This is a genomic window from Streptomyces sp. NBC_01515 (assembly GCF_045040345.1).
Classification (GTDB): domain Bacteria; phylum Actinomycetota; class Actinomycetes; order Streptomycetales; family Streptomycetaceae; genus Streptomyces.
Window position 1 is genome coordinate 10,678,789 of the sequence record NZ_CP109416.1, and the last position, 115,343, is coordinate 10,794,131.

The window sequence follows — 115,343 nt, forward strand, 5'->3', positions numbered from 1 at the left end:
CTGATCGGCGGCATCCTCCTGGCCCGTACCTTCAGCGGCACCCTCGGCGAGAGGCTCGGCTGGCGGGCGCCGTACGTCGTGGCGGCGGTGATCGTCCTGGCCCTGGCCGCGATCCTCTCCCGGGTCGTCCCGGACACCGAGCCGTCCACGCAACTCAGTTACCCGTCCCTGATAGCCGCGCCGCTGCGCCTCCTGCGCAGCGAACCCGACCTCCGCCGCTCCTGCCTCTACCAGGCCGCCGTCTTCGCCGGCTTCAGCGCCGCCTGGACCACGCTCACCCTCCTCGTCACCGGACCCACGTACGCCATGGGCGCCCAGGCGGTGGGCGTGCTCGGACTGGTCGGCGCGGCCAGCATGTTCAGCACCCCGCTCGCCGGCCGCCTCGCCGACCGCAGGGGCCCCGACACGGTCAGCCTCCTCGCCATGCTCGGCACGATCGCGTCGGCGGCGGTGCTCGTACCGGCCTACGGCGGCGGCACCGGCGGCCTGCTGGCCCTGGCCGCGGGCATGCTGCTGCTCGACGTGGCCGTCCAGTCCGGCCAGGTCGCCAACCAGGCCCGCATCTTCGCCCTGCGGCCCGAGGCCCGGGCCCGTATCAACACCGCGTACATGACCTGCGCGTTCCTCGGCGGCAGCGCGGGTTCCTGGCTCGGCGTGCGGACCTACGACCGGTTCGGCTGGAGAGGTGTGACCGGCCTGGTCGCCGCGCTGGCCGTGGTGGCACTCGCCCGTCACCTGCGTCACCTGCGCCGTGCGCGACGCGACAGGAGCCCCGGCCTGGCGGACCGGTCAGGATTCGAGAAGCGCGAGTCCACGCGCCGCCCGTAGCGTGACCGCCATGGACGTCACCGCGCATCGACGCCGGAAGCGGACGTACCGCTCGAAGCTTGGTTAGATCGAGCCGGGCGACGACCGCCGAGGGACCGTCGGCGGCCCGGCACAAACGGAGGGAAGGCACGATGAGCAAGGCCACGAGGACGGATACGCGGTCGTCCGCGCCGCACGCTGCCGACAGCCACGACCTGATCCGCGTGCACGGGGCGCGCGAGAACAACCTCAAGGACGTCAGCATCGAGATCCCGAAGCGCCGCCTGACGGTGTTCACCGGTGTCTCCGGCTCGGGCAAGAGCTCGCTCGTCTTCGACACGATCGCCGCCGAGTCGCAGCGGCTGATCAACGAGACGTACAGCGCCTTCGTGCAGGGCTTCATGCCGACCCTCGCCCGGCCCGAGGTCGACGTCCTCGACGGGCTGACCACCGCGATCATCGTCGACCAGCAGCGACTGGGCGCCGACCCGCGCTCCACGGTCGGCACCGCCACCGACGCCAACGCCATGCTGCGCATCCTCTTCAGCCGGCTCGGCAAGCCCTACCTCGGCTCGCCCAAGGCGTTCTCCTTCAACGTCGCCTCGATCAGCGGCGCGGGCGCGGTCACCATGGAACGCGGCGGCCAGAAGGTGAAGGAGCGCCGCAGCTTCAGCATCACCGGCGGCATGTGCACGCGCTGCGAGGGCCGCGGCTCGGTCACCGACCTCGACCTCACCCAGCTCTACGACGACTCCAAGTCCCTTGCGGAGGGCGCCATCACCGTCCCCGGTTACACGGGCGGCGGCTGGAACTCCCGGCTCTACAGCGAGTCCGGCTTCTTCGACCCGGACAAGCCGATCCGCAGGTTCACGAAGAAGGAGTTGCAGGACTTCCTGCACCGCGAGCCGACCCGGATGAAGATCGCGGGCATCAACATGACCTACGAAGGTCTGATCCCGCGCATCCAGAAGTCGATGCTCGCCAAGGACCGGGAGGGCATGCAGCCGCACATCCGGGAGTTCGTCGACCGTGCGGTCACCTTCACCGTCTGCCCCGACTGCGACGGCACCCGCCTCAACGAGGGCGCCCGCTCCTCGAAGGTCAAGGGCATCAGCATCGCCGACGCCTGCGCGATGCAGATCAGCGATCTGGCGGACTGGGTACGCGGCCTCGACGAGCCATCCGTGGCGCCGCTGCTCACCGCGTTGCGACAGGCCCTCGACTCGTTCGTCGAGATCGGTCTCGGCTACCTCTCGCTCAACCGGCCCGCCGGCACGCTGTCGGGCGGTGAGGCGCAGCGCGTCAAGATGATCCGCCACCTCGGTTCCTCGCTCACCGACGTCACGTACGTCTTCGACGAACCCACCATCGGACTGCACCCGCACGACATCCAGCGCATGAACGACCTGCTGCTGCGCCTGCGCGACAAGGGCAACACCGTGCTCGTCGTGGAGCACAAGCCGGAGACCATCGCGATCGCCGACCACATCGTCGACCTCGGCCCCGGCGCCGGTACGGCGGGCGGCACGGTCTGCTTCGAGGGCACCGTCGAGGGACTGCGTACCGGCGGCACCATCACCGGCCGGCACTTCGACGACCGGGCGTCCCTCAAGGAGTCGACACGGAAGCCCACCGGTGTGCTGGAGATCCGGGGTGCCGCGGCGAACAACCTCCAGGACGTCGACGTCGACATCCCGCTCGGGGTGCTCGCCGTCATCACCGGTGTCGCGGGCTCCGGCAAGAGCTCGCTCGTGCACGGGTCCATCCCGGCCGGCGGGAACGTGGTCTCCGTCGACCAGGGCGCCATCCGCGGCTCGCGCCGGAGCAACCCGGCGACGTACACCGGACTCCTCGAACCGATCCGCAAGGCCTTCGCCAAGGCCAACGGCGTGAAGCCGGCCCTGTTCAGCGCCAACTCCGAGGGCGCGTGCCCCACTTGCAACGGCGCCGGCGTCATCTACACCGACCTGGCGATGATGGCGGGCGTGGCCACCACCTGCGAGGACTGCGAGGGGAAGCGGTTCGACGCGTCGGTCCTTGAGTACCACTTCGGCGGCCGGGACATCAGTGAGGTGCTCGCCATGTCGGTGACCGAGGCCGAGGAGTTCTTCGGCGCGGGCGAGGCGGCGACACCGGCCGCGCACCGGATCCTGACCCGGCTCGCCGACGTCGGCCTCGGCTACCTCAGCCTCGGCCAGCCGCTCACCACCCTCTCCGGCGGCGAACGCCAGCGCCTCAAGCTGGCCACTCACATGTCCGAGAAGGGCGGCGTCTACGTCCTCGACGAACCCACCGCCGGCCTCCACCTCGCCGACGTCGAGCAACTGCTCGGCCTGCTCGACCGGTTGGTCGACTCCGGCAAGTCGGTCATCGTCGTGGAACACCACCAGGCCGTCATGGCCCACGCCGACTGGATCATCGACCTCGGCCCCGGCGCCGGCCACGACGGCGGCAAGATCGTCTTCGAGGGAACACCGGCCGACCTGGTCGAGGCCCGGTCGACGCTCACGGGGGAGCACCTGGCGGCCTACGTCGGCGCCTGAGCGGGGCCGCGACCGCGGTCAGCGAAGGGTGGCGACCGCCGTGCCGTGGAGGACTTCCTCTGCGCGGTCCCACGACCAGCCGTTCTCGATCACGAGCGTGCGCCACCCGGTGGGACCGAACCAGTACCAGAGGAGATCGCCGGTCTCCTTCGCCGAGTGGGACGGCGGGGGAGTCAGCGTGTGCAGATGGCGGGCGGCGGTGTGCAGCGCGTCCCGGTACGCGGCCGTCGCCCGCTCCCACAGTTCCTCGCCGTCCTCGTGGACGGGCAGCGCCTTGCGGATCGCCTCGTGCACCGCGAACTGCCCCTCGTTGCCCAGCCGCGTCCCATGGGCCAGCGCCTTCAGAACCGCCTCCGGCGTGCGCAGTTCGAGCAGCTCCTTCATGGCCTGCTCGTGGCCCGAGGCGAGCACGCCCTGGTCGACGATCAGGTTCAGGATGTCGCCCTTGCTGCCGACGCTCGCGAAGACCGTCTTCGGGGCGACACCGGCCGCCGAGGCGATGTCGGCGACGGTGACCCGGCCGTAGCCGCGCTCGGCGAACAGCTCCGTGGCGTGTTCGAGGATCAGCGCGCGCGTCCGTGCGGCGGCCTGTTCGCGCAGCGGGGAGACGTAACGGCGCGTGGGAGACATGGGTTCATCGTACGGCGATGAATTCAATAGGCGTGTTGTAACCTCAATTGCTGTGGGCCGAGATCAGCACCCGCTCGGCACGCATCGCACGTATCTCGCTTCTCTCTCCCTTCTCCTTCGCATCTCCTCGAAAGGGATCACGCAATGGGCATGGACGCCACGCAACTGGCCCACGGGCTCTTCCGCATCCTTGAGACCGGCGACCCGGCACTGGCCGCCGAGGTGGTGCACGAGGACTTCCGCAACCGCGAGTCGGCCGTCTCGCCCACGGCCTGCACGCTTCCCGGCCCCGCGGGAGTGCTCGCCTCCAGCGCGTGGATGCGCTCCGCCTTCAGCGACCTGGACTTCCCCGTCCTCGGCATCGCCCACAACGACGAGCAGGTCTGGCTACGGCTGCGCATGCGGGGCCGTCACACGGGGCCCTTCGTCCGCTTCCGTGACGGCGCGCTCGACCAGGCGATACCTCCCACCGGGCGTGACATCGACTTCGAGCAGATCCATGTGCTCGACCTCCGTGACGGCAAGGTGGTCGGGCATGAGGCGGTGCGGGACGACGTGACGATGCTCGGGCAGCTGGGCGTTTTCCCGCCGAGTCCCGCTGTCGGGCTGAGCATGCTCGCGTGGAAGGTGACGGGGCGAGCCGCGCGCGCTGCCGCGGACGTGACGGCGAAGGCCGCCGAGGCGGCAGCCGGGGCGACGCGGTAGGTCCCGGGGCGGAGCGGCCGAGTCGAAGGTCTCCCCTCCTGCGGTGGCCTTCGCCCGCCCAGGGACGACGACCAGGGTGTCCCACCGGTGCGACCGGCCCACCGCGCGCGACACCGTGGCTCCAGGTGGCGGTCCCGCAGTGCGCACGCGGGCGCCGGGCCCTGGACGGCAGGAGTGATTCAGATGGCGAAGGTCCTTTTCGTGCTGACCGGAGCGACGTACTGGGTGCTCAAGGACGGCACCCGGTACGCGACCGGGTACTGGGCCGAGGAGTTCGCGGCCCCGTACAAGCTGATCACGGAGGCGGGTCACGAGGTCGTGGTCGCGACACCGAACGGCGTGACACCCAACGTCGACATGATGAGCCTGCGGCCCTCCATGGCGGGCGGTGAGCAGGGGGCGCTCGACCTGGAGGAGATCATCCGGTCGGCGGAGGTGATGCGTAGGCCGCTCCAGCTGTCGGACGTCCGCCTTGAGGACTATGACGCGGTGTACCTGCCCGGCGGCCACGGCCCGATGGCCGACCTGGCACTGGACGCCGACGTGGGCCGGATCCTCACGGCGCAGCTCGCCTCGGGCAAGCCGCTCGCGATCGTGTGCCACGGCCCCTCCGCGATCCTGGCCACCAGGATCCACGGCGAGTCGCCCTTCAAGGGCTACCGGATGACCTGCTTCACCAACGAGGAGGAAGAGGGCGTCGGTCTGGCCTCCCGGGTCACCTGGCTGCTGGAGACGGAGCTGAAGGACAAGATCGGCGTCGAGTTCAGCCGCGGCGAGATCTGGAAGCCGTACATGGTGGAGGACCGCAACCTCATCACCGGGCAGAACCCGGACTCGGCCGCCGTCCTCGGGGAGCGGCTGCTGGAGTTGCTGAAGTAGCGCCGCCGCGAGTGACTGGTGCCTGGGCGAGAGGCTGAACCTCCCATATGCAAGGAAGCCGGTCGTGGCGCCCGGGCCGACCGGCGGTGGAACCTGATCAAGGCCGTCCTCCAGGGGGCGGCACTCCGGCATCCCCACAGGCAGGACGGTTCACATGATCAACAGGCGGGCTCTCGGCAGGACCATCGGGGCGGGAGCCATGGGGACCGCGGCGGCGTCCCTGGCGGGGTGGTTCAGCTCGTCACCCGCGTCCGCCGCTTCCTTGGGGAGCGAGGCGTCAACTGCCGGGCGGGCTACGGGCCGTACGTCCTTCGAGGCGCTCAAGCGGGTCAGGGCCGGGGAGTTGGACATCGGCTACGCGGAAGTCGGCCCGGCGAAGGGACCGGTGGTCGTCCTGCTGCACGGATGGCCGTACGACATCCACAGCTACGTCGACGTCGCGCCGCTGCTGGCCGCCGAGGGGTACCGGGTGATCGTGCCCTACCTGCGCGGGTACGGCACCACGACGTTCCGTTCGTCGAAGACCTTCCGCAACGGCCAACAGGCCGTGGTCGCCCTGGACATCATCGCGCTGATGGACGCCCTGCGGATCGAGAAGGCGCTGCTGGGCGGCTTCGACTGGGGCGCGCGGACGGCCGACATCATCGCGGCACTGTGGCCGGGGCGGTGCAAGGCACTCGTCTCGGTGACCGGTTACCTCATCACCAACCGGGAGAAGAACAAGCAACCACTGCCTCCCGCCGCCGAGTTGGCGTGGTGGTACCAGTACTACTTCGCCACCGAGCGAGGGGAACTGGGCCTGGCCCAGTACGGGCACGACTTCGCCAAGCTGATCTGGCGCAACGTCTCCCCGACCTGGCAGTTCGACGACGCCACCTTCGACCGCACCGCGAAGGCCTTCGAGAACCCCGACTACGTCAGCATCGTGATCCACAACTACCGCTGGCGGCTGGGCCTCGCGGCGGGCGACCCGCGCCACGACGGCATCGAGACCAAGCTCGCCGCGGGCCCGGCCATCACGGTGCCCACGATCACCCTCGACGGAGAGCTGGACCCCTTCACCCCGGCAGGCGACGGGAGCGCGTACCGCGCCAAGTTCACCGGCCCCTACGACCACCGTGCCCTCGCCGGCATCGGGCACAACCTGCCCCACGAGGCACCCGAGGCGTTCGCGCGGGCCGTCCTGGACGCCGACCGCCTCTGATGCCGTGGACCAGGGAGACTCCCTGGCGCGAACCCGGGCCGTAGGGGCGAGTCTGGTGGTGTCGGCAGTTCGTCCGAGAACGGAGGCGCAGCTCATGGACATGAAGCTCGAAGTGGTCGTGGTGCCGGTCGGGGACGTGGACCGGGCCAAGGATTTTTACACGGCGCTGGGCTGGCGGCTGGACGCCGATGTCGCGACCGGCGAGAACTTCCGGGTGGTGCAGGTGACCCCGCCGGGCTCCCCGGCATCGGTCATCTTCGGCACCTCGGTCACGTCCCAGACACCGGGATCGGCCCAGGGCCTGCACCTGGTCGTGGACGACATCGACGCCGCCCACGACGAACTCAAGCGGCTCGGCGCCGACCCGAGCGACGTGTTCCACGACGAGGGTGGCGTCTTCCACCACGCCGGGACCGACGCCCGGGTGCCCGGCCCGGACCCGAAGCGCAGCAGCTACGGCTCGTTCGTGTCGTTCAGCGACCCGGACGGCAACGGCTGGATTCTTCAGGAGATCACCACCCGGCTCCCGGGCCGCCTGGACCCCGCGGCCACGACGTTCGCCTCCGCCGAGGACCTGGCGAGCGCACTCCGCCGGGCCGCCGCGGCGCACGGTGAGCACGAGGCGCGCACCGGCGCGGAGGACCCGGACTGGCCCGACTGGTACGCGCAGTACATGGTGCGCGAGCAGGCCGGGACCGAGTTGCCGTCGTGAGTAAGCCGGCCTGTCGGGCGGGGGAGTCGCGCACCGGCCGCGGGGCAGGTGCCGACACGCGTCGAGGCCTGCGGGGTCCGCCTCACCGACGTCCCCGCGGATGATCCCCGGTGACGCCCGGTTCCGCGTCGTCCTCGACATGAGGAAGTGAGACCGCCATGGCCGAGAAACCGCTGGCCGGATCCGTCGCGCTGGTGACCGGTGCCAGCAGCGGCATCGGTGCCGCGACCGCGCGCCGGCTGGCCGAGGAGGGCGCGGCGGTGGCGCTCGTCGCACGGCGCCGCGACCGCCTGGACCGGCTCGCCCAGGACATCACCCGGCTGGGCGGCCGGGCCGACGTCGTGGAGGCCGACATCAGCGACCCCGAGCAGGCGTACCAGGCGGTCCAGGTCACGCTCGGGCGGCTGGAGCGGCTCGACATCCTGGTCAACAACGCCGGGATCATGCTGCTCGGCACGGCCCTGCACGCCACGATCGAGGAGTGGGACCGGATGGTCTCGCTCAACGTGACCGCATTGCTCCACGTCACCCACGCTGCCGTCCCGTACCTGATCGACGCGGCCACCACGTCCCCGCGGCAGGTGGCCGACATCGTCAACGTCGGCTCGACGGCCGGACGCGTCGCCCGCCCCGGGAGCAGCGTCTACAACCTGACGAAATTCGGCCTGAACGGCTTCACCGAAGCCCTGCGCCAGGAGCTGCTCGTGGAGCGCGTCCGGGTCGCCGTGGTCGAACCCGGCACCGTACGCACGGAGTTGGTGGACCACCTCGGCGAGGCCACCCGCGAGGCGGCTCTCCGGCAGGTCAGCGGCATCGAACCGCTGCGGGCGGAGGACGTCGCGGACGCGATCGCCTACATCGTCACCCGGGAGCGACGCGTGGCCGTCAACGAGATGCTGGTCCGCGCCGGTGACCAGACGTGGTGACCGCGGGCGAGGAGGACGGACGGATGAGCCAAAACCACGACCACGACCACGACAGCGATCACGAATACGACTACGACTACGACGTCATCGTGATCGGCGGGGGATCGCCCGGCGAGCACTGCGCCGGTGCCCTGGCCGAGGGCGGTCTGCGGGTCGCCCTGGTGGAGCGTGAACTGGTCGGCGGGGAGTGCTCGTACTGGGCGTGCATCCCGTCGAAGACGCTGTTGCGCCCGGGCGAGGCCGTGCACGGCGCACGGGAGGCCGCGGCGAGTGCCCAGGTCGACGTCGAACAGGCCCTGGCCTGGCGGGACTTCATGGTGTCGGACTACTCCGACGCCGGGCAGGAGCGCTGGCTGGCCGACACCGGCATCGCCCTGCTGCGCGGCTCCGGCCGGCTGGCGGGACCGGGCGTCGTGGAGGTGGCCGGAGCCCGCCACACCGCCGAGCACGTGGTGGTCGCCACGGGCGCGGCACCGGTCATGCCGCCGGTCCCGGGCCTGTCCGAGCTGACCGGCGTGTGGACCAATCGCGAGGTGACGGGCATGAAGGCGGTCCCGCGCCGACTGGTCGTGCTCGGCGCCGGACCCGTCGGCGTGGAGATGGCGCAGGCCGTCCGCCGGCTGGGCGGCGAGGTGGTCGTCACGGCCCACGGCGGGTACGTCCTGCCCCGCGAGCCCCGGCCCCTGGGCGAGGCGCTCGGCGAGGTGCTGCGCCGCGACGGGGTCGAGCTGGTGCTGGGTCCGCGCACGGTCGCCGCCCGGCGCGAGGGCGAGGACTACGTCCTGAGCCTCGACGACGGGCGGGAACTGCGCGGCGACCACCTCCTCGTCGCCACCGGACGCCGCCCGCGCGTCGACGACATCGGCCTGGACACGGTGGGCGTGAAGGCCGACGAGCACGGCATTCCCGTCGACTCGCGGCTGCGTGCCGCCGAGCGGCTGTGGGTCGTCGGCGACGCCACCGGCCTCTGGATGCTCACCCACGTCGGCAAGTACCAGGGCGAGGTCGTCGCCGCCAACATCCTCGGCGAACCCCGCGAGGCCGACTACACGGCCGTGCCCCGCGTCGTCTACACCGACCCGCAGGCGGCGTCGGTCGGTGCGGGCGAGGCACGGTTCAGCGCCACCGTCCCGATCTCCGGGGTGGCCAAGACCGCGGCCTACACCCGCGCCTACGCCGACGCCAACGGGTTCCTCACGCTGCTCAGCGACGGCCGGGTGATCACCGGCGCCCACGCTCTCGGCCCGGAAGCGGGGGAGTGGCTGCAACAGGCGACCCTCGCCATCCGCGCCCGCATCCCGCTGGACGTGCTCCGGGACACGATCCAGCCGTTCCCCACGTTCTCGGAGATCTACGTCGCCGCGCTCAAGGACCTGCATGAGCAGATCGGGGCCGCGGAGCGAAAGGCGTCGCCGTGACGCGCTACCGCACGCTGAAGGTCGACGACCTTGAGATCTTCTACCGCGAGGCCGGACCGCCCGACGCCCCCGCCCTGCTGCTCCTGCACGGTTTCCCGTCCTCGTCACGGATGTACGAGCCGCTGCTGGGGCGTCTCGCCGACCGGTGGCGGCTGATCGCGCCCGACCTTCCCGGGTTCGGCCACAGCAGCGCTCCCGCGCCGACCGGGTTCGCGTACACCTTCGACCACCTGGCCGAGGTCATGAACGGCTTCGTGGACACCCTCGGCGTCCGGCGGTACACGCTCTTCGTGCAGGACTACGGCGGGCCGGTCGGGTTCCGCATGGCCATGGCGCACCCGGAGCGGCTGGAGGCCCTGATCATCCAGAACGCGGTGGCCCACGAGAGCGGGCTGGGGCCGCTCTGGCAGACACGACGTGCCTTCTGGGCCGACCGTGCCACCCACGAGCCGGCACTGCGCGAGAACTTCCTGTCCCTGGCCGCCACGCGGGGCCGTCACCTCGGCGATGACCCCGCGACCGAGCGCTACGACCCCGACCTGTGGACGGACGAGTACGCCTTCCTGAACCGGCCCGGGCAGGCGGAGATCCAGCTGGAGCTGTTCTACGACTACCGCACCAACCTCGCCGCCTACCCGGCCTGGCAGCACTGGCTGCGCACCCGCCGACCCCGCACGCTCGTCCTGTGGGGACGCCACGACGCGTCCTTCCAAGTGCAGGAGGCCGACTCGTACCGGGCCGACCTGCCCGATGCGGAGATCCAGCTGCTCGACGGCGGCCACTTCGTCCTGGACACCTGTGCCGACGAGGCAGCCCAACGGATCCGGGCCTTTCTGACCTGACATCGCCACCGGCCGGAGACCTGCGTCGACTCCGCGGCTTGAACGCGTCCTGCCACGAGGCGGCGGCCGGGCCTTTGCCCGGTCAGGATTCAGGCCGCGGGCCCACCGCTGTAACGTGCAGTGTGACCAGGGGGCAGACCGCGACGAAGGCGGACAACCGTGGTGCATGCGGAGCACAGCTCACGGGACGGGTCAAAGGCCGGCCTGCTCGGCAGGCGGACCGAGTGCGCCCGGCTCGACCGGATGATCAGCGCGGCCCGTGGCGGGGAGAGCGGCACGCTCGTGGTCCACGGCCCACCCGGCGTCGGAAAATCGGCACTGCTCGACTACGCGGCCCGGTCGGCGGCCGACCTGCGCGTGCTGCACGCCGTCGGCATCGAATCCGAGATGGAGCTGGCGTTCGCCACGCTCCACCAGGTGTGCGTGCCCTTGCTCGAACGCCTGAAGAACCTTCCCCAGCCGCAGCGCGCCGCACTGGAGACGGTGTTCGGCATTCGCGCGGGGCCCCCGCCGGACCGCTTCCTGGTCGGGATGGCGGTGCTCGGTCTCCTCTCGGACGCCTCCGCGAAACACCCGCTGCTCTGCCTGGTCGACGACGCGCAGTGGATGGACCGGGTCTCCGCGCAGATCCTCGGCTTCGTCGCCCGCCGGCTGCTCGCGGAGTCGGTCGCCCTCGTCTTCGGAGCCCGCGAAGGGCCCAAGGACCTGCTCGGACTACCGGAGCTGGAGGTCACCGGGCTGCGTGACGCCGACGCCCACACCCTGCTCGACTCGGCCACCCACACCCGGCTCGACCAGGACATCCGCGACCGCCTCGTCGCGGAGACCAAGGGCAATCCCCTCGCCCTCCTCGAACTGCCCCGCGGCCTGACCATCACCCAACTGGCCGGTGGATTCGGCCTCTTGAACGGCGACACGCTCCCGGGCCGCATCGAGCAGAGCTTCCTGAGCCGGATCGAGGCCCTCCCGGACGAGACCCGGCTGCTCCTGCTGATCGCCGCCGCCGAACCGGTCGGCGATCCCGCCCTGGTGTGGTCGGCGGCCGGCCGTCTCGGTGTGACACCGGAGACGGCCCTCGCCGGCGGCACGGACGGGCTGCTGTCGTTCGACGTACGCGTCACGTTCCGGCACCCGCTCGTCCGGTCGGCCGTGTACCGCTCGGCGACGGAGGAGGACCGCCGGGCCGCGCACCTGGCCCTGGCCGAGGTCACCGACCCGAAGGCCGACCCGGACCGTCGCGCCTGGCATCTCGCGTCCGCCACCGCGGGCCCGGACGAGTCCGTCGCCGCCGAACTCGAACGCTCCGCCGACCGTGCGCAGGCACGCGGCGGGCTGGCCGCAGCGGCGGCGTTCCTCCAGCGATCCGTGGCACTCACCGGCGACACGTCACGGCGCGCCGAACGGGCGGTGGCCGCCGCCGACGTCAGCCTCCAGGCCGGCGACCTCGACGCCGCCCGCCGGTTCGCCGACACCGCGGACCGGTATGCCCAGAGCGAGTTCCAACGCGCCCGGGCCCAACTCGTGCACGGTCAGATCACGTTCGCGGCCGGCCTCAACCAGGAGGCACCACCACTGCTGCTGACGGCCGCGCGGCGACTGGAGCCCTTCGACCAGGACCTCGCGCGCGAGACCTACCTGATGGCGTGGGGCACCTCGGCACTGGTCGCCGCGGACGCCGACAGCCTCATGGCGATCTCCCGGGCGATGCGAGACCTTCCGGCGGCCAGGGGAACTCCCGGCACCCTCGACCTCGTCATCGAGGCCTGCGCGCTGCTCGTCACCGACGGCCGCGCCGCCGCCGTCCCCGCACTCCGGCGGGCCGTCACGGCACTCGCGGATCTTCCCGCGCCCGACGTGCTGAAGTGGGGCTGGGTGGCGAACGGCGTCAGCGCGGCCGTGTGGGACGACCGGGCCATGCGCAGCACGTACCGCCGGGCCGTCGAGGTGGCGCGCACCGCAGGTGCCCTGACCGAACTTCCCCTGTGCCTCACGTCGTTGGGCATGGCGACCACCTGGACCGGGGATTTCGACGCCGCCGCGTCGATCGTCGACGAGGCGGACATCGTCGCCGCGGCGACCGGCGTCCCCCTGGCGCCGCACGTCAGACTCCGGCTCGGCGCACTGCGGGGGCGCAGCGCCGACGCGGAGGCCCTCATCGCCGCCACCATCCAAGAGGCCGGTGCGAGCGGCCAGTTGATGGGAGTCACGGTCGCCCACTGGGCCGCCGCCGTCCTCTACAACGGCCTCGCCCGCTACGAACAGGCCATGTCCGCAGCCCAGATCAGCAGCCGCATCGCCGAACTGTGGGTCTCCGTCTGGGTGTTGCCCGAACTCGTCGAGGCGGCGGTGCGCGCCGGTGAGGAAGAGGTCGCCGGTGACGCGCTCGCCCGGCTCACGGACGCGGCGGAGCCGTGCGACACCGACTGGGCACAGGGAATCCTGGCCCGCTGCCGGGCCCTGCTCACCGCCGGAGCCCCCGCGGACCGCCTCTACCGCAGGGCGATCGAGCGACTGGGCCGGACCCAACTGCGCCCCGAACTGGCGCGCGCCCATCTGCTGTACGGCGAGTGGCTGCGCCGGGACCGTCAACGGAGCGACGCCCGGGGGCACTTGCGTACGGCCTACGAGATGTTCGGGTCGATCGGCATGGAGGCGTTCGCCGAGCGGGCCCGCCGGGAACTGCTCGCCACGGGGGAGACCGTCCGCAAGCGCACGGTCGAGGCCTCGTCGCGTGACGAACTGACGCCGCAGGAGAAGCAGATCGCGTCGCTCGTGCAGGACGGCTTCTCCAACCCGGAGGTCGGCTCCCGCCTGTTCCTGAGCCCGCGAACCGTCGAGTGGCACCTGCGGAAGATCTTCACCAAGCTGTCGATCACCTCCCGCAGACAGCTCCGTGACGTGCTGCCCCGCGGCGAGTACGAGGCCGCATCGGAGTAGGGGATCGCGCTCAGGGGATCAGCTGCTGGCCGCCGTCGATGTCGTAAGTCGCCCCGGTGAGCGCCGTGTTGGTCATCAGGTGCAGGGCGAGCGCGGCCACGTCCGACGGTCCCACCACCCGGCGGATCGGCAGCGTGGCACGCAACTCCTCCCGGCGGCGCTCCAGTTCGCGCCGAGCAGCCGCGCCGACAACGGGGTGTCGACGAACCCGGCGGCGATCGCGTTGACCCGGACCGGGGCGAGTTCGAGGGCCGCGTTCGCCGTGATGGCCGGCAGACTCGCCGCCGCGATGGCCGCGATGCTCAGCCCCACGCCGGGGCGGCGGGCGTGCGTGCCGGTGATGTACGTCAGCGACCCACCGGGACGGACACACGTCGCGCACTCCCGCGCGATACGCAGTGAGCCCAGCAGATGCTCGTCGAGCACGCTCCGCGCCTCGTCGAAGTCCATGTCGGCGATCGGCGAGTAGAGCGGCCCGCCGCCCGCGACCAGGACGTGGTCGACCGGCGCGGGCAGCTCCGCGAAGAACCGGTGCAGTCCCGGCCCATCACTCAGGTCGAGCCTCGCGGCCGACGCGCCCAGCTCGTCCCGCGCGGCGTCGAGCCGCCCCCGGTCACGTCCGGTGACGACGATCTTCGCGCCGGCCGCATGCGCCTGGCGTGCCGTCTCCAGCCCGATGCCGGAGCTGCCGCCGATGACGACGACGGTGCTTCCTGAGAGATCGTTCACTGCTGCCTCCGTAACGAGGTGGAGATGGAGATCACGGCGACCGGCGGGCCGTGGAGGCACTGGAAACGCCGGTTCCCCGGACGCTCGCCGGGTCACCGGGGTGCCGGGAGAGCGGCAGCTACCGCACGACGTCCCGCATCTGCTGCCGGATCACACGCAAGGCCGTCCGCACGGGCGGTCACCTCCTCAAGGGTCTCGCCGCTCGGCCCGTACGGCACCTCCACGACGAGCGTGACCGGAACTCCCGGCCGCTCTCCGCGCGCCGGACACGCAGGGGCATCGAGCCGAGTGTCCGATCGAGGCCGCCGGGATCGTCGGCGGCGAACAACCCGATCGTGCGCCACCCGCCGCGGTACCCGCCCCCGCGCCCGTGGTCCTCCCTGGCCGACGGCCGCCCAGGGTGTCGCAGGTCCCCCGTCCCCTGTCGATCGTCCCGGCACGGACCAGTGAGTTCTACGGGCGCGAGGGCTCCCCGTGCCGCAGGACCCTGGAAGAAGTCACCCACCGTCCCGCGAGCCGTAGCGCCAGGGCGACGAACTCCGCACGGCGCGACCTCCTCGTGGCCGACCGAGGGAATCGCCCATGTCCAACCACTTCAGCGCGGCCTATCTCAAGTTCCCCGGCGACGACGCGCGCCTGGACCTGACCGACCTGTTCGCCTTCCCGGCGTCCGGAGACCCCGGCAGAACGGTGTTGATCATCGACGTGAACCCGTTCGCGACGGGCCTGAGCGCGACCCCGCCGTTCCTGATGAGTGCCGAACTGCACCCCGACGCGGTGTACCGCATCAACATCGACAACGACGGCGACAACCAGGCCGACGCCGCCTTCTCGTTCGTGTTCACGGAGGCGGGCGACGGCAGGCAGACGGGCACGGCCTACTACGCCACCGGCGCCGACGCCCGGAGCGCCGAGCCGGCCGGTGAGGTGCTCGCCAGTGCCGTACCGGTCGGCTTCGACGCGTCGGCGCAACCCGTCGAGGCGGGTGGCTGCCGCTTGTTCACCGGCGTACGCAGCGATCCGTTCTTCGCCGACGCCGAAGGCGCCCTGCACGGCTTCGTGTGGACGGGAGAAGACGCCTTCGGCGACAAGGACGTGCAGTGCATCGCGCTTGAGGTGCCCGACGACATGCTCGGCCCGGATCCGCTGATCCACCTGTGGGCGACCGTCAGCGTGCGCCGTGACGGCGAACTCGTGCAGGTGGACCGCGGCGGGCAGCCGACGATCAACCCGTTCATCAATCCCGACTACGCGAAGGACGCGTACAACGCCGGGCATCCGGCGGACGACGTGGCGAAGTACCTGGGGCCGTGGTCGAAGATCCTGGAGGGGAACGGCTATCCGCCCGCCGAGGCGAACGCGGCGGCCGCCACCGTCCTGCCGGACGTCCTGGCCTACGACCGCGGCCGGCCCGCCGTCTATCCCAACGGGCGCGGCCTCACCGACGACGTCTTCATCGCCCGGATGTCCTTCCTGACGAACGGAAAGGTCACCTCGGGCGGGGTGATGCCGCACGACGACCTGCTGTCCGAGTTCCCCCACCTCGGACCTCCGCACCGGTAGAAGTGCCCCACCCGAGCGGACCTGCCGACCAGGCGGACCCGCACTGTCACCACCCCGAGGGCCACCATGGACGTTCCCGCCAAGAAGGTCGCCGTCGTCACCGGCGCCTCACAGGGCATCGGCGCCGGCCTGGTCGAGGCGTACCGCAAGCTCGGCCACTCCGTCGTCGCGACCTCACACGGCATCACCCCCTCCGAGGACCCGGACGTGCTCACCGTCCGGGGCGACATCACCGATCCGGCCACGGCCGAGCGCGTCGTCGCCGCGGCGATCGAACGGTTCGGCCGGATCGACACCCTCGTCAACAACGCGGGCCTCTACCTCGCCAAGCCGTTCACCGACTACTCCCGGGAGGAGTACGAGGCGGTCGTCGGCGTCAACCTGACCGGGTTCTTCCACATCACCCAGCTCGCCGTCCGGCAGATGCTCCGTCAGGGCACCGGACACGTCGTCCAGATCAGCACCAGCCTCGCCGATCACGCCAATTCCACGATCCCCGCCGTGCTGGCCTCGCTGACGAAGGGCGGGCTCCAGTCCGCCACCAGGGCGCTGGCGATCGAGTACGCCTCCCGCGGCATCCGCAGCAACGCGGTCGCGCTGGGCGTCATCAGAACTCCCATGCACCCGGAGACGTCCGCGCCGCTCGCCGCGCTGCACCCGCTGGGACGGATGGGCGAGGTCGGCGACGTCGTCGACGCGATCGTGTTCCTGGAGAACGCGACCTTCGTCACCGGCGAGATCCTCCACGTCGACGGCGGCCAGAGCGCCGGCCGCTGAACTCCCGCTACTGGTGGGCTTTGTGGGCAGTGGTGGTGAAGTATCGATTCGGCTAACACCCATCCAGGTTGTGTATGAATTGTGTGAGTGGCGTGATTGAATCATGCACAACTCGGCCTGGTGGCTTGAACTCGACCGTTCGGTTCCCCGTGTCCTGTGTCCTCAGCAGGATGTCCGCGCGCTCGTTCAGGTCCGGCCGAGCCGGTACGAACGTGCGGCAGGGGCGGGAGTGGTCGATCCGCGCGCGCCCCTGCCGTAGCGCACCTTGTGTTCCCGCGCCCCTCCCGACCGGAGGCCCGCGCCCGGCAGGCACCGCAATCGTCCGCGGTCCGCCGGACGGGAGCGTGCGCCACGTCACCGTGCCGGCATACCGCTACTGCGGTGCCGCCTGCCGTCACGTACGTGAAGGGAACCTTCCATGACCACAGCCGCCGCCGCGACTGTCTCCGACTTCTACTACGGCGCGGTGACCCCGGTCGCCGCCTATCTGATGGCGTGCCTGGGAGCGGCCCTCGGGCTGCGCTGCACGACCCGTTCGCTGCGCCGCCCGCAGCACAGAGCCCGCTGGCTGGCGCTCGGCGCGGTCTCCATCGGCTGCGGCATATGGACCATGCACTTCATCGCCATGATCGGCTTCAGCGTCGAGGGCGCGCTCGTCAACTACGACGCCACGAAGACCCTGTTGAGCCTCCTCGTGGCGATCGCCGTGGTCGCCGTGGGAGTGTTCCTCGTCGGTTACCGGGGCGGCTCCCCGCTGAACCTGGGTGTGGCCGGCGCGGTCACCGGGCTCGGTGTCGCGGCCATGCACTACCTCGGGATGGCCGCCATCCACACGAACGGCACCCTCCACTACGACACCGGGACCGTGGCGCTCTCCATCGTGATCGCCGTCGCGGCCGCCACCGCGGCGCTGTGGGCGGCGGTCTCCATCCACGCGCTGTGGGCGAGCCTCGGCGCGAGCCTGGTGATGGGCGTGGCCGTGACCGGAATGCACTACACAGGTATGGCCGCGGTCTCCGTCCACCTCACCAACGTGGCCGGGGCCTCACAGTCCTCGGCCGACCTGGTCGCCTTCCTCCTCGTCATGCTCGCCGGCCCGCTCCTCGTCCTCCTGGTCGCCGCCGTGATCGTCATGTTCGACCCCGACATGATGCTCGGCGAGACCGAGGCGAAGGCGTCGGAGCCCGCGCCGGCACCGCTGTTCGGCGGGGACTCCGCGTTCCCCACGAGGGAGCCGTCGCAGACCCGCACCTCCTGGTGACCTGAGACCCGGACCGCTTCACCGCATCACGCGGGTACGGCGGCTCAGTCCGAGAGCCGCCACAACAGCCGGTAATACCTGATCCGTTCCGGGCCCGGCTCGACTCCGTAGGCTTCGAGCAACGGCTCTTCCTGGCCGGGACCGTAGTTCCACCGCGTGCTCCACGTGGCGATGGCGAGGTCGGCCCAGCGGTCGGCGACTCCGAGCGCGCCGAGGTCCACGTGACCGCCGCACCTGCTGTCGTCGCCGATCAGGGTGTTCGGGGCGCAGGCGTCGCCATGGCAGACGACGGGTTCATCGACCGGCGGGATGTCGGTGAGCACGCGGAGCGCACGCTCGACGGTCCCGAGGCGCTGGAAGTCCTCGGGCCAGTCCGCCGGATCTATCAGGCCCGCCGCCGCCCGGGACCGCACCGCCTCCAGCCGCTGCCCGGCCGACCAGCCGAACGGGCAGTCCGCGACAGGCAGTTGCTCATGCAGGGCGCGCAGCCCGGTACCGATGGCGCGTACCGCGGTGCCGGGGTCGCGCTTCCAGTGGTCGTCCACGGCCATTCGCCCGGGCAGGCCGGCCGTGACGATCCAGGACCCCGTCTCGTCCGCGCCCTCGTCGAGGACGCCCGGCACCACGGTGAACGCCACCGCCCAGCGCAGGAGCACCACCTCGGCCGAGAGGCCGATGCCACTGCCCGCCGGCGTCCACTTCACGAACTGCCGCGCATCCCCCAGGCCGACCTGAAACGTCAGACCGCCGACTTCGTTCCGCCACACGGCCCGCACCGGCCGCCCCGCCGCGAGTTCGGTGACGATCCAGGGAAGCTCGACCGGCCCCCGGGGCGAGGTCGCCATCACCACGCCGTCACCCCTTCCCGTGCTGCGGGCGGTGGGTGAGGAGGTCGCCGGGCTGGCAGTCGAGGACTTCGCAGATGCGGGTCAGGGTGCTGAAGCGGATGGCCTTCGCGCGGCCGTTCTTGAGGATGGACAGGTTGACGTTCGTGACGCCCACCTGCGCGGCCAGTTCGGCCAGGGTCATGCCCCGCTCCTCCAGGATCCGGTCGAGGTGGACCTCGATGGCGTGCGGGTCGGCCTCGGCGGGGGACATCAGATGACGCCTTCGAGGTCTTCGCGCATCACGGTGCCGACCCGCATGATCCGGGCCAGGGAGAGCAGCCCGATGCCGGTGAGCAGGGCGAAGTACGGCATGCCGTGGTCGACGTCGTAGAGCAACGGCCTGTGGTCCGCCGTCCGCAGGGAGTTGAGCAGCGCGGCTCCCGCGACGCTCTCGGTGACGTGGCAGACGAGGCTGCCGACGGCCAGGTACCAGCCCAGGAGGCGTATACGGCCCGCGGTCCGGAAGGTGTACGGGCCGTCCTGGCGCGCGGCGCGGATCAGCCAGTACAGCAGGAACAGGGCGCCGATGTAGAGGGCGGAGGACGGCAGTTCGGTCAGCGTGCTGAGCAGACGTGCGCCGCCGCTCGGTGAGTAGTCGCAGTACCGCGGCGTGAACGAGACCACGATGCCGGGCTTGGGCTCCATGATCCGGCTGAACCAGTCCTCGCCACCGCCCTGTGTGGACGGGTCGGTGGCGCAGACCGAACCGTCGCCCCATCCGAAGACACCACCGATCCCGACCGCGGCGTACGCCTTCAGGACCAGGAACACCGCGACCAGCGCGCAGAGCACGGTGACCACGCCGGCCATGGGTTCCAGCGGGTTTCTGCTGCCGTTCTCGGCCCCGGTCGACTCGTCGGTCATGACGGACCGCCCCCTGTGTATCGTTTATCGATGTTATCGAAAAACGATACAGCGATGCGTACGCGGGAGGCAAGTGGCCCGCACACCGGCCGCCTTGCGCCCGGCGCGGCCCAACTCGTCCCGCAGGCAGGGGTGTTATCGCACCTCTGCCCATGCGGCCACGAGTTCCGGGACGTACACCGTCGCCCGCACCTCCGTACAGGCGTGCGCCATACGAGCCCGCAGTGTGTCGACGTCGACCTCTTCGGCGGTGGCGATTCCGCCGCGCTCCATCACCGGCAACAGACTGCGCGTCGACTCGGCGATGAGCGTCACCGCCGCCGAGTCGGGACCGCCCGTGGGCACGGCGACCGCCACGCTCGGATCGGAGAGCCCCGAGAGGCGTAGTACTTCGGCCAGTTGCTCACCCATGTCGGGGTCACGGCGCCCCTCGCGGAGCGCCGCGCAGATCCACCCCACCGACTCCGTCACCACAGGTACCGCGGGTACGGCGCGGGTCCTCGAAATATTGAAGTCCTGGAACGTGACCACACCACCGGGGCGGACGAACCGTGTCAGTGACTTCAACGTCCCCACCGGATCGTCGAGATGAATCAGGATCAGCCGTCCCACAAGGGCGTCGAAAGGCCCGGCGATTTCGAGATCGGGCAGCGTGCCCTGTTCGAAGCCGACGTTCCGAACGGAGGACCTGGCCGCGTTTTCCCGCGCACGCTCCAGGACCCCTGGCTCCATGTCCACACCGAGAACCCGGCCGCTTGAACCGACCACGCGCGCGGCGGCCAGCGATACTTCGCCGGTACCGCAGCCGACGTCGAGAACGCGCATTCCCTCGCGCAGTCCCGCCGTCCGCAGCAGGTGTTCGGTGTGCCTGTCGTACAGCGAGGCCTGTATGCCGAGCCTGTCCGCCTCCTCGGAGGCATTTCCCATCACGTAGGAACCCGGGTCTTTCTCGGTCATTCCTGGTCCGTCCATTGCTCTGGAATTTCTGCGGTGCGCAGTCAGCGGTAACGGAGTGTAGGAAGCGCCCGGTTGGCAGTCTTCGGCGTGATCATGGAGTGAACGGGCGGATTTTCGTGGATTCCACAAGCACCGTCAGCCGGTGATGCCGATGACCGAGCGGAGGAGTCCGGCGAAGGTGCGCGGATGGGCACCGGTGAGCTTGTGCCACTGGCCGAGCCGTAGGCCACCGTGTTGGGATGGATCCCGAGGGCGGTGGCGGCATGGGCCAGCGACGACCCGGCGTCGGCGAAGGCGAGCACCGTCTCCGCCAACAGGGGCTGCTCGCCGGTGACTTGGCGGACCTCGGCGAACAGGGGGTGCAGCCGCTCCCGGCTGTCGAGGAGACTCGCCTGGAGCCAGACGTCCTCGAACGACGTGGCACGGCCGCCCTGTGACGCGACGGCGAGGGCGCGCTCCGCGTCCGCGATGCTCATCTCCGCGCCGGCGAGCCCGGACCGGTCGAGACCGACGCCCACGCGTGCGTCGTCGCCGCACAGGCTGATCACGCGGGTGGCCAGGTCGGCCGGGTCGACCCGCTGGGTGATCGCGACCATCAACTGCCCGCTCAGGCCGCAGGAGACCCTTCCGGCGAGCTGCCGTGCCGCACGCTGCAACAGGCCGAGGTGTCCTTCCGCGGCCCACGGGGCGGCCGGCGTGCACAGGGCGCGGAAGTCGCCGTCCGGGTCGAATCCGAGTTCACGGGCGATCTCGGCGGTGTGCTCGCGGGGTGCCCCGCCGGTGCGGAGCAGTTCGAGGAAGCGCTGCCGCAGACCGGCCTCGCGCGCGTACCGTGACCCGGCCTCGTCCGCGAAGGCGTCCGCGACGACGCCGCTCGCCGACTGGACCCACATCCACAGTGGTGCGACCAACTCGATGGCGGTGTCCTCGGCCGCCGTACCGCGCGCCGCGGCCCGCAGTTCGTCCCACAGCCGACGGGCGCCGATGTGAAAGGTCGCGAGCGCGTCCTGGACGGGCAGACCGTAGTACGCCCTCCTGCGTGACTCGGCCTGAAACTCCAGCAGTTGCCCGGCCACCAGGCTCGGCGGGATCGACGACTTCGCCCTCACCGTCCGCGTGGCACCAACTCGGGCCCTACGACGCCCCGTTCGGACCCGCCTGCGAAGTCTCGGGTGTCTCCGCGGGAGCGGGCGGCAGACCTGCCGGTGACGGTTCGGGTTCCGCGTCCGGCTTGTGGCCGCCGCGCAGGGCCGAGGCGACCGCGGAGACCAGGGCCATGCCCGCCGCGACGCTGAAGACGATGGTCAGGCCGTGGTGGAACGGACCCGAGACCAGCTGGGGGAAGAAGGTGTGGCCGGTCAGGACGGCGCGCTGGGCGGCCGTGACGTGGTCGAGGGTTCCGTTGGACGCGAGCAGGTGCTGGATGGGGTTGTTGCCGAGGAACGTGGCGAACAGGGTGCTCACCGGAGGCAGCGACGCCGCCTGCTCGGCCGCGCCGGTCGGTACCCCGTGCATCTGGAGCCCGTGGCTCAGCGTCCTGGGCAGCGAGGACGCGAGCCCGGACACCATCAGGGAGAAGAACACGCCGATGGACAGGGCGGTGCCCGAGTTCTGGAAGGTGGAGCGCATGCCCGAGGCGACACCCCGGTACTCGCTCGGCACGCTGCCCATGATGGACGACGTGTTCGGCGCGGAGAACATGCCTTGGCCGAGTCCGTTGAGGAGCAGCAGCGCCGCGAACATGCCGTAGTCGAAGTCGATGGGCAGCGCGAGCAGACCGAGGAAGGAGAGCGCCACGACGACCAGCCCCGTCGTCGAGAACATCCGCGCGCCGAACCGGTCCGACAGATAGCCGGACAGGGGACCGGCGATGAGGAAACCGAGCGTCAGCGGCAGCATGAAGATGCCCGCCCATAGCGGGGTGTCCTCGTAGTCGTAGCCGTGCAACGGCAGCCAGATGCCCTGGAGCCAGATGATCAGCATGAACTGCAGCCCGCCCCGTGCGATCGCGGTGAGCAGGGCGGCCAGGTTGCCCGCGGCGAAGGCGCGCACCTTGAACAGGGCCAGGTTGAACATCGGTTCGGCGATGTGCGTCTCGACGTAGCAGAAGATCAGCAGGAGTACGACGCCGCCGATCAGGCCGCTGAGCACCCACGGGTTTCCCCAGCCGGTGGCGCTGCCGCCGTAGGGCTGGATGCCGTAGGTGATGCCCGCGAGGAGGATGCCGGCGCCGGCCGCGAAGGTGAGGTTGCCCAGCCAGTCGATGCGTCCGGGGCGGCCCGCCGAGGTCTCGCGCAGGCTCAGGTACGACCAGATCGTGCCGGTGATGCTGATCGGCACACTCACCCAGAACACCGCGCGCCAGTCGACGACGGCCAGCAGACCACCGGCGAGAAGGCCGAGGAACTGGCCCGCGAGGGCGGTGATCTGGTTGATGCCGAGGGCCATTCCGCGCTGCCGGGCGGGGAAGGCGTCGGTGAGGATCGCGGCCGAGTTGGCGGTGAGCATGGACCCGCCGAAGGCCTGCACCACGCGCCACAGGATCAGCCACATCGCCCCCGCCCCCGCGCGGAACGGGTCCAGGGACAGTGCGACGGACGCGCACGCGAAGATCAGGAAGCCGATGTTGTAGATCTTCACCCGGCCGAACATGTCACCGAGCCGGCCGAGCACGACGACCAGCACCGCCGAGACCAGCAGATAGCCCAGGATCATCCAGAGCAGATAGCCGATGTTGCCCGGCGCCAGCGGATCGAGGCCGATGCCGCGGAAGATCGCGGGCAGCGAGATGATCACGATCGAGGCGTCCATCGTGGCGATGAGCACGCCGAGCGTGGTGTTCGACAGTGCGACCCACTTGTAGTTCGGCCCCGGGGGAAGGTCCTTACGACGCCCCGAGCGCACGGCGCTCAGCAGCGACGGCCGGCCGCCCCCGTTCTCCTGTCCGTCGCCGGGTATGTGTGCGCGCTCGGTCACAGTCGCTCCGCCAGTCGGTCGAGAAGGGGCAGGGCCGACGCGAGGGTCGCGCGCTCCTCCGCGGTGAACTCGTCGAGGACGGCCCCGAGCCGGTGGACCGACGCGGAGCGCCGCTCGGCCAGCACGGCACGTCCCTCGTCCGTGATCGCCAGGATGCTCCGCCGCCCGTCCGCCGCATCGGGGCTACGGCGGACCAGCCCGCGCTGTTCGAGCAGCGCGAGGGTGCTGGCCATCGCCTGCGGGCGTACCCGCTCGGCCTCGGCGAGGGACGTCGGTGACTCGGAGCCGTCGCGGGCGAGCCGGGCCAGGACCGAGACTCCGGAGAGTGACACGTCCCCCACGGCGTGCGCCTGGCGCAGGCGCCGGGTCACCCGGCCCACCGCGAGCCGCAGCTCGGACGCGAGCCGAGCGGTGTCGTTCGGGCTGTTCACCTTCATAGTTACTAACAGTAGATTTATCAGCCTGAACTGCTCAACCAATTGTTAGTAAATGGCGTGAGGAGGTCGTCGGTGGAGAGAGGACGCCCCAGAGGGCTGTTCGTCGGTCTGTGCACCCTGGACGTCATCCAGCTCGTGGACCACGCGCCGCGCTCGAACGAGAAGCTCACGGCTCGGGAGCAGGCGGTCGCCGCGGGCGGCCCGGCGGCCAACGCGGCTGTCTCCTTCAGCTACTTGGGCGGCGCGGCCACCCTCCTGACAGCAATTGGCGCCCACGCGCTGGGAGTTGGGGTGACGGCCGACCTGAACGCGCTGGGCGTGACCGTCTCCGACCTGGCGCCCGACTCGACGCGGCCGCCCGCCGTCTCCTCCGTCCTGGTGACCGCGTCCACCGGAGAACGCGCCGTCGCCTCGACCAACGCGACGGCACACCGGCTCGTCCCGCCCGACGACCTCGACGCGCTGGTGGCGGCCTGCGACATCGCCGAGTTCGACGGCCACCACAGGGAACTGGCCGTCGCCGCTGCCCGCTCCGCGCGCACCCTCGGCCGCAAGACCCTTTTCGACGGCGGCAGTTGGAAGCCCGGCACCGAGGACCTGCTGCCCTTCATCGACGTGGCCGTCTGCTCGGCCGACTTCCGCCCACCCGGTACGAGCACACCGGTGGACACGCTGCGCTTCCTACGGGAACACGGGGTCGCCTGGTCGGCGGTGAGCGGGGGAGCGGACCCCATTGTCTGGGCGGGCCCGGGCGGCGAAGGCGCGGTGGACGTGCCGTCGGTGAAGGTGGCGGACACGCTGGGCGCGGGTGACGTCCTGCACGGGGCCCTCGCGTATCACCTCGTGGGGGTCCGCCTGACCCCGGAGGGCTTCGCCGAGGCGCTGCGCGCGGCGGCCGTCGTGGCCTCGCGGGCCTGCGCCTCGTTCGGCACACGGGCGTGGATGCGGGAGGGGTGAGCTGGGCCGACGCATCCGGACCTGAGAAGATCATCAGGAACGTACGTGTCGCCGGACCGTACGAACCACGGGTGGGAAACATGATCGTCGCAGTGCTGCTCGGTGTCCTGGTCCTCGTCGTCGGCGGGTGCGCATGTGTGTTCTGGGCCGAGCGCGGCGGGCCCCGCTGGGCCCGTGTCGTGGCGACCGTGACCCTCACCGCGAGCGAACTCGTGCGCGCCTCCGGCAAGAAGCGGCGCCGGGGCCTGAACCCGAACAGCCAGGGCGACGAGTAGCAAGGCCGGGTCGCCGCGGGAAGCGCCGAACCGGCCCGGGAACTCGCCGGGACGGAACCCTTCTCCATGCCCCAACGTGCCTAGACTGAGCCGTCGTTGATCGTTTCACGGACGGTCTCAGGAGGACCACATGCCCCGCACCCCGTCTCGACGCACCGCTCTGCGCGGCCTGGTCGCAGGCTCAGCCGTGGTGATCGGCTTCGATCCCTTCACGCGCGGCTGGGCGGTGACCGACACCGGCCGGCCGCTCACCGGCCTCCCTCATCTGGACGGGACGCTCCACACCGACGACGCCTCGCTCAGCGCGGACGCCGACGACTTCGGGCACATCGTGCACCGGCGCCCGGCCGCGATGCTGCGGCCCGGCTCGGTACGGGACGTCGTCGCGATGGTGCGGTTCTGCAACCTGCACGGACTCAAGGTGGCCCCGCGCGGACAGGGCCACGGGACGAACGGACAGGCGCAGGTCGAGGGCGGCCTGATCATCGAGACCGAACCGCTCGCCTCCATCGGCCCGGTACGGACGGGGAGCTCACGCGTCACGGTCGGCGCGGGCGCCAAGTGGAGCGACGTCGCCAAGGCGGCCATCGCCCACGGGCTGACCCCGCCCGTCTTCACCGACTACCTCGAACTCTCCGTCGGCGGCACCCTCTCCGTCGGCGGTTTGGGCGGCCAGAGCCACCAGCAGGGCGCTCAGGTCGACAACGTCCTCGAACTCGAAGTCGTCACCGGAGCAGGGGAGTTGCTCCGCTGCTCCCCGACCCGCCACCCCGACCTCTTCCACGCCGTGCTCGCCGGCCTCGGCCAGTGCGCGGTGATCGTCGGCGCCACCCTGCGCCTGGTCCCGGCCCCGGAGACCGTACGGCACTACCTCCTGCCGTACGACGACCTCCAGACCTTCCTCGACGACCAGCGACTCCTCGCCACCGAGGGCCGTTTCGCCTACCTGGAGGGCCAGGTCGGCGCGGACACTGCGGGCGTCTTCAACCAGTTCGCCATCGAGGCCGTCGCCTACGGGCCGCCGGTGGGGGACACCCCCGACGACACGGTCCTCCTGCGCGGCCTGCGCCACGTCGCGTCCGGCGCCCAGATCACCGACCTCGGCTACTACGACTTCCTCGACCGGCTCGCCGCCTCCGTCGCCGCCCTGAAGGAAGCGGGCCTGTGGGCCTACGCCCACCCCTGGCTCAACCTGGTCATGCCGGGCCGTAGCACCGCCGACGTGGCGGGCACCCTGCTGGACGCGCTCACCCCTGCCGACCTCGGACCCGGCGTCGTCCTCCTGTACCCCCTGCTGCGCGAGCACCTCCACACGCCGTTGCTGCGCATGCCCGACGACCCGATGCCCTACCTGTTCGCGGTCCTCCGCGCGGCGCCGCCCGAGGACACCGCGACCGTACGACGCCTGCTGGCCGCCAACCGGTCCGCGTACGAGACGGTCCAGGCGGCCGGTGGTACGCAGTACCCGGTCGGCTCGATCCCCTTCCAACACGCCGACTGGAAGCGGCACTTCGGGCCGCTCTGGAAGCGGTTCGCCCAGGCGAGGAAGACGTACGACCCGAAGGGGATCCTGGTTCCGGGACAGGGCATCTTCTGAGCACCCCTGCCGCTCTAGTCGGGAGGCAGGTCCGCCAGCGCGTCGCGCAACGCGGCGCGGGAGGCCACGCCCAGCTTCGGGAAGAGCTGGCGCAGATGGGCGGCGACGGTGCGCGGGGAGAGGAAGAGGCGCTCGGCGATCTGCTTGTTGGTGAGACCGGCCGCCGCGAAGAGGGCGATCTCCCGTTGCTGGGGCGTCAGTGATGCCGCTCCGGTGACCCCGGCACTGCCGATGGACAGGCCGGTCGCCCGCAGCTCGTTGCCCGCCCGGGCTGTCCAGGGGCGGGCACCGAGCCGCTCGAACGTGTCGATGGCGTCGGCGAGTTGGATGCGCGCCTCCGTCGTGGCCTTCACCCGGCGGAGGCGTTCGCCGTAGGCGAGCCGGACCCGGGCCAGCTCGAAGGGCCAGCGGTCGGTGCCGGGGACGGCGAGCGCCTCCTCGAACAGGTCGAGCGCCTCATGGTCCACGGCCGCGATCGCCGCCGACGCCTTCACCAGGAGTGCCAGCCGTGGCGAGATCGCGGCGATGCCGGCCTCATCTGCCGCCGCCGCATGGGCCGTTGCCTCCGAAGTCCGGCCCGTTCTGACCGCGGCCTCGACGAGATCCATCACGACGAACAGGGCCGGCGGGACGTGCGAGGCGAGTTCCCCCGCGCGGCTGATGGCGCACGCGTGCCGGTAGGCATCCTCGAACCGGCCCTGACTGAGCGCGGCGAGCGCCCGCGCATGCGAGGCGCAGGACAGGTAGGAGCCGACACCGCGCGGTGTCGCCCACAGGGTCATCTCGTCCGTGAGGGCCTTGGCCGCGGCCTCGTCACCCCGGGCGGCGGCCACCAGCGCCCGTTGGTACAGGAACTCCGTCGACAGCAACTGGTAGCTGTGGGCCTCGCCCAGATCCCGGCCCTGCGCGGCCTGCGCCTCCAACTCGTCCCATTCACCTGACGCGAAATGGTCCCGGCCCAGGTACACCAGCCCCTGGATCTCCACGGTGAGCGAGCTGTTGTCCCGCCCGTCGCGCAGCACGCGCCGCAGCGCCGTCCTGCACGCCGGCAACCGGTCCACGTAGAGAGACGTCATGGCGAGCCGGATGACCCGGACCGGGTCGGCCTCCTGGTCGAGGGAGGCGATGGCCTCGTCGAGCATCCCGAGCGCGGGCGGTGCCGTGCGCGCCGGGTCGGCCATCGTGCTGAGGGTCAGGGCGAGTTGGTCCGGAACCTCCGGTTTCAGCAGACCGAGCGCCCGGTGCAGCGGCTTCCACAGCTCCGTGCGCTGACTGCTCTGGCACAGCCAGGCGAGCGTGTACAGCGCGTCGATCATGGTGGGATCGGCGGCGTCGTACGGCTGGTGCTGCATGTCGATCGCGCCGACGAGCAACCGGTGGGCGGTGTCGAGGTCGCCCTCCCCGCTGAGCAGGATGTGGTGTGCGGCGGCGACCGCGGCGACCAACGGTCCCGCCCGGCCGCCGTCGGCCAGCCGGGCCTCTTCGAGCAGCCGGGGCACATCGCGCAGATCGCCGGTCAGATCCGCGCCGAGATAGGCCGCCTCCGCGATCCGGCGACTGCGCTCGTAACCGCGCGGGCTCAACTCCGCGGCGCGCAGCAACGCGGCGATGGCACCGCCCGCGTCACCCCGCCGCACGGTGTCGCGCGCCACCTCCTCCAGCAGGATCGCGACTTCCTCGGTCGGCTCGACCGTGGCATGGGCGAGGTGCCAGGCGCGCCGCTCGGGGCGGTCGGACCAGTACTCCGCCAGGGCGCGATGCGCCTCGCGGCGCTGCTCGCTGGTGGCGAGTTCCACGACGGCGGAGCGCGTGAGGGGATGGCGGAACACCAGTCGCCCGCTGGTCGCGTCCACGAGTCCGGCCCGCTCCGCGTCCGCCAGATCCTCCATGCCGGTCCGCTCGGACGTGGCCGAGGTGAGGACGCGCAGATCGCCGGTGCCGTCCAGGACCGCGTACAGGAGGAGCAGCCGGGTCGACGCGGGCAGTGTCTCGACGCGGGACGCGAACACGGCCTGGAGACGGCGGCTCAGGGGGAGAAGCTCGGGGACCGCGGCTCCGGAGCGCTGCGGTGCGGTGAGCGCGACGGGCAGTTCGAGCAGGGCGAGCGGGTTGCCCTGCGCCTCCGCCAGCAGCCGCTCCCGCACGCGCGGCGCCAGGGACGGGCTGCGCGCCTGGATCAGCGCCGCCGCAGCCGTCGTATCGAGCGGCTGTACGTCGTGATGGGGCACCCCGCCGCGTTCGAAGAAGCTGCCTTCCCCCGACCGGTAGGCGCCGAGAAAGCCGACCCGGCTGCCGCCCAGGCGGCGCGCGACGAAGCCCAGCACCACGGCACTGGCCCGGTCCAGCCACGGGAGATCGTCGACGATCACCAGCAACGGGCGCTCCGCGGCGGCCTGGACGAGCAGGGTCAGCGCCGCGTTCGACACCAGCAGCTGATCGGACGGTGCGCCCCGGTCCAGACCCAGCGCGACGCTCAGGGCGGTGCGGTACGGGTCCGTCAGGCGGTCGAGCCCGGCCAGCAGCGGCTGAAGGACCTGGTGGAGACCCGCGAAACTGATCGTGCTCTCGAACTCCACACCGGCGGCACGCACGACCCCCGCGCCCGTGACACGAGCCTGTCCGGCCGCGGCGTCCAGCAACACCGTCTTGCCGACACCGGCGTCCCCGGACAGCAGCAGCGCCCCGCCGGATCCCATGGCCTCGTCGACGAAACCCCGGACCAGCCCGAGGTCGTGATCGCGGCCGATGAGCGTCTCGGCCGGACTCGACGCCGGAAGCCCGTCCCCATCCATGCGCGTCTCCCTTCCGGCCTCGGACTTTACGCCGGGCCCTCATGGTCATGGCATGAACAGGCCGCCGTTGACGTCGAGCGTGGCGCTGCAACGCCTCAGCGGGGAGATCGTCCATCACGGGCGTCTCTACGGCCGCGGGAGCGACGGCGTTGACGATGACGCCGTGGGGCGCGAGTTCCTGGGCGAAGACCTTGGGCAGCACCAGAACGCCCGCTTTCGCCGCCGCGTAGTGCGGACCGGCGACCAGTCCGCCCTGCTGCCCGGCCGGCGACGCGAGGTTCATGACCCGGCCTCAGCTGCGTTCCCGCATCGCCGGTGTGCAGAGGCGGGTGAGGACGAGGACGCTGCGCAGGTTGGTGGCCATGAGGGCGTCCCACTCGTCGAGATCGACGTCCCACACCGAGCCGGGTGCGGTACGTGCCGCGTTGTTGACCAGCACATCGGGGCTGCGCCACGCGGAGGACACCGCCTCTACGGCACGCGGGGTCCCCTCGGGATCGCTGACGTCGGCGTGCACCGCCATGGCCGAATCGCCGTCAGGATCAAGGGATTTGGCCAGGGCGCGGGCGCCCGTGTCGTCCTGGTCCAGCAGTGCCACACGCAGGCCGCGGCGGTGCAGCTCGGCGGCGATCGCGGCACCGATGCCACGGGCGGCACCGGTGGCCAGCGCGACCTTGCGGTCCGCTGTCGGGCGGGTCGAGTCTGCTGATGGTCGGGGTGCACCCACCGGTTCGGGTCTCGTTCGCTCTGCGTTGCTGGGATAGGGACGTTGCTGGGATCGGACGACGTCTGTACGCCGCCGATATGTCGGTACATCGGTATGTCGGTTCAGGGATCAGACGACATCGGTGTGGGGGAGGGCCCGGCCGAGCAGGACGCGGCCGTAGAGCTCCCGGCTGGTCTCGACGCTCAGCGCCGCGTGGCGGGAGGCCGTCCCGATGTCGCGCCAGGCGTGTTGCAGCGGTGAGTCGTCGGAGAAGCTGCCGGCGCCGGCCGTGTCGAGAAGTGCTGGGCCTGGTCGACCGTGAGATGGAAGCCGCTCGGGGGTCCGCCGGTGCAGAGGGTTTCGCCGAGTGCTTCAGTTGCTCACTCTGTGCGTCGCGGTTGGCCGGAGGCAGCGATCGGTCCAGTCGGACGATGAAGCGTTCCATGTCGGGTTCGTCGGTCCGTGATGAACAGCACGTTTATCATCCGTTGACCAGCCTGACCTGTGGCTCGGGTAGATTTCCGCGGCGTGCTGCGTATTCGAGTCCTCGGTTCGCTGGGCGCCGACCTCGGAGGTCATCCGGTCGGTCTTGGCGCCCCGCGTCAGCGTGCTGTCCTTTCACTGCTGATCGCGGCCAGAGGATCCACCGTTCCGGTCGAGCGGATGGCGGACGCGGTATGGGCGGGCTCACCGCCGGCCAAAGCCGTCGTGTCCCTGCACACCTACGTCTCCAACCTGCGTCGGTCCCTCGAACCCGCGCGTTCCCCACGTACCCCGGCCACTGTCCTGGTCACCGCCCCGCCCGGGTACGCTCTGCGGCTGCCCGAGGACGCCGTGGACGCCTGGCGGTTCGAAGCTCGCGTGGGCCGTGCCAGGCACGCCCCGGCCGAGGAAGCCCGTGGGCTGCTCACCGAAGCGCTCGCATCGTGGCAGGGGCCGCCCTACGCCGAGCACACGGACGAGGAGTGGGCCGAACCCGAGGTGGCCCGGCTGACCGCGCTGCGGGCCGAGGCACGCGAACTCTCCGTCGCGGCCGACCTGCACACCGGCCGGAAGGCCGAGGCGGCTCTCGCGGCTGAGACTCTCGTACGGGAACGGCCCCTGCGGGAGGAGGGCTGGCGACTGCTGGCCCTCGCCCAATGGTCCTGCGGCCGTCAGGCCAACGCCCTCGCCGCGGTGCGCCGTGCGACACGTGTGCTGCGTGAAGAACTCGGCTGCGATCCCGGCCCGGCCCTCGCGGAGGTTGAGCACGCGCTGCTCACGGGGCAACTCGACGCCCTGCGACTGCTCACAGAGGGAAGGTCGGTGCGGGCCGGCATCACGGGAAGGGCACTCGGCTCGGACACGCATACTCCCGGGGGCGAGGTTGTCACGGCCGAGCCCGTTCGCGAGGACGGGAGTGGGCGGGACGCTCCTGGGGGCATGTCCGACAGTGTGGTCGGTGCGACTGAAGCCGGGCCCGGGAACGCACTCGTCCCGGTGCGGTCCGCGGACACCGTCGAGGTGGCGCGCAGTGGCCGTGGACTCTTCGTCGGCCGGGACACGGAACTGCGCGCATTGCACGACGCCGCGCGAGCCGCCCGGCGGACCGGTGGCCTGGTGCTGGTGACGGGCGAGGCCGGTGCGGGCAAGTCCACGCTGCTCGACCGGCTCGACGGCCGGCTGCGGACGGACGGGTGGCGGGTGGTGGTCGGGCGTTGCCCGGAGGACGAGGGTGCTCCGCCCGCCTGGGCCTGGGCGGAGGCGCTTGGTGCGCTCGCCCGGGCAGTGCCGCCGCAGCGCCCTGAGGAACTGGCCGTTCTGCTGCGCGAGCCGGAGGACACGGCCGCCCCCAGCCGCGATGAGGCGACCGCCGGGCGCTTCCGCATGCACCGCGCTTTCGCGGCCTGGCTGCGGGACGCTGCCGCAGTGTCACCACTCGCGGTGATCCTGGAGGATCTGCACCGCGCCGACGGTGAGACTCTCGCCCTCCTCGAAGCGGCGGCCGGCATCACCGGCGTACCCCTGCTGATCGTCACCAGCCACCGCCACACCGAGGTGGGCGAACACCTCGGCAAGACGCTCGCCGGCCTCGCGCCGTACGTGCCGCACAGGATCGCGCTCGCCGGACTCTCGCCGTGGGACGTCGCCACCGTGGTTCAGACCGTCTGCGGGGAGTCGGTGGACCCGTCGACGCTGACCGCACTCGCCGAGCGCACCGGCGGCAACCCGTTCTACGTGCTGGAGAGCGCCCGCCTGCTGGCCAGTGAGGGTGCCCTGGTCGCGGTCTCGGAGGTCCCCCAGGGCGTGCGTGACGTACTGCGCAGGCGCCTGGCGCTGCTGCCTGCCGACGCCCGGTCCGCCGTGCAACTCGCCGCTGCCGTGGGCCTGGAGACGGATGTCGCCCTGCTTCTCGACTCGGGTGACACGGACGAGAACGCGATGTTGGAGGGCCTCGACGTCGCCCTTGCCGCGGATCTCCTCTGCGAGCGCGGACCGGGCCGGGTGCGGTTCGTGCACGGGCTGGTCCGCGACACCGTGTACACCGACCTCTCAAGTGTCCGGCGGGCCCGGCTGCATGGCTGTATCGCGCAGGCGCTGCGCCGCCATCGCCCGGACGATCTCGCCGCCCTGGCCCACCACTTCGCCCGTTCGGGCAGCGCGGCGAACGCGCCCCTGGCGATCGACTACTCTCTGCGGGCGGCCGAATCGGCGGAGCGGCGTTATGCCCACGACGTCGCCGTCGGCCTGCTTCAACAGGCGATCGACGTGCATACCGCCGCCGAGGCGTCGGGCGGCGTCGGCGCGCAACCCGACTGCCTGGTCGGCCTGTTGGTGCGGCTGCTCGGCGCGCAGGTTCGCGCCGGCTCCACGGACGCGGCTCTGCGGACCCGGTGGCGTGCGGTCGAACTCGCGGAACGGGCCGACCGCGACGACCTGGTCGCGGCCGTCTACGGTGCCTGGACCGAACCTTCCCCGTGGCGAAGCAGAATGGAGGGCTTCTACGACCGGACGTCGCTTGCCCGTCTGGAGAAGCTGACGACTGATCCCGGCCTGGACAACCCCACACGCGCTCGGGTGCTCCAGGTCTTCGTGGAGGCAGCAGCCGCCGTGGATCCACCGCGAGCCCGGGACGCGGCCCGTACTCAGCTGTCGCTCGCTCGCGCGAACGGCGAACCACGGTTGCTGGCCGCCGCGTTGATGACGTCGGCCAAGCTGCTGCCGCACGAGACCCACGGCGCCGCCCGCACCCCGCTGGTCGCCGAGCTACGGCAACTCGCCGAGGCCCACGACCTCCCCGCCTACCGTTGGACGTGTGAACACCTCGACGGCATGACGGCCGGCACCCGCAACGACCCTGCCGCGGTACGCCGCCACACGGAGGAGGGGCTGACCCTCGCCCGCCGCTACGGGATGGTGTGGGCGCAGGGCCTCAACACCGTCACCGACGCCATGCTGGCGACGGTCGCCGGCCGGTTCGACGCGGCGGAGGCCAAGTACGCCGAGGCGGACGGTCTGCTGCGCAGAGTCGGGGCACGCCACGCCACGGGCCTGGGCACACTGGGCATGATCACCATCCGGTTCGCCCAGGGCCGCGTGACCGACGTCGAACCGCTGATCCGAGACGTCTACGACTCCGTCGGCGCCCCCGTCGGAGTGGCGCTCGCCCTCGTCCTGGCCCGCCTCGGCAGGCTCGACGAGGCACGGGAGATACGGTGTCCCGCGGAACCCGTGGCCGACCACCTCTATGGCATGGACCTCGACTTCCGTTCCCAACTCGCCATCCTGTACGGCGACATGGAGACGGCAGCCGCCCTGGCGGAACGCCTTCTGCCCCTGCGGGACCAGCTCGCCGGTGCGGCCGGCGCCGCCTATGCCACCAGGCCGCTCGCGCACGTCCTGGCCGACCTGTACCGGTTCCTCGGCGAGGATCGTGCGGCGGCCGAGAATTACGCCCTGGCGGAAAGCACGGCCCGGGCCTGGTCCTCACCCCACCTCACAGCCGACGCCTGCCGAGCGGCGGAGGAGCTGTCCACCGCGCGGGGCCGCCGGCAGACCTTCGCGACCTGAAGGGTGTGACCGTGTTGTGGAGCTCGGATCAGGCCTGCCGGTCGGAATAAAGTATTTTACGGTCTTTCGGCAACGGAGAGCACTCGGACGAGATCCGTTGGGCCCTGCGACGGGATCGAACAGCCGGCGGGCCGCGCCGTGGAACGATTACAAGATGGACGAAGCGGCGCTGTAGATTTGCCCGTCATGCTCTCTGTTCGGGTCCTGGGACCGATCGGTGCTGACATCGATGGTGTGCCGGTCCACTTGGGAGGCCCCCGGCAACGTGCGGTCCTCGCGCTTCTGTTGGCGAACCGCGGCCGGGTGTTGCCCGTCGACCAACTCGTCGACCGCCTCTGGCGGGGCCGGCCCCCGGTCAAGGCGGCTGCCTCGTTGCACGTCTATGTGTCGAATCTGCGCCGTGTGCTCGAACCGGGCCGTACGCCTCGTACTCCTGCGGGTGTGCTGGTCAGTGCCGCGCCGGGCTATGCGGTGCGGCTGCCCGAGGACGCGGTGGATGCCTGGCGGTTCGAGGCCGCGGTGCGGCGGGCGCGCTCGGTGTCGCCGGGCGAGGCCCGGCAGCTGCTGGAAGGCGCTCTGGGGTGGTGGCAGGGGGCTGCCTACGGGGAGTGGGGTGACGAGGAGTGGGCACGTGCCGAGGCGGCCCGGCTGGACGAACTGCACTTCGTCGCACGAGGGCGAGCGGTGGAGGCGGCCCTCGCGTGCGGGGCTTCGGCCGAGGCCGTACCGGCGGCTGAGGCGCTAGTACGGGAACATCCGCTACGCGAGGAGAGCTGGCGGCTGCTCGCCCTCGGACTGTGGGCCTGCGGGCGGCGGGCAGAGGCGTTGGCCGAGCTGCGCCGCGCGGCGGCCGTCTTCGCCGACGAGCTGGGCCTGGGCTTTGGTGAGGCCTTGGCCGAGTTGGAATCAGCCGTACTCACCGGGCGAACCGAGGTTCTGCGCGCCGCGGTGCCGGCGGAGCTGGGACAACCTGCGCCGAGCGTCCCTTCGGGGCCGGCGGTGGTCGCCGCCCCCTCAGCCGATGAACTGTTCGTGGGCCGGTACGACGAACTGCGGGCGCTGGACGAGGTCGCGTGCGCCGCTCGGACGGGCGGCGGTGTCGTCCTCGTGACCGGCGAGGCCGGAGCCGGCAAGTCGGCGTTGCTCAGCCGGTATCAGCACCGGTTGCGAGAACAGGGCTGGACCGTGGTGGTCGGCCGCTGCCCCGAGTTCGACGGTGCCCCTTCAGCCTGGGCCTGGGTGGAAGCGCTCGGCGCGCTCGCTCGCCGGACACCTCCCGCCGATCCGGACGCGCTCGGTGCGTTGTTGCACGAGGCCGGCTACGGCGATCAGACGGGCGTCGGAGAGGCCGGGGGCGGGGCTGAGGGTGCAACTGGAGGCGGGTTCGGGGGAGTTGAGGCCGGAGCGCGGGGAACGCACCGGCTCGGGTGCGGGGAATGCAAGGAGGGTGCGGTCCCGGACAGCGCCGACGGTCCGGTCGGGGTGGCGGACCACGGGGGTGTTCCGACGGGGTTCCCGGCGGATGGCCGGGCGTCCGGTGGGCGGTTCCGGCTGCACCGGGCGTTCAGTACCTGGCTGCGGGAGGCCGCCGCGCTCGCCCCGCTGGCGGTGGTCGTGGACGACCTCCACCGGGCCGACGGCGAGACGCTGGCTCTGCTGGAGAGGACGGCCGAGCTGATCGGATCGCCGGTACTGGCGATCGCCGCGTACCGACCGGCCGACGCGGGGGATCGGCTGACCAAGACCCTCGCCGAACTCGCCCATCGCTCACCGCGTCGACTGGCGCTCGGCGGACTGCCGTTGGCGGATGTGGACACCCTGGTCAGGGCGGTGTGCGGGGAGCCGGTCGACGCGGAGACCGTCGGCGCGCTCGCCGACCGCACGGGCGGCAACCCTTTCTACGTCCGCGAGAGCGCCCGGCTGCTGGCCAGCGAAGGTGCCCTGGTGGCGGTCTCCGAAGTGCCGCAGGGCGTTCGTGACGTACTGCGTCGGCGCCTGAGGCAGTTGCCCGAGGGAGCGTTGACCGTTCTCCAGCTCGCGTCCGTCGTGGGCCGCGAGGCCGAGATCGATGTGCTCGTCGAGGCCGCGGACCACGCCCGGCAGGACGAACACGCCGTACTCGACGCAGTGGAGGCGGCCGTCGTGGCCGGGCTGCTGACCGAACCGGCGCCTGGCGTCGTGCGGTTCGCGCACGCGCTGGTCCGCGACACCGTCTACACCGACTTCGTCGGCGTGCGCCGGGCGCGGCTGCACGCCCGGCTCGCGGAAGTGCTGCGGCGACGCCGGCCGGACGACCTGGCGGCTCTCGCGCATCACTTCGCCAGGGCCGCGAGCCCGCAGACGGCGTCACTCGCCGTCGAGTACTCGCTGCGCGCCGCCGACCTGGCCGAGCGCCGGTATGCCCACGACACGGCGGTGGAGCTGCTCGCGCAGGCGATCGACTCCTTCGCGCTGATACCCGGCACCGCGGACGACGATACGGAGAACGGCCGTGCCGGGAGGCTGGTCGCCCTGCTCGGGCGGCGACTGCGGGCGGAGATCCGCGCCGGGGCGACCATGGCGGCGAGGAACACGCGACACCGCGCCATCGAAACGGCCGAAGGTGTCGGGCACGGCGAACTGGTGGCGGCCCGCAGCGCGTGGATCGGGCCCGGGCTGGCGCTGAGCGGGCCCCGTGGACTTGTCGACCCGGCCGCGCTCAACACGTTCGTCGACCGGCTGCTCACCCGCGCCGACCTGGACCCGGTCGTCCTCGGTCTCCTGCCGCCCGCCTCCACGGGCGAGCGGGACCGCCGGGACGGAGACCGCGAGGTGGATGCCGGGCAACGGTTGGCCGCGGCCCGTGCGGTCGGGGATCCGCTGCTGCTCGCTTGCGCGCTGACCGTCGCGTCCGTCGTCGCTCCGCACGGCTTCCCCGACCGCCGGGAGACGCTGGCGACGGAGGTGCGGGTGCTCGGCTACGCACACGACCTGCCCGCCAACAGCTGGGTGCGTGAACACATCGGGGCCATGGCCGCCGGGGCGGGCAACGACGTGGCTCAGGTCCGCAGGCACACGACGGAAGGGCTCGCCGTCGCCCGACGGCACCGGCTGGTGGAGGCGGAGGGGGTCAACCTGGCGACACTGGCCATGCTGGCCCACGTCGAGGGCCGCTTCCCCGAAGCCGAGGCCTGCTACACGGAGGCGCGGGAACGGCTGCGGTCCCACGGCGTGCCGGACTGTGACTTCGTGCGCGTTCTGGGTCTGACGACCGTCAGGCTCAGCCAGGACCGCCCCGACGAAGCCGAACAGCTCCTACGAGCCCTCAGTACCGGCTCCACGCCCATCACGGAACTCGCCCTCGCCGTCGTCCTGGCCCGGCAGGGCAAGGACGAGCAGGCGTACGAAATCAGTCGCCGCGTTCCTTCCTCCGTGCCTGTCGTGCCTGATCACCTGTATGGCGTCGACCTGTCCTTCCGGGCCGAACTGGCCTCTCTTCTGGGGGACATGAGCGCCGCGTACCGACTGGTCCCGCTCCTGCTTCCCGTCCGCGCCCAGCTCGCCGGGGCCGGCAGCATCTCCTTCGCCACCCGTCCGTTCGCCCACTCGCTGGGCGAGTTGTACCGGCTCCTCGGTGACGACGAGGAAGCGCGACGACAGTTCGCCCTCGCGGAGGACGTGGCACGCCAGTGGGGTTCACCGCACATGGCCGAGGCAGCTCGGGCCGCTTCGGCCGGCAGGAGCTCCAGGCCAGGGGCTCAGACCGGCGGCGGCTCTCCGTGACCGCCGCCGCTGTGCGGGCGGATGCCCACCGCGCCGGGGTCGGTGTACATGCCCGCGTAGGCCTGGGCGATGACATGGTCCGGGGTGCCGAGCATGGTGCGGATGTGCGCGGTGCGCAGACCCGGTGGGGCGGTGGGGGCGAAGGCTCCCTCGACCAACTCGCCTGCGGCACGTGCCCCGTTGTTCTGGTACGCGGCCAACCGGCGCGGGATGTCCTGGAGTTCGGCGCCATGTGCTCCGTGCGCGGGGTCGAGCGCGACGACGGAGCGTACGAGGTCCGGGTGGTGGAGAGCGAGGAGGTTCACGACCTGGCCGCCCATCGAGTGGCCGACGGCGACGACCGGACCGGTGCCGATGCGAACGATCAGTGCCGCCAGGTCGTCAGCCATCGCCCCCCGGGGTGTTGTTCCGGTCCGGGACGGGCGAGCGGCCGTGGCCACGCAGATCGGGGACGAGCACGCGGTGTCCGGCGACAGCCAGGGCGTCGGCGTGCGGTGACCACTCGCGGCCGTCGCCGCCCCAGCCGTGAACCAGCAGCAGAGGCGGAGCGGCGGACGGGCCGAGCACGGTGTGGAAGAGGTCGACGGCTGTGGTCATCCGGACATCGCCTCGTACATGGCGTAGCCGAAGTCGGCGTGCACGCCGGCGCCGTCGAGGTCCTGGACCCACAGTCCGAGCATCGCACCGGTGAAGCCGAGAACCCGTACGGGCCGCAGACGCCCGTACCCGGCTTCCGTCAGCGGGCGGAGCGGGGCAGTACCTGGATGGTGTCACCGACGGCGCGTTCACCGGTGGCGTCCGACGTGTGGTTGACGAGGGAGCCGTCGACGGCCATGGCGGTCGAGCCGCCGCCGTCGAGGTTGAGGGCCTGGACCGCGCCCAGCGACCGCATGAACGACGCGGCTTTCTGAGCACGAAGGCTGGATCATCGGCAGGTGTACGTGCCTTCGGGGTGGGCGGGCCTGAACTCCCTTTCTCGGCCGGAGAGATGGGCGTGACTCGTCCGCTCGCCCGGCTCGTGGCGGGCGCCGGTGGCGTCGGTGGGCGGGTCGTACCACCAGCGGATCCTGCCGGTGCAACTCGCCATCGCCATCGCCATCGCCATCGCCATCGCCGACCAGCGCCGTGCGGGCACGGCGCACCTCGACGATGTGTCCGCCAAGGACGCCTGGGATGTGCGCAACCGTGTTGTGCCGACACCAACGTCTCTGCGGATCAAGGGGTGTTCAAGGTTTCCGCGGGGTGTTCGACGGCGGCCGGCGTGTCCGTGGTGCTGTCCCGTGCTGCCTTCCGTCGGCGGCAGGCCCGCACTCGGCAGCGCCCCGAGCAGTACACCGCCGTCCTCAACCGCTCCACGCCCACTGTCCACGATCTCTCGCAGACCGGGCACTTCGTCTGCACGCGTACCTCCACCACGGTGACTCGCTGCCGGTTCTGGTGTAGTTTCCGCCACTGCCGTGATCTGCACCGCGCTGAGCAGAACACCGCCGAGCCGTCAGGTCTGGTCCCATGCTCAGCTCAGGTGCCACTTCTGGTTGGACGTGCCGTCGCAGTCCCACAGTTGGAGCCGGGTGCCGTTCTTGGTGCCCTGGTCCTTGGCGTCCACACACTTGCCGATCACGGTGTTGACCAGGTCGTGGGAGCCGTTGAGGTTGAAGCGCTGGGCCCAGCCGCCGTTGCAGGTCGCCAGCTGGATGGCCGCGCCGTTGGACTGCGAGGCGTTGGCGATGTCCAGGCACTTCCCCATGGAGCGCACACTGCCGTCGGACTTGAAGACCCATTTCTGCCACGCCTTGCCGTCGCATCCCCACAGTTGCAACGGGGAGCCGTCCGCGCCCTTGTGGGCGCTGATCTCGATGCACTTCGAAGACGCGTAGCCGACGACCGCGTCACCGGCCACGATGGTCGACTGGGAGGTGGTGGCCGGCTTGGACGTGGCCTTCTTCGTCGGCGTGCTGCCGCTTCCATCGCCGGTCCCGGTCCCGGTGCCTGTGCCTGCCGCGTGGCCGGTTCCCGTGCCGGCGGTCCCGCCCTTGGTGCCGGAGTTCGCCGCGGTGGAGGAACCTCCCCCGGCCTGGGCGCCCTTGGCGCCGTGGGACTTCGTGCCCTTCTTGCCGTGCCCCGGACGGCCGCTGCCCGTCACGGACGGGGACGGTGAACCGGACGACCCCGTCGAGGCGCCAAGAGTGACCTTGGGGGCGGCGCCGTCACCGACGACCACGGAACTGGGCCCGGAGTCGTCATCGCCGGGCACCATCACGAACGCCGCCGTGCCGAGGCCGAGGGCCAGCAGTACGGACGCAGCGACCGCGGCCCCGATGACCTGTGCGTTGCGCTCCGGCTGGGCTTCCCCGGACGACCGCCCGTTCCGTGCGCCGGAGGAGTCCAGTCGCATCGTCGCCAGTTGGAGGATCCGGCCCGACCGACCGCCTGCCGTCCTGGGCTCGGATCCGTCGTCGGCCGTGGGGGAGGGGACTGGTGTGCTCTCGCCGGTCGGTGCGGGTGTGTTCGCACTGTCGGGCGTGGTCCGCGATGGCGACTCCGGTTCCGCGCACGGCGGTTCGGAGGCCGGCCCCGGTTCGGGGCGGGCGTCGGGCGCCGGAGCCGACGTCGGTGTGGTGCCGTTCTCGGACTCGCGCAGCCACGGCAGCGGCCGTTCCCAGACGGCCGGCTCCCCAGGCGTCTCGGGTTGTCCCGCTGAGTGATCCATGTCTGCCCGCCCGTTTCCACTTGTGTCGGTTAGCCGGGTGGCGACCCTAGGATTCCGCGCGCCGGTCGCACGGCGCATGACGCCGGATTCTGTCCGGGAGGACCCGATTCCCTTCCCCTCCGTCCCTGATTTCTCCAGCCACCGAACTCACGGGCTGCTAAAGGGATCCGGTGCGCAGGGCGAAGGCGACCGCGTGGGCGCGGTTGCGCAGGCCGAGCCGGTTCATCATGACGCTGACGATGTTCTTGATGGTGCGTTCGGAGTAGTTCAGCTTCTGGGCGATCTCCGTCGTGTCGAGGCCCTCGGCCAGCAGCCGCAGTACCTCGACCTCGCGGGTGTCCAGCCCGGAGGTGGTCAGGCCCAAGGGTCCCAGCACGTCGCGTTGGACCGCCCGTATGTGGTCGATGAGGCGGCCCTGGATCGGGGGTGGCAGGGATGCCCCGCCTTCGGCCACGCCGCGCACGGCTTCCACGACCTTGTCGTAGGTGCTGTTCTGACGGCACATCAACCCGCGCAGACCGTGGCGCACGGCGCGCACCAGGTGGGCTTCGCCGATGTGTCCGGTGACCAGCACGATTCCCATGGCGGGATTGGTCGAGCCCTCGGACACCGACTCCATGAGCAGCATCGTTTCCTCGGTGACATCCGGCGTGATCATGACCACCACGTCCGCCTGCCGGAGCTCTTCCTGGAGCAGTACCTTCAGCCCCGGGTACCTTCCCAGGCACCAGATTGCTCCCTCGCCGGTGATGGGGTCACTGGCGAGGACTGCGATCAAAATCATCCCAACGTCCTTGTATGCGTTCCAGTTAGGGACCGCGGCCCCGATGAGCCGGGCGGTCGGTACGGCGGTGGCAGCGGCGGGAGGATCATCGGCGCACCGTCTTGGAATCGACTTGGCGTGCACTTGGCAAGTTGTCCGGCGGGGCAGTTTTCGTTGTCCGTCAGGACAGATGCCGGGCGGCGCGGCGCGCGCAGGAGGCGGCCCCTGCCTACGCTCGGCGCGCAGATTGACCGGACAGCTTGACCGGACAGCGGAAAAGCAGGAGAGAGAGCACGTTGAGCACCGTCGTCGCCAAGCGCTCGCCGCGTGCCGAGGGTCCCCCGATGCCCGAGGGCCAGGTCGAGTTGGCCGAGCCCCCGGTTCTCGGAGAACCGGCCACCGCGGACTTCAGCTCCGTGATGATGTACCTGCCGATGGGCCTGGGCGCCGGGGCCATGGTGCTGATGTACTCCGTCGGCAGCGGCGGCATGTCCATGTACATGATGACCGGGATGATGGGCATCGCCATGATCAGCATGACGCTGACCCAGGTGGGCCGTCCCGGAGCGGAACGGCGCCGCCGGATGCGTGCCGAACGCCGCGACTACCTGCGCTACTTGGGCCAGAAGCGCAGCCAGGCCCGGCAGGCCGCCGACGCCCAGCGGGCCGCGCTGCTGTGGGACAACCCGGACGCCGCCGACCTGTGGGCGCTGGTGCCGGGCTCCCGGCTGTGGGAACGCAGGCCCGGACACGACGACTTCGCCCGGGTCCGCATCGGTCTGGCCACCCGCCGCGCCGCGCTGGAGTTCCTGCCGCCGCAGACCAAGCCGGTGGAGGACCTGGAGCCACTGTGCGCGATCTCGCTGCGCCGCTTCACCAAAGCCCACCAGACCGTGCCCCTGCTGCCCGTGCCCGTGGCTCTCCAGCGCTTCACCAGCGTCGAGTTCACCGGTGAGACCGAGGACGCGCTGGCGCTGGCCCGGGCGATGCTCGGTCAGTTGGCCGTCTTCCACTCGCCGGACGAACTGCGCGTCGCCGTGCTCGGCGACGAGGCCGCGCGCCACGAGTGGGACTGGCTCAAGTGGCTGCCGCACAACGCCCACCCGTCGGAGGAGGACGCGGCAGGTCCGGTCCGGCTCGCCGCCGGCGACCACGAAGAACTCCTCGACCTGCTCGGCTCGGACCTGCGCGACCGCCCCGACCACGACGACTCCTCCTCACCCAGTCAGGTCGAGCCGTTCACGGTGATCGTCGCCCAGGGCGCACGACTGCCGGAGACCTCAAGGCTGCTGGGGGCCGGGATACGCGGCGTGCTGCTGCTCGACCTCACCGGCGCGGTGCCCGGCGGCCCCAAGGTGCTGAGGCTTACCGTCCGCGCCGGCCGGGTCGACTTCCCCAACGGCGCCGAGAGCGTCAGCGGTCGTGCCGACCGGCTCGGTCCCACCGAGGCCGAGACCCTGGCCCGGGCTCTCGCCCCGATGCGTACGGGTGGCGTCGACCTGCTGGACCGCCCCCTGGAGTCCGACTTCGACCTGGCCACCATGCTCGGCATCCGGGACGCGCGCGCCTTCGACGTCGCCGCCAAGTGGCGTCCCCGCCTGGCCCAGGAGGCCCGTCTCAAGGTCCCCGTCGGGGTCACCGAGGACGGCGAGATCGTCGAACTCGACCTCAAGGAGTCCGCGCAGGGCGGCATGGGCCCGCACGGCCTGCTGATCGGCGCCACCGGCTCCGGCAAAAGTGAACTGCTGCGCACCCTGGTGACCGGCCTCGCCGCCACCCACTCCTCCGAGATCCTGAACCTCGTTCTGGTCGACTTCAAGGGTGGCGCCACCTTCCTCAACATGGACCGGCTGCCGCACACCTCCGCCGTCATCACCAACCTCGCCGACGAACTGCACCTCGTCGACCGTATGCGGGACTCCATCAACGGCGAGATGATCCGCCGTCAGGAACTCCTGAGGGAGGCCGGACACGCCTCGCTGTACGAGTATGAGAAGGCGCGCGCGGCCGGGACGAGCACCCTGGCCCCGTTGCCCTCGCTGCTGATCATCGTCGACGAGTTCTCCGAACTCCTCGCCAGCAAACCGGAGTTCGTGGAGCTCTTCGTCTCCATCGGCCGCCTCGGACGCAGCCTCGGCGTGCACCTGCTGCTGGCCTCGCAGCGCCTGGACGAGTCCCGCATCCACCGGGTCGAGGGCCACCTGTCGTACCGGCTCGCCCTGCGCACTTTCTCCTCGATGGAGTCGCGCAGCGTGATCGGCACCTCCAGTGCCTACGAACTGCCCTCCGCACCCGGCAACGGCTACCTCAAGGTCGACACCACCAACCTCGTCCGGTTCAAGGCCGCGTACGTCTCCGGCCCGGCACCCGCACCGCCGGACCAGGACGAGACCGCGCACCGGGAGGGCGCCGTCCGCGAGGTGACCGCCTTCGGCCTGGACCGGCACGGTCCCTCGGCCTCGGTCCGCGCGGCGGAGGAGGCAGCCCGGCTGGTCTCGCTCGCCGAGGAGACCCTGCGTGCGCAGAGCACCGGGACAGGGCAGGCCGAGGGCGACGGCGAGAGCGGCGAGGACAGTCTGCTGGAGGTCTTCGTCGGACGGCTGGAGGACAGCGGTCCGCCCGCCCGCCAGGTCTGGCTCTCCCCGCTGTCCGAGTCGCCCGGCCTGGACCAGTTGCTGCCCGGCATCGTGCCCGACATGGACCGGGGGATGACCGCCGCCGACCCCCGCGCCCAGGGCGCGCTGCGCGTCCCACTGGGCATGGTGGACCGCCCGTTCGAGCAGCTGCGTGAACTGCTGGTCGCCGATCTGTCCGGCGCCGACGGCCATATCGGTCTGGTGGGCGCGCCGCAGACGGGCAAGTCGACCCTGCTGCGCACCCTGATGATGTCCCTCGCCCTGACCCACACACCCCGTGAAGTCCAGTTCTACTGCCTGGACTTCGGCGGCGGCGGGCTGGTCTCCACCGCAGGGCTGCCGCACGTCGGCTCGGTGGCCACCCGGCTGGAGCGGGACCGGGTGCTGCGCACGGTCGAGGAGCTGTCCCAACTCCTTGAACAGCGTGAGCAGTTGTTCACGTCCAAGGGACTCGAATCGATGGCCGCCTACCGGGCGCTGCGCGCGGACGGCACCATCGACGACCCGTTCGGCGACGTCTTCCTGGTGGTCGACGGCTGGGCCACGCTCCGTCAGGACTACGAGACCCTGGAACAGCGGATCATGGAACTCGCCGCCCGCGGCCTGTCGTTCGGCCTGCATGTGGTCGCCTCCGCGGTCCGCTGGTCCGAAGTGCGCCCCAAACTGCGGGACATGCTCGGCACCAAACTCGAACTCCGGCTCGGCGACTCGATGGAGTCGGAGGTCGGCTCCCGTGCGGCGGCCGGTGTCCCGCACCAGCCCGGACGCGGCCTGACCGCCTCCGGCCACCACTTCCTGTCCGCGCTGCCCCGGCTCGACAGCTCCTCGCGCAGCGACGACCTCACGGCCGCCACCAAGGCCGCCGTCGCCGAGATCGACACCTTCTGGACCGGCGCCAGAGCACCCGGCGTACGCCTGCTGCCGACCCGCCTCGACGCCCGCCGGCTGCCGTCCCCCGAACCCACCCGCGACCTCAAACTCTGCCTCGGCTGGGACGAGCAGCGCCTCGCCCCCGTCTGGCACGACTTCGGAGCCACCCCGCACCTGCTCGTCTTCGGCGACGGTGAGACGGGCAAGACCAACGCCCTGCGCCTCGCCATCCGCGCCATCACCGCCCGCTACCGCCCCGAGGAGGCCAGGATCCTGCTGGCCGACCCCGGGCGCGGACTCCTCAAGGACGTGCCGGAGGAGTACCGCGTCGGCTACGTCGTCGACAACGACGCGCTCGGCAAGCTCGCCGACAGCGCCGCCGTGTCCGTGGCCAAGCGGCTGCCCGGCGCCGATGTCACCCCCGAGCAGCTGGAGCAGCGGAACTGGTGGACAGGCCCCCTGCTGTTCGTCCTCATCGACGACTACGACCTCTTCGCCGGCGCGCCCGGCACAGCCACCCCGATGGCACCGCTGGTGCCGCTGCTCGCCCAGGGCGCCCACATCGGGCTGCACCTGGTCGTCGCCCGCTCCACCTCCGGCGCCATGCGGTCCGTCATGGACCCGGTGATCCGCCGCATGTGGGAGCTGGGCAACCCCGCGCTGCTGTTCTCCTACCCCAAGGAGGAGGGCAAGTTCATCGGTGAGGCCAAGCCCCGCACCCTGCCCGCGGGCCGCGCCCAGCTTGTCACCCGGCGCACCGTCAAGCTCGTCCAGACCGGCCTGGTGTCGGCGGCCCCCGTCCGTGAAGGAACCCGATGACCACCGCAGCGCACCTGCCCGGCAGGGCCACCGAGATCTGCCGCGTCACCGTCGAGGCACCGGACGGGCGGGCCGACCTGGCCGTCCCGGTCACCACCCCTGTCTCCGCCCTCCTGCCGGTGCTGCTGAGCCATGTCGCCGCCGGCTCGCAAGGCACCCCCTGGGTACTGCAGCGGCTCGGCGAGGAACCCCTCGCCCCGGAGGCCACCCCCGAGAGCGCCGGACTGCGCGAAGGCGACGTACTGCACCTGCGCCCGGCCGACGCGCCGCTGCCCGCCCTGCACTTCGACGACGTGTCGGACGGCGTCGCCCACACCGTCGACGCGGGACCCGGCCGCTGGCGCTCCGAACTCACCCGGAACCTCGCCCTCGCGCTGTCCTGCCTGGCCCTGGCCGCCCTGGCCGCCGCACTGCTCGGCGCGGGCCCCGGACCGCTCACCGCGGCCGCCGCCGGCACCATCGCCCTGGTCCTGGCCGTCGGCTGCGTGTCGGCCGCCCGTATGCGCGCCGAACAGGGTGGCGTGCTGATCGCCGGCTTCGGCGCGTTCGGCTTCGCGGCACTCGCCGGGACGACCCTGCGCGAAGGCCCCTCGGGCGGGTTCGCCCCCGGCCTCGGCGGCGTGCTCACGGGCGCCGTGTGCGTGGTCGCACTGGCCGGCGTCCTGCTGGCGCTGGGGGCACTGCCCCTGGTCGTCCCCGGCACCGTCCTGCTCACGGCGGCCTCCGCCGCGGTCGGCGCGGGACTCGCCGAGGGTGCCGGACTGCACGGCGTCCAGGCCGCCGCGGTGGTCGCGGTGGCCCTGTTCGTGCTCGGCCACCTCGCCCCGCGCCTCGCCCTGCGCACGGCACGGCTGCGGGTGCCCCGGCTGCCGCACAACGCCGAGGAACTCCAGCAGGACATCGAGCCCGAGCCCGGCGACGGCGTCGGGCGTCGGGTCGCCGTGGCCACCGCCTGCCTGGACATGATCAGCGTCTCCTCCGCCCTGGTGTGGGCGGTCGCCCTCTGGTTGCTCGTCGACCGCGAACACGGGTGGGCCGGCTGGCTGCTCCCGCTCGCGCTCGGTCTTGCCGTCCTGCTCCGTGCACGGGGCACCAACGGCACCCTCCAGCGGATCCCCGCCGTGCTGGTCGGTGCCTACGGAGTCGGGCTCGTGCTCATCGTCCGCGCCGCGCCCGCCGGCCGCGCCGCCGTGCTCGCGCTGCTGCTGGCCGCCGTACTGCTGCTGCTCGTCGGTGCTTCGCAGCTGCCGCGCGCCCGGCTGCTGCCGGTGTGGGGACACCTGGGCGACCTGCTGGAGATCATCACCGCGATCGCCCTACTGCCGCTGCTGCTCCAGGTCCTGCACGCGTACGCGTACTTCCGCGGCCTCGCGGGCTAGGGCGGACACGATGCAGACACGACGCGATCACGTACAGGCCTACCAGTTCGCCATGGGCCGCCTCGCCTCCGCCCTGGTCAGCGGAGACCCCGGCCGCGGCGACAGCCCGACCCGGCGCTCCGCGCTCGGCACGGTCTTCGGAGTCGGCCTGGTGGTACTGCTGTGCGCCGGCTACGGGGTGTACGGGCTGATCTCGCCCGTGGCCAAGGACGACTGGCGCAAGGACGGGGCCATCATCCTGGAGGAGGACACCGGCAACCGCTACGTCTACGCGAACGGCCAACTCCGCCCGACCCGCAACTACGCCTCCGCGCTGCTCATCGCGGGCGGCCGGACCACGCCCGAGTCGGTGTCCGCCAAGACCCTGGCCGGCGTCCCGCACGGCACTCCCGTCGGCATCCAGGGCGCCCCGGACACCGTGCCCGAGGAGTCGCAGCTGTTCACCGGGGCCTGGGCGCGCTGTCTGCCGGAGAAGGGACCGGCGGACAAGGGGCAGAGCCTGGTCTTCGGCGGCTCGGCCACCGCGCTGAGCGCCGTGCCCGACGACCGGCAGGTACTGCTCGGCGGACCCAAGGGCACCCGCTATGTGCTCCTGCGCGGAGTCAAGTACCCGGTGCCCGCCGAATCGACGCTGATCGCCCTCGGACTCGACGACCAGACCATCCTGTCCGCCACCGCCGACTGGCTGGCCGGCGTCCCCACCGGCGCCGCACTCGCCGCACCCGTGCCCTCCGGTGCCGGGAAGGCGGCCGGCCAGGTCGCCGGACAGCCCGCCGAGGTCGGCCAGGTCTTCCGCACCAGCACGGGCGGCACCGGGCACTACTACCTGATGCGCTCCGACGGACTCGCCCGCGTCAACGCCACCGAGTACGCCCTGTTCGCCGCCCGCCCCGGAGCGCCCGCGGCACGGCAGGTCGGGCAGGCGGACATCGCGGTCGCCCCCGTCTCCGCCGACGCCGGCACGACCGGACGCCTGCCCGACGTGCTGGGCGCCCACGCCCTGGACAGCGGCACGGTCTGCCTCACGCAACTCGCGAACGGCCGCTCCATGATCACCGTGGGTACGCCCGGCGACGGCCGGATCGTCCTGCCCGCCGGGGGCGGTGTCCTGGCCGTCCCGGACGGCGGGACCGCCCAGTACCTGGTCACCGAACAGGGCGTGAAATACCGGATCGCGGACTCCGACGCCGCCCGTGCCCTCGGGCTCGGCGACAGCAAGCGCAGCCTCACGCTGCCCGCGGACGTGCTGGCCCTCATCCCCGACGGCCCTGTGCTCAGCCGCGCCGCCGCGGCGAAGGGATGAGCCCGGTGGGCCGACTCCGGCTGCGGGCCATACCCGTGGGCGACGCCCTGCTGATCCACCCCAAGGGCCGGTTCGACGACCGCGCCGCCGCCTTCGCCGGCGGGATCGCCGAGGACCCGCACCACACCGTCGTAGTGGTGGACCTGCCGGGCGACGCCCTCACCGAGGAATGGATGTCGGTGGCCCGGCTGCTGTCGCCCTCCCGGTACGGCAGCCCCCGGCTGGTCTTCGGCCGGGGCACGGGCGACGAGATCCGTACGGCGGGCGGCCTCATCGCCGACCGGCTCGGACGTGAGGTGCTCGCGCCCGACGGCGGCCTCGTCCCGACCGCCACCGGCGGCCTGTTCCTGCCGGGCGAGGACGGTTCCGCGTGGCTGCGGTTCCGGCCGGGGCGCGACCCCGAGCCCGAGGCGCAGCGCTTCCCCAAGCCGCACTGGGAGTTCTCCGCGCCGATCCGCACCACCCCGGTCGGCGTGCGCGCCGTCGCCCAGCCCGTGCCCGCCGGCGTGTGGTTGCGCCACGCCGACCGGGACCCCTTGACCGGCCACCACCGGCGCACGGTCGAGGCTCTCCCCACCGACCTCCACCTCTTCCTGATCGTCCTCGGCAGTCCCGGCACACCGCCGCTGTCCCTCGACGACGTGGCCCGCTTCTGGGACACCGTGCTCCCCGGGGTCCGCTCCGCGGTACGTTTCCTGCTCTACGGCGCCCTGGACGTCCCCGACCCCCGCGAGCCCGGCCAGGCGCTCGCCGACGCGCTGGGCCACCAGGTCGTCGTGTACGTCGGACCCGGCTCCGACGGGGCCGAACGGCCGGGCGGGAACACCGAGTTGGTGTATTTCCCCGCCGGGGGTCCGACGACGGACCCGATGCGGTCGCCGACGATCGCGCCTCATGCGGTGCCGGTGCCGGCCGGAGCGGCGCTCGGCGCGTCCACGCTCGGACGTTCCCTGCCGCGCGTCCCGACGGAGTCCGCAGGCACATCCCGCGCGCTTCCGGCCGGTGCCGGCACCGCTGCCACGATCGCGCCCGACAGCGCGACTCTCACCCTGGCACCCGCCCCCGTCACGCCCGTCGCCCCGGAGTCGGTGCCGCCCCCGGTTCACGATTTCTCTCCGCATCAAGGGGAGTCGGGCGCGCTGGACGACCTCTCCGAAGCGCCGACCGTGCGCAACGACAACGGTGCGACGGATCTGTCCGAGGCGCCGACGGTCCGCAACGACGGCGGTACGGCGGATCCGGATGCCGAGTCCGCCCCCGGGTACGGGAGCGGCGCGGTGGACCTGGGCGACGCACCCACCGTCCTGAGCCGGCCCCGAGCCGGCCGGAAGCGGAGTGTTGTCACCGATCCGGAACCCGAGTCCGCCCCCGGGCAGGACGCGCCGGTGCCGGAACCGTCTGCCGCGGTTGCACGGACACCGGTTCCGGCGTCGGCGGCGACGCCGGTCACGGAGCGGACCCCAGTGCGGCCACGCTTTCCGGAAGCACCAACTGGCCCTGTTCCTTCACCCATAGCGGCGCTGTCGTCCGGTCCTGAAGCGTCGTCCGGCCCGTTTCTGTGGCCTGCCCCGGAGCCGTCGCCCGAGCAGGAGCGGTCGCCCTCTCCGGTGCCATCGCCAGAACCGGGTCCTTCGTCTGCCGAGGGAACATCGCCGGAGCCGATTCGGTCGCCCGTTCCCGTGCCTTTGCCCGACCCGGCTCCGTCGTCCGGACTCGTGTCTCCGCCCGCAGCCCTTTCGTCATCCGCTCCGACGTCGGCATCCGTGCCCGTTCCAGAACCCGATCCCGTTCCGGCGTCCGCCCCCACTCCGACCGCCGTCCCCACCCCAGCGGTGCGCCTCGTGCCGCCCGCCACGCCCCGGTTCCGGCTGGAGTCCGCCGCGCCTGTGTCGGAGATCGACGAGATCCACCTGCCCGAGCCGGCGGCCGACCCGGTGCGGGCCACTCGTCCGTCGCCGTCCGTCGCCAGTGTCTCCGCGCCGGACGGCACGGGCGACGGCCTCGCTCTGTCCACTCCTACGGGCGACGCGACCGCGCCGTCCTCGCGTACGGGCGGTGGGCCGCTCGACGTACGTGTGCAGCCCGTCCCTCGCACCACGGCCTGTGCGTTGCCGCCCGAGCGGGGTATCGCGCAGGAGCGGGACTGGGTGCGCCGGACCTTCAGCGAGCAGTACAACGCCGTGGCCGGGTCGGTCTCTCGGGTGATGTCGGAGTCACCGGGACTGCGCGGCCGGTCCAGGACCGAGGCCGCGGACGCGTTGACCGAACTGGTCGCCGTACGCCTGTACTTGTCCGGTGACAGCCGTCGGGCCGACGCGGTCGTGCGGGAGGCCGCCGCCGGACCGCATGTGCCGTTGGCGCGGTGTGTGACCGCCGGGCTGCGGCGGTTGCCGTCCTACCGGGGCCCGGCTCTGCTCCGGACGCTGCTCGGTGAGGCCGAACGTGCCTGGTACCGGGAGGGGCGGGTGGCCACCGAATGGGCCTTCTGCCATGCCCGGACGTCCCTGCACCCGGGCCCGCGCGGCAGTGGTGCCACCGACGTGCTGATCTGGTCGATGACCGCCCGCCGGACCAGTTCGCTGGACCCGGGCGTCCCCGACCGGGTGCTGTTCCTGCCCGGAACCGCCTTCAAGGTGCTGTGCACGGAGGGCTCCGTCGTGCTGATGCGGGAGCTGTCGCCGTCGGAGATCGCCGAGGACGGCCGGGTCGACGTGCAGCGGGTGAAGCTCGACGAGATCGCCCTCAAGGGTCTGGAGAAGATCCTGGACGCGCTGGAGAAGACCGGCACCGATGCCGGAGCCGACAGCGCCGACCCGCCCGGACTGATCGTGCGCCCCCGTGCGGTCCGCACAGAAGGAGCCAACTCGTGAGCAGGCAGGTCCTGTTGGTCTCCCCGGACCGCTCGGGCGCCCACCGTACGATCGCCCACGCGCTGGCCGAGGCGGCGGAGGGAGCGCTGATCACCATCGCCCCCGGCCGGTACGAGGAGTCGCTCGGCATCGTCCGGACCGTGACCCTGGCCGCCGAGGGCGGCGCCGGGTCCGTGCGGGTGCACGCGTCCTCCGGGAGCACGGTGGTGGTGGACGCCGAGGCGGTGCAGCTGTCCGGGCTCGTCCTGTCGGGCGACGACCGGGACGCGCCCGTGCTCGACCTCCGGCGCGGGCAGTCGGCGCTGGACGGCTGCCGGATCGAGGGAGCGGCCTGGACGGCCGTACTGGCCTGGAACGAGGGCACCCTGGCCGCCCGCGGCTGTGTGGTGACCAACCCGCACGGCGCGGGCGTGGTCGTCACCTCGGGCGGCGGCAACGTCCTGACGGACACGGAGGTCGTCGAGGCCGGGTCCTCGGCGGTCGTGGTCGCCGAGCACGGCCGCCTCGACATACGGGACTGTCATCTGGACCGCCCGCGGGGCAACGGCATCTGCGTCAACGGCCATGCCACGGCGACCGTACAGGGCACCCGGATCACCGGCAGCGGCAAACCCGCCGTCGCCGTGGAGCAAGAGGCACGCGCCGCTCTGCTCCGGGTCACCGTGACCGGCAGCGCCACTCTGGACGCCTACCTCACCAGCCGGGGTGAGACCACGCTCACCGACTGCGCCTTCTCCGGTTCGACCGGCCAGTCCGTACACATCGCCGACGGCGCGGCACCACACCTGCGCGGCTGCACGATCACTGGCGCGGCCCGCAGCGGCGTCCAGGTCACCGGGGGCGCACGGCCGCGCCTGGAGAACTGCGAGATCACCGGTACGCCGGTCGGTGTCCACGTTACCGGCGCCTCAACCACCGTGACGGCGAAGGGACTTGCCGTCCGGGACGCCGCGACCGTCGGCGTACAGGCCGGCGACTCCGGCACGGCGGAACTGGAGCGGCTCACCGTCACCGGCACCGCGGGCGCCGGGGTCAGAGCACAGGGCGGTGCCCGACTGGCCCTCCGGGACGCCGAGATCGCCGTGAGAGGCGGCGGCCAGGGGCTGGCGCTGGCCGGGTCGGCGAGCGCGTTCGTGGCCGGCTCCGTGCTGCGCGAGTGCGGGGCGGTCGTCGGCGAGGACGCGGAACTGACCGCGCACGACACCGAGTTCACCGGTTCGGCGACCGATGCGGTGCGGGTTCTGGCCGGGGGTTCCTTCACCGCCGTCGGCTGCCGGATGACCGGTGCGCGCGGCCACGGCGTCAACGCCCACGCCGACGCCCGTACCGACCTCGGCAACTGCGTCGTCCAGGACAACGCCCGCGACACTCCGGCCGCCGAGGCCGGAGGAGTCGACAGGGTCGGTAGCGGTGGTAGAACCGACGACGGCTTCGGTCGCCTTGCCGATCACCACGGCGACACCGGTGGAGACCTGGACACAGCCGACCCGGCCGGCCCGGTGACGGAGCCGGATTTCGCGCGTTCCGTGACCGGACCGCTCGCCGAACTGGACGCGCTGGTCGGTCTGGAGAGCGTCAAGCTGGAGGTCACCGGGCTGATCAACCTCAACAAGATGACCAAGCGGCGCACCGAGATGGGCCTGCCCATGCCGCCGATGAGCCGCCACCTCGTCTTCGCCGGACCTCCCGGCACCGGCAAGACGACCGTGGCCCGGCTCTACGGCGCGGTCCTCGCCGAACTCGGCATCCTCGGCCAGGGCCACATCGTCGAGGTGGCCCGCGCGGACCTGGTCGCGCAGATCATCGGCGGGACCGCCATCAAGACCACGGAGGTCTTCAACCGGGCGCTGGGCGGTGTGCTCTTCATCGACGAGGCGTACACCCTGACCAACCAATCCCGGGGCACGGGGCCGGACTTCGGCCAGGAGGCCGTCGAGACACTGATGAAGCTGATGGAGGACCACCGCGACGAGATCGTCGTCATCGCGGCGGGCTACTCCGAGCACATGGACCGGTTCCTGGCCTCCAACCCGGGTATGGCCTCCCGCTTCGCCCGCACCGTCGAGTTCCCCAACTACGCGCCCCAGGAACTGGTCACCATCGTGCGGGGCCTGTGCGGCAAGCACTACTACGAACTCGCCGACGACGCCCTCCAGGCGTTGTCCCGCTATTTCGAGGACGTTCCCAAGGGCCCGACCTTCGGCAACGGCCGGGTCGCCCGCCAGGTCTTCGAGTCGATGATCAGCACCCAGGCGTCCCGGCTGGCCACGCAATCGCCGGGCCATGACAGCGAGTTGAGCCTGCTGACCGCCGCCGACGTCATGCCCGCGCCCGCCCCGGCGTCGGCGCCGACGCCCGCACCGGCTCCAACTCCGGTTTCTGACAGCCCTCCTGCGCCTTCCCCGGCTCAGGCGCCGCCGGCTCCCGCCTCCCGTCACCTCGCCGCCCTCAGCGGTCTCGACCCGGTGACCGACGCGCTCGCGGCCCGCCTGGACACCCTCGCCCGCCTCGGTGAAGGCACCGCGGGTCTCGCGGACGTGGTCCTGGAAGGCGCCCCGGGCAGCGGACGCCGTGCCGTGGCCGCCGCCTACGGCAGGGAACTGGCGGAACTCGGCATTCTCCCGACCGGTGTCCTCACCCACGTGCCGCTCTCCGCGGTCCCCGCCCGTTGGGAGGCGCAGCCGCGGACGTATCTGGCCGACGCGTTCCGGCGGGCGGCCGGCGGACTTCTGCTGGCGGAGGCCGACCCCGCCTTCGAGACCCGTCCGGAGACCGAACGGCACTCCGTGCTCGACGCGTTGGCCGCGCAGGCGGCGGCACGCGATCCGTATGGTGCCGTGCTCGTGCTGTCCGGCGCCGGCCCGCGCCTGATGGAACTCCTGCGCACCCGCGCCGACTTGGCCGGGACCTTCGCCGAGTTCCTGCGGCTGCCCGCCTGGACCGGAGCCGGGCTCGCCGAGCTGACCCGGCGGCGGCTCACGGCGCTGGGCTTCGACGTGCCCGACGACGTCGTCACGGCGCTCGCCGCACAGGACCCGGCCCACGGCGCCCACGGCGCGCACCGGCTGGCCGACCGTGTCGCCGGCCGCGCGGGGTCGCCCGCCCTGGTGCTCGACGACGTCGTCGGCGAACTCCCGCTGAGGGACGAGCTGGTGACCTCATGACGGGTCGTTGGGGCAGGAATCAGAGGTCGGTGGTGCAGTGCGCCCGGGATCCGGTGCACGCCGGCTCCGCCTTGGACGAGCATCACGAACGACGACGTGAGACACCCCCACCACGAGAGGAACGGTCATGGCCGACAACATGAACACATCGGTGGACACCTCGGGCATGAGAGCCGCCCAGGGCAGCTTCCAGACCGCCCTGGACGAGGTGAACAGGACGTACACCCAGATGCAGGGCCAGATCGACGCCCTGCGCGCGAGCTGGACCGGTGACGCCTCCAGCACCTTCCAGGGCGCCATGGACACCTGGCTCTCCGACTTCGGCACCGTCAAGCAGCAGTTGGACCTGATGCTGCAGAAGCTCCAGGCCAACACCGGGAGTTACGACACCACGCACCAGTCCACCATGGACACGGCGAGCCAGCTCGGCAAGACCATGTCGTCGCCGCTGCCCGGCTTCTAGTCCCCCCACCATCCCCACACACGAGGAGTGACCGCATGTCCACCTACACCGTCAACATGAACCAGATCGAGTACGTGGTCGGTGAGATGAGCGCGATCAGCCAGAAGATCCAGGCGGCGCTGGGCGAGCTGGACGACAGCGCGAAGATCCACCTGAGCGAGTGGACCAGCGACGCCCGCAGCACCTACGACGTCGCCAAGGCCAAGTGGGACACGGCGGCGGCCGACATGGTCACCCAGGCCCAGAACGCCACGCTCTCCCTCGGCCACATCAACGAGTCCTACCACGCGGGTGAGCGGCAGGGCGTCAGCCTCTGGGATCAGTGAGATGGCCAACGAGAACGCCGACGGCGACCACGGCAGCAGTGATCCGAACGTCAACAACCACGACTACAACGGTGGCGAGACCAGCACCGGCACCACCACCGGCTCCGGCGACGACCACGAGTACCACGGCGGCACCGACGTCCTGCACAGCCCGGGGATCCTCTCCGACCTGCACCCCTTCGTGCCCCCGCCGGTGCCGGGCGGCGACGGGTCCAGCGGGACCTCGATCAGCACCCCGTCGATGGACCTCTTCGCGAGCAACATCGACCTGCTGATCCAGCCGGTACGGGACGTCGCCACGAGTTTGGACGACGTCTCCGTGGCACCCGGCGCCTTCTACCACGCCAACACGATGCGGACGACGGTCAACGGCGCGAACGCCGACGCGGGGCTCAAGAAGAGTTACGGCGACGCTCTGTCTGCCCTGGTCCGGGGCCTCACGGATCTGCGGGACGGCGTACGGCAGTTGAGCACGAACTACACGACGACCGAGGACGCCAACCGTATGACGGCCGACGACCTTGCGGACGCCTTCACGACCACCGGCGCCGACTTCAACACGATGATGACGGCCAACGGCGGCAGCGGGAACACGACGACGACCACCACCACGGGCAGCACCACCGCCTAGACGTGGACCTGTTGCGGGGAGAACGAGAGTGGCGGACTACAACAGCGGCGGATTCCACCAGGGCGACGACGGGACGATCTTCGGCAACCCCGACGGCTCGGCCCAGGGCAGCATCACGGACTACGACAACTGGGACTGGAAGCAGATCAAGGCGGCCGTCTACGGCATGTCCTCAGGGGTCGCCAACGCCGCCAACGAGGCCCACGCCCGGTCCGTGGCCGATCCCCAGTCGCTCCTGGACGCGGCCAACGCGTTCTACCACGTGCAGCGGACCCTGGAGGGCGTCACGAAGAGCCTGGTCGACCAGGCCAAGGCGCTGGCGGGCGACAACGGACCGTGGAACGGCACCGCGGCGGACGCCTTCATCGACATGATGACCACGTTCTCCCGCCAGGTGAAGGCCAACGCCGATGTCCTGTCCGGGGGTTCGACCGGCGATCACTCCGTTCCCCACCAGCTCGCCAACAACGCGATCGCCTTCCAGAGCGCGCAGAACAAACTCGCCGAGATCGACTCCTGGTACGCCGACCAGGCCGTCAAGATGGGCGTCACCCCGATGGACAACGGGCTGATCCCCATCAGTCAGAAGCCCGAACTCGTCGCGATGATGAACGAGGACATGCGCGCCGTCCTCAAGAACCTGGCGCACTCCTACCAGGTCACGACCGACACGATCGTCACCCCGACACCCGTCAATTCGCCGACGGACAACCCGAACGGCTCGGGCAACGACGGCTCACCCGACCCGGATCTTGGCCTCGACGGGACCGACGACCCCAGCGCCGACCTCGGGGGCACCGGAGACCTCTCGGACCTCTCCGGCTTCCCGGACACCGGCCTCGACAGCGGGGCCGGCACGGGCGACGGCATCGGCGACTTCGGGGACGTCGCCGGCCTGGACTCCTCGGGCGACGCGACGGCCTATCCCGGTGACCTGTCCGGCCTGGACGGCACCGGTCTCGACCCAACAGGCCTCGACGGTACGGGACTTGACGGTACGGGCCTCGGTGACCTCGGGCTCGACAGCCTCGACCCGTCGGCCCTCGACACCGCGCTCAACCCCACCGCCTTCCCCGGCCTCACTGGGCTCGGCGGTCTGAGCAGCGGTGGCCTGGGCTCCGCCGACGAAGGCTCTCTCGGCGGCCTGTCCACGGCCGACCCCACCGCCTTCGGCGACACCGGGCTCGACGACGGCCTCGGCGCTCTCACCGGCAGCGGACTGGACAGCGGACTCACCGACGGCCTCTCCGCCGACTCGCTCGCGCCCTCTCAGCTGGCGACGTCCTCCGGGATGCCGTACATGCCCGGGATGGGCGGCGGCATGGGAGCCGGCGGCGCGAGCCTGTCATCGGAGCCCACCGACGCCTCGGGACTGCTCGACGCGAGCGCCGACCCCTGGGAGGGCGAGGCGCTGACCGGTGGCGACGAGGTCGGCTCGGACCTGGGCGCGGCGGCGGGCGGCGAGGGCCTGTCCACGGCCGGGATGCCCTACATGCCGGGCATGGGTGGCGGTATGGGTGCGGGGGGCGGCAGCCAGGACGGCGTGAACGAACGTACCGATGCCTCCGGATTGCTGGACCCGAGCACCCAGCCCTGGAACGCGGACGAGGAGTCCGGCGACGACGAGGTCGGCTCGCTCACGGGTGCCGCGCCCGGAGTTCCGTATCTCCCCGGCATGGGCGGTATGGGTGCGGCGGGTGGGAGTCGGGACGGTGTGAGCGAACGTACGGACGCCTCGGGGCTGTTGGACCCGAGCGCCCAGCCCTGGAACGTGGACGAGGAGTCCGGCGAAGGCGAGGTCGGTTCGCTCACGGGTGCCGCGCCCGGAATTCCATACCTGCCCGGATTCGGTGTGCCCGGGACGGCGGTCCGTGGCGCGGGCAACTGCGCGGCGGACACGAGCGGCGAAGACGCGGGGGAGTCGGCCCAGGCCGAAGGAGTCAGCGTTCCGGACACCGCTACGGACGCCCGTACCGCGGTCACCGCGGTCGCGGTCGGGTCCGACGGACTGCCGCTGCCTACCGGCGACGACGCGGTGGTGGGACGGCCGGTGGCCGACGACGGGGAGGAGGACCTCTCCGTGTGGGACACCGGCGCGGGCACGTTCGTCCCGCTGCTGTGGTCGGTACCTCGCGGACGCGACGAGGAGGAGACGGACCCCGCAGCGGACGAACAGTCCGAGACGGGCGAGGCGCGCACCACCTGGCAGCCCGACCGCACCGCCCCGGAGGCGACACCCGGCGCGACCGCCGGTGTCCTGCGGATCGCGGCCTGCGGCGACGGCGGGCCCGAACCCGAGGAGCCCGAGGAGGAACCGGAAGAAGAGGAACCGGAGGAGGAACCGGCCGCCCGCAACTTCACGGACCTGCTGGTCCAGGACGAAAGCACCTGGGGCACCGTCCCCGGCGACTCCGCCGGAGCTTTCTGACCCCCGCCCACGCCAACCACCACCGCCCCCTGAAGGGAGACGTGATCACATGCCCGGTCCGTACGACCTGCAGATCGAGGATCTGCTGGACCAGTACCGCCGTCAGCGCAAGGAAGCCGCCGCGACCCGGCGCCGTATCAATGAGACGACCTCGACCGTGACCGCCCCGCGGCAGACGGTGAAGATCACTGTCGGGGCGCAGGGCGAGGTCACCGCCATCGAGTTCCCCACCGGCGCCTACCGCCGGATGGCACCCAAGGAACTGGCCGACGTCCTGCTCACCACCCTCCGGCAGGCCAGGGCGGAGGCACTGGAGGGCGTCGCCGGTGTGCTCGCCGAGCAGTTGCCGCCCGGAGTGACCGTGCCCGACCTGCTCCAGGGCCGGGTCGATCCCGGCGCCGTCCTGCCCGAGGACCCGGCCATGCCCGACTCCGTACGTGACTACGTCGACCACGGCTTCCAGGGAGAGACCCATGAGTGACGGCACCTTCTCCGTGGACACCGCCCGGCTCGACCAGTCCGCGCCGCAGGTCCAGGAGCTGGCCGGACGGATCCGGTCCATCGCCTCGAAGCTGGACGGTCGCCTTGAGGCACTCGGCGAGTGCTGGGGCGACGACGAGAGCGGACGGCAGTTCCTGGAGCAGTACGCCGAGCCCAAGCGGCAGCTCAGCGCCGGTATCACCGGCGCCGGTCAGGTGCTCGACAGCACGGTCGAGGGCATCCGGACCATGGCCAAGGGGTTCCAGCAGACCGAGGAACGGAACGTGGAGACACTGCGCGCGATCACGCCTGCGGCCGACACCGTCACGGCGGGCGAGTCGACACCGCACCGCTCCACCCGGCGATGAGCCGCGGCACCACGACGGACCACAGCACGACGACAGAGGAACGCGGCACCCCATGAGCGTCGACATGCCCCCCGAGCTGGCCTGGGTCGCCCGGCTGGCGGTCGGGCAGGCCTGGCCCAAGGGCAACGAGGACAACCTGCAGGCCCTCGGCCAGGCCTGGAACGACGCCGCGCAGGAGCTCAAGGGCATCAGCGCGCAGATCGGTCAGTCCGGCAACGGAGTCCTGGAGAGCGTGGGCGGCCAGGTCGCGGACGAGTTCCGCGGCTTCGTCGCGCAACTGGAGTCCACCCTGCCGGACATGGCGGAGTCCGCGGGCCAGTTGGGGAAGCTGGGCAAGCACACCGCCGTCCAGGTCGAGTACTCCAAGTACATGATCCTCGGTCAGCTGATCCTGCTGGCCGCGCAGATCGCCGAGTGGGCCTTCTTCGCGCCCGAGGTCATCCCGCTGGCCGTCACCGGCGCCCGAGTCGCCGTCAAGATGATCCTCCGCCGCCTGCTCATCTCGATCGCGACCGGCATCGCCCTCAACGTGGGCCTCGACGCCGCCGTCCAGACCATCCAGTTCCTCAAGGGCGACCGCACCGAGTGGTCCACGGACAACACCGTCTCCGCCGTGATCTCGGGCGCCATCGGCGGTGCCATGGGCGGCATCTTCTTCGGCGCGGGCAGCGTCTTCGCACCGAAGTTCGCGCACTCGCTGTTCGGCAAGGGCGTCCTGGGCGCGGCCACCGGCCTGGGCACCGCCGGGATCATGTACGGGATCTACCACAGCGGTGAGGACGAGTTCGGCTCGTCCGTCACCGCCGGTCTCCTGGGCGCCCTGGGCGGCGGTGGCAAACGACGTTTCGGCGGCAAGAACGACACGGTTCAGGTGGACCCCGTCCATGTGAACCTGCCCGACGCGATCAAGCTCGACCTGCCGGGGCTGGTGTCGGCGGAGAAGGCGGAGTTGACGGACCCCGGGGCCTTTCCGGCGACGATGAAGAGCACGGCGACCGCGGACACGGGCGGGCTGAACGGGACCAGGGGCGGAACCGGGACCGGAACGGCTTCCGGGATGGCGACCAGGTCGGCCACGAGCACCGGCGGGCTGGGGCACATGGTGTCCCACACCGCCGATACCGACACCACCACCGTGCACGGCGCGACCGGGGACACGTCCACCCCCGTCACCGCCCCGCACGACGGCGGCCTGCCCGGTTTCGCGACCACGCTCACCTCCACGCCGGGCACCACACCGGGTACGACGACATCCACCGCCACGGATCCCGCCACCGTCCGCACCGGTACGACGGCCACCGCGCCGGGCCGCGTCGACACAGGAGGCAGTGGCAGCGGCGTCGGGACCGGAACCACGGCCGCGAGCGCGAACCGCCCCTCGACAGGCGGTAGTTCGGGCACCGCCACCGAGAGCGGGCGTCCGTCCACCGTGAGCACGGGACCCGGCCGAGGCACCGGTCCGGGCACAGCCGAGTCGACGTCGGCCGTCCGCACCGAGACCGGCACCCCACCGCCCACGCCCACCCGCACGCAGACCGGCCCGGAAGCCACCGGGACCACTGAACCCACCACCGCCTCTACGGGGGCGACGCAGACCGGGACGACCTCGCGTGCGACGGCCACCGCCACGGAGACGGCGTCCGTACCTGGGAGCGTCACCGGCGAGTCCCATGTCGCCACGCCGAACTCCCTTACGGTGCACGCCGCGACGGACGTAAGGACGGACACCTCGGCGGCCACGGCCACGCGGGAGACCACGACGTCCGTCGCTGCGCTCGCCGGGGTGACCACCACCTCCGACCCGGGTCCCACGCCACCTCCCGGCCACCACCCCGGCGGCGGACAGGGGGAGGCACCCCGAAGGGCGCTCGACCGTACGCCGCGCTTCGTCGTCCGGTCCGCCTTCGAGGCCAGGCGGTTCACCTATCAGGGCGAGCGCGTCGCCGACCTGACTGTCAGGGTGGCGTTCCGGGACGGGGGCGGGGAACACGACACCGACGCCGTCTGGAACCGGATGGCCGACGGAGTCCGGCAGTTCCTCAACGAGCCCGGATACCACCTCCCCAACGGCGACCGTCTGCACGTCACCGTGTTGCCCGCACACCCGGGAGAGGAGCCGCACCTGACGGTCGACCTGGTCGGCCGTGACCGGGCCATGGACCAGCAGTCGTGGTGGGCGGACGCCCAACCCGTCGACTTCGCCCATGAGTTGGGCCACCAGATAGGCCTCCGTGACGAGTACCGCGACGAGACCGCCCCGCAGCGCCCAGCCGTCGAGGGCAGCCTCCAGGGCGACTACCGAGCCGACGCGCCCGAGGGCCTGCGCCAGGCGGGGCTACGGGACCGCCACCTGCGTCTGATCGGCACGCTGGTCGGCGACCTCGGCGAGGGCACCGGCCCACGGCACATCGAGGAGCCGGCGACGGTGGGGCGCACACAGGCCGCGGAACTCCCGCACGACGAGGAGTGGGCGCGAGCCTGGCTCGCCGTCGAGGGCCACGACCGCCGTCATGTGTGGGTGGACCCGGTGTCCGACCCCCGGGGCGTGGGACGCGACACCCGCACCCAAGCGGACGCCGGACCGGCCGGCGACGAGATCACCCCGCAAGCCCCACAGGCGGACACCAACGGCGCACACTCCGACGGCACCGCCATGATGACGCGCCCCCCGCGAGCCCGGACTTCGAACATTCCACCCGCCGCGGCGGCGGAGTCCTCCACGCAAGCCCAGGCTCGTGCGGAACGGTCCGCGGAACACCCCGCGCTCTCGGCTGTCCCCGACACCGACGGCTTCGCCGAACTGCGCCATCTGTCGTCCACCCATGTGACCGAGGCCGAGGCGCGGTCGCGCTACGGAATGCCCGCGGCCAACTTCCGCAAGTTCCAGCAGATCGCCGCCGCCCACAATCTCAGGATCGACGTCCGTCCGACCAACCCGACGGCCGTGAAGTGGCTGGAGGAGGGGAAGCTCCCGAAGCCGAAGGACATCAAGGCGAAGTCGATCAACGAGCTGGACGTCCTGCTCGGAGCCAAGGCCGAACACCGGGGACTGATCGGGTACTTCCAGCCCGTGAGACCCGAGCGCGGGAACCTCGACGAGACGACATGGTCCCGTCTCGAGGCGCGTTTCGCGCAACGGACCGAGGAGTTCGAGACGCTCGCCCCGACCATGGACCGGCTGCGTGCCGAGGACCGGTTCAAGGTCGAGGGCGGCCTGGTGTTCGGTCGGGACGGCCGAGGCGAGTGGCAGGAGATCACCGGCGACCACGACGTTTTCGACATCAACACGCCGGGCGGTACGCGGCTGAAGGGCGGCCGGTACGACGAAGTGGTCGGCGAGATGATGGCCAACGACATGGCCGTCATGCACGGCGCGCACATGGACTGGGAGCCCTCCACCCCCTTCAGCAAGGGCATCTTCACCAAGATCGTGCAGTCGCACCAGGTGGGTGGCGAGCCCCTGCTCCGCTTCCGTCCCGACGTGAACGATGTCGAACTCGTCCACGCCACACCCGAGATCCGCCTCACCGCACCGGAACCGAAGCCGCGGTCGAGTGGAGGAGCGGTCGCGTCACCGCGCGAGGCGGAGCGGCACCTTGTCGAGCCCGGGGATGTTGAACGCCGTCTCGCCGAGCCGCTGCCGCACTCCGAACGACGTTCCGCGCAACCCGAGACCGACTCCACGACACCGATCACCCGCGAACCACGCCTCACTGAGTCGGAGCCGACGACCACCCACGATGAGCAGCCTTCCGTCAGAGGTGAGTCACGGGTACACGAGGTCGAACAACCTCTTACCCGAGGCGGGTCGACGCTCCGGCGAGCCGAACGCCCCCTTGTGGATGACGAGTTGGCCGTCCGACGGTCCGAATCCCCCCTCGCGCGGCGCGAGTCGCCGGTCCGACATGGCGAATCGCCCCTCTCGCGAGACGAGTCACTGGTTCGTCGCCCCGAATCGCCCCTCGTCCGTGACGAGTCAGTGGTCCACCGAGCCGAATCGCCCGCTGTCCACGACGAGTCACCGGTCCATCTCGCCGAACCCCCGCTCGCCAATGCCGAGTCACGGCCGCGCCAGACCGAACCACCCCTCGCCCAGACCGACTTGTCGTTCGTGCGTGCCGAACCACCCCTCGCCCAGGCCGACTCGCCGATCGTGCGCGCCGAGTCACCCCTCGCTCGGGCCGAGTCGCCCGTCGCGGTGCCGAAGGAGTTCGAGCCGTCGACCGTCGTGGAGCCCGGAGACCCCGAGGTGCCGGTCGTGGAACCCCGGTCCGCTCCCGGAGACGTCGTCAAGGACGCCGTCGCCGAGGCCGCGCCGATGGTCGTAGAGCCCGAAGGCGACCCCCAGACGCCGCCCCCGCCGGGTGGCGACACCGCCCGGGCCGGTGACCCGCCCCCATCCGAACCCGCACCCGTGGATCATGATCCGCCGGCTCCGGTGCCGCCCTCGCTGGGCGGCCGGTATCAGCGGTCGCTGGCCGGGATCACCATCACCGACGCGCCAGGACCTGAGGAACTGCGGGCGCGGGTGCTGGAGATGCTGCCCGCCGCGCACCGTACCGACCGCTTGGTCGTGCAGACGCTGGACGCGGAGTTCGACCCGGCCGACTTCCGTACCCAGCACGACCCGATGGTCAACGGCGGCCGGCGTTTCCAGATCCGGGTGGGCGGTGCCCTGCACGACGTGGTGCTCAGGGCCCGGCCGGAGGAATGGGTCCGGAAGGAAGAGGGGACGGCGGGTCAGGGGAGCGGCGGGAAGGGGTTCGAGCGGACCGCCGAGGCCAAGCACCAGCCGGAACCGCAGAAGACCTCCCTCACCACGACCGAGACGGGACTCGACCTGGCCCCCACCGTGATCCGCCCGATCGCGGGCCACAGTGACCAACTGGCCCTGGTGACCCCCTCGGTGAAGGCCGGCGGCGCCACACACGCGGCCGACACCTCGGTGAAGGCCAGTTCCGAGACGGGTGTGAAGACCGCGCTCACCGGGCCCACCGAAACCTACGTCTCGCGCTTCCGCTACGAGGCGGAGGTCATCGGGCCCGACGGCCGGCCGCTGGCCGGTCAACGGAGTGGTGATCCCCTCCACGGCGAGGTGACGGCGGAGATCGGCCGCCCGGAGACGGATCCGGCCCACCCACAGGCCGCCCCGTCGCACGGCTGGGACAACGGCGGCACGAGGCACCCGGAGGGCCGTCCGCTCGACGTCACCGGTCTGAACGACCTCCATGCCGACGTCTTCCGCCACCTCCCGCGCGAGCGGCGCCCTGACGGCACCGCCCACAACGACATCCTCGACTTCCTGTCCCCGAAGAACGTCATGGACGGCTTCGAGCACGCCACCGGCTGGGGCCTGACCTCCAAGCAGCTGGATCTCTCCGACGGCGGCCATGCCTGGCTCCGTCTCACCATGGAGCCCCAGACGTCCGTCCACGAGGGCACGGTCTCCGACAAGGACACCTTCACCAGCAAGGAGAAGGGCGAGCACGCCACCGGCCGGACCGACACCTCCACCTGGGGCCTCGGACTGAACGGGGGAGGGGCGCGCCGACTGTGGGAGAGCACGACGACCGAGGAGTCGACCTGGCTGGCGGTCACCGGCGGCTACTCCTACGCCCACAGCCAGGCGCACCAGGAGAAGGGCAAGCAGACTTTCTCGCTGGAGCACAGCCTGGAACACGCGGGCACGGGTGACCTGGTCAGAACCGCGGTGCGGTTCCGCGTGGAGGTCCTGCGCGCGCACCTGTCTCCGGGCGCGGACGGTCTGCACGCGGTACGGCAGGAGCCGGAGCCCGAGCACGACAGGGCGCGGGGCGACGAGGAGAACCCGGCCCCCGCGCGGACCGGCGAGGTCATCCGCGTCCGCCCGCACCCGGCCATGACCGCGGCCACCGGCGCCCCGCACGACACCGAGGCACCGGGCACCCGTCCCGTCCCCGGGAACCTGCGCGAGCCGCTGACCGCGCAGCGCACCGCCTTCGTCGATGTCCCCGGCTCGGTGGAGCTGGAGCGGCACATCACCGACCAGTTGCGCGCGCTGGCCCCCGGCATCCTTCCGCCGCCCGGCGGTGGGGAAGGCCGTGTCACGCCCCAGGCCATGGAGAACCAGCGCCTGTTGCGAGAGCGTGTCTCGCGGTCCGGCCTGCGCGCCGACGGCGGACAACTCCTCGACGGCACGTTCCGGATCACCCTGGACGTCTCCCATCTGCCGGGGCTGCCAGGACGTACGTACGAGGTCGTGATCAGGGCCAACACCGGGACCGGCAGCCACGACGGGGGTGTCGCGTCGACGGCGAAGAGCACGGTGACCCGAGGGCACGCCTCCGACAAGGCCGTCACCCAGGGCAGCAAGCACACCCTCAGCGTCGGCGGCAACGTACGCAGGGCGATGAACCCGCCGGACACCGTGCGGGCGTTCGTCAACGCCGGTGTCGACGGCTCGTACGCGCCGTCCCGGCAGACGGTCGCGTCCAGCGAGACGCAGGTCAAACGCGAGTTCCAGCACAAGGGGCAGGCCGACGCGTTCAGTTACCCGGTGACGTACAGCGTCAAGGCCGGCCCGCACCGGCAGGGCGACCCGCCGGGCACGCTGTCCGCCCATGACACCGGCGCGCTACCCGAGGTGCGGCCCCTGAACGACAGCCCGCTGCGGGTCGAGGTGCGGCGGCCGGAGATCTCCGCGACGGCGCCCCGCTACCTGGGGCCCGGTCGGCTGCCGCAGCTGCACGCGGTCACGCACGTCACGGACGAGGCCGGGTTCAGACGGCAGGCACAGATGGCCCTCGGGCGCGCGTACGAGACCCGTGAGACCGCCGACAGCGAACCGCCGCGCGTCCCCGAACTCGACGAAGCCGTGGACGCGTTGGCCGGGCGGGCGGAGCTGCCCGGACTGGTCTCCGCGTCGCAGTCGGGCTGGGCCAACACCCTCGACCGGCACGTGGGCGAGGGGCGTGCCCCCGACGCCGTCGGCCTGTCGATGCGCACCCGGCTGACCGAACTCACCTACCAGGAGACCCTGTCCGGGGAGGGCACGCTCACCCTGGAGCTGAAGGCGAGCGGCGCCACCACCCTCGCCGACCAGACGTCCTGGTCCGCCAAGGGCAACCTCGGCCCCGACTTCGGCCTGTTCCCCGAGACCGCGACCGGCCAGCTGACCACCGGCTACCAGATACGCGGCGGCGGCAAGGGCAAGCTCGGCGGCCAGTGGGACGGTGCCGACACCTTCAAGCAGGAGACAAGCACCGTCCGCAAGGTCAGCCGCACGGACACGTGGCACGTCTACCAGGCCTCGGCCGAGGTGAGCATCGCCGGTCGCGTCACCGACGGGGCCGGGTCGTCGCACGTCGGCCCCCGCGTCCGCCGCGACCACGACGTGTTCGTGCTGCTGTCCGACGAGGACGTGGCACGGTTGCACGCCTCGCCGGAGACGGTGGGCCCCACGACTCCTGGGGACCGCCGGGCCACCCTGCTGGAGCGGGGGATCTCGGGCGGTGCCCTGGTCGACATCCCCGACACGGACGCCGTGTTGAGTGAGATCGACCAGCAGTTGCGCGGATCCAACACCGACCCCGTCCCCGTCGCCGCGCTGCCCTTCGCCGACGCGTACTCTCCCGACAGCCTCGCGAGCCGCTACGACGAGCTGGCCGGCCCCGGCGTCCTGGACCGGCACGTCCAGGTGACCCGTGCCGGCCGGGTCGTCACCGAGGTACTGGTGCGCGCGACGACGGACAACTGGCGTGACGACGGCGCCCGTTCGGACCGTCCGCTGACCCGTGAGGTCAACGCCGCCCACACCGTGAAGGGCAAGGCCGGCAGCAAGTGGTCCGCGGGGGCCGACGGCAACCTGCGTGCCTCGGTGCGGCCACCGGTGGCCCACCTGAACTCGGCCACCCTGGCACCCGGGGCAGCCTTCGAAGGCGGCCGGGGGAGCAGCGCCGAATCCGGCGTGACCACGAGCGTCGGGCACAAGACGTCCGGATTCGGCGACGTGAACGACCGTTTCACCACGAACATGGGCTTCGAGGTGACGGTCACGCAACGCACGGAGACCGGCCGCTTCATGCGTCTGGCGAAGCGCCCGGCGCCCGTCGAGGCGTCCCCGGCCTCCGCGTGGGTGCCCGAGTCCCTCACCGAGAGCGCGACGGCCGCGCCCCACCCTCACCCTCAGGTGCTGGACGACTTCGCCCACCCCGCGCCCTCGGCCGCCCACCCGTTCGCCATCGAACTGGCCCGGCTGGCCGTCGTACGGCATGCCGAGCGCACCGCGTGGCAGACCGCCCTGCACGGGGCGCACGACCTCGTCGGCTTCGACCGCACCAAGGACCTGTACGACACCGCCGTCCAGGTCCAGGCGACTCCGCGCCCCTGGGGCGACGGGCTGCTCGGCCAGGCCGGCGCGTACTCCTCGTGGGCACTGTCCCAGGGCACCGACCTGGCCGGCTGGGCGGCGCGATCGACTCTGCCCGAGCACCTGACGGACACGGCGTCCCGCTTCCTCGACACCTTCACGGCCGATCCCCGACTGGGCCGCGGCCACGACCTGAGCCAGGAGCAACGCCTCACCCTGGAGCGGCAGTTCGCGGTCCGCCAGATGTTCTCCGGGCAGTCGCTGCCCGCCCTGTTCCACCAACTCAACGCCCCGGACAGTGTGTACCGGGTGCCCGGCACCTCGGTCGCCCTGTCGATGGAGGCCACCGGACCCGCCGAGGAACTGGGCCGCCGTGACGCGGCCGAGGACGAACTCACCGTCGCCGTCAAGGGCGAGTCCGGCACGTCAGCCAACGGCACGTACAACTGGAACATCTCGCCGCTCGACTTCACGGTCCTCACCGACGACCCGACCGTCGCCCTCCCCCTGAGCACCGGACGCGTCACCCGCGACGAGACCCACGACTCCGCCCGCCCGGTCACCCGCGCACCCGGCACGCCCGGCAGACCCACGCCCGACCCGGCGCTCCCGCCCGGCAGAACGGCCACGGAACCCGGCAAGGCAAAGGTCACCGGCCCGGCCTCCCTGATGCGCCAGCCCGTCCGGCTCACGATCCGCGGCCACGACGACGAGGGCCCCTACGGCGTCCCCCGCACCGTCGACGGCCACGTCTTCCACTGGTCCACGTCCCCCGAACCTGCCGCGCCGTCCGTCCACGGGTCGGCTCGCGGGTCCGTGGAGGGGTCACTTGGCGGCTCGGTCCGCCGGCCCGCCGCCGCTCCCCGCCCCGGACCGTCCGGCTCCCGTCCGCCGGGCACCCGCCGCCACGACTCCGGTACCGACGAGGTCGCCCCGCGCGCACCCCGGACCGACTCCCGCCAGGCGGATACGCCCGGGCCGACGGAGACGAGGCGGACGGCGCAGGCGACGCAGACGCCCGACACGAGGGAGACATCGGGCACGGCCGCCGAAACGGCCGCGACGGCCGCGGACACCGTACGCATCGAGCACCATGCCCCCACCCCCGCCCCGGCGCTCACCCGCAGCATGGCCTTCGCCACCGAGGACGCCACCACGCTGGGCCCCGACGAGACCGCCCATGTCGACACACTGGCTGCCGAGGTGGCACACGACGCGGTACAGCGCGCGCAAGCCCAACTCGCCCTGCCGGACGTGCTGGTCACCGGACACGGCACCGCGTCCGTAGCGGGCCAGCCGCACTTCGGCAGGGCGGTCCGGATCGGCGCCGAGCGTGCCGAGGCCGTGCGTGAGGTCTTCGCCGGGCGCCTCGACGCGCAGCTGCGGGAACTGGGTTCCTCCTTGACATCGGACGCGTTCACGATCGCGGCCGAGTCCCGTGGCTCGGACCTGCCCGACGGCACGGACCTCGTCCACGACACCCCGGAGGCCCGCCGCCGCGCGGTCATCACGGTCACCCATCCGCCGGGCCCGGTGCGGGAGCCGTCCGTACCCGGCGGGCAGTCGGCGCATCGCCCGGATCGGCCCCGGGTCGGCGACGCGCGGTCCGTCGTACGCGAGGAGGGGCCCTCCACCTCCGACGGACAACCACCCATCCGCCCCGCCCAATGGCGTGACCGCCGCGATCAAGCAGCGTGGGCCGTGCTGCGCACCGAACACTACGACCCCGCCCGCGACCCGGCGACCGGCCGTCCCGCGCCCGGGCTGCTCGCGGGGCGGGATGTCGTCGTCCGTGCCGCGGTCGCCCGGATCCAGGCGGACGACGGACGCTGGGTGCGCAACGTCGCCCTGCATCTTCCGGTGCGGTTCGGCGCGGGCTTCGGGCGCGGTGAGCTGGGCGCGTACCGGGACCGGCTGCAGACGCTGCTGGACACGCACGTCAACGGTGGGCGCCGACTGCCCGGTTCGGGCGATCAGCTGCACATCGACGTGGAGGTGGAGCACCGGCCGGACCACCCCGAGGCCGTCGAGATCAGCCTGAGCGACCGGCCCGACCGCGAGTGGGACCAGTTCACCTTCCCGCTGGGCACCCACGAGGGGATCCGGGACGACGCCCGGGCGCTCCACGAACTGCTGCACTACGCGGGCGTGCCGGACCGCTACCACGACACGACGACGCTCTTCCGCCGCCTCGAACGGCAGGCCGACCGGACCGGCGTCATGGCGGACATCGACACCGTCGACGTACTGGACGCGTATGTGCGGGCCATCGGCGAGACGACCGACTCCGGACCGGTCCTGCGGGACCTGCCGTACACCGAGGACGGGAAGCCGGCCGTCGTCGCGCCGGGGCTGTCCGGTGCCGCCGCCCGTGACGTCCTGCTGTCGGTGGACCCCGAGCCGGATGCGCCGGCCCGTGCCCCGGCCGCCGCGCCGTTCGCCGACCTTGACCGCGCAGGGGTCTACGAACTGCTCAGCCGCGTATGGCACGTGGACACCGAGATGGAGCACGGCCGTAACTGGGCCGGCCCCGGGCGGCGTACGTTCGACCCCACTCAGTACCACGTCCACCTCGACAGCGGGGACCGGCTCCGGCGCGAGCCACCGTGGACCGAGGCCTATGTCGTCATGGCCCGCGTCACGGGGGACCACATCACGCTGCAGACCCCGGGCGGCCCCGTCCGGCTGACCGATCCGGCGGACTTCGCGGTCGTGCTGAAGGATGACCCGACCCGGCCGCCGAACGCCGACATCGTGCTGGCCGTGCGCGGCCTTCCGGCGGACGCCCTCGGCTTGCCCGAGGCCGTCTTCCTGGCGACGGGGCGGCGCGTCTGGACGCCGTCGGGCGGAACCCTGAACATGGTGACCCACCGCACGGGTGCGGCGGCGGCGGAGCGGGTCGTGCTGTCCGGCCGCGATCCGCGCTGGCTCCCGACCACCTCGGAGGCGGGCCCGGACCACTTCGCGCATCTGCGGGCCGAGCGTCTGGTCACCCAGGAGTACTCGGTCCGGGTCCCCGACGCGGGCACCGTGCTCTTCCACCGGTTGCCCGCCACTCGCCTCGACGTCTTCCACTCCGTCGCCCCGTCCGACGAGCACGCCCCCGCGCTGATCCTGCCCGTCCAGGAACTGCACGCGGTGCCCGCCGGGGAATTCCCCGCGATCCAGGTGTCGCGGGACCACTCGCTGGCCATCGACGCCGGCGGGCTGAGCCAGCACGCCTACGCCACCGAGCGGGCCGTCGACGAGGCCAACGTGAAGCTGGCCGCGGCCGGCAGCAAGGTGCGGCTGACCGCCGATCCCGAGGTCTCCCTCTCTCTGACCCGGGCGGACGGACTGCCCACACCGCCGCTGTTGCGCGTCACCCCGGAGTTCCTGACCCGCTCCGGCCGCTCCGAGGAGGAGGCCTGCCGGGACTTCGCACAGATGGTGTCGGGCGAGGTCAGGGCCTCGCACGTGGTGTTCCGGGCACCGGAGCGGCCGGTCGCCACGGGACAGGTCAGTGCCCTGGACACGGCCGAGGTCACGGGTACCCATCACCTCGCCGAGTCCCTGTCCCATGTCGCCGACCGCCTGATCGACCCCGCCGCCACCGGCCCGGTCTGGGCCGCCACGCAGATAGCCCAGGACAACCGGGGCGTCGGCGGACAGGGCGGCGCGCCGATGCCCGGCAGGGAGTACGGCAGCGCGCTCAGCTACGAACACGTCGACGATCCGCGCCGTGAGGCACTGGCGCAGGCGGCGCGGCGGACCGGGATCAACGAAGGTGCCTGGGCCGAGGTGGGCGAGGGTTACCTCGTCCAGTCGATCAGCGCGGCCGACGCCGAGGGCAGGCCGACCCTGGAGTTCAACTACGCCAAGCCCGGCGCGAGCAACGAGTCGCACTTCGGCTACCATTTCGCGTCCGTCGTGCTCGCCAGTGAGGACGGACAGTCCCAGCTCACTCTGGAGAACCACGCCCGGGTCAGCAGGAACCGCGCCGAGATGCATGAGGCGGTCGAGCGGAACCTGCGCAGCTCCGCCGCCGAACTGCGCACGCTGGCCCACTCGTTGAACCAGCGCGTGCGGTACGCGGAACAAGTGGAGGCGTCCCCGGAACACCGGGAGATGCTGAAGACCAGGGCCCGGCTCGCCGACCTGCTGGTCGCGGCGAAGGAGGCCCGCGACAACGGCCTGCCCGTGGAGGAGCAGGAGCGCGTCACCCGGCAGGCCGCCACGGTGATGCTGCGTACGGCTCGCATGATCGACGGCAAGGCCCAGTGGTACTTCCGCTCGTACAGCAGACGCCCCGGTGAGTCGATGCACGAGACCCACGCGGAACTGCTGTCGGACCACCTCTCGGCCGAGGCGAACCCCCTCACCCTGGTCGTCCTCCACGGCCACGCCGTGTCCGCGCCCGAGCACCGGTTCATCTCGTTCGACGCCCCCCACACCATGGCGGACAGCGGCGGGTACAAGCTCGATCACCTGGCCGAACACCTCGTGCGGACCGGCCTCTGGAACCAGTCTCACGGCCTTCCGCTCCCGACGGTACGGCTCACCGGCCACGGTGACGGCCGTGCGCCGCACCGGGACCGCGAACTCACCGCGGCGATGGCCACCAGGGTCCGCGACGAACTGCGCGCCCGCATCGCCGACCTTCTGAGGGACCGCGGCTCGAACACCGACCCCGGCGGCTTCACCATCTCCATCGCATCCGGACTCCACCGCGACGACGGACAGGCCCGTGGCTCCGAGGTCACTTTCGAGGTCGACCACTGGCGCGACAGCCAGGACACGGACGAGGGTGACGGCACGGCAGCCACGGCCCTCTCGTGACGGCCTCGGCCGCTGATTTCTTTCGGCTGCATCGACATGCCGACGTCACGTACGCCCGCGGGTCACCCCTTCTGGAGCCCCCTGCACCGCGCGTCGATCAGGGCCCGGTAGCCGTCGTACCAGACGGTGGCGTGAACCTCACCTCGCCCCACTGCTCCAGCCCGTTTTCACCGCGGAAGTCCTGCGCCGCTGCAACGAGGCCGGCCTGCACACCGCCCTTGACACCTCCGGCTTGCTCGGCGCCCGCGCACCGGCGAACTCCTCGCGGGCCCCGACCTGGTGCTTCTGGACATCAAGTACCTCGACGTCAACACCGGAATCTGACCGGCGGTGAGCTCGCCCCCATCCGGACCATCCCGACGAGGCTGGACCGGCTCGGCGTCCCGATGCGGATCGCGTAAGTCCTGGTCCCCGGCCTTACCTTCCCGTTGCTCGATAGTCCGGTGCCTGAGCCTGGCCTGATCGAGAGCGTGCGCGAGCGCTTGATCGCACCGGGGACGTCCTTGCCGTTGCGGGCGCCGGAGTCACACAGGTACGCGGCGGCGTACAGGGCGTCGTGCGCGTTGTACGGGGAGGGCGGAGTCGCACCGCCCTTCGGCAGGAGGTCCGCGGCCCGGTGCCCGCGGAGCATGCGACGGCGGTGTCGCAGGGGTACAAGAAGCTCGCCGGGTGCACGACCGCCGTGCTCAACTCCAGGGATTCCTGCTCGGTTTCACCGGTGATGCCCTGAGAAACCGGTGATGCTCTGAGAGTCGGCGACAGCCTGGGCGTCGATGGCCCCTGAGCGTCGTGACGGAGCGGACTTCAGTGCGCCTCCTCGTGCCGGTGTCGTAGCCGGGCCGGAGCCTTCCCGCCGCCCGACGCGGTGGTGCCGCGCGCGGCGGCGCGGGCCGGGCCGTCGGGGATCGTGAAGGCGAAGACGGCGGTCACCGCGGCGAGGGCGGCCAGGGTCAAGTAGGCATGCTGGTAAGCGGAGACGGGCGGGTTCGCGGCGGCTCCCGTGGGGGTGCTCAGGACCAGGGCCGTGGTCACCGCCGCCGGTGCGAAGGCTCCGCCGGTCTGCCGTACGACCGTGTTGAGCGTGGACGCCTGGGACAGGTCCTTGCGGGAGAGCGTCGCCAGCGAGGCCACCGTGGTCGGCATGAAGACGCCGCCCATGCCGATGCCCAGCAGGAACATGTAGCCGCGGAACGTCCACAGGCCGGTGTCCTGGTCGCAGGTGGAGAGGAGCACCAGGACCGCGCTCACCATGGCCAGGCCCGAGCCGATGATGATCCGGGGGCCGACCCTGGAGTAGAGGATCCCGGCGATCTGCACGGTCAGCAGCACGCCGAAGGCCTCGGGGAAGGTGCTCGTGCCGGACTCCAGCGCGGAACGGCCCTGCCCCTGCTGGAGGAAGAGCGGGCCGAGATACATCGCGCCGAGGATCGGCACCAGGCCCACCAGATTGATCAGGTTCGTGTCCCGGAAGAGCCGGTCCGCGAAGAGCCGGAGCTTCAACAGCGGCTCGGAGACCCGCAGTTCGAAGACGACGGCCGCGGTGAGCAGGACCGCGCCCACGACGAGGGCGGTGACGACGGAGGGGGAGGACCAGCCGCGGTTGGGCCCCTCGCAGACGCCGAACATCACGCCGCCCAGAGCCGCCGCGCTCAACAGCAGCCCCGTGAGGTCGAATCGGCCGGGCCGGTGCCCACGGTGCTCGGCGAGGAACAACGCCCCGAACACCACGGCGGGCAGGCCCAGCGGGAGGTTGACGTAGAACACCCAACGCCACGACAGATTGTCCACCAGCAGGCCGCCGAGCATCGGCGCGACGGCCGGGGCTATCTGCTGCGGGATGATCATGTACCGCGAAATCCGCACCTGCTCCCAGGAGTTGAAGGTGCTGTAGAGCAGCGAGGACGCGGCCGGGAAGAGCACTCCGGCGGACATGCCCTGCACCGCGCGGGAGGCGATGAGCTGACCGAGGTCGGCCGCCGCGCCGCACAGCAGCGACGAGACGAGGAAGGCGCCGAGGGCGGTGAGCAACACCCGCTTGGCGCCGAACCGTTCGACCAGCCAGGCGGAGGCGGGGATGGCCATGGCCAGGCAGACCGGATAGACCACGACCACCCCGTCCAGGGCGGCCGTCGTCAGCTGGAACTGGCGCGCGATCGACGGGAGCGCGACGGTCGTGATCGCTCCGTCGACGATGGCTATGAACGTCACGCAGACGCACATGACGGGGACGACGAGACGCTGGCCGGGGCGGAGATCGCGGAGGCGACGGAGGCGTTGGACAACTCGCGGGTCTCGTGAGTCTCGTGAGTCTCGTGGGTGGCGGGGAGGGGCGAGGGGGACGGGAGGGCGTCGGAACGGCAGCACATGCTGAGCATACTCACTATGTGAGTGCTCATTGCAGCCGCCCGGGGCTCGTACAATCGGCCCTCACCACGGAACGGGGAACGCCATGGCAGTGCACGGCAGCAGCGACATCCTGGTCGACGAGCTCTACGAGACGACGCACCAGCTGCGCCAGTTCGTCGAGACCCGGCTGCGCGCCAACGGGGCCTCGGTCGCGCGACTGCGCGCCCTGCGGATGCTCGCGCACGCCGAACAGCCCCTCCGCATGAGGGACTTGAGCGAGATGACCGGCGTCGCGGCACGGACCACGACCAGCATCGTGGACAGCCTGGAACGCGACGGTCTGGTGGAGCGCGTACGCCATCCGCACGACCGACGCGCGTTCCTGCTGCGCCTCACCGACAAGGGCCGGGAGTGCCACCGAGAGGCGGAGGAGATCGACGGCCTCGCGCTCGCGGAGGCGACGGCCGAGCTGGACGCGGAGGACCGGGCGCAGCTACGGACCCTGCTCGCGCGCATCCGGAAGGCGACGGACTGAGAACCGAAGGCTCGTGTGCTCAGGCGGTGGTCCAGTCGCGCAACTGGCGAGCGATCCGGGGGAGGCCCAGTTCCCCGGAGGCGGCGTCGCGGACGAGTGCCACGGCCGCCTTGGGCGGGTAGTCGAGGCGACGCTCGTTGAGTATCAGGTAGGCCTCGGTGGCGTGCCAGGCGAAGGCCTCGTTGGAGTGCTCCAGGCACGGCAGCTTCGCCAGGGTCTGCAACAGCGCGGCCGCCTTGAGGTGCAGGGAACCGTAGATGTCGCGCTCCATCGCGCGGGCGTCGACCCGGGCGGCAGCGGCGTAGAGCGGGCCGTAGTCGTCGACCTGGGGATCGCGGTCGAGGAGTTCGGCGGCGTGCAGCAGGAACGTGATGTCGAGCGCGTGCGGTGGTTCGGGCTGGGTCACGCGGCGTGCCCCTGCTCCCGGCGCTCAAGTTCCCGAAGGGCGTCCGCCTCGGCCGCCCGCTGCTCCGCGCTGGGATCGGCGCTGCCGGGCTCGGCCGCGAACGCCGCGCCGCTGCGCGCCATCGACTCCTTGAAGCCCTCAAGGAACCGCTCCTCGACGGCCGTAGCGCGCGCGTAGGCGGCCGAGAGGATGTACTCCTGCAGGCTGACCCCGGCCTGCTTGGCGGCTGCCTCGATGGCCGCGTGCTGCCGGGGGTCTCGGAAGCGGAGGTTCATGGCTTTCGGCGTGTTCGGCATGACGTCCACGGTACCAGTGGTACCACGCACGGGACCCGGCATTTCCTACACCGGCGTATGGCCCTCCAGATAGGTACGCACGGGCGCCGGCACCCCGGCGGAGATGGCATCGGCGAACGGCGCCCAACGCACCTGCCCCGCGGTGAGCTGAGCCTCTCCCGACGGGTCGTCGCTGAGCAGTTGGCACACCACGGCCGGCCCGCCTCCGGACTCGGACTCCAGAAGGCTGGTGCCGTCCACGAGGAAACCGGTGAGTTCGTACACCGCCCGCGCGGCAGTGGCCTGCGCCGTCTCGGCCTCCTCGGGAACACCGGACGGCAGACTCCAGCCACCCTGCACATCCACCAGCAGCACCCGCCCGTCATTCACGACGAGCGCGTCCACCGCGTCCTCGGCGACCTGCTCCAACGCCATGTCCCAACCGTCCCTTCGTTCGTGCAAGGCGCGACCGTTCGTCCGGTCGTGCCCGAGCCGGTTTCCTACCCGGGACTGATCGGTTCACGCGGTAGGGACGCACCGGACCGGGAGACGCCGACTCGGCCCGCGAACCCGGCCGTCCCCTCGATATGGGCCAGGCCTCCCTCGCATCAGGACACGACCGACAACACCGCCCCCACCCCGACCTACGTTGGGCCCATGATCCGCTCCACACCCTCGCCCACGGCCCCCGGCGCAACCCGCCCACCCCTCAGCCCCAGTTGGTTCGCGGCCGTGATGGGCACCGGCATCGTCGCCAACGCGGCGGTCACCCTTCCGCGGAGCCTGCCCGGGTTGCGGACCGCGGCCACGGTCGTCTGGGTGGGCGCCGTACTGCTGCTGGTCCTGCTGGCCGTCGGGTACCTCCGGGGCCGGGGGCTGCGGTCGCACGCGGGGGATCCGGTCGTGGCGCAGTTCTTCGGCGCACCGCCGATGGCACTGCTCACGGTCGGCGCCGGGGCGCTGCTGCTCGGCCGGCGGGTGATCGGGTTCGACGCGGCGCTGGACGTGGACCGGGTGCTGTGGTCGCTCGGCACCGCACTCGGCCTCGCCACCGCCTGCACGGTCCCGTACCTGATGGTCACCCGGCACCGCTTCGCGCCGGACGCGGCGTTCGGCGGCTGGCTGATGCCGATCGTGCCCCCGATGGTCTCCGCCGCGACCGGCGCCCTGCTCGTCCCTTACACCCCGGCCGGTCAACTCCGACTCGCCCTGCTCCTCGCCTGCTACGCGATGCTCGGCCTGGGCCTCGTCGCAGCGCTACTGGTCCTGGCCATCCTCTACGGCCGCCTCGTGCACCACGACGCACCCGCCGGCGCCATGGTGCCCACGGTCTGGATCGGCCTCGGCGCCCTGGGCCAGGCGGTGACGGCACTCGGCGCGCTGGCCACGGCGGCACCGAGCACACTGCCCGCGCTCTACGCCCGGGGCGCCGAGGCCCTCGCGCTGCTGGGCGGAATCCTGGTGTGGGGCTTCGCCCTGCTGTGGCTGGCACTCGCCACCGCCCTGACCGCCCGGACGATCCGCGCCGGGCTGCCGTTCGCGCCCACCTGGTGGTCGTTCATCTTCCCGTTCGGCGCACTCGTGACCGCCACCAACTCCCTTGCGGGGCGCACCGGTTCGGTGCTGTTCGTGTGGCCGGCCGTCGTGTTCTACGCGCTGCTCGTCCTGGCCTGGATCGTGGTGGCGGGCGGCTCCCTGCGCCACGTCGCCGCCACCAGGACTGCGCGGTCGGCGACGCGGGAACTGAGCAACTCCCATACGCAGCCCGGCTAGTTGACAATGCCGTTGCGCAGTACCGCGAGGCGGGCCATCTGCTCACCCATGCCTCGGGTTCCGGCCAGCGGGGTGAGGGCGTGCGGCCAGACGGAGTGGACGAGGCCGACGTGCCGGGCGCCGCCGAGGGCTACGACCGGGTCGAGGAGGATGATGCCACGAAACGTCGCCTGGTCCAGGATGAGTTGGGACGTCACGGCGTCCGTCGCGCCGTGCGGGGTGTCGTACGGCTCGACCACGTCGTCGAGGTCGAGCAGGCCGTACCGTGCGGAGAGGATCAGCAGCCGGTCGGGGCGTAGCGCGTCGGCGGCCTTGCGGCACGCGCGGTGGTACGAGCCGGTGTACAGGTCGGCGGCGCGTGCGGGCCGGTCCAGTTTGCGGCTGCCGCAGGGGATGACGACGAGTTCCGGCTGGAAGCAGTCGAGTTGGAGTCGGTCGTTCGGGGTCATGCCTGCCTGTCCTGTTCTGTGCTCGCGATAGTCGTGTCCGAGTCGGAGTCCGAGTCCGGGTGCGCGCCCGTGCCGGTCGTCCGGAAGCCCGCCCGGAACGCACCCGGCGTCACCCCCAAGTGCCGTACGAATGACCTCCGTAGCGACTCGGCTGAGCCGAACCCGGTGCGCCGCGCCACCACCGGCAGGGCGTCGTCGCCGGTCTCCAGCAGCACCTGGGCGGCCTCCAGCCGGACCCGCTCCACATACCGGGCCGGGGTCGTCCCCACCTCTTCGTCGAAGAGCCGGCTCATATGGCGGACGCTGACGCCCGCCCGGCGGGACATGGCGGCCAGCGTGTGCTCGGCGCCGGGGTTCGCGGTGACCGCGTCCAGCACTCGTCGGAGCAACTCCAGGCGGGAGTGCGGGAGTTGGGAGCGGACGCTGAACTGCGACTGCCCTCCCGGCCGTTGCATGAAGACGACCATGTCCTTGGCGACCGCCCGGGCGACCTCCGCACCGAAATGCTCCTCGACGAGCGCCAAGGAGAGATCGATACCGGCCGAGACACCCGCCGAGGTCATCATCGGCCCGTCCCGCACGAAGATCGCGTCCGGTTGGACCCGCACGGACGGGAAACGTACGGCCAGTTGCCGGGACTGCCGCCAGTGCGTCACGGCCCGACGCCCTCGCAGGAGTCCGGCCGAGGCCAGCAGGAAGGCGCCGGTGCACACCGACGCCGTACAACGCGCCATGCCGTGCAGTCGCCGCACGGCATCCAGGAGCGCGTCGTCCTTGATCGCCGTCTCCCATTCCGGACCGCCCGGGACCACGAGGACGTCGTACGGTTCACGCACGTCGCCCACGGCGAGGTCGGCGCCGATGCGGGTCCCGGCGGAGGTGATCACCCCGGCGCCGTTCTCGGACGCGATCTGCACCCGGTAGCGCCCGCCGAACTCGTTGGCCGAGGTGAACACCTCGATCGGGCCGGTCACATCGAGCAGTCGGACGCCCGGGAAGACAAGGATGGTGACGGTGACGGTGAGGGGGCCCGTTCCGGGACGGTTGTGGTTCATCGGACAGCCAGCATGCGTCGGTGACCGGTGCCGGTGCCACGACCGGTTTCCTCTCTGCTGGGAGACGGCGCCTCCCAGCAGGCATTCCCGGGGTACCGGCCCTCGTCCAGCCCGCTGCTCCGACAACTACGCGGCGGGCAGGCCCGGTTGGCCGACGATCGGCAGGCGCAGGGACGTGTGCGCCAGATCGACCGTGATCGTCGGCCGGTCGGTCGCGCGGCTGGCGATGCCCCAGTCGGTGCCCGCGACGATCAGGGCCAGCCGGTGCCCCGCTGGGACGACGTGGTCGACGCTCGCGAGCGTGAGGGTGAGGGTGTACGGCTCGCCGGGCGTGAGCGGCTGGACCTTGTGCGCGTCGGCGGCGGTGCCGAGCGCGGCCCAGCCCCGGCTGAAGACGGTGCTCGTGACGTGCTCGGTCTTGGCCGCCGTTTTCTTGTAACAGCCGCTGTCCTGGGCCGAGTTCGCGCCCCAGCAGGACGTTCCGGAGACCGTGGAGATGCCCAGGCCGGCGGTGCCGTAGTCCCGGATGGTGGCCGGGCCGACATCGACGAGGACCGCCGACAGGTTCGCGGTCGCGGTCGTCGAGGTGGCGGTGAGGGTCACCTGCGAGGCGCCGGAGACGCGCAGTGGTTTCGTGAGGGGCTTGGTGACGAAGCCCGCCTTCTCGCCGGTCGGCTGGTCGATGTGCGCGGCCCAGTCGAGTTCCGACTTGTCCGTGGCGTCGGTGAAGGTCTCGGCCCCGCCGCTTCCGGGTTTCGTGCTGAGCGTGCCCACGCCCGCCTGCGCGCCCCGAACTGGGTTGAGGATGAGGGGAGTTGTGGACTTGGGCGGCCAGGCCGCGTCCGTGGTCCAGTGGTCCGGGGTCCGCTCGATGTCGGCCATCGGCGCGCGGTCGATCCCGTTGTCGTAGCCGAGGAGTTCATGGTCGAACCAGTGGTGCAGGGTGTCCACCCACTGCGTACGGCGGTAGTCGAAGGGGTCGACGTGCCCGGTCTGGGAGAGCCAGATCTTGCGCTCGACGCCGTTCGCGGCGAGGGCGTCCCACCACTGGCCGACGTTCTTGGTGCGGACGGTGAGGTCCTGTTGGCCGTGCACGAGGAAGACGCTCGCCGTCACCTTCTTCGCGTTCGTCACGTAGTCACGCTCGGCCCAAATCGGAGACCAGGCGCCGGACTTGACATTCGTGTCGCCGAGCGGCTTGTTCACGGCGGCACAGCGGGCGCCGGTGGCGTCGCTCTCGACCGTGCGGATCAGCGTGCCGGGGGTGGGCGCGTTGCCCATCAGCCCGGCTCCCTGGGAGAAGTAGGCGTCGTACCAGGAGGAGATGGAGCTGATCGGGACGATCGTCTTCAGGCCCTTCACGCCGGTCGCGGCGACGCCGTTGGCGATGCTGCCGTCCCAACTCTTGCCGATCATCCCGGTGTTGCCGTTGGTCCAGTCGGCCTTGGCGGGGGTGGTGCCGGTGTGCGTGGTGTAGGCGTGGGCCCGGCCGTTGAGCCAGTCGACGACCGTCTTCGTGGACTGGATGTCGATGGGCCCGCCGGCGTCCGTGCAGCCGTCGGAACGGCCGGTGCCGGGCAGGTCGACGGCGACGAACGCGTAGCCGCGCGGGACGAAGTAGTTGTCGTAGAAGAGCGGGAAGCCGACCGGGCGGCCCTTGGCGTCGTAGGTCTTCTTCTGGCTCTCGTTGCCGCGGCCGCAGCAGGAGTAGTACGGACTGGCCTCCATGATGACCGGTATCTTCCGTCCCTTCGCGGCGGGTTCGGCGGGACGCACGATGTCGACGGCCACCCGGTCGCTCTTCCCGTCACGGTCGTCGTCGCGCCCGGTGTCGACCCAGACGGTCTCCCGGACGGCCTTCTTGTACGAGTAGACCGGTCTGCTCTCCCCGGAGGGACCCGCCGATCTCGACGCCCCCGCCCCCGCCCCCGCCGCCGTCGAGGCCGCGCCGACCGCCTTCGAGATCGTGGGGTGCGTCGAGGAGGAACAGCCGACCAACAACAGGGCGGCGACCGCGGCCCCGACTAGGGTCGACAGGGCGAACTGCCCCCGGGGAGGGCGTTCGTGGGATGAGGTTGTAGAAAGGTTGGGGTGCACGTACGGGTAACGGGCCGGTCCTCGCGGGAGGTTGTCGTGATGAGGTCGGGAGTTTTCAAGTCGCCCTGTGCTGAAGGTTGCTGACGCGGCGTCAGTGATACGGGGGATTGTCGGACAGCAAGGCCACGGCGCTTGAGGCGTGGGTGGAACTGCGGGCGGCTGGTGGGCCTACCCGTCCTCGTGTGCCGTAGGCGCTCAGCTCGGGCGCCCGCCGAACTGCCAGTTGTGCACCTCGATGTCGGCATACCGGTCCCGGGTCAGCACGGCGCGTGCCGTCTCCGGGTCCGGTGCCCGGAGCAACGCCGCCGTGCCCAGCCAGGCGGAGCCGTCGTCGGACAACAGGGGCCCGTACGCGATCAGTTCGTCCCGGCCGGGCGGCACCGTGAGGTCGACCGCCTGCCCGGTGCCGAAGCCGAGTACCAGGTACCGGTTGCCGCCGGTCCGGCCGCCGGGGAAGTCCCACATGGTGCGCCCCAGGGTGTTGCGCCAGCGGCGCAGCAGTACGTCCCGGTAGACGCCGGCCTGGTAGTTGGGCTCGTCGAAGGCGAACGCGCGGGCCGCCGCCGGATCGGGCAGGTCGAGGATGTGCACGCTGCCGGTGGGGGTGTCGCCGTCGTCGGCGAGCGTCGGGCCCCGGGCGATCATCTCCTTCGCGTACTGATCCATATAGGACCAGTGCCGTTCCACCAGTTCGTCGCGCAGGGTGAGGGAAGCGGGCCGGTCGCGGTGGTAGCAGAGGAACTCCATGACCGGAGGATCTCCTTGTGGGGGTGACCGGGTCGAGCGGGTTTCCCCGCCCGACCTCGCGACCGGGCTACGTGGATCGGACGGTCACGAACCGTCTGTCCCTGTACCCGGCCCACCGTCGTTGGCTGCGCTCTCGCAGGTTGTCAGGAAGTCGATCAGCGCCGCGTTCACCTCGGCGGGGCGTTCCTGCTGGGTCCAGTGGCCGCAGCCGGGCAGTTCGATGGGGGCGCGTACCAGGCTGGGCATGAAGTTCGGGAGTTGGTCGATGACGTCGCGGGCGCCGGGGAACGCGGGGACGAGGTCGCGGTCGCCGAAGATGTAGAGGGCGGGCCGGGTGACGACGGCGTTGTTCCAGGGCGCGGTCAGGTCCCAGTTGCGGTCGAGGTTGCGGTACCAGTTCAGGGCGCCGGTGAAGCCCTTGGAGAAACTCTCGGTCAGCGCGTCGAGATCCTCCTCGGTGAGCCACTCCGGCAGCACCTCGGGATCCTCCATGGCCACGAGCCAGCCCTTCTCGGGGTCGACCAGCGGCTGCATGATCTCGCCGGAGGGAGAAGCCGAACCGGACGCGGAGTAGAGGAACTTGCGGAGCGTGGTGCGGGTGTCCCTCCCGAACTCGGCGTCGGCGACGCCCGGTTGGTTGAAGTAGTTCCAGTAGAAGCGGCCCTGGAAGATCTCCTGCATCATCGCCATCGGACGCTGCGTCCCCCGGTACGGCGGCGGCACGCTCAGCCCGGCCACCCCGAGGACCAGGTCCGGTCGCAGCAGTGCGGTGTGCCACGCGACCGGCGCACCCCAGTCGTGCCCGACGACGTACGCCTTCTCCTCGCCCAACTCCTGTATCAGGCCGACGACATCGCCGACCAGGTGGAAGATGGTGTACGCGTCGACCTCGTCCGGATGGTCACTGCTGCCGTATCCCCGCTGGTCGGGGGCGACCACATGGAACCCGGCGGCGGCGAGTGCGCCGATCTGGTGGTGCCAGGAGTGCCATGACTCCGGGAAGCCGTGCAGGAGTATCACCAAGGGGCCTTCGCCCTGCTCGGCGATGTGCAGGCGGATGCCGTTCACGTCGACAAAACGATGCGTAACCATGCGGACGAGGCTACGTGTCGTGCTGGTCGAGCCGCGTGGCGGGTTTCGGCCTATCGGCCGGGAGGCCGCGCCTCGTCGTCGTCCTGCTCCTGGTAGGAGTAGCGCTGCTCTTTCCACGGGTCGGCGATGTTGTGGTAGCCGCGCTCCTCCCAGAACCCGCGCCGGTCCTCGGTGAGGTACTCGATGGCGCGCAGCCACTTGGGGCTCTTGTAGCCGTACAGATGCGGCACCACCAGGCGCAGCGGGAAGCCGTGTTCGGCGGTGAGGGGCTCGCCGTTGTGGTGGGTGGCGAGCAGGGTCTGCGGGGCCGTGAAGTCGGCTAGGCGGAGGTTCGTGGAGTAGCCGTACTCCGCCCAGGCCATGACGTGCGTGACCTCCGGCGCGGGCGGGACCAGCTCTAGGACGGTGCCGGCAGGGATGCCGTACCACTCGTGGTCGGTGGAGGTCGGGCCGGATGCGCAGTGCAGATCGGCGACGACCGTCACATGCGGCAGCGGCGCCAGCTCGTCGAAGGTCCAGACGCGCTCGGCACCGTCGGCCGTGGCACCGTGGACGCGCAGGTTCCAGCGCTCGGGGCGGAAACGGGGGACGGGCCCGTAGTGCGAGACCGGCCAGCCGTGCACATGACGCTGGCCGGGCGGAACGGGACGGGACGCGTCGGCGGCCTCGGCCGTACCTTGTCGGTCGCTTGCCACGGGTGACGTCCCTTCTCCGCTGGTCGCCTCGTTACGGCTGCCTTCCCCGAGCAGCGTAGGCGCTCCCACGCGACCGGGCCGACGCCGGGTCCCGGTGCGCGCCCACGCGTCGCCCGTCACTCGAATGTCGGCTACGGCGGCCTCGCGTCAGACGGTCGCCAGGGAGACCTCGGTCGACTTGATCAGCGCGACGACCGGCGAACCGGTCCGCAGGCCCAGGTCGCCGACCGCGTCCTTCGTGATCGCAGCGGTCAGCTCGCCCCCGTCGACCGTGACCTTGACGACGGCCATCGCCCCGCCGGTGGCGACGTCGCTGACCGTGCCGGGCAGCTGGTTGCGGATGGACACCCCCTCCACCCGGCTGGTGGCGAGCGCGACCTCGGTGGACTTCATCATGGCGCGGACGGCCGTGCCCTCGGCGAGCCCCAGGTCCTTCACGGCCTCCAGCGTGATCGCCGCGGTGAGGTCCTGGCCGCCGTCGAGGCGCACCTTCACGGTCGCCATCACCGCGCCGGGCGTGACGGCCGTGACAGTGCCGGGAATCTGGTTGCGGATGCTCAGGCTCATGACGGAACGCCTCACAGAGAAGAGGAAAGGTCTGGATTGCCGGATTTCTTACCGACTGTGAGTCCACAAGCTAGCCGCTCCGGCCCCGCCCGTCACCGACCCCGTCGCATCCGCCACCTGGGAGTTTGCTTCCGCCTGGCAAATCCGAGGAACCCGCGAACAGTGACGCTCACCATCAGGATCCCGTCGTTCTGTCGGTGGTATTCGTGTGTGCCGAGGTGATGTGGGAAATCGGCTGGCAGATACGAGGAGAGCTGGGCCCGTGCCCTCGCATCCGCGTTTCGGTCCTGCCGTCGTCCGGGTACGGTCGTGCGGGAGGTGGTGGCCCGTGATCCAGATCGTGGAGCACGCACCGCAGGAAGGCCCGTACGCCATCGGCGCCGCGATCGAGGCGGCCGGGCTGCCGACGCGGGTCTGCCGGACCTGGGCGGGCGACCCGGTGCCGGACACGGCCGACGACCTGGTGGGCCTGGTGGTGATGGGCGGGGCGATGGCCGCCTACGGGGACTTCCCCAGCCGTGGCGCCGAACTCGCCCTGCTGCGCGCCGCGTTGGAGGCCGAGGTGCCCGTGCTGGGTGTGTGCCTCGGCGCCCAACTCCTGGCCGTCGCGGCGGGTGGGGTCGCCCGGCCCGGCAACGGCACGCAGGTCGGCTGGGCCGACGTACGGATGGCGGAGGCGGCACGCGGAGACGCGCTGTTCGCCGCCGTTCCCGAGCGGCTGCGGGTGCTGCACTGGCACGGCGACACGATGGACCTGCCGGCCGGGGCGACCCTGCTGGCCTCCTGCGACCGGTACCCGGTGCAGGCGTTCCGGATCGGCGGCTCGGCGTGGGGCATGCAGTTCCACCTGGAGGTGGACGAGGGTGCGGTCGGCGCCTTCGTCGACGCGTTCCCGGAGGAAGCGGCCACCGCTCCCGGAGTCGTGGAGAACGCGTCAGCCGAACTCGCCGTGCTGGCCCGTCACCGCGACGACGTGTTCCAGCGCTTCGCCGCCTTCGTCGCGGGGCGCGCCGGGCAGACGGCGACCCGGGCTTTCTTCACCCGGCGGGCGGCCACCTGGGAGGAACGGTTCGCGGACGACGGTCCCCGGTACGCGGCGGCCGTCGAGCGAATGGAACTCCGGCCCGGCCAGGGTGTGTTGGACCTGGGCTGCGGCACCGGCCGTGCGCTGCCCGCGCTGCGCGCTGCGGTCGGCGACGCGGGCCTCGTCGTAGGTATCGACCTCACACCCGCGATGCTCACCGCCGCGCTCCGGGAGGGCCGCGACAAGGACGGGTGCCTGCTCCTGGCCGACGCCTGCCGACTGCCCCTGCCGACCGGGGCAGCGGACGCGGTCTTCAGCGCGGGCCTGGTCAACCACGTGCCCGACCCGGCGACGGCCCTGCGCGAATGGGCCAGAGTCACCGCACCGGGCGGCACCCTGCTCCTGTTCCACCCCTCCGGCCGCGCCGAACGCGCCGCCCGTCACGGCCGCCCCCTCGACCCTGACGACCCCCTCGCCGAGGAACACCTCCGCCCCGCCCTGCGAACGGCCGGGTGGGAGCTGTCCCGTTACGAGGACGCCCCGCACCACTTCCTGGCCCGCGCGTCACGCATCGCCGGGTGCGGCGAGCCCGCCGTAGGGAATCACGTTGCCGAGAACGATCTAGCTGGCTAGGTTCGCCCCATGGCTGATGACGAACCCACGCGGGCCGCAGGTCTGCTCGATGCCCAGGCCAAGGCCGCGCTGCTCTTCTCGGAGGTCGAGGAGCGCGGGCTCGTGGCGCCCGGGGAGGGGGAGCGGGCCGTCAGCGACCGGGTTCGTGACCTCGCGAACGAGCTCTTCGGGACCACCCGGCACTGGCACAAGCGGATCGTGCGCTCGGGGCCGAACACGCTCGCGCCGTACAAGGAGAACCCGCCGGACCGGGTGATCGGCGCGGACGACATCGTGTTCGCCGACTTCGGTCCGATCTTCGAGGAGTACGAGGCCGACTTCGGGCGGACCTTCGTGCTGGGCGACGACCCGGTCAAGCACCGGCTGCGCGACGACCTCCCCAAGGTGTTCGCGGCCGGCCGGCGCTTCTTCGACAGCACCCCGGACATCACCGGCGCCCGCCTGCACACCGAGGTCGCCCGCCTTGCCGACAAGGCGGGTTGGGAACTGGGCGGCTGGCACGCCGGGCACCTGGTCGGCGAGTTCCCGCACGAGACGATCGAGGGCGCGCACGTCGAGTCGTACGTCACCCCCGAGAACGACACGCCCATGCGCCGTACGGACAAGGCCGGTCGTGCCTGTCACTGGATCCTGGAGATCCATCTCATCGACCGCGAACGGGGATTCGGCGGGTTCTACGAGGAACTCCTCACCCTCTGAAGGCAGTTGGGTCGGCAATAGTTGATCCATGGGGACTGTGGCGGCGCTGTACCGGTATCCGGTGAAGTCGATGTTGGGTGAGGCCGTGGTCACTGTCGCGGTCACGGAGAACGGGCTGTCCGGGGACCGGGTCTACGCCGTCCTCGACGGGACGGGCGCGGTGGGCAGCGCCAAACACCCCCGGAAGTGGGGCGAGTTGCTGCGCTGCCGGAGCCGACTCGACGACTCCGGTGTGGTCCGGGTCGTCCTGCCGGACGGCACCGCGCTACCGGTCCAAGACCCCGGCCTGGACGCGGAGTTGTCGAAGCTGCTGGGCCGGCAGGTGTCCGTCTCCGGCGTCGTACCGGAGCACAGCCGGCTGGAGCGCGCCGTTCCCGAGTACGAGGGCGGAGTCCCGGACGTCGTACGGGAGTCGGCGACGGTCGACGCGACGGGGGAGAGCATCACGACGGGCGGTGTCGCGCCGGGCACGTTCTTCGACTTCGGCCGGGTCCATCTCGTCACCACGGCCGCCCTGGACCGGATGCGCGGCGTGTATCCCGCCGGGGACTTCGACGCGCGCCGCTTCCGGCCGAACCTGGTCGTCAACACCCTTGGCGGGCCCGGCTTTCCGGAGGACGACTGGGTCGGGTCGCGTCTGCGCGTGGGGGAGGCGCTGTTCCGCGTCCTGGTCCCCACCCCTCGCTGCGTGATCCCCACCCTCGGCCACGACGAACTCCCGCCGGACCCGGGCCTCATGCGCGCGGTCGCCCGGGAGCACCGCATCCCGGTGTTCGACCTCGGCCGGCTGTCGTGCCTCGGCGTGTACCTGGACGTACTGGAGGCGGGGACGGTGCGCGTGGGCGACCCGATCGCGTTGGAGGAGGCGGCCGCGTGACACACCCCCCACGACGGGTCAGTCCTCGGTCGGGCCGAAGCGGTACTTCAGGTGCGTGGCGAGAGGAGTCTCGACCACTCTGACCGGCTCGACGCGCCGCGGTCCCGCGCCCGGGCCCTCGAAGAGCCGCAGGCCCGCGCCGAGGAGGGCGGGCACCACATGGAGTTGGAGTTCGTCGACGAGCCCCTCCGCGAGGTACTGCCGCACGGTGCTCGCACCGCCCGCGATGTCGACGTTCCGGTCACCGGCGACGGCCTTCGCCCGGTCGAGCGCGCTGTGGATGCCGTCGGTGACGAACGTGAAGGTGGTGCCGCCCTCCTTGACGAGGGTCGGCCGAGGGCGGTGGGTGAGGACGAAGACCGGGGTGCGGAAGGGCGGGTTGTCGCCCCAGAACTCCTCCCCGGTGTCGTACATCATCCGGCCCATCACCACCGCTCCGGTCGCGTCGAACCACTCCCGCATCAACTCGGAGTCGCGGTTCTCCTCCCCGCCGGTCATGCCCTGGCGCTCCCGCCAGCTCGCGAGGTTGTGGATCCACTCGAAGAGCGGCTCGGCGCCGTCGCCGCCCGGGTTGTCGACGGTCACGCCGGTGCCGGCGATGTAGCCGTCGAGGGAGATGGCCAGATCCGCGGTCACGGTCACGATGGTGCTCCTGAGTCGTGGAGGTACTGCTGCTTCCACCCTCACGTCGATCGGGAACCGGCGCATTCGACGTGGCCGGCTACACGTCCTCGTCCAGATGCCGGCGCAGTTTCGCCGCGACGGCCGGGATCTCGCGCCGGAACGCCGCCTCGTCCAGGCCGTCGTCCGCGACCACGGCGAGCAGTGCCCGCTCTCCTACGGCCGTCACGATCACGTGGCCCGTGCTGCAGCGCGCGCTGATCTCGCGGAGGTGGCCGGTGCCGCCCTGGTCGGCGAGGCGGTGGCCGAGTGCCAGGGTCGCCGCAGCCACCGCGGCCATGGACTCGGGGTGGGTTTTGGTCGTGTCGCTCGCCACGACGAGCCCGTCGCTGGTGGCCAGCGTGGTCTCGGTGACTCCCATCACGTTGTCCCGCAGGGCGATGAGGAGGTCGGTCACGGGGTCGCTCATGGCGTCTTCTTCCTGTTTGCGTGCAAGCGGTGGGAGAACGAGGCAGGAGGGGAGCCCGGTGGGGACGTGGCTACGGGACAGGTGGTTCAGTCGTGGGGTCGGCGGGTCGGCGCGGAGTTCCGGCCGGAGAGGCGACGCGGGAGCGAGGCGGAGTCGGGTGCGGAGGGCGGCGCCGCGGCCAAGGGGGTCACCGCGGAGGGCGTGACGCGTGCTGCCGTGCTCGGCCGGCCGTTCCCCGAGGGTGTGTGCGGTCGGACGAGGCCCCGGTCCAGCAGGTGTCGTAGGTCGATCATGACGGCGAAGAGACCCCGGCCGAGGGTGAAGGCGATGTCCCTCGCCGTCCGGCGGCCGTCCGCGGCGGACAGGACGGCTCGGAGCCGGGCCGGAAGTCTGTCGACGGGTTCCGGGAGGTGTGCGGTGGACGCCGGCTGGATACGGGTGCGGGCGAGAGCGGCGACCGAACCGGGCTCCCCGGCAAGGAGGTTGATCCGCCGGGACACCTCGCCGAGGAGTCGCTCGGGGGTGACGCCGGCGTTGCGGTACAGCGTCGGTACGGGGGCGGTGACTTCCCAGCTGTCGGGTACGGCGAGGGAGAGCGCGAAGGCGGCGTCGAAGAGCGCGCCGAGGCTGATGACCTCCAACTCACCGGCGCCCACGAGTCCCCGGGCCACGAGTTCGGCGGCGAGGTGCTCATGGGTGGTGTCGGAGGCGCGGACCGCCGACCACTCCTGCTCACCGATCCGGCCCGATCTGAGCAGCAGCCCCTCGATGCCCGGCGCGCCAGGGGTTTCCATGGCCACCACGAGTCCGTTCCGCACATGGATCGAGCCGCCCGGGGTGCCGGTCACGATCACGGTGCAGGAACGCTGTCGGGTCCGGAGCGCCGCCAACAGGGCGGGAACGTTGCGGGAGTCGGCGAGCGGTTCCTCGGTGCCTTCCGTCATGCCAGCAACTCGTCGGCGTACCGGTTCAGTTCGCGCAGCGCCCAGGTGAGGTTCGTGCGGTCGCGGTCGACGGTCGCGCACAGCAGCAAGGGGTCGCCCTGCCGCGGGAGTTGGATCGTCACGAGATGCCGGGTGGAGGTCGTCACGATGACGCTCTCCAACTCCCCTGTCGCGCCTGCCCGGACGAGGCGGGTGCGCGCCAATTCCGCTATTTCGCAGGAGTCCTGACTGGCACTCATATCACCCGACTCCGCATAGGAGAGGCCGGTGACGGCATCGAGTACCGCGGCTCCGCTGATGCCGGGCGTGCTCAGGGCGCGGCCCAGCGCGGCGTCGAGCGATGACAAAGGTCCCCCCTTCAGTCACTCCGGCGAGCAGACTACTTTGTTTGCCAACTATCGCAACTCTGACCAAAGATGGTGTTGTCTGTTACCCGCACGGTTCGCATTGAGACCGTTTTCGTGGCGAGATGCTGAATCTTGCCGGGGTGAGGGGAACGAGGCACCACGTGAACATTGAGGCGACACTCAAGGAAGCGATGACTATCGACGGGGCCCTGGGGGTGTCCCTGGTCGACTACGAGAGCGGCATGACGCTGGGGGCGTTGGGCGGCGGTCCGCATCTGGACCTGGAGGTCGCGGGGGCGGGCAACACCGAGGTCGTGCGGGCCAAGCAGCGCACGCTGAAGTCCATCAACGTGGACGACCGCATCGAGGACATCCTGATCACTCTCAGTCAGCAATACCACCTGATCAGGCCGCTGGCGAGCGCACGCGGTTCGCTCTTCCTGTATCTGGCGCTGGACCGTGAGCGCAGCAATCTGGCGCTGGCGAGGCATAACCTCAAGCGCCTTGAGGCCAGCCTGGAGGTATAAACACCCTGGGGCATATGACAATTGAGTAGTCGTCATGTCGGCCCGGTCTCGGTGGGGCAATATGCGCCGAGACCGGCCGGGTCCTGGAGGCGCCGCATTCCGGGACGTCGCCCGGGGGCTGAAGCGGCTTAATTGTCTAGTCCACTCATGTGCAGTCCACTATCGCGGTCCCGCTCCGGCGAGCCGTTTCCCGCATTCTCGGGAGGGCCGGCGGGAGAATCGCGGACAGGTCTGCGAGATCTCGGGCGCTCGCCTCTCCGATGACTGCGACATCCGTGTCCAGCACGGCAGTTGTGCAGGCCGGTACGTCCGGCCGGACCAGGGTTGCTGGATCACCCCGGCTCCGGGTGTCGAGCCCGTCTTCGCGCTCGCGTCGCGGGGGATCGAGGACGCAGCAGGAGCCGAACGTGCCGCGTGTGCGCCGGATCGGTACCGGGAATCCGCGCTCGGTCAACGGCCTGACCATCGGTCCCGAGGCCACGCCCGTCCTGCCCCGTCGCGCACCGGGTGAGACGGACGGTGGGCGCGGCACCTGGAGGAGGAGTTCCCGGATGTCAGGCTCCGGGAAGGTGGGAGCGTAGGGCCTGCTGCTGTCGTACGGGATGCCGCCCCGGACGGGCAGCCGGGTCAGCCGGGCCGTCCGCGGTACCCCGCAGCCGGACGAAGCTCTCCGAGCAGATCTGCTCCCAGGCGTCGGCGGACGCCGCATGCGCATCTTCCATGTCGGGGGAGCCTGTCAACGTTCCTTTTCCCGGCTATTTCGGGTGGCTTCTTCGGAGGTTGAGCGGCGGCACGGGGCGTCGCCCACCGCTCGACCAGCGGCTGTCCGCCTACTCGACCGTGACAACGACGTCGACCGGGGCGCACTCCGGTGCCGAGGCGGTCAGGTGGATCCTGCCGGGACCGGTCGGGCGCAGGACGGCGAGGACGCGGCCTTCGTAGGTACGGCGTTCGGTCGCGTCGAAGCGTTCCTCGGAGGCCGGATCGGCGCTGCCGAAGCCCAACAGGACGCCCGCGCCGGTGACTTCGAGGTGCACCGGGCGGTCGGCCGCGGTGTTCAGGGTGCCGTCCGGGTCCGTCAGGGTGAGGGTGACGTACGCGAGGTCTCCGCCGTTCGCCGTGATGACCGGGCGGTCGGACTCGGCCCGCAGACGCAGCGGGCCGGTCGCGGAGAGCAGGGTGGTACGGCCGGTCTCGACGCCGTCGCGGTAGGCGATCGCGAGGAGTTCACCGGGCTCGTACGACGTCTCGAACGCGGTACGGAAGCGGTGCTCCGGGCCCACCGGCTGTCGTCCCAACGAGCTTCCGTCGACGAGGAGTTCGGCCTCGTCCGCGTCGCCGTAGACCTCGATCGTGACCGGTTCGCCCTCGAAGCCGGGCCAGGTCCAGGTGGCGACGGTGTCGCTCCATGCCCAGGGCGACCCGGCGTAGGCCTTGCCGTGGTGTTCGGGGCGGCGGACCGCGACGTAGGGCTCGGTCCGCAGGCCGAAGACGATCTCGCGGTAGTAGGAGGCGGGGCGCCGGTGGCCGGTGATGTCGAGGTCGCCGCAGCCCGCCAGCAGGTAGGGGTAGGGCGCGGTGTGGACGGGGCGGGGTGTCTCGGGGGTGAGGTACTGGGGGCGGCCGATGCCGACCTCGCCGAGGTAGTCCCAGCCGGTCCAGGTGAAGTCGCCGATGACATGCCCGTGTTCCTCGACCAGCCGCCAGTTGCCGTCGATGCGGGTGGGGAAGGTCTCGGTGCCGACGATGATCCGGTTGGGGAACAACTCGCGGTCCATCGCGTAGCGGGCCTCCGCGTAGTTCATGCCGGCGACGTCGAGGACGGCGAACGACTCGGCCGTCTTCTCCGTCACGAGGCTGGAGGCGCTGATCGCGTTCATCATGTCGCCCGCGTCGGCCATGAGGGAGTTGATGCCCTTGCCCTCGGTCCCGGCCTCGTCGGCACCCGCTTCCGCGGCCTTCTTCTCCTGTGCCTGCTGGGCCGGTCTGCCCAGTTCGGACATGACGGAGAGCATGCCGTTGACGGCGTTGGTGACGTAGCGGGTGGAGTCCAGCGAGCGGACCTTCTCGGCGAGTCTGCGCCCCCATGCGGCGCCGGAGGGCGAGCCGGTCTCGGGGATCTCGTTGCCGATCGAGTACATGATCACGCTGGGATGGTTGAAGTCCTTGGCGACCATCGCCTCGACGTCGCGCTCCCACCATTCGGGGAAGTTCAGACTGTAGTCGAACTCGCTCTTGCCGGACGTCCACACGTCGAAGGTCTCGTCCATGACGAGCATGCCGAGCCGGTCGCACGTGTCCAGCATCGCCTTGCTCATGGGGTTGTGGGACATGCGGAGCGCGTTGAACCCGGCGTCCTTGAGGAGGTGGACCCGGCGCTCCTCGGCACGGGCGAAGGTCGCCGCGCCCAGCACCCCGTTGTCGTGATGGACGCAGGCACCGCGCAGCTTGACGGTCTCCCCGTTGATCCGCAGCCCGTGCACGGGGTCCAGGCGCAGCGAACGGATCCCGAAGGTGACGGTCTCGGTGTCCAGGTCCTTCAGGGTCACGGTGGCGGTGTAGAGGGCGGGCGCATCCGTGCCCCACAGCAACGGGTCGCGGACGTACAGGCGTTGGCGTACGGTCGCGGGCTCGCCCGGCAGCACCGTGACCTTCGAGACGTCGCTCGCCACGACGGTCCCGGCCCCGTCGCGGATCTCGGTGACGATGTCGACCGTACGGATCGCGATCGAGTCGTTCTCGACCTCCGTCGCGACCTCGACCACCGCGCGCTCCCCGTCGATGTCCGGGGTGGTGACACGAACCCCGTCGGGCGCGATCCGGACCAGTTCGCCGACGAGCAGCCACGTGTCGCGGTGGATCCCCGCGCCGGTGTACCAGCGCGAGTCGCGATGGGCGCGGGCCTCGACGCGGATCTCGTTGTCGCCGTCGTCGCCGTAGCGCAGGAAACGGTCGGCGTCGATGCGGAAGTGCGAGTAGCCGAAGGGCCGTTGGCCCGCGAAGTCCCCGTTGATGTGGACGACGGCGTCGCGGTAGACGCCCTCGAACTCGACGAGGATCCGCCGGCCCCGGTGTTCCTCGGGAACGGAGAAGGTCTTGCGGTACTCGTACGTTCCGCCCGGGAAATAGGCGCCCGCGCCGCCCTCCATCGTGACCTCGCCGGCGGGCGCCCTACGGTCCTGCTCGATCATCGCGTCGTGCGGCAGTGCCACCGGCCGGTAGGGGATCTTCGCGCCGGACAGTTCGGCGAAGGGGTTGACCTTGGGGCGGCTGTGCCAGCCGTCGTTGAAGGACGTGCGCATCATGGAGGTCTCCGTGAGGTGCGGGGTGTCTCGGACCGGCGGGATCCGGTGCTGTTCGGGGCCCTGTGGCCCTGTGCTGCTCGGGCCTACGCCTTGCCGGGGGCGGCCGGGGCCGGTCCGGTCAGCCGCGCGCCCAGCCAGGCACGGCCGCGGGCCAGTAGTCCGCGGGCGATGCGGGTGTCGGGGGCCCAGCCCTCGAAGCCGTGCGGAGCGCCGGGGACGAGGTCGAAGGCGCAGTCCACGCCCGCTTCGCGCAGCCGGCCGGCGTAGGCGCGGCACTCGTCGGTGAACAGGTCGATGTCGCCCACGCTGATCCAGGCCGGGGGCAGACCGCCGAGGTCGGCGCGCCGGGCGGCGACCGCGTAGGCGGGAGTTTCCGGGCCGCCGGGTGCCGCGCCGAGGTAGGCGCCCCAACCGGTCCGGTTCGTGGCGTTGTTCCACACCAGGTGCTGTGCGGGGTCGAGTTCGCGGCGCGCGGCGGTGCGGTCGTCGAGCATCGGGGCGAGCAGCCACTGCGCGACGGGCTGGGACCCGTTGGCGTCGTGCAGCCGCTGTGCCAGGCAGGCGGCCAGGCCCGCGCCGGCGCTGGAACCCCCGAGGGCGACACGCTCCGGGTCGATGCCGAGCTTCCCGGCCGACGCCCGCAACCACTGCCAGGCGGCGAAAACGTCGTCGAGTGCGGCCGGGAAGGGGTGCTCGGGGGCGAGGCGGTAGTCCGTCGAGACGACGACGATGTCGAGTTCGTGGGCCGTCGCGGAGCAGAGGGCGTCGTCCTGGGCGATGCCGCCGATGAGGTATCCGCCGCCGTGCACCCACAGCAGCGCCGCCCCCGAACCACCACCGGCAGGGGTGTACAGGCGGGTGCCCCGTCCCTCGTCGACATCCGTGATGACGACACCCGGGGCGCGCTTGCCGAGTCCGCCCCGGCGGACCAGGGCGCGCACGACGCGCCGCCCCACCTTCCCGCGGACCGGCAGTCGTGGCATCCGCCTGACGGCGCGGTGCAGCTCCGGGTCGACCAGGTCGAGCTTCATGGACACCTCTCCTCGAAGCCGGTCCGGTACCGGAGGCCGTACCAGACCGGTGGTAAATCGTATTACCGGTGGTGTGCGGTACGGTAACCAGCGCATCCCGCATCGCACAATCCCCAGACCGGACCACATCGGACAGACCGCACGCAGGGGCCCGTTGGCGGCTCCGTTCCGAGGAGCGAGAGTGAGCAGGTCCACGCGCGCGACAGCCAAGGACGTCGCCCGGGCCAGTGGTGTCTCACAGACCACGGTGAGCTTCGTCCTCAACGGGGCGGCCGGGCACGTCTCCGAGGAGACACGCGAACGAGTACGACAGGCCGCTCGCGACCTCGGGTACGTCCCCAACGGCTCGGCGCAGGCGCTGCGCAAAGGGGCGTCCCGCATCGTCCTGCTCAACATCGAGGGAGTCCCCACCGGCAGCAGCCTCGGCAGCTACATCAGGGGCCTCGACGCCGAACTCGCCGCACACCAGCACGTGTTGCTGGTGATGCACGGCCACCTCTCCTCGCAGGCACTGTCCGACGTGGCGCAGGCCGTCTCCGCGCGGGCCGTGATCGATCTCGGCGACGCGGGCAGCGTGGACGACATCGTCACCGACGCGGAGGCATCCTTCGACGCGTTCTCCGCGCAGGCCGACGTCCCGGTCCGTTACCTGGTCGACCGGGGTCACCGGCACATCGCCACCGCCATGCCGGACACTCCGGAACTCCAGGCCCTGGCCGGACTGCGAGGGCGGCTGATCCGGCAGGCCACCCGCGCCGCGGGCCTGGCCGACTGCCCGACCCTGGTCCTGCCCAGCAGCCTCGGCGCCGCCGAGGAGAGGCTGCGGACATTCCGTAGCGAACACCCGGACGTCACCGCCGTCCTCGCCTACAACGACGACCTGGCACTCGTCATGCTCGCCGCGATGCGGAACACGGGATTGCGGGCACCGGGGGACCTCGCCGTCATCGGGTTCGACGACACCCCGCACGGAGCACTCTTCTCACCTGCCCTGACCACCGTGCACCTCGACGCGGAGGCAATCGGCCGCATGGCCGCACGCAGCGCGCTGGGCCTGCCTGCGGCCGACACCACCCCCGAACCGGCCCGGGTGATCGTTCGGCAGTCCGCGTAGCCGACGGCCTCCACACCGGTGGGAGCGACGGGCCACCCCGCCGGCTACCGGATCGGCTGCCGCACCGGCAGGAGCACCGCGGAGGGGTGCCCGGGGTCGTGGAACACCTCCTGGTCCGCGGTGCGGAGGGTCGTCGCGGTCGCCCTGGGTTCGCCGGTGCCGGGATTGCGGTTGTAGCGCGGGAAGGCGCCGCTGGACACCTGGACGCGGACGCGGTGACCGCGTCGGAAGCGATACGCCGTGGGCCACAGCCGTACCCTCGCGCGGGAGGTCCGGTCGGCGCCGGTCAGGCTGACCAGTCCGTCGCACACGTTTGTCGAGCGGCCCTTGGCGTCCACGTCGCACAGGCGAACGAACACATCCACGTGGGGCAGGCCGGAGCGGAACCAGATCTCGGCGCTGACCTCGCCGATGACTTCAACATCTGTGTCCAGTAAGGCAGTTGTATAGGTCAGCGCGTCCGGCCGGGCTTCGAGTGCGGTGTTGTCGACGCGGCCCGGCCTGACGCCGAGGGCAAGACGCACACCGCCGACGGCCGGGGTCGGGTCCGCCGGGTCGTAGCGGTAGCCGTCCGGCGCGGACTCGCCTGCCGAGTCCGTGGACAGAGTGCCGCCCGGATGGAGGTGGAAGCGCCGCGGTGGGTAGCCGGGCGGGGGCCAGGAGGGGAAGTCGCGCCAGGTCTCCGCGCCCATGACGAACAGGCGGACCGGGGCGCGCTCGGGCGGCCGTTCGCCGCGGGCGTGGGCCAGCCCGAAATCGAGGGCCTCGGCGACTGTTGTGACGCCGACGCCTCGGGAGGTGTGCGCCCACGGGCGGCGGTACGGGCTCGGCTGCGGCCCCCGGAACCCGACAGCCGGCCCAGCACCTCGTCGAAGAGCAGAGGGACGGCGCCGCCGTGGACCGCTCCGTTCCCGCCCAGGAAGTACCGGCCGAAGCGGACCGTGCCGCGGACGCTGGAACGGTCGGCCTCGCGGACCAGGAAGGACGGCGCCATCGTCTGGCCACGGCCGGGCATGTCGTCCCGATGCCCGAAGACCTGCTCGCGCTCGGCAACGGCCGCGTCGGCGAGCCGCTCGGTCCAGGCGCCCAGGTCCTGCGACAGCGCGGCCACCGTGGCGGGGTCCAGTCGTGCCGCCGCGACATGGTCCAGGAAGGCGCGCAGGCGCGCGATCATCCCGCCGTACCCGTCTCCGTCCGCGCCGCCCGGTCCCGCCGCCCGGGTCCACGACTCGACCTGCGGGGTCGACACCGGCTCGGGCGCGCCCAGTCCGAGCGCCGGGTCGTCGTACCGGCTGCTGCCGGGAAGCCCGGGCGTCCTCACGCCGACACGCTTCGCGCGGGCGCTCCGGCCGGGTGCGGGCCCGGTCCTCGCCGCTGCTCCTCGGCCGCGTCCTCACTGTTCGTCATGTTCCGTCCCTCGTTCGTTCCGTCTCCGTGTCGCGACGGCCGCGACGATCCCTCCGTACCCGAGCGGACTAATGAGTATCCCTATTGCGAGGAATCAGGGGCGTGGTCAGGCGACCGGCTCCGGCGCCCGCTCGCCGAGATAGGCGCGCTCCAGCAGACCGGGGTCCGCCGCGAGTCCCGCGGCGGAACCGCTCAACACCGTCGCCCCGTGCACCAGGACCACCGCCCGGTCCGCCACGTCGAGCGCCAGCCTGACGTGCTGCTCGACCAGCACGACCGCCGTGCCGGTGTCCTCGGCGATCCGCCGTACGATCGGCAGCAGCTCCTCGACGATCACCGGCGCCAGCCCCATGCTCAACTCGTCGACGAGAAGCACCCGGGGGTCCTGGATCATGGCCCGGCCCAGGGCCAGCATCTGCTGCTCCCCGCCCGAGAGCATCCCGGCCGCGACCTTCAGCCGTTTTCCCAGTGCCGGGAAGAAGTCGAGCACCTGGTCCACGGTGCTGCCCCGGCGCCGCCGCGCGAGCGTCAGGTTGTCCCGCACGGTGAGCTGGGTGAACAGGGACCGGTCGTCGGGTACGAGGACCAGTCCCCGCCGGGCGGCCTCACGTGCCCGCCCGCCACGGATCTCCCGTCCGTCGAGCGTCACCGTTCCGTCGAGGCGCGGCAGCAGGCCGGCGAGGGTCGTCAACAGGGTTGTCTTTCCCGCCCCGTTGGGCCCCAGCAGGGCCGTGACCTCACCGGGGAGCAGCTTCAGGTCGAAGTCGCGTACCACCGGCCGTCCCTTGGCGTAGCCCGCGTCCACGCCCTCGCACCTCAGCAGTTCCGGCCCGGTCACTGGACGACCTCCCCACGCACCTCGTCGGTATCGGCGTGCGTCGCACCGAGGTAGGCGGTGGCGACGCGTGGATCGGCCTTGATCTCGGCGGGAGTTCCGTCCGCGATGACCTTTCCGATGTCCAGGACGACGATGCGGTCGCACACGTCCAGCACCAGCCCCATGTCGTGGTCGATGAGCAGGACCGTCACGCCGTCGGCCCGTACGGCCCGCAGCCGGTCGCCCAGCCAGCGGCTCTCGGTGCTGTCCAGGCCGGCCGCGGGTTCGTCGAGCAGCAGCATCCGGGGGCGGCCGGCCAGGGCGCGCGCGATGGACACCAACTGCCGCCTGCCCTGGGAGAGTTCACGGGCCGGCTGGGTGCGGAACCGGCTCAGGTGCAGCGTCTCGAACAGCCGGTTCCGCAGCTCAGGACCCTGCAGGGTGCCGACGTGGTCGCCGCCGTGCCGGGCCGCCGCCTCCCCGGCCAGCACGTTCTCCTCCACGCTGAGGTCCTCGTAGAGCTCGATGCCCTGGAAGGTGCGTCCGAGGCCCGCCCGCCCGCGTTGGTACGGCTTCAGCGAGGAGATCGTCCGGTTGTCGAACTCGACTGTTCCCGTGCTGCGGTTGTATCCGCTGATCGCGTCGAGGAGGGTGGTCTTCCCGGCGCCGTTCGGGCCGATCACGCCGACGATCTCGCCCGAGCGCACGTCGAAGGAGACGGAGTCGACGGCCACCACACCGCCGTAGCGGACCCCGACATCGCGTACCGCGAGGAGCACCTCGCCCGGTTCGGGAACGGGTGGGCGGGAGGACGGCACCGACTCGGCCAGGACGTCGGCGTCCTGGCCGAGGGCGGAGGGACGGCGCTTGCGCCGTAGCCGGGCCGACAGTTCGTGCGCCGGGCCGACTATGCCTTCCGGGTTCGTGATCACGGTGAGGACGAGGCCGATGCCCATGATCACGTCGTACCACTCGCCGATGGACAGGGCCCGGTCCAGGAGGACGGGCAGCAGACCGCCGGCCCCCATCACCCCGGCGACGAGGCCGCCGGACAGCGAGGTGACGCCGGCCAGGTAGGCGGTGGCGAACAGGCCGAGACCGCCGATCGCGGTGAACATCTCGGCGTCGGCGACGGTCTGCTGGTAGCCCAGCAGGGCGCCCCCGAGCCCGGCGATGAACGCTCCGATCGCGAACGCGACGATCTTCGTACGGGCGACGTCGATGCCCGCCGCCGCGGCCGACCGTTCGTTGGCGCGCACGGCGAGCATCGCGGCGCCGAGGCGGCTGCGGCGCAGCCACGCCACGCCCAGGCCGACGAGCAGCAGCACCACCAGACACAGCAATGCGAACGGGATGCGTGGATAGTCGTCGCCCGCTCCGATGCCCAGGTCGATCCCGAACAGGTGGGGCGAGGGCACCTTCGAGCCGCCCAGGCCGCCGTTGAGCTGCGTGTTGCGGAACCAGAAGGCCTCCAGAGCCACCGCGAGCGCGACCGTGACCACCGCCGCCGGCAGGCCACGGATCCGCAGCGCGGGCAGCCCGATCACCACCCCGATCACCGTCGCCGCCAAGGCCGCCAGCAACGGAGCGAACGGAAAGGGGATACCCCATTCGACGCTCAGCCTGCTCAGGCTGAACGCGCCGACCCCCGCCAGGGTCAGCTGCGCCAGCGAGATCTGCCCGGCGAACCCGGTGACGACCACCAGCGACAGCGAGATCACCGCCAGGGTCAGCGAGGTGATCACCGCCGCGCGGATGCTTCCGGTGGTCGCGAAGAGCACGACGACACCCAGGACCGTACTCACGACGGCCGGGACGAGGATGCGGTCGGGCCGGGGTGCCCGGCCCAACGCCTGCTGGATCAGCGAGCCGCGCGTGGGCAGCGGCCGTCCGCGCACCACGAGATAGGCCAGAATGACGGCCAGCGGCACCAGTTGGGCCAGACCGGCCTGGGGGAGCCACGACCACTTCCCCTGGAGGAACTGCACCTCCGACTGGAGCATCCCGATGACCAGACCCGCTCCCACGGCCGGGATCAGCGCCGTGAAGTTGCCGACCAGCGCCGCCGCCAGGGCCGGCACGATGAACAGCGTGTAGGAGACCGGGACCAGCGGCACGATCGGCGCGATCAGGATGCCGGACAGACCGGCGATGGCGGAGCTGAGCGCCCAGTTCGCCACCGCGATCCGCTCCGGCGACAGTCCGCTGACCAGCGCGCCCTTCTCCGACTCCGCCGCCGCCCGGGCCGTGAGCCCGAACCGGGTCAGCCGGAACACCAGCGCCAGGACGACGGTCAGTACGACGATCACGGCCGCGAACCACAGCCGGTCACCCGGGAGGAGTGAACCGCCCCAGGACACCGGGTCGTTGGGCAGGATGGCCTTGACCGACACCGCCCCCGTGCCCACCGCCGTGGCGAGCACGGCCTGGACCACCAGCATCACCCCGATCGACGCGACGGCCTTCGCCACCGGCGGTGCGGTGCGCAGCGGCCGGAAGACCAGCCCGTACAGGACCACCCCCAACAGGGCGGCGAGGACGAGGGAGATGGCCATCGCCGGGAAGAGGCCGAGCGGGCCGCCGAGCCCGACCGTCTTCGGCACCCCCGGCAACGGCACCAGCAACTCGCCCTGGCGCAGGAACGCGTAGGTGTACGCGCTGTACAACGCGGTCGCCCCGGTGGCGAAGTTGACCACGCCGGAACTGCGGAAGGTGAGCACGAGTGCCAGCGCGAGGGCGCCGAACACCGCCCCGCTTCCCAGGCCCAGCAACAGAAACACGACGTACTGGCTCATCGGCGAGACCGTCCCTTCCGGCTGCTGTGACTACCGCGCGAACAACGGACTGGGATCGACGACCCCCGTTTTTCCCACCTTGCCGTTGGACACCGTGCCGGTGACCTCCTTCGCCGAGCAGGCCGACGGCAGCCCCGGTACCGCCTTGGAGTCACAGCTGAACGTGATGCCGTGGCCGGCGGGCAGTACGACGTCCTTCGCGGAGTGCAGCGCCGCCGTGATCGTCTTCGACGAGACCGTGCCCGTCAGGCCGTGCAGCGCGCGCACCAGACCGAGCACGCCCTGGTATCCGATCGCCGCATAGCCCTGGGTCGGTGTGCTGGGGCTGTACGTCTTCATCACCTGGCGGTAGAGCCGGGCCTCGATGTCGTCGCCGGCCACGTCGAAGCTGCTGAACACCTGAAGGCCGTCCATGCCCGCGCCCACCGCGTCGACGACCTCGGGAGCCACACACGACTGGACGCTCATCCGGGCGATACCGGCCCCGAGCGTGCTCATCGCCTGGAGCACGGAGGTGCACACCGTCGACTCTCCTACGACGGCGACGGCGTCGGGCCTGTTGCGCAGCGCGGCACTCACCTGAGGAGAGGCGTCCGGTGTGCCCGCCGCTATCGTCACGATCTGCAGACCGACACCGGCCTTGGCGAAGACCGGCTTGCCGATGGCCTCGACGCCGCTGACCGCGGCGGGCGCGTCGATCACGAACGCGGCGACCTTCTTGTAGCCCTTCTCCTTCGCGTACGCGGCCATCGACGTCATGGTCGTCGGGAAACCTCCCGTCCACGAGAACGCGTTGGCGGTGGTGCCCTCGGAATTGCTGGCGGCGATGGACGTCGTCCAGGGAATGCCGGCCTGGGTCACGATCGGCACCATGGAGTCACCCAGACCACTGCTGGTCAGGACCACCGCGTCGACCTTCTGCTCGACCATCTGGTTCGCGCAGTCCCGTGCCGTCGCCGGCTCCTCCTTGGTCTTGCAGGTCACGAACTCGATCGGCCTGCCCGCGATTCCGCCGAGGTCGTCGTTCGCGTACTTCCGGGCCGCTTCCGCGGCCTCCCTGTTCTCGGGCTGACTGGTGGTGGCGCCGCCCTCGTTGGTGATGAGGCCGATCCTGACCGGCGCGCCGGTGGCCTTCTTCCCGGGGAAGGCGCTCGCCAGTGCGGCCGGTATTTTCGTGCTGCCCGCGGCGGCGGTGGCGCCGTCACCGCTACCGCCGCATCCCGCGAGCAGGACCGTGGTCGACACCAGCGCGACCGACGCGCGCGACCGGGTTGAGGAGAGGGCTCGTCCGACCGACTCGATCATGTCTGCGTCCCAACGTGTCGGCGAGTGCCCGGCACTCGCTGCGATCAGCGACCGGCGGCGCCGTGCGGCGACGCTGCCGTCCGAGAAAGTGAAGAGAGAGAGCCGCGCGTGGAGGTCGAACGGCACGAGGGCCGGGCGCCGCGGCAGACCATGCCGGCCGGCGTGCCGAGGGCTTGCCGAGGACTTCATGACCGGCGACGAGACGGACCTGCTCCGATGCGGGGAGAGGGATGGCCGATCTTCGGAAGCAGTGGCCCGTAAGCAAGAAGAGTATACGTAATTCAGCCACGCTGGAATGGGTCGTACCGGACTGGTCCAAGAGATCGGCCCCTCATGCGGCATCACGCCTGATATGAGGGGCCGTAATATATGGGGGGTGCTGTTCACTGGCCGCGATGGACCCAGCCCGCGTCGTGCCAGTACGTCTCCAGGTTCGCCATCGGCTCGGGCCAGGTCTCGATGTAGGTGACGCCCTCCAGGCCGGCCGTCATGAGATAGGGAGTCCCGGCCTTGCTGATCCAGAACTCGCCCGGACCGATGGTCCGGCTGCCCTCTTCCCCGTCCTTGCCCCAGGCGACATGGAACGCGCCGCCGAAGACGATGATCAGTTCGTCGAGGTTGTGATGGTGGCGGGGGACCGCGAAGTCCGGTGCGCACCGCAGGCCGTTCAGATTGAACGACGGGTCCACCTTCGTCGACCACCACATGTTCCCTTTGAAGGTCTGCTCCATGTCGACCGGCGCATCGGCCAGGAGACCGCCCTCACTCCACAGATACGTGGGAGCGGACTGGTCGACCGGCAGCTCGATCCAGCCCTCGTCCGACAGCAGATTGAAGAACTCGATTCCCATGCCCCGATAGTGGGGACCGGGGTGGGACGTGTCATGTGTGAATCCCGTTGGCCGGGACCGGGGTCCGGACCGGAGCCCGGCGGAGGGGTCCCGATGAGCGGAACCTCCCGGCGACACCGGATCAGGCCGCGCATACGGTCGCCGGGTGACTCTTACATTCGGTGATCTGGTGGAAGACGCGGACTGGGTTCCCATGCCCCTGGAGCAGCAGGGCCATCCGAACTACCTCTGGAACGACGGTGGCCTGCTGCGGGACGCCCCCGTGGACTTCGCGGCCACGTTCGACGGGGCGATGTGGGTGACCACCAAGCCCATCGACGTACCGCGCTTCAACCGCAACCCGCTGCGCGTACGCCCGGACTTCACGGTGCCCCGGCACCACCACAACGTCGACGAGATGCTCTTCGTCTTCGCCGGCGAGTATCACATCGAGCACTACGAAGCGGGCGAGCCGCAGACCGTGCGGGTGGGGCCGGGGGACTTCTTCCTCAGCCGGGCCGGCACTCCGTACACGATGACGGCGGGACCCGAGGGTGTCACCTACATCGAGACCTGGCCCAAGCCGGTGCGGGAGTTGGAGACGTACTGGCACGACGTCGGCTGGGTCCGGCGGTAGGTCCTCGACATGATCGTGTCCCGGCCCCTGGGGGCCGGGACCACGGATCGGCGGGGTCAGTCCGTCCAGAGGAAGCGGTCGGCGACCCGGTGGTGGTTGTAGATGGTCATCTCCTGCTCCTCGCTCAGCCGGTGCCCGTCGAAGCTGGGGGAGTGCATGCCCACGGTCACCTCCTTGGCGTTCATCAGGTCCTGCGTGAAGATCTCGCCGAGGTCGGCCTCACGGAAGTCCTCGAAGAACTGGGGCTGGAAGTCCCGCTTCTTGTCGTAGTCGGCCACGGGGATCTGGTCCAGGCTGAAGATCTCGAACAGGCAGCTGTCCGGGTCGAGTCCGTCGGGGCGCGCCCGGTAGCCGAACACCGATCCCTGGTTGGGCAGCAGGATCGTGTTCGGGAACACGTTCCACGCCGTACCGGCCTCGGCCCACTGCTGGGGCGTGATCTCCGGCCAGTCGTAGCCCTCGGCGAGCGACAACTCCTTGTACAGCTGGAGGTAGTACTGACCGGCAGTCATCCCCTCCGGCACCTCCGCGGTCTTCAGCGCCTCGGCGGCCCGCCGGCTCCGCTCGTTCTCCAGGCCGCGCATGTCGTCGGCGATGTACTGCACGCTCAGCGCCACGGCGAGCCGCTCGTCGGTGATGCCTCCCGTGCCGCCGCGGTCCGTCGGATCCTTGGCCGCGTTCTCGGGAGCCGTCTTCTCCTTCGGGCCGACACTCGAATAGTGCGCGTGCCGCTCGTACACGGTCGTGGGCGCCCACATCCGGTTCTCAAGTTCCTTCATCGAGGCGATGTTGGTGTTCGACTTGTCGAAGCGGTAGAGCTGCGGATGCGTTCCCGCTACGTGGTACGCCTCAAGGAATCCGTCCAGCGCGGTCTTCCAATTGCACGGCAGCAGCACGCTCTTGTGCCACCGGTAGCGCATGTTCTCGAACTGGAACGGCGCGAAGATCCGCGGGATCGGGTCGAGGTATTCGAGAAGCGGTTTCGCGTCGGGGTCCATGGTGATGAACACGAACCCGCCCCACTGCTCCGCCCGTACCTGGACCAGGCCCAGGTCGTCGTCCGAGCGCGGCACGAACTCCTCACGGTCCAGCACCAGCCTGATCGAACCGTCCAGGTTCCAACGCCAGCCGTGGAACGGGCAGATGAGCGAACCGACCCGCCCCCGGCCCCGCGCCAGCCGCGTACCGCGATGCCGGCACGCGTTGAAGTAGGCGCGGATCGAGTCCTTCGCCTCCCGCACGATCAGGATCGAATGACCACCGATCTCGTACTCGACGAAATTCCCGACACCCGGCAGTTCCTCCAGACGGCAGGCGAGCAACCACGCCCGCGTGAACACCTTGTCCAGTTCCAGCTTGAGGAACTCCGGGTCCAGATAACGGGCCTTGGGCACGAACGCACGCGAAAGCCGGTACTTCTCCGGGACCTTCTCGGCGGGAACATCGCCCTCGAACCAGGGGACTCGACGCTCCACTTGGGGCTCAACCACTGCAGACACCTCTGACCACTCCTCCACTCGACATGCGTGTACGGCTCCAGGCGGCCGCAAGGTGATGTCAGCCGGCGTCGGGGCCGGCGACCTCGGTCCCGTCGGCGCGCCGCACCACGTGGATGCAGTTGCCCGGGCACTCGTCGGCGGCGTCGATCACGTCGAGACGCAGCCGGTCCGCCACATCGGCCTGCGCGCCCTCCGGCGTCAGCAGTTCCCCGTCGGCGGCGTTCTTGACGTAGGCCAGGCCGTCACCGCCGAACTCGAAGACATCGGGGGCGTATTGGGTGCACAGACCGTCACCCGTGCACAGCTTCTGATCGATCCACACCCGCACCTCATCGCTCACGCGTGTCACCCTCCTTGTCCCTGTGGACGCCGTGCCGTCATCGCGGTGGCGGTGAAAACGACTCTCCACTCGGCGTCCGGGGCCGTCCACCGGCCGTCCCATCAGCCGGGACCTGCGCGGACAGCCCTGCTCGGGCCCGACCTACACTCAGCCGGCCGACCGCCCCCGCCGAGCCGTGCCCATCGCCGTGACGCCCTCACCCGTGCGCCACGGCGGGACGGATCCGCAGGCGGCACGCCCCGATCCACTCTCCCCAGGAGGCCGGCCCGTGGCCGAGACCGTGACCACAGACATCCTCATCGTCGGCGCCGGCCCGATCGGGCTCTACGGCGCCTACTGCGCGGGCTTCCGCGGACTGCGGACCGTCCTGGTCGACGCGTTGCCGCAGTGCGGGGGCCAGATCACCGCGCTCTACCCGGAGAAGGAGATCCGCGACATCGCCGCCGTCCCCGGCACCCGAGGCCGCGACGTCGTCACCGCCCTCAAGGACCAGGCCGACGCGTTCGACCCGGCCTACCTCCTCGGCCGCCAGGCCGTCGACCTCACCCACACGCCCGACGGACGCCCCCAGGTCACCCTCTCCGACGGCACCACCGTCGACGCCGGAGCGGTCGTACTGACCGCCGGGATCGGCACGTTCACGCCGCGCACCCTCCCGGCCGGGGAGGAGTTCCTCGGGCGCGGGCTGAGCTACTTCGTCCCGGACCCGGCCGAGCACGCCGACCGTGACGTCCTCGTCGTCGGCGGCGGGGACAGCGCCGTCGACTGGGCCCTCGCCCTGCACCCGATCGCCCGCTCGGTGACCCTCGTGCACCGTCGCGGCACCTTCCGGGCCCACGCGGCGAGCGTGCGCGAACTGCACGAACGCGGAGTCGACATCGTCACCAACGCCCAGGTGGAGACCCTGGCAGGCGACGACCTGCTGCGCCAGGCGCACCTGAAGGTCGACGGGGAAGAGGTCCGGGTGCTGAAGGTGGACGCGGTCGTGGCCGCCCTCGGCTTCATCAGCGACCTCGGACCACTCGCCGACTGGGGCGTCGAACTGGAGCGGCGCACGATCGTCGTCGACACCAGGATGCGCACCACGGTCGACCGGGTCTACGCCGCCGGCGACGTCACCGCGTACCCCGGCAAGGTGCGCCTGATGTCCGTCGGCTTCGGGGAGGTGGCGACCGCGGTCAACAACGCCGCCGTCGCCCTGGACCCCGCCCTGTCCCTGTTTCCCGGTCACTCGACCGAGTCCGCCTGAACACGGAACTCCCTCTCGAAGAGACCGCCTTCGAGAGGGAGTTGCACGTGCTCCGCGTGTCTACCGGCCGTCGTCCGCCATATCGACGGCGGCGATGTAGGAGAACGCCATCGACGAACCCACGGGACCGCCCGCACCCGGGTAGATCCGGCCGGACATCGGCGCCATCGTGTTCCCCGACGCGTACAGACCGGAGATCACCGAACCGTCGGGCCGCAGCACGCGCGCGTGCTCGTCCGTCTTCAGGCCCCCCTTGGTCCCCAGGTCGGACAGCACGATCGTGGCCGCGTAGAACGGCGCTTTGTCGATCACTCCCAGGCAGGGGTTGGGGCCGTCGGTGTGGGACCCCGCCATGTGCGTGATCATCAGGTCCCAGGGATCCTCACCGCGGCCGAACTGCTCGTCCTTGCCGTTGCGGGCGTACCCGTTGAACTGCTCGACGCTCTCGGTGAGCGCACCGGCGGGCAGACCGATCAGCTCCGCCAGTTCCTCCAGCGTGTCGGCCCGCTTCAGCACACCTGCGGCGAGGAACTTCTCCACGTCGAACCAGCCGGGCACCTGCGGTGCGACCGGCAGCCCGGCGAACGCCCGCTCGTTGTCGAGCTGGCGCTGGTCGAACACCCAGTGCGTGGGCAGGTGCGACACGTGCGAGGACCGGTGCGCCCTGAGCATCTCGTGACCGGCGCGGTCGTAGGGGAGACGCTCGTTGAGGTAGCGCTGTCCGGCGGAGTTGACCCAGATGCCGCTCCAGACCGACGTGTAGAACACCGGGCGGGTGTCGGGTACGACGAGGCCCGGCGCGAACCACGACTCGTCGAGCAGGTCCGTCGCGGCGCCGATGTCGATGCCCGCGGTGAGGGCGTCGCCGGTGTTGCCCTCGCAGCCCTGGGTCCACTCGTCGGTGACCCCGGGCTGGAACCGCTCACGCAGCGCGCCGTTCCGCTCGTACCCGCCGGCGGCGAGCAGGACGCCCCGCTCGGCACGGAAGGTCACCAACTCGCCCTCGCTCAGGGCCTCGACCCCGACGACCGCACCGTCCTCGACGATCAGGCGCTCCAGCGCGGTGTTCGTGCGCACCGTTCCGTTGCCGGTCTCCGTGAACGCGAGCAGCGCCCGGCCGATGAGGGCCTGCCCGCCGATCATCTCCGACGGGACCTCCACTCCCCAGCGTTCCGTCCACAGCGGCCTGCGCACCAGCGGTTCCAGGTCGCCGAGATCGGAACGGCTGAGGTTCTCGGGGAAGACCGTGCGGCCCTGGGGCAGGCTCCCCGGGCGTCCGGCGAAGTAGTCGGGCACGCCTTGCCAGAAGAACCGGCCGAACCGGGGGTTCTTCTCCAACTCCTCGATCAGGGTGGGACCGGCCTGGAGGAAGGCCTCCCGCAGTGCGGCCGGCGAGTCGTCGCCGACGATCGCGTCCAGGTAGGGGCGTGCGACGTCGGGGCCGTCCTCGACGCCGGCCCGCTGCTCGGCCGCGTTGCCGGGCAGCCAGATCCCGGCGCCCGAATAGGCCGTGGTCCCGCCGACGTACTCCGTCTTCTCGATCACCAGCGTGCGCAGCCCGCGGGAGGCCGCGGCGTACGCGCCGACCAGCCCCGCGCCCGAGCCGACGACGATGACATCGTAGGAATCAGCTGTGCCTGCGCCGCTCATGACGGTCCCTCTCGTGAAGTGTCGAGCATCGGACGGACACGGCCGACTCATGCGGAAGCGGACCGTGCCGAAAGAGAACAGCGCACTCAGTCGCGGCCCGCGTTCGACGCCGCCTCAAGGTGCGCGAACCCCTGGGCGGCCTCCTCGTCGAGCTCCATGACCTCCACGAAGTGCCCCAGCTCGGCCGTCATGTCGAGATACCCGAACCGGATGGCGCCGCTGTCCCCGTACTGCTTCCACGACCTGCCGCTCGCGGCGACGATCGCGGACGCCTCGTCGAAGTCGTCGACGCGGAAGCCCAGATGATGCAGCGTCGCCGGCTCCCCGGGCCTGACGGCCCCGCGATAGAGGTCGACCATGCCGCCGACCGGGCGGATGATCTCCAGGTTGGTCGGACCGGCGTTGACCAGGGCGACATCGATGACCCACTCGTCGGCGGGCACCCCGTCCACCACGACGAAGGTTCCGCGCGGGTCGTCGGCACCGGCGGGCGGCAGACCGCCGCCCAGCGACGACTTGAAGTGCTTGACGCACTGGACCGTTCCCAGCCTCGACTCCAGGAACGCCGCAGCGGTGTCGATGTCGTCCGTCACGTATCCAAGCTGCATGAAATTACGGAAGAGGTCACTCAACTGCCGCATTCCGTACCCACTTTGCCCTGGTGGTCCCGGTTGACCACGGGGGACGACTGTCCCCCCGGCGGCACCGGTCGTCCATCGGTTGTCCCACCAGACGGAATCGGGCGGTGGCCGCGCGGTCCGGGCGTGGCACGCTGCGGCGATGACCACATCGAGGGCAGGGGCGGCGCCGGTGACCGTGGACCGAGCGGCGATCGAGCACCGGCTCATCACCCTGCGCAAGGCGGTCGTACAACTCGACTCGCTCGGACGGCTGGACGGCGCGCGACTGGCGAACGACCCGGGTACCGGACTGGCCGTAGAGCGAGTCCTGGCCCTTCTGAACGACCTCGCCTTCGCCATCAACCGGCATGTCTCCGCAGGGGTGTTGGGCGAAGCGCCGCCGCGGACACCCGCCGCCTCGTTCGGCGCGGCCGAGCGGGCCGGGCTGATCGACGCCGAACTGGCCGCCGCCCTTGCGCCGGCGGACGGACCGCACCACGTCCTGGTGCAGCTGTATCTGGACGCCGAACCCGAGGAGGTCGCCGCGGTCGTGTCCGCCGCGCGGTCCGGCTACCGGGAGTACGTGCGGCAGGTCACCGGCTGGATCACCGCGAGCGCGCCGGACCGGGTGGTGTGAAGGTTCAAACGGCGGCGGCTACAGTGCGACCATGACCACGACGCCACGCTGGCTGGATGCCGAGGAGCGGCGGGCCTGGCTCGCCTACGTCGAGTTCTCCACCCTCCTCTCCGACCACCTGAACCGTCAGCTGCGGCGCGACGCGGGGATGACGCACTCCGACTACATCCTCCTCGCGCACCTCTCCTCGGTTCCGCAGAGCACCCTGACCATGTCGGAACTGGCCGAGCGCCTCAAGATCACCCGCAGCCGGCTGACCCACGCCGTGACCCGCCTCCAGGAAGCCGGTTACCTCGACCGCCACGAGGACCCCGAGAACCGGCGCAGCCAACTCGCCGCGCTCACCGCGCAGGGCCGCGAGTTCCTGGAGCGCGCGGCCCCCGGCCACGTCGAGGCGGTCCGCCGCGCGGTCTTCGACGCGCTCACGCCCGAGCAGGTACGCCAGTTCGCGGAGATCGGCGAGGCCATCAACGCGGCGCTCCATCGCGAGGAGGACGCCGGGGACGACCAGGAAGCGCTGCCCTGGCGTCGGAGGTAGGGACGGGCGGCCGGCCGTGAACTCGGCCTGTTAACCGAGGAGTTCGCGGACGAGCGCGGCCACCTGCTCCGTCTCGATCAGGAACCCGTCGTGGCCGTACGGCGACTCGATCAGCCGGAGACGGTCCGCGGACGGGATTCCGGCCGCCAACTCGGCCTGCTGGTACGGCGGATAGAGCCGGTCGGAGTCGACCCCGGCGACCAGGGTCCTCGCCGTCACCCGGCGCAGCGCGGCCCGCGTGTCACCCCGGTCGCGGCCGATGTCGTGGCTGTTCATGGCCTCGGAGAGGGTGACATAGCTGCCCGCGTCGAAACGGCGAACCAACTTGGCGGCGTGATGGTCGAGATACGACTCGACCTGGTACCGGCCACCGTTCCACGGGTCCTCCCCACCCTGTGCCGTTCGGCCGAAGCGGACCGCCAACTCCGGCTCGCTCCGGTAGGTGACGTGGGCGAGGCGGCGGGCCAGGCCGAGTCCCGCGTGGGGACCCCGGCCGGTGTCGTGGTAGTCACCGCCGTGCCAGTGCGGGTCCGAACGGACCGCGTGCAGCTGGACGTTGGCCCACGCGATCTGCTCGGCGCTGGCAGCAGCGGTGGTGGCGAGCAGCAGAAGTGCGTCCGTCCGCTCCGGATACCTCACCGCCCACTCCAGCGCCCGCATCCCGCCCATGGAACCGCCGACCACCAACGCCCAACGCTCGATGCCCAGTTCATCCGCCAGACCAGCCTCTACGGCGACCTGGTCGCGCTGGGTCACGAACGGGAAGGCTCCGCCCCACGCCCGCCCGTCGGGCCGGAGCGAGGACGGCCCGGTGCTGCCCTGGCAGCCGCCGAGGACGTTCGGCGCGACGACGAACCACCGCTCCGTGTCCAGGACTTGACCGGGTCCGACGAGCGCGTCCCACCAGCCGGCCGTGGGGTGACCCGGCCCGGCGGCCCCGGCGACATGGCTGTCGCCGGTGAGCGCGTGCAGCACCAGCACGGCGTTCGAGCGGTCCGGCGCGAGCCGCCCCCAGGTCTCGAACGCCAGCCGCACACCGGGCAGTTCACCGCCCGCCTCCAGCGCGAGGGGCTTCTCCCGGGTGTGCCACTGACGGCGTCCGGGCGGGTCCCCCTCCCGCCAGCCCCCGGAGGCCGACGGGAGGGGGACCGCCGACGGTGTCGGTACGGTGCTCAGGACGCGCCCTTGGCCGCGCGGAACCCGGCCTCCAGGTCGGCCTTCAGATCGGCGAGGTTCTCGATGCCGACCGACAGCCGCACCAGCCCCGGCGAGGTGCCGGTCGCCGCCAACTGCGCCTCGTCCAGCTGACTGTGGGTCGTAGAGGCGGGGTGGATGATGAGACTGCGTACGTCCCCGATGTTGGCGAGATGACTGAAGAGCTCGACGGCGTCCACGAACCGCTTCCCGGCCTCGACCCCGTCCCGCAGCTCGAAGGCCAGCACCGCACCGGCACCGCGCGGAAGGTAACGCTGCCCCGCCTCGTACCACCGGTTGGACTCAAGTCCCGGATAGTGGACGGCGGCCACCTCGTCGCGCTGCTCCAGCCACTCGGCCAGCGCCTGCGCGTTGGACGAGTGCCGCTCGATGCGCAGGCTCAGCGTCTCCACGCCCTGGAGGAGCAGGAACGCCGAGTGCGGCGAGATCGCCGGGCCCAGGTCGCGCAGCAACTGCACCCGCAGCTTGATGGCGAAGGCACCCGGGCCGAGCGCCGGCCAGTAGCGCAAGCCGTGATAGCTGGGGTCCGGCTCGCTGAAGTCGGGGAAGCGATCGGCGTGCGCGCCGAAGTCGAAGGTGCCGCCGTCGACCACGACACCGCCGATCGTGGTGCCGTGCCCGCCGAGGAACTTCGTCGCCGAGTGGACCACGATGTCGGCACCGTGCTCGATCGGACGCAGGAGGTACGGCGTCGGCACGGTGTTGTCCACGATCAGCGGCACCCCCGCCGCGTGCGCGACATCGGCGACCCCTCGCACGTCGAGGACGTTGCCGCGCGGGTTCCCGAGCGTCTCGGCGAACAGGGCCTTCGTGTTCGGGCGGACCGCCGCCCGCCACGCCTCCAGGTCGTCGGGGTCGTCGACGAACGACACCTCGATGCCGAACTTCGGCAGCGTGTGCCGGAAGAGGTTGTACGTGCCGCCGTACAGTGACGTACTGGAGATGAGGTGGTCGCCCGCCGACGCCAGCGTCAGGATGGCGAGGGTCTCCGCGGCCTGCCCGGAGGCGAGAGCCACGGCGGCGACTCCGCCTTCGAGGGCGGCGACGCGCTGCTCGAAGACGTCCTGGGTGGGGTTGTGGATCCGGGTGTAGATGTTGCCGGGCTCGGCCAACGCGAACAGGTCCGCGGCGTGCTGGGTGTCGCGGAACACGAACGAACTGGTCTGGTAGATCGGCGTCGCCCGCGCCCCGGTCGTCGGGTCCGGTACGGCACCGGCGTGGATCTGCTTGGTCTCGAACGACCAGGCCGAGGTGTCGGGACCTGCGGGCTCGTCCTCGGGGGTGTGACCCGCGGCGACGGAGTCGATGGGCTGGCTCATGGTTCTCCCTTGTGCGGAGCGTGCGGGGGTGCGGGCGTGCGTCAAGCGACCGCGGGGCCGCCGTCCGGACCGGAGGCGGGCAGGACGGAGGACGGCGCGGCGCGCTGGTGAAACGGGGGACCGGATGCCGGAGCGGAGCGTCAGCTCTCGGCGGGACACCCCGTGCTGGTGACACGCACGTAGTCGACGTGGCGGCGGGTCACGAGCACGGTCATGCACTGAGAGAACCACAGCCGGTGCCGGAGAACCAGCGTGACGTGGGGAGTTGCAACACGACTGCCACAACCACGCCGGCCCCCCGCGCCGTTCACCCCGCGGACGCCAGCAGCGCCGTACGACCGCCCAACGCACTGGAGAAGTGGTCCGTGACCTGTTCCAGCGCCGAGGCCGCGGCGGCTGCGACGGTCAGCGTGCCGTCCTCGCCGACCGTGATGTCCTTGTCGAGCGTGAACCAGCCGGGCACGATGTGCGAGGGCCCCATGGAACTCAGCACCGGCCGCAACGCGTAGTCGATCGCCAGGACATGGGCCGTACTGCCGCCCGTGGCCAGCGGCAGCACCGTCTTGCCGGTCAGCGCGTACTGCGGGAGCAGGTCGAGGAGCGACTTCAACAGGCCCGAGTACGCGGCCTTGTAGACCGGCGTCCCGATCACCACCCCGTCCGCCTGCTCGAACAGCGCCGTGGCGGCCACGATCGCCGGATGCCCGAAGTCGGCGCCCAGCAACGCCTGCGCGGGCAGGGTGCGCACCTCCAGCGGGGTCACGTCATGGCCCTGGAGGCGGAGCCGGTCGTCCAGGTGACGCAGGAGTCGGGTGGTGCGGGAGGTGGGGGATGGACTGCCGGAGACGGACAGGATCGAGGCCATGACGGACCTTCCGGGATCGGGGTTCAGACGACGTACCGAGCGGGCGGGCGGACGCTCACCAGGCGCTCGACCGCACCGTGATCAGCGGCCGCAGCTCGTTGCGCAGGTTCTCCAGGAAGGTGACGACCTCGGCGGCCACCGAACGGTGCTGGAGATCGTTGAGGACATCGTGGTGAGCGCCGTGCACGACCGAAAGCCGTGCCCTGGCAAGGGACTTGGCGGTGCGTGCGAGTGCCTCGTGATCGGCGAGGGGATCGGCGTCACCGACGAGAAGCAGGGTCGGTACGGCGGCCTCACTGTCGTAGGCGGCGGTGAGCACGGCCTCCGGTATCGCCTCGTCGAGCGAACCGCGCCGCACCTCGGGGTCCTGGGTGAGGGCACCCCGGTGGGCGGGGCAGGAGGTGCGGACGTCGAGTTCCTCGTCCCAGGTGCCGGCGGTCGGAGTGGTACCGGGGGTCAGGCCGGGCAGGCCCGCCAGGACTACGGCGTCGGGCTCACCGCCGGCCGCCCGCCCGAGCAGTGCGGCGATCGCGGCGGCGCCCGAGTCGGCGCCGACGAGGACGAGCGGTCGTACGACACCGTCGTCCACGGCCGTGCCCTCGGCGGCGTCGGCCAGCCGGGCGGCGAGGCCGGTCAGGTCCTCGGTGGCGAGGTCGGGGGCGTCGATCACCCGGACGCGGTAGGCATCGGCGGCGAGCCGTTTGCCGAAGCGGGCGTAGGTCGCCCGGGTCTCGCCGCGGCCGGGGACGACGAGGACCGTGCCCCGGACGCGCAGGCCCTCGGGGCCGAAGTAGTCGCTGTACTGGGTCATTTCATACTCCTGCGGATACGGGCGCGGCCGTCGGCGCGGGCTTCCAGCCCAGTGCGGGTGCCACCTCGGTCGCGATGAGTTCGAGGGCGCGGACGGCGGCGTCGTGGTCGGGGATGGCCGGGTTGAACTGGGTGATCAGGTCTGTCGCGACAGGCAGCACCTGCTCCTGCTGGAGCGCGGCGACGATCTCGTCGGGATGGCCGTAGAAGGAGTGGAAGCGGCGCAACGCCTCGTCCTGGTCGAGGCCCTTGGGGAACGCGCCGTGCTCCGCCATGCGCAGCGCCGCCCGGTGGACGTCGTCGCCGATCGCCGCGAGTGCCGTGCGGCGGTCCTTGGCCGGGAACACGAACCGGGAGAGGCCGATGCGCGGGCGTCGCGGCTGGTCCCAGGCGGCCAAGTAGGCGTCGGCCCAAGGGCGTTGGACCTCGTCGGTGGGGGCGTCGAAGCCGTAGGCCGCCCGGTTGAGCAGCAGATTCGCACCGCCCTGTGCGGCGTACTCGGCTCCCTGTTCGCTGAACACCCCTTGCCAGACACGGTCGTTGAAGTCGCCGGGCCGGGGCTGGATGCGGAAGCCGGGTGTGCCCACCTCGTGCCGGTCGAGGGCCTGGCGCAC

90 protein-coding genes and 3 pseudogenes (2 of these 93 only partly in view) are annotated in these 115,343 nt (G+C 71.3%); 42 read left to right on the forward strand and 51 right to left on the reverse strand.

From position 1 onward, the window contains the following. Both OG407_RS47185 and OG407_RS47190 read left to right on the forward strand, forming a co-directional pair. Positions 1-828 carry the 3' portion of an MFS transporter gene (locus OG407_RS47185; RefSeq protein WP_405867318.1) on the forward strand. Its footprint begins 405 nt before the window's first position, so the window shows 828 of its 1,233 coding nt (coding positions 406-1,233); the start codon falls outside the window, past its left edge; its stop codon occupies positions 826-828. 131 nt (positions 829-959) lie between these two features. Beyond that, entirely contained in the window at positions 960-3,350 is a 2,391-nt protein-coding gene (locus OG407_RS47190) for an ATP-binding cassette domain-containing protein (RefSeq protein WP_405867320.1), read from the forward strand. Positions 3,351-3,368: 18 nt separating this feature from the next. Here the strand turns inward: OG407_RS47190 and OG407_RS47195 are convergent, their stop codons facing one another. After that, positions 3,369-3,980, reverse strand: a complete 612-nt coding sequence (locus OG407_RS47195) for a TetR/AcrR family transcriptional regulator (protein WP_405867322.1) — start codon at positions 3,978-3,980, stop codon at positions 3,369-3,371. A gap of 150 nt (positions 3,981-4,130) precedes the next feature. On the opposite strand from OG407_RS47195, the gene OG407_RS47200 reads away from it, so the two are divergent. The 8 genes from OG407_RS47200 to OG407_RS47235 all read left to right on the forward strand — a co-directional run bounded on the left by OG407_RS47200 (position 4,131) and on the right by OG407_RS47235 (position 13,603). Next, a complete protein-coding gene (locus OG407_RS47200; RefSeq protein ID WP_405867324.1) occupies positions 4,131-4,685 on the forward strand; it encodes an ester cyclase in 555 nt (184 codons plus the stop codon). 183 nt (positions 4,686-4,868) lie between these two features. Then, positions 4,869-5,564, forward strand: coding sequence for a type 1 glutamine amidotransferase domain-containing protein (locus OG407_RS47205; protein WP_405867326.1), 696 nt, complete (start codon positions 4,869-4,871; stop codon positions 5,562-5,564). A 154-nt stretch (positions 5,565-5,718) separates the two neighbouring features. After that, a complete protein-coding gene (locus OG407_RS47210; protein ID WP_405867328.1) occupies positions 5,719-6,768 on the forward strand; it encodes an alpha/beta fold hydrolase in 1,050 nt (349 codons plus the stop codon). Between the two features lie 94 nt (positions 6,769-6,862). Next, on the forward strand, positions 6,863-7,480 hold the full coding sequence (locus OG407_RS47215; protein WP_405867330.1) for a VOC family protein: 618 nt from the start codon (positions 6,863-6,865) through the stop codon (positions 7,478-7,480). Between the two features lie 158 nt (positions 7,481-7,638). After that, a complete protein-coding gene (locus tag OG407_RS47220) occupies positions 7,639-8,406 on the forward strand; it encodes an SDR family NAD(P)-dependent oxidoreductase (RefSeq protein ID WP_405867332.1) in 768 nt (255 codons plus the stop codon). A gap of 23 nt (positions 8,407-8,429) precedes the next feature. Continuing rightward, on the forward strand, positions 8,430-9,824 hold the full coding sequence (locus OG407_RS47225) for a dihydrolipoyl dehydrogenase family protein (protein ID WP_405867334.1): 1,395 nt from the start codon (positions 8,430-8,432) through the stop codon (positions 9,822-9,824). Next, positions 9,821-10,666: an alpha/beta fold hydrolase gene (locus OG407_RS47230; protein ID WP_405867336.1), complete on the forward strand. Its 846-nt coding sequence runs from the start codon at positions 9,821-9,823 to the stop codon at positions 10,664-10,666. Before OG407_RS47225 ends, OG407_RS47230 begins: the two co-directional genes overlap by 4 nt. A gap of 159 nt (positions 10,667-10,825) precedes the next feature. After that, positions 10,826-13,603 carry an AAA family ATPase gene (locus tag OG407_RS47235; RefSeq protein WP_405867338.1) on the forward strand — a complete coding sequence of 926 codons (2,778 nt, stop codon included), beginning with the start codon at positions 10,826-10,828 and terminating at the stop codon, positions 13,601-13,603. A 75-nt stretch (positions 13,604-13,678) separates the two neighbouring features. Here OG407_RS47235 and OG407_RS47240 read toward each other — a convergent pair whose 3' ends face one another. Further along, entirely contained in the window at positions 13,679-14,332 is a 654-nt protein-coding gene (locus OG407_RS47240; RefSeq protein WP_405867340.1) for an SDR family oxidoreductase, read from the reverse strand. A gap of 582 nt (positions 14,333-14,914) precedes the next feature. Here OG407_RS47240 and OG407_RS47245 point away from each other — a divergent pair. From OG407_RS47245 to OG407_RS47255, 3 genes are all read left to right on the forward strand, one after another. Continuing rightward, the gene (locus tag OG407_RS47245) at positions 14,915-15,895 is read left to right on the forward strand and encodes a DUF4331 family protein (RefSeq protein ID WP_405867342.1); all 981 of its coding nucleotides are present in this window, start codon (positions 14,915-14,917) and stop codon (positions 15,893-15,895) included. 66 nt (positions 15,896-15,961) lie between these two features. Continuing rightward, positions 15,962-16,672, forward strand: coding sequence for an SDR family NAD(P)-dependent oxidoreductase (locus tag OG407_RS47250; RefSeq protein ID WP_405867344.1), 711 nt, complete (start codon positions 15,962-15,964; stop codon positions 16,670-16,672). A gap of 418 nt (positions 16,673-17,090) precedes the next feature. Continuing rightward, positions 17,091-17,933, forward strand: a complete 843-nt coding sequence (locus tag OG407_RS47255; protein ID WP_405867346.1) for an MHYT domain-containing protein — start codon at positions 17,091-17,093, stop codon at positions 17,931-17,933. 44 nt (positions 17,934-17,977) lie between these two features. Here the strand turns inward: OG407_RS47255 and OG407_RS47260 are convergent, their stop codons facing one another. The 7 genes from OG407_RS47260 to OG407_RS47290 all read right to left on the reverse strand — a co-directional run bounded on the left by OG407_RS47260 (position 17,978) and on the right by OG407_RS47290 (position 24,054). Beyond that, the gene (locus OG407_RS47260; RefSeq protein WP_405868950.1) at positions 17,978-18,778 is read right to left on the reverse strand and encodes an aminoglycoside 3'-phosphotransferase; all 801 of its coding nucleotides are present in this window, start codon (positions 18,776-18,778) and stop codon (positions 17,978-17,980) included. Between the two features lie 10 nt (positions 18,779-18,788). Continuing rightward, a complete protein-coding gene (locus OG407_RS47265) occupies positions 18,789-19,031 on the reverse strand; it encodes a helix-turn-helix transcriptional regulator (RefSeq protein WP_328675236.1) in 243 nt (80 codons plus the stop codon). Further along, positions 19,031-19,684, reverse strand: coding sequence for a DUF2975 domain-containing protein (locus OG407_RS47270; protein ID WP_405867349.1), 654 nt, complete (start codon positions 19,682-19,684; stop codon positions 19,031-19,033). The genes OG407_RS47265 and OG407_RS47270 overlap by 1 nt, the downstream gene beginning before the upstream one ends. A gap of 135 nt (positions 19,685-19,819) precedes the next feature. Further along, the gene (locus OG407_RS47275; RefSeq protein WP_405867351.1) at positions 19,820-20,641 is read right to left on the reverse strand and encodes a class I SAM-dependent methyltransferase; all 822 of its coding nucleotides are present in this window, start codon (positions 20,639-20,641) and stop codon (positions 19,820-19,822) included. 41 nt (positions 20,642-20,682) lie between these two features. After that, the gene (locus OG407_RS47280) at positions 20,683-21,750 is read right to left on the reverse strand and encodes a PucR family transcriptional regulator (protein WP_405867353.1); all 1,068 of its coding nucleotides are present in this window, start codon (positions 21,748-21,750) and stop codon (positions 20,683-20,685) included. A gap of 25 nt (positions 21,751-21,775) precedes the next feature. Continuing rightward, a complete protein-coding gene (locus tag OG407_RS47285; protein ID WP_405867355.1) occupies positions 21,776-23,617 on the reverse strand; it encodes an MFS transporter in 1,842 nt (613 codons plus the stop codon). Further along, a complete protein-coding gene (locus tag OG407_RS47290) occupies positions 23,614-24,054 on the reverse strand; it encodes a MarR family transcriptional regulator (RefSeq protein WP_327398843.1) in 441 nt (146 codons plus the stop codon). Before OG407_RS47290 ends, OG407_RS47285 begins: the two co-directional genes overlap by 4 nt. Positions 24,055-24,126: 72 nt before the next feature. On the opposite strand from OG407_RS47290, the gene OG407_RS47295 reads away from it, so the two are divergent. From OG407_RS47295 to OG407_RS47305, 3 genes are all read left to right on the forward strand, one after another. Then, entirely contained in the window at positions 24,127-25,011 is an 885-nt protein-coding gene (locus OG407_RS47295; RefSeq protein WP_405867357.1) for a PfkB family carbohydrate kinase, read from the forward strand. A gap of 80 nt (positions 25,012-25,091) precedes the next feature. Next, a complete protein-coding gene (locus tag OG407_RS47300; RefSeq protein WP_405867359.1) occupies positions 25,092-25,286 on the forward strand; it encodes a hypothetical protein in 195 nt (64 codons plus the stop codon). 130 nt (positions 25,287-25,416) lie between these two features. Further along, on the forward strand, positions 25,417-26,883 hold the full coding sequence (locus tag OG407_RS47305; RefSeq protein ID WP_405867361.1) for an FAD-binding protein: 1,467 nt from the start codon (positions 25,417-25,419) through the stop codon (positions 26,881-26,883). A gap of 14 nt (positions 26,884-26,897) precedes the next feature. On the opposite strand, the gene OG407_RS47310 is transcribed toward OG407_RS47305, so the two are convergent. The 3 genes and pseudogenes from OG407_RS47310 to OG407_RS47320 all read right to left on the reverse strand — a co-directional run bounded on the left by OG407_RS47310 (position 26,898) and on the right by OG407_RS47320 (position 30,735). After that, positions 26,898-29,675 carry an ATP-binding protein gene (locus OG407_RS47310; RefSeq protein WP_405867363.1) on the reverse strand — a complete coding sequence of 926 codons (2,778 nt, stop codon included), beginning with the start codon at positions 29,673-29,675 and terminating at the stop codon, positions 26,898-26,900. Positions 29,676-29,739: 64 nt separating this feature from the next. After that, positions 29,740-30,402: pseudogene (locus OG407_RS47315) on the reverse strand (SDR family NAD(P)-dependent oxidoreductase); the annotation flags it as partial. Between the two features lie 108 nt (positions 30,403-30,510). Beyond that, on the reverse strand, positions 30,511-30,735 hold the full coding sequence (locus OG407_RS47320; RefSeq protein ID WP_405868952.1) for a hypothetical protein: 225 nt from the start codon (positions 30,733-30,735) through the stop codon (positions 30,511-30,513). A 174-nt stretch (positions 30,736-30,909) separates the two neighbouring features. On the opposite strand from OG407_RS47320, the gene OG407_RS47325 reads away from it, so the two are divergent. Both OG407_RS47325 and OG407_RS47330 read left to right on the forward strand, forming a co-directional pair. Next, positions 30,910-34,431, forward strand: a complete 3,522-nt coding sequence (locus OG407_RS47325; protein WP_405867365.1) for a BTAD domain-containing putative transcriptional regulator — start codon at positions 30,910-30,912, stop codon at positions 34,429-34,431. A gap of 186 nt (positions 34,432-34,617) precedes the next feature. Continuing rightward, positions 34,618-38,193, forward strand: coding sequence for a BTAD domain-containing putative transcriptional regulator (locus tag OG407_RS47330; protein ID WP_405867367.1), 3,576 nt, complete (start codon positions 34,618-34,620; stop codon positions 38,191-38,193). Here OG407_RS47330 and OG407_RS47335 read toward each other — a convergent pair. The 7 genes and pseudogenes from OG407_RS47335 to OG407_RS47365 all read right to left on the reverse strand — a co-directional run bounded on the left by OG407_RS47335 (position 38,169) and on the right by OG407_RS47365 (position 41,687). Continuing rightward, the gene (locus tag OG407_RS47335) at positions 38,169-38,582 is read right to left on the reverse strand and encodes an alpha/beta fold hydrolase (protein ID WP_405867369.1); all 414 of its coding nucleotides are present in this window, start codon (positions 38,580-38,582) and stop codon (positions 38,169-38,171) included. The genes OG407_RS47330 and OG407_RS47335 overlap by 25 nt on opposite strands. After that, positions 38,575-38,790, reverse strand: coding sequence for an alpha/beta fold hydrolase (locus OG407_RS47340; RefSeq protein WP_405867371.1), 216 nt, complete (start codon positions 38,788-38,790; stop codon positions 38,575-38,577). The genes OG407_RS47335 and OG407_RS47340 overlap by 8 nt, the downstream gene beginning before the upstream one ends. Then, positions 38,787-38,933: a hypothetical protein gene (locus OG407_RS47345; RefSeq protein WP_405868954.1), complete on the reverse strand. Its 147-nt coding sequence runs from the start codon at positions 38,931-38,933 to the stop codon at positions 38,787-38,789. Before OG407_RS47345 ends, OG407_RS47340 begins: the two co-directional genes overlap by 4 nt. Next, positions 38,930-39,094 (reverse strand): annotated as a pseudogene (locus OG407_RS47350) (phosphodiester glycosidase family protein); the annotation flags it as partial. The gene OG407_RS47345 and the pseudogene OG407_RS47350, both read right to left, overlap by 4 nt. Before the next feature lie 24 nt (positions 39,095-39,118). After that, positions 39,119-39,328 carry a hypothetical protein gene (locus OG407_RS47355; protein WP_405867373.1) on the reverse strand — a complete coding sequence of 70 codons (210 nt, stop codon included), beginning with the start codon at positions 39,326-39,328 and terminating at the stop codon, positions 39,119-39,121. Positions 39,329-39,706: 378 nt separating this feature from the next. Beyond that, complete coding sequence (locus tag OG407_RS47360) at positions 39,707-40,903, reverse strand: ricin-type beta-trefoil lectin domain protein (protein WP_405867375.1); 1,197 nt, start codon at positions 40,901-40,903, stop codon at positions 39,707-39,709. 157 nt (positions 40,904-41,060) lie between these two features. Next, complete coding sequence (locus OG407_RS47365; RefSeq protein ID WP_405867377.1) at positions 41,061-41,687, reverse strand: LuxR family transcriptional regulator; 627 nt, start codon at positions 41,685-41,687, stop codon at positions 41,061-41,063. A 275-nt stretch (positions 41,688-41,962) separates the two neighbouring features. On the opposite strand from OG407_RS47365, the gene eccCa reads away from it, so the two are divergent. The 13 genes and pseudogenes from eccCa to OG407_RS47430 all read left to right on the forward strand — a co-directional run. After that, the gene (gene eccCa, locus OG407_RS47370; RefSeq protein ID WP_405867379.1) at positions 41,963-45,991 is read left to right on the forward strand and encodes a type VII secretion protein EccCa; all 4,029 of its coding nucleotides are present in this window, start codon (positions 41,963-41,965) and stop codon (positions 45,989-45,991) included. Then, positions 45,988-47,370, forward strand: a complete 1,383-nt coding sequence (gene eccD, locus OG407_RS47375; protein ID WP_405867381.1) for a type VII secretion integral membrane protein EccD — start codon at positions 45,988-45,990, stop codon at positions 47,368-47,370. The genes eccCa and eccD overlap by 4 nt, the downstream gene beginning before the upstream one ends. Positions 47,371-47,380: 10 nt before the next feature. Further along, positions 47,381-48,673: a type VII secretion protein EccB gene (gene eccB, locus OG407_RS47380; protein ID WP_405867383.1), complete on the forward strand. Its 1,293-nt coding sequence runs from the start codon at positions 47,381-47,383 to the stop codon at positions 48,671-48,673. Positions 48,674-48,678: 5 nt separating this feature from the next. After that, positions 48,679-51,543, forward strand: coding sequence for a hypothetical protein (locus OG407_RS47385; RefSeq protein WP_405867385.1), 2,865 nt, complete (start codon positions 48,679-48,681; stop codon positions 51,541-51,543). After that, complete coding sequence (locus OG407_RS47390; RefSeq protein WP_405867387.1) at positions 51,540-54,707, forward strand: right-handed parallel beta-helix repeat-containing protein; 3,168 nt, start codon at positions 51,540-51,542, stop codon at positions 54,705-54,707. The genes OG407_RS47385 and OG407_RS47390 overlap by 4 nt, the downstream gene beginning before the upstream one ends. A 127-nt stretch (positions 54,708-54,834) precedes the next feature. Beyond that, a complete protein-coding gene (locus OG407_RS47395) occupies positions 54,835-55,170 on the forward strand; it encodes a WXG100 family type VII secretion target (RefSeq protein ID WP_405867389.1) in 336 nt (111 codons plus the stop codon). Positions 55,171-55,205: 35 nt separating this feature from the next. Then, positions 55,206-55,496 (forward strand): WXG100 family type VII secretion target, encoded by a 291-nt coding sequence (locus OG407_RS47400; protein ID WP_384295319.1) that lies wholly within the window; start codon positions 55,206-55,208, stop codon positions 55,494-55,496. A 1-nt stretch (position 55,497) separates the two neighbouring features. Next, entirely contained in the window at positions 55,498-56,127 is a 630-nt protein-coding gene (locus OG407_RS47405) for a hypothetical protein (RefSeq protein ID WP_405867391.1), read from the forward strand. Positions 56,128-56,155: 28 nt separating this feature from the next. Beyond that, positions 56,156-58,555, forward strand: coding sequence for a WXG100 family type VII secretion target (locus tag OG407_RS47410; protein WP_405867393.1), 2,400 nt, complete (start codon positions 56,156-56,158; stop codon positions 58,553-58,555). Positions 58,556-58,604: 49 nt separating this feature from the next. Then, positions 58,605-59,036, forward strand: a complete 432-nt coding sequence (locus OG407_RS47415; protein WP_405867395.1) for a YbaB/EbfC family nucleoid-associated protein — start codon at positions 58,605-58,607, stop codon at positions 59,034-59,036. After that, positions 59,029-59,403 (forward strand): WXG100 family type VII secretion target, encoded by a 375-nt coding sequence (locus OG407_RS47420; protein WP_405867397.1) that lies wholly within the window; start codon positions 59,029-59,031, stop codon positions 59,401-59,403. The genes OG407_RS47415 and OG407_RS47420 overlap by 8 nt, the downstream gene beginning before the upstream one ends. Positions 59,404-59,455: 52 nt before the next feature. Continuing rightward, a complete protein-coding gene (locus OG407_RS47425; protein ID WP_405867399.1) occupies positions 59,456-72,568 on the forward strand; it encodes a hypothetical protein in 13,113 nt (4,370 codons plus the stop codon). 148 nt (positions 72,569-72,716) lie between these two features. Then, positions 72,717-73,065 (forward strand): annotated as a pseudogene (locus OG407_RS47430) (pyruvate formate-lyase 1-activating enzyme); the annotation flags it as partial. A 307-nt stretch (positions 73,066-73,372) separates the two neighbouring features. On the opposite strand, the gene OG407_RS47435 reads toward OG407_RS47430, so the two are convergent. Beyond that, the gene (locus OG407_RS47435) at positions 73,373-74,776 is read right to left on the reverse strand and encodes a DHA2 family efflux MFS transporter permease subunit (protein ID WP_405867401.1); all 1,404 of its coding nucleotides are present in this window, start codon (positions 74,774-74,776) and stop codon (positions 73,373-73,375) included. Between the two features lie 241 nt (positions 74,777-75,017). Here OG407_RS47435 and OG407_RS47440 point away from each other — a divergent pair, with 241 nt between their 5' ends. Further along, positions 75,018-75,449 (forward strand): MarR family winged helix-turn-helix transcriptional regulator, encoded by a 432-nt coding sequence (locus OG407_RS47440; protein WP_403589079.1) that lies wholly within the window; start codon positions 75,018-75,020, stop codon positions 75,447-75,449. Positions 75,450-75,468: 19 nt separating this feature from the next. On the opposite strand, the gene OG407_RS47445 is transcribed toward OG407_RS47440, so the two are convergent. Genes OG407_RS47445 through OG407_RS47455 form a run of 3 tightly spaced genes read right to left on the reverse strand, consistent with a single transcriptional unit; the run spans position 75,469 to position 76,565 of the window. Beyond that, positions 75,469-75,855, reverse strand: a complete 387-nt coding sequence (locus OG407_RS47445) for a fic family toxin-antitoxin system, toxin component (RefSeq protein ID WP_405867404.1) — start codon at positions 75,853-75,855, stop codon at positions 75,469-75,471. Beyond that, positions 75,852-76,151: a DUF1778 domain-containing protein gene (locus OG407_RS47450; RefSeq protein ID WP_405867406.1), complete on the reverse strand. Its 300-nt coding sequence runs from the start codon at positions 76,149-76,151 to the stop codon at positions 75,852-75,854. The genes OG407_RS47445 and OG407_RS47450 overlap by 4 nt, the downstream gene beginning before the upstream one ends. A 45-nt stretch (positions 76,152-76,196) precedes the next feature. After that, entirely contained in the window at positions 76,197-76,565 is a 369-nt protein-coding gene (locus OG407_RS47455) for an NUDIX domain-containing protein (protein ID WP_405867408.1), read from the reverse strand. Between the two features lie 222 nt (positions 76,566-76,787). On the opposite strand from OG407_RS47455, the gene OG407_RS47460 reads away from it, so the two are divergent. Beyond that, complete coding sequence (locus tag OG407_RS47460) at positions 76,788-77,903, forward strand: TDT family transporter (RefSeq protein ID WP_405867410.1); 1,116 nt, start codon at positions 76,788-76,790, stop codon at positions 77,901-77,903. Here OG407_RS47460 and OG407_RS47465 read toward each other — a convergent pair. The 7 genes from OG407_RS47465 to OG407_RS47495 all read right to left on the reverse strand — a co-directional run bounded on the left by OG407_RS47465 (position 77,900) and on the right by OG407_RS47495 (position 84,605). Beyond that, positions 77,900-78,352 (reverse strand): DUF6884 domain-containing protein, encoded by a 453-nt coding sequence (locus tag OG407_RS47465; RefSeq protein WP_405867412.1) that lies wholly within the window; start codon positions 78,350-78,352, stop codon positions 77,900-77,902. The genes OG407_RS47460 and OG407_RS47465 overlap by 4 nt on opposite strands. Then, positions 78,349-79,407, reverse strand: a complete 1,059-nt coding sequence (locus OG407_RS47470; RefSeq protein WP_405867414.1) for a GlxA family transcriptional regulator — start codon at positions 79,405-79,407, stop codon at positions 78,349-78,351. Before OG407_RS47470 ends, OG407_RS47465 begins: the two co-directional genes overlap by 4 nt. A 126-nt stretch (positions 79,408-79,533) precedes the next feature. Beyond that, positions 79,534-81,408 carry a Xaa-Pro dipeptidyl-peptidase gene (locus OG407_RS47475; RefSeq protein ID WP_405867416.1) on the reverse strand — a complete coding sequence of 625 codons (1,875 nt, stop codon included), beginning with the start codon at positions 81,406-81,408 and terminating at the stop codon, positions 79,534-79,536. Between the two features lie 291 nt (positions 81,409-81,699). Continuing rightward, the gene (locus OG407_RS47480) at positions 81,700-82,251 is read right to left on the reverse strand and encodes a YciI family protein (protein ID WP_405867418.1); all 552 of its coding nucleotides are present in this window, start codon (positions 82,249-82,251) and stop codon (positions 81,700-81,702) included. A gap of 84 nt (positions 82,252-82,335) precedes the next feature. Further along, the gene (locus tag OG407_RS47485; RefSeq protein WP_405867420.1) at positions 82,336-83,343 is read right to left on the reverse strand and encodes an alpha/beta fold hydrolase; all 1,008 of its coding nucleotides are present in this window, start codon (positions 83,341-83,343) and stop codon (positions 82,336-82,338) included. A 50-nt stretch (positions 83,344-83,393) separates the two neighbouring features. After that, complete coding sequence (locus OG407_RS47490; protein ID WP_405867422.1) at positions 83,394-84,038, reverse strand: molybdopterin-dependent oxidoreductase; 645 nt, start codon at positions 84,036-84,038, stop codon at positions 83,394-83,396. Positions 84,039-84,185: 147 nt separating this feature from the next. Further along, entirely contained in the window at positions 84,186-84,605 is a 420-nt protein-coding gene (locus tag OG407_RS47495; protein WP_266775314.1) for a molybdopterin-binding protein, read from the reverse strand. Positions 84,606-84,933: 328 nt separating this feature from the next. On the opposite strand from OG407_RS47495, the gene OG407_RS47500 reads away from it, so the two are divergent. The 3 genes from OG407_RS47500 to OG407_RS47510 are packed head-to-tail and all read left to right on the forward strand — an operon-like array spanning position 84,934 to position 87,838. Beyond that, on the forward strand, positions 84,934-86,262 hold the full coding sequence (locus tag OG407_RS47500; RefSeq protein WP_405867424.1) for a methyltransferase domain-containing protein: 1,329 nt from the start codon (positions 84,934-84,936) through the stop codon (positions 86,260-86,262). Between the two features lie 9 nt (positions 86,263-86,271). After that, positions 86,272-86,961 (forward strand): M24 family metallopeptidase, encoded by a 690-nt coding sequence (locus OG407_RS47505; protein ID WP_328675166.1) that lies wholly within the window; start codon positions 86,272-86,274, stop codon positions 86,959-86,961. 28 nt (positions 86,962-86,989) lie between these two features. Further along, positions 86,990-87,838 (forward strand): MOSC domain-containing protein, encoded by an 849-nt coding sequence (locus tag OG407_RS47510; RefSeq protein WP_405867426.1) that lies wholly within the window; start codon positions 86,990-86,992, stop codon positions 87,836-87,838. A gap of 18 nt (positions 87,839-87,856) precedes the next feature. Here the strand turns inward: OG407_RS47510 and OG407_RS47515 are convergent, their stop codons facing one another. The 4 genes from OG407_RS47515 to OG407_RS47530 form a co-directional block, all read right to left on the reverse strand. After that, the gene (locus tag OG407_RS47515; RefSeq protein WP_405867428.1) at positions 87,857-88,480 is read right to left on the reverse strand and encodes a dihydrofolate reductase family protein; all 624 of its coding nucleotides are present in this window, start codon (positions 88,478-88,480) and stop codon (positions 87,857-87,859) included. 79 nt (positions 88,481-88,559) lie between these two features. Further along, positions 88,560-88,928, reverse strand: a complete 369-nt coding sequence (locus OG407_RS47520) for a roadblock/LC7 domain-containing protein (protein ID WP_403589062.1) — start codon at positions 88,926-88,928, stop codon at positions 88,560-88,562. Positions 88,929-89,014: 86 nt separating this feature from the next. Next, entirely contained in the window at positions 89,015-89,872 is an 858-nt protein-coding gene (locus OG407_RS47525; RefSeq protein WP_405867430.1) for a hypothetical protein, read from the reverse strand. Beyond that, entirely contained in the window at positions 89,869-90,219 is a 351-nt protein-coding gene (locus OG407_RS47530) for a hypothetical protein (protein WP_405867432.1), read from the reverse strand. Before OG407_RS47530 ends, OG407_RS47525 begins: the two co-directional genes overlap by 4 nt. 161 nt (positions 90,220-90,380) lie before the next feature. Here OG407_RS47530 and OG407_RS47535 point away from each other — a divergent pair, with 161 nt between their 5' ends. Then, positions 90,381-90,746 carry a hypothetical protein gene (locus OG407_RS47535; RefSeq protein ID WP_403589059.1) on the forward strand — a complete coding sequence of 122 codons (366 nt, stop codon included), beginning with the start codon at positions 90,381-90,383 and terminating at the stop codon, positions 90,744-90,746. A 554-nt stretch (positions 90,747-91,300) separates the two neighbouring features. On the opposite strand, the gene OG407_RS47540 is transcribed toward OG407_RS47535, so the two are convergent. The 3 genes from OG407_RS47540 to OG407_RS47550 all read right to left on the reverse strand — a co-directional run bounded on the left by OG407_RS47540 (position 91,301) and on the right by OG407_RS47550 (position 95,082). Beyond that, positions 91,301-91,468: a hypothetical protein gene (locus tag OG407_RS47540; protein WP_405867434.1), complete on the reverse strand. Its 168-nt coding sequence runs from the start codon at positions 91,466-91,468 to the stop codon at positions 91,301-91,303. Between the two features lie 108 nt (positions 91,469-91,576). Further along, positions 91,577-94,051 (reverse strand): glycoside hydrolase family 2 TIM barrel-domain containing protein, encoded by a 2,475-nt coding sequence (locus OG407_RS47545; RefSeq protein WP_405867436.1) that lies wholly within the window; start codon positions 94,049-94,051, stop codon positions 91,577-91,579. Between the two features lie 83 nt (positions 94,052-94,134). Next, positions 94,135-95,082, reverse strand: a complete 948-nt coding sequence (locus OG407_RS47550; protein ID WP_405867438.1) for an alpha/beta hydrolase — start codon at positions 95,080-95,082, stop codon at positions 94,135-94,137. Positions 95,083-95,263: 181 nt separating this feature from the next. Between OG407_RS47550 and OG407_RS47555 the strand changes: the two genes are divergently transcribed. Further along, on the forward strand, positions 95,264-96,196 hold the full coding sequence (locus tag OG407_RS47555) for a LacI family DNA-binding transcriptional regulator (RefSeq protein ID WP_405867440.1): 933 nt from the start codon (positions 95,264-95,266) through the stop codon (positions 96,194-96,196). A gap of 44 nt (positions 96,197-96,240) precedes the next feature. On the opposite strand, the gene OG407_RS47560 is transcribed toward OG407_RS47555, so the two are convergent. From OG407_RS47560 to OG407_RS47580, 5 genes are all read right to left on the reverse strand, one after another. Then, complete coding sequence (locus tag OG407_RS47560; RefSeq protein ID WP_405867442.1) at positions 96,241-97,422, reverse strand: CocE/NonD family hydrolase; 1,182 nt, start codon at positions 97,420-97,422, stop codon at positions 96,241-96,243. 287 nt (positions 97,423-97,709) lie between these two features. Beyond that, entirely contained in the window at positions 97,710-98,441 is a 732-nt protein-coding gene (locus OG407_RS47565; protein ID WP_405867444.1) for an ABC transporter ATP-binding protein, read from the reverse strand. Beyond that, positions 98,438-101,215 (reverse strand): ABC transporter permease subunit, encoded by a 2,778-nt coding sequence (locus OG407_RS47570; protein ID WP_405867446.1) that lies wholly within the window; start codon positions 101,213-101,215, stop codon positions 98,438-98,440. Before OG407_RS47570 ends, OG407_RS47565 begins: the two co-directional genes overlap by 4 nt. A 30-nt stretch (positions 101,216-101,245) precedes the next feature. After that, positions 101,246-102,520: an ABC transporter substrate-binding protein gene (locus OG407_RS47575; RefSeq protein ID WP_405867448.1), complete on the reverse strand. Its 1,275-nt coding sequence runs from the start codon at positions 102,518-102,520 to the stop codon at positions 101,246-101,248. A gap of 383 nt (positions 102,521-102,903) precedes the next feature. Continuing rightward, positions 102,904-103,371 (reverse strand): hypothetical protein, encoded by a 468-nt coding sequence (locus OG407_RS47580; RefSeq protein WP_405867450.1) that lies wholly within the window; start codon positions 103,369-103,371, stop codon positions 102,904-102,906. A 145-nt stretch (positions 103,372-103,516) separates the two neighbouring features. Between OG407_RS47580 and OG407_RS47585 the strand changes: the two genes are divergently transcribed. Further along, positions 103,517-103,987, forward strand: coding sequence for a cupin domain-containing protein (locus tag OG407_RS47585; RefSeq protein WP_405867452.1), 471 nt, complete (start codon positions 103,517-103,519; stop codon positions 103,985-103,987). Between the two features lie 56 nt (positions 103,988-104,043). Here the strand turns inward: OG407_RS47585 and OG407_RS47590 are convergent, their stop codons facing one another. Both OG407_RS47590 and OG407_RS47595 read right to left on the reverse strand, forming a co-directional pair. Then, positions 104,044-105,486 (reverse strand): SRPBCC family protein, encoded by a 1,443-nt coding sequence (locus OG407_RS47590; RefSeq protein WP_405867454.1) that lies wholly within the window; start codon positions 105,484-105,486, stop codon positions 104,044-104,046. Between the two features lie 58 nt (positions 105,487-105,544). Continuing rightward, the gene (locus OG407_RS47595; RefSeq protein WP_328675152.1) at positions 105,545-105,826 is read right to left on the reverse strand and encodes a ferredoxin; all 282 of its coding nucleotides are present in this window, start codon (positions 105,824-105,826) and stop codon (positions 105,545-105,547) included. Between the two features lie 268 nt (positions 105,827-106,094). On the opposite strand from OG407_RS47595, the gene OG407_RS47600 reads away from it, so the two are divergent. Then, positions 106,095-107,075 carry an NAD(P)/FAD-dependent oxidoreductase gene (locus OG407_RS47600; RefSeq protein WP_328675151.1) on the forward strand — a complete coding sequence of 327 codons (981 nt, stop codon included), beginning with the start codon at positions 106,095-106,097 and terminating at the stop codon, positions 107,073-107,075. A gap of 60 nt (positions 107,076-107,135) precedes the next feature. Here the strand turns inward: OG407_RS47600 and OG407_RS47605 are convergent, their stop codons facing one another. Both OG407_RS47605 and OG407_RS47610 read right to left on the reverse strand, forming a co-directional pair. After that, positions 107,136-108,725, reverse strand: a complete 1,590-nt coding sequence (locus tag OG407_RS47605) for an FAD-dependent oxidoreductase (protein ID WP_328675150.1) — start codon at positions 108,723-108,725, stop codon at positions 107,136-107,138. Positions 108,726-108,811: 86 nt separating this feature from the next. Beyond that, positions 108,812-109,333: a VOC family protein gene (locus OG407_RS47610; protein ID WP_328675149.1), complete on the reverse strand. Its 522-nt coding sequence runs from the start codon at positions 109,331-109,333 to the stop codon at positions 108,812-108,814. A 172-nt stretch (positions 109,334-109,505) separates the two neighbouring features. On the opposite strand from OG407_RS47610, the gene OG407_RS47615 reads away from it, so the two are divergent. Together OG407_RS47615 and OG407_RS47620 are read left to right on the forward strand one after the other, a co-directional pair. Beyond that, entirely contained in the window at positions 109,506-109,982 is a 477-nt protein-coding gene (locus tag OG407_RS47615; RefSeq protein ID WP_405867457.1) for a HepT-like ribonuclease domain-containing protein, read from the forward strand. A gap of 31 nt (positions 109,983-110,013) precedes the next feature. Then, on the forward strand, positions 110,014-110,520 hold the full coding sequence (locus OG407_RS47620) for a MarR family transcriptional regulator (protein ID WP_328675147.1): 507 nt from the start codon (positions 110,014-110,016) through the stop codon (positions 110,518-110,520). Positions 110,521-110,550: 30 nt separating this feature from the next. Here OG407_RS47620 and OG407_RS47625 read toward each other — a convergent pair whose 3' ends face one another. The 5 genes from OG407_RS47625 to OG407_RS47645 form a co-directional block, all read right to left on the reverse strand. Beyond that, entirely contained in the window at positions 110,551-111,696 is a 1,146-nt protein-coding gene (locus OG407_RS47625; protein WP_405868956.1) for a homoserine O-acetyltransferase, read from the reverse strand. Next, positions 111,693-113,054, reverse strand: coding sequence for a bifunctional o-acetylhomoserine/o-acetylserine sulfhydrylase (locus tag OG407_RS47630; protein ID WP_405867460.1), 1,362 nt, complete (start codon positions 113,052-113,054; stop codon positions 111,693-111,695). The genes OG407_RS47625 and OG407_RS47630 overlap by 4 nt, the downstream gene beginning before the upstream one ends. A gap of 307 nt (positions 113,055-113,361) precedes the next feature. After that, positions 113,362-113,919: an NADPH-dependent FMN reductase gene (ssuE, locus tag OG407_RS47635; RefSeq protein WP_405867462.1), complete on the reverse strand. Its 558-nt coding sequence runs from the start codon at positions 113,917-113,919 to the stop codon at positions 113,362-113,364. A gap of 55 nt (positions 113,920-113,974) precedes the next feature. Beyond that, entirely contained in the window at positions 113,975-114,730 is a 756-nt protein-coding gene (locus OG407_RS47640) for an alpha/beta hydrolase (RefSeq protein WP_405867464.1), read from the reverse strand. 1 nt (position 114,731) lies between these two features. Further along, a protein-coding gene (locus tag OG407_RS47645; protein ID WP_405867466.1) for an LLM class flavin-dependent oxidoreductase crosses the window boundary here: on the reverse strand, positions 114,732-115,343 show its 3' portion. Its footprint extends 423 nt past the window's final position; the window shows 612 of its 1,035 coding nt (coding positions 424-1,035); its start codon lies off the right edge, out of view; the stop codon is at positions 114,732-114,734.

What these genes read in the sequence shown, in the direction of transcription:
- OG407_RS47470 (WP_405867414.1), bottom strand. Translation starts at nt 79,407, where the DNA reads ATGAACCACAACCGTCCCGGAACGGGCCCCCTCACCGTCACCGTCACC.
- OG407_RS47420 (WP_405867397.1), top strand. Translation starts at nt 59,029, where the DNA reads ATGAGTGACGGCACCTTCTCCGTGGACACCGCCCGGCTCGACCAGTCC.
- OG407_RS47460 (WP_405867410.1), top strand. Translation starts at nt 76,788, where the DNA reads ATGATCCGCTCCACACCCTCGCCCACGGCCCCCGGCGCAACCCGCCCA.
- OG407_RS47605 (WP_328675150.1), bottom strand. Translation starts at nt 108,725, where the DNA reads ATGAGCGGCGCAGGCACAGCTGATTCCTACGATGTCATCGTCGTCGGC.
- OG407_RS47290 (WP_327398843.1), bottom strand. Translation starts at nt 24,054, where the DNA reads ATGAAGGTGAACAGCCCGAACGACACCGCTCGGCTCGCGTCCGAGCTG.
- OG407_RS47270 (WP_405867349.1), bottom strand. Translation starts at nt 19,684, where the DNA reads ATGACCGACGAGTCGACCGGGGCCGAGAACGGCAGCAGAAACCCGCTG.
- OG407_RS47330 (WP_405867367.1), top strand. Translation starts at nt 34,618, where the DNA reads ATGCTCTCTGTTCGGGTCCTGGGACCGATCGGTGCTGACATCGATGGT.
- OG407_RS47615 (WP_405867457.1), top strand. Translation starts at nt 109,506, where the DNA reads ATGACCACATCGAGGGCAGGGGCGGCGCCGGTGACCGTGGACCGAGCG.
- OG407_RS47440 (WP_403589079.1), top strand. Translation starts at nt 75,018, where the DNA reads ATGGCAGTGCACGGCAGCAGCGACATCCTGGTCGACGAGCTCTACGAG.
- OG407_RS47215 (WP_405867330.1), top strand. Translation starts at nt 6,863, where the DNA reads ATGGACATGAAGCTCGAAGTGGTCGTGGTGCCGGTCGGGGACGTGGAC.
- OG407_RS47610 (WP_328675149.1), bottom strand. Translation starts at nt 109,333, where the DNA reads ATGCAGCTTGGATACGTGACGGACGACATCGACACCGCTGCGGCGTTC.
- OG407_RS47335 (WP_405867369.1), bottom strand. Translation starts at nt 38,582, where the DNA reads ATGGCTGACGACCTGGCGGCACTGATCGTTCGCATCGGCACCGGTCCG.
- OG407_RS47365 (WP_405867377.1), bottom strand. Translation starts at nt 41,687, where the DNA reads ATGATTTTGATCGCAGTCCTCGCCAGTGACCCCATCACCGGCGAGGGA.
- OG407_RS47505 (WP_328675166.1), top strand. Translation starts at nt 86,272, where the DNA reads ATGGCTGATGACGAACCCACGCGGGCCGCAGGTCTGCTCGATGCCCAG.
- OG407_RS47570 (WP_405867446.1), bottom strand. Translation starts at nt 101,215, where the DNA reads ATGAGCCAGTACGTCGTGTTTCTGTTGCTGGGCCTGGGAAGCGGGGCG.
- OG407_RS47225 (WP_405867334.1), top strand. Translation starts at nt 8,430, where the DNA reads ATGAGCCAAAACCACGACCACGACCACGACAGCGATCACGAATACGAC.
- OG407_RS47495 (WP_266775314.1), bottom strand. Translation starts at nt 84,605, where the DNA reads ATGAGCCTGAGCATCCGCAACCAGATTCCCGGCACTGTCACGGCCGTC.
- OG407_RS47200 (WP_405867324.1), top strand. Translation starts at nt 4,131, where the DNA reads ATGGACGCCACGCAACTGGCCCACGGGCTCTTCCGCATCCTTGAGACC.
- OG407_RS47525 (WP_405867430.1), bottom strand. Translation starts at nt 89,872, where the DNA reads ATGACGGAAGGCACCGAGGAACCGCTCGCCGACTCCCGCAACGTTCCC.
- OG407_RS47510 (WP_405867426.1), top strand. Translation starts at nt 86,990, where the DNA reads ATGGGGACTGTGGCGGCGCTGTACCGGTATCCGGTGAAGTCGATGTTG.
- OG407_RS47275 (WP_405867351.1), bottom strand. Translation starts at nt 20,641, where the DNA reads ATGACCGAGAAAGACCCGGGTTCCTACGTGATGGGAAATGCCTCCGAG.
- OG407_RS47255 (WP_405867346.1), top strand. Translation starts at nt 17,091, where the DNA reads ATGACCACAGCCGCCGCCGCGACTGTCTCCGACTTCTACTACGGCGCG.
- OG407_RS47450 (WP_405867406.1), bottom strand. Translation starts at nt 76,151, where the DNA reads ATGCCGAACACGCCGAAAGCCATGAACCTCCGCTTCCGAGACCCCCGG.
- OG407_RS47520 (WP_403589062.1), bottom strand. Translation starts at nt 88,928, where the DNA reads ATGAGCGACCCCGTGACCGACCTCCTCATCGCCCTGCGGGACAACGTG.
- OG407_RS47630 (WP_405867460.1), bottom strand. Translation starts at nt 113,054, where the DNA reads ATGAGCCAGCCCATCGACTCCGTCGCCGCGGGTCACACCCCCGAGGAC.
- OG407_RS47340 (WP_405867371.1), bottom strand. Translation starts at nt 38,790, where the DNA reads ATGACCACAGCCGTCGACCTCTTCCACACCGTGCTCGGCCCGTCCGCC.
- eccB (WP_405867383.1), top strand. Translation starts at nt 47,381, where the DNA reads ATGCAGACACGACGCGATCACGTACAGGCCTACCAGTTCGCCATGGGC.
- OG407_RS47305 (WP_405867361.1), top strand. Translation starts at nt 25,417, where the DNA reads ATGCCCCGCACCCCGTCTCGACGCACCGCTCTGCGCGGCCTGGTCGCA.
- OG407_RS47360 (WP_405867375.1), bottom strand. Translation starts at nt 40,903, where the DNA reads ATGGATCACTCAGCGGGACAACCCGAGACGCCTGGGGAGCCGGCCGTC.
- eccD (WP_405867381.1), top strand. Translation starts at nt 45,988, where the DNA reads ATGACCACCGCAGCGCACCTGCCCGGCAGGGCCACCGAGATCTGCCGC.
- OG407_RS47245 (WP_405867342.1), top strand. Translation starts at nt 14,915, where the DNA reads ATGTCCAACCACTTCAGCGCGGCCTATCTCAAGTTCCCCGGCGACGAC.
- OG407_RS47310 (WP_405867363.1), bottom strand. Translation starts at nt 29,675, where the DNA reads ATGGATGGGGACGGGCTTCCGGCGTCGAGTCCGGCCGAGACGCTCATC.
- OG407_RS47620 (WP_328675147.1), top strand. Translation starts at nt 110,014, where the DNA reads ATGACCACGACGCCACGCTGGCTGGATGCCGAGGAGCGGCGGGCCTGG.
- OG407_RS47575 (WP_405867448.1), bottom strand. Translation starts at nt 102,520, where the DNA reads ATGATCGAGTCGGTCGGACGAGCCCTCTCCTCAACCCGGTCGCGCGCG.
- OG407_RS47195 (WP_405867322.1), bottom strand. Translation starts at nt 3,980, where the DNA reads ATGTCTCCCACGCGCCGTTACGTCTCCCCGCTGCGCGAACAGGCCGCC.
- OG407_RS47250 (WP_405867344.1), top strand. Translation starts at nt 15,962, where the DNA reads ATGGACGTTCCCGCCAAGAAGGTCGCCGTCGTCACCGGCGCCTCACAG.
- OG407_RS47580 (WP_405867450.1), bottom strand. Translation starts at nt 103,371, where the DNA reads ATGGGAATCGAGTTCTTCAATCTGCTGTCGGACGAGGGCTGGATCGAG.
- ssuE (WP_405867462.1), bottom strand. Translation starts at nt 113,919, where the DNA reads ATGGCCTCGATCCTGTCCGTCTCCGGCAGTCCATCCCCCACCTCCCGC.
- OG407_RS47415 (WP_405867395.1), top strand. Translation starts at nt 58,605, where the DNA reads ATGCCCGGTCCGTACGACCTGCAGATCGAGGATCTGCTGGACCAGTAC.
- OG407_RS47395 (WP_405867389.1), top strand. Translation starts at nt 54,835, where the DNA reads ATGGCCGACAACATGAACACATCGGTGGACACCTCGGGCATGAGAGCC.
- OG407_RS47205 (WP_405867326.1), top strand. Translation starts at nt 4,869, where the DNA reads ATGGCGAAGGTCCTTTTCGTGCTGACCGGAGCGACGTACTGGGTGCTC.
- OG407_RS47425 (WP_405867399.1), top strand. Translation starts at nt 59,456, where the DNA reads ATGAGCGTCGACATGCCCCCCGAGCTGGCCTGGGTCGCCCGGCTGGCG.
- OG407_RS47265 (WP_328675236.1), bottom strand. Translation starts at nt 19,031, where the DNA reads ATGTCCCCCGCCGAGGCCGACCCGCACGCCATCGAGGTCCACCTCGAC.
- OG407_RS47300 (WP_405867359.1), top strand. Translation starts at nt 25,092, where the DNA reads ATGATCGTCGCAGTGCTGCTCGGTGTCCTGGTCCTCGTCGTCGGCGGG.
- OG407_RS47220 (WP_405867332.1), top strand. Translation starts at nt 7,639, where the DNA reads ATGGCCGAGAAACCGCTGGCCGGATCCGTCGCGCTGGTGACCGGTGCC.
- OG407_RS47480 (WP_405867418.1), bottom strand. Translation starts at nt 82,251, where the DNA reads ATGGAGTTCCTCTGCTACCACCGCGACCGGCCCGCTTCCCTCACCCTG.
- OG407_RS47400 (WP_384295319.1), top strand. Translation starts at nt 55,206, where the DNA reads ATGTCCACCTACACCGTCAACATGAACCAGATCGAGTACGTGGTCGGT.
- OG407_RS47545 (WP_405867436.1), bottom strand. Translation starts at nt 94,051, where the DNA reads ATGATGCGCACGTCCTTCAACGACGGCTGGCACAGCCGCCCCAAGGTC.
- OG407_RS47210 (WP_405867328.1), top strand. Translation starts at nt 5,719, where the DNA reads ATGATCAACAGGCGGGCTCTCGGCAGGACCATCGGGGCGGGAGCCATG.
- OG407_RS47550 (WP_405867438.1), bottom strand. Translation starts at nt 95,082, where the DNA reads ATGAAGCTCGACCTGGTCGACCCGGAGCTGCACCGCGCCGTCAGGCGG.
- OG407_RS47455 (WP_405867408.1), bottom strand. Translation starts at nt 76,565, where the DNA reads ATGGCGTTGGAGCAGGTCGCCGAGGACGCGGTGGACGCGCTCGTCGTG.
- OG407_RS47640 (WP_405867464.1), bottom strand. Translation starts at nt 114,730, where the DNA reads ATGACCCAGTACAGCGACTACTTCGGCCCCGAGGGCCTGCGCGTCCGG.
- OG407_RS47260 (WP_405868950.1), bottom strand. Translation starts at nt 18,778, where the DNA reads ATGGCGACCTCGCCCCGGGGGCCGGTCGAGCTTCCCTGGATCGTCACC.
- OG407_RS47485 (WP_405867420.1), bottom strand. Translation starts at nt 83,343, where the DNA reads ATGGTTACGCATCGTTTTGTCGACGTGAACGGCATCCGCCTGCACATC.
- OG407_RS47190 (WP_405867320.1), top strand. Translation starts at nt 960, where the DNA reads ATGAGCAAGGCCACGAGGACGGATACGCGGTCGTCCGCGCCGCACGCT.
- OG407_RS47540 (WP_405867434.1), bottom strand. Translation starts at nt 91,468, where the DNA reads ATGGAAGATGCGCATGCGGCGTCCGCCGACGCCTGGGAGCAGATCTGC.
- OG407_RS47465 (WP_405867412.1), bottom strand. Translation starts at nt 78,352, where the DNA reads ATGACCCCGAACGACCGACTCCAACTCGACTGCTTCCAGCCGGAACTC.
- OG407_RS47405 (WP_405867391.1), top strand. Translation starts at nt 55,498, where the DNA reads ATGGCCAACGAGAACGCCGACGGCGACCACGGCAGCAGTGATCCGAAC.